Source organism: Pseudomonas laurylsulfativorans (assembly GCF_002906155.1).
Classification (GTDB): Bacteria; Pseudomonadota; Gammaproteobacteria; order Pseudomonadales; family Pseudomonadaceae; genus Aquipseudomonas; species Aquipseudomonas laurylsulfativorans.
In genome coordinates this window covers 114,848-219,353 of sequence record NZ_MUJK01000009.1, presented here as the reverse complement: position 1 = coordinate 219,353, position 104,506 = coordinate 114,848, and the positions used below count along the sequence as shown (strand labels likewise).

Below are 104,506 nucleotides of genomic sequence, written 5' to 3'. Positions count from 1 at the left end.
CCCCCCCGCTGCCCCCTGTGATCGCCCACTAAGCTTTCACAGAGGGCTCATCGGAGATCATTGCCATGAACAACGTAGCTATTGCCGCCATCGACCTCGGAAAACATTCCTTTCATCTTCATGCTCAAGATGATCGCGGCCACGAGGTTCACCGCAGAAAGTTTACGCGCGCAGCACTCACCCAATATCTGGCGAAACTGGAACCCTGCACCGTCGTGATGGAAGCCTGTGGCGGCGCCCATTTCATGGCGCAGGAAGTCGCCAAGCTGGGGCATACGCCCAAGCTTATTGCGCCACATCTGGTACGCCCTTACGTGAAGAGCAACAAAAACGACTTCGCTGATGCCGAAGCGATCTGCGAGGCGGCGACCCGGCCCACAATGCGCTTCGTGCACCCCAAAACCCAGGCTCAGCAGGCGCTGGCGATGCTCAATTCGGTTCGTGAGTCGTTCATCAAAGACCGTACCGCCACCGTCAATCGGATTCACGCAGCCCTGCTGGAGGTGGGTATCAGCCTGGCTCCCGGCTTCAAATCCATCAAAGAGCTTCCAGCATTGCTTGAGATGAGTTCATTTTCCGGCTCCATCAAAAAAATTCTGATGGGGTTGCATGAGCACTTCAACTATCTGGATGGGAAGGTCAAAGCGCTGGACAAGGAGGTGGAATGCCAAGCAGCTGAAGATGATCTGGCGGCTCGTTTGATGACCATGCCGTGTGTCGGCCCGATCACCTCCAGCGCCTTGGCTGCCGAGTTGGGCGATGGCAAACAGTTCAAATGCGGCCGAGGCTATGCGGCGTCGATCGGGCTGGTACCCAAACAGCACGGTACGGGCGATAAAACCGTGTTGCTCGGCATCAGTAAACGCGGCGATCGAAATCAGAGGCGCCTGCTCATCCAGTGCGCCCGTGTGTACTTGATACAACTGGAACGACAGAAAGGCGCCTTGGCGGACTGGGTCCGCCAACTATTAGCTTCCCGCCATCACTCCAATCTCGTGGTCTGCGCACTGGCCAACAAGCTGGCAAGAATCGCCTGGGCGATAGCCGCACACCACACTGAATTCGATGCGGGGCCAGCCGCGATGAACGCCTGACCCCGCTGTCACCCGAGCACCACCCACCTGGTTTTGCGATGCTGGATAACTGATGACGTGAACGGCCAACCGGCCTGACGACAACCCTGGGCTCCTACACGGCTGTAAGGCCGTTCAACTAATTAGGGTCGTTGGGCATCGATTCTCATCGAGGCGCGGGGCGACACCCCCACTCAGACGCCGGATAGATGAAAGCAAGCCAAACACGCATCAAATACAGTATTGCAGAAAAGGGGGTAACCATAGATGTAGGAGCGAGCTTGCTCGCGATGGTCGTGAACGGTAACGCGCCCAGTCAGACACCCCGCGACATTCTCTGGTTTTTCGCGAGCAAGCTCGCTCCTACAGAGACCGCACCAAGCCTTAATGCCCGTAGTGTTTCTCACCCCAGGCCAACAACCCTTGCAGCAACTCCTTGAGCACCACCCGCGTCGGCTCCGCCAGATCCGGGCGATAGCGGAACGGCTCGAACTCTTCCATGTACGTGCACTGCCCCAGCTCCAGTTGCACAGCGTGAATGTTCTCGGCCGGGTTGCCGTAGTGGCGGGTGATGTGGCCGCCCTTGAAGCGTCCGTTCAGCACATGGGTGTAATTGTCGTGACGCGCGCAGATCGCTTCGAGTTGCGTCGCCAATTGAGGATCGCAACTGGCGCCGTTGAAGGTGCCGAGGTTGAAGTCCGGCAACTTGCCGTCGAACAGGTGCGGGATCAGCGAGCGGATCGAGTGCGCATCGAACAGCAGTGCGTAGCCGAACTCGGCCTTCAATCGCGCCAGTTCCTGCTGCAAGGTGCTGTGGTACGGCGTCCAGATCTGCTCTAGCCAGGTCGCGCGCTCTTCTTTCGAAGGCTCCAGCCCTTCGCGGAACAACGGCACGCCGTCGAACAGCGTGGCCGGGTACAAGCCAGTGGTCGCACCCACGTACAAGGGTTTGTCGTCGGACGGCCGGTTCAGGTCGATGACGAACCGCGAGTATTCGGCGGCCAGGGTGCTGGCCCCCAGTTCGGCGGCAAAATCGTACAGCAGAGGGATGTGCCAGTCGGTGTCCGGCAGGCTTTTCGCCTGGGGGATCAAACCGGCTTCAACCGCAGGCGTCAGCCGCACACCGGCATGGGGCATGCTGATCAGCAGCGGTACGCGACCTTGTTTGAAGTTCAGAACCTTATCCACAACAGATCTCCTACAGACTTGATTCGACGCCGTGGCGCACGACGCGTTTTTCCAGGTCGCCGCCCAGCCAGTAACAGAGGTCGGCCGGACGATCGATTTGCCAGGCGACGAAATCCGCGACCTTGCCAACCTCCAGCGAACCATGGGTGTCGGCCATGCCCAAGGCAGTAGCGGCGTGAATCGTCGCGCCGGCCAGGGCTTCTTCCGGGGTCATGCGGAAGCAGGTGCAAGCCATGTTCAGCATCAGGCGCAGCGACAGTGCCGGCGAGGTGCCCGGGTTGAGGTCGCTGGCGATGGCGATTTTCACCTCGTGCTTGCGCAAGGCGTCCATTGGCGGCAATTGGGTTTCACGCAGGAAGTAAAAGGCACCGGGCAACAGCACCGCGACAGTCCCGGACTTGGCCATGGCGATGGCGTCGTCCTCGGTCATGAACTCCAGGTGATCGGCGGACAACGCGTGGTAACGCGCCGCCAGGCTCGAGCCGTGCAGCGACGACAACTGCTCGGCATGCAGCTTCACTGGCAAGCCCAGTTCCTGGGCGGTAATGAACACCCGCTCGACTTGCGCCGGGGAGAACGCCAGGTACTCGCAGAACGCATCCACGGCATCGACCAGCCCTTCGGCGGTCAGGGCCGGGAGCATGTCGGCGCAGATATGATCGATGTAGTCATCGGCGCGATCGGCGTATTCCGGCGGCAGGGCGTGAGCCGCCAGGCAGGTGCTGCGCACGCTGACCGGTAGTTCGGCGCCGAGACGACGGGCCACGCGCAGCATCTTGCGCTCGTTGGCCAGGTCCAGGCCGTAGCCGGACTTGATTTCGATGCTGGTGACACCATCGCGCATCAGGCTTTTCAGACGCTTGGCGGCACTGGCGAACAACTCGTCTTCGCTGGCCGCGCGGGTGGCGCGCACGGTGCTGGCGATGCCGCCACCGCTGGCGGCGATTTCCGCGTAGCTGACGCCTTGCAGGCGCTTTTCGAATTCGCCGCTGCGGTTACCGCCGAACACCGTATGGGTGTGGCAGTCGATCAGGCCTGGCGTGACCCAGGCCCCGTTCAGATCATTGACGGCCGAGTACTCGCCCGCCGGCAATTCACCGCGCGGGCCGATCCACTCAATGTGCACTCCTGACGTCACGATGGCCGCGTCCTCGATGATCGAGTAGACGCCTTGTGCCATGGTTGCGACGTGACAGTGTTGCCAGAGAGTTTTCATCCTTGGCCTCCATTAGGTTATCGATGAGAAAAAGTAGGATCCTGCGCCACCAAGGCTGCCTGGCCCGCCGCCGGTTTCACCCACGTCAGGTAAGCCAGCACCAGCAAGACGATCCAGACCACGCCGACGATCAGCGCTGCCTGGGTGTCCGGGAAATAGCCCAGCACACCGAAGATGAACAGCATGAAGGCAATCGCCGCCGCCGGCGCATAGGGCCAGAGCGGTACCGGGAACTTCAGTTGTGCAACCTGCTCGGCGCTCATGGACCGGCGCATGGCCACCTGGGTCACCAGGATCATCATCCAGACCCACACCGTGGCAAAGGTCGCGATGGAAGCGATCAGCAGGAACACGTTTTCCGGGATCAGGTAGTTCAGCAACACGCCCAGCAACAGCGCGGCACTCATCACCACGACCGTCATCCATGGCACGCCATTGCGCGACAGGCGGGCGAAGCCCTTGGGGGCGTGGCCTTGCTGGGCCAGACCGAACATCATGCGGCCAGCGCCGAAGATGTCACTGTTGATCGCCGAAATCGCCGCCGTGATCACCACGATATTGAGGATGGTGGCCGCCGAGCTGATCCCCAGCTTGTCGAAAATCTGCACGAACGGGCTGCCCTGGCTGCCGATCTGCTGCCATGGAAAGATCGACATCAGCACCAGCATTGTCAGCACGTAAAACAGCAGAATCCGCAACGGTACGGCATTGATCGCCCGGGGCAGCACGTGCTGCGGGTCCTTGGCCTCACCTGCCGTTACGCCGATGATTTCAATACCGCCAAATGCAAACATCACCACCGCGAACGAAGCAATCAGACCACCCATGCCATTGGGCATGAAGCCGCCCTGGGTCCAGAGGTTGCTGATGTCGGTCGCTTGGCCGGGGGCAGAGCTGATGCCGAACAGCATGATGCCGAAACCACCCAGGATCATCGCGACGATGGCCGCGACCTTGAGCAGCGACAGCCAGAACTCCATTTCACCGAAGACTTTGACGTTGCACAGGTTCAAGCCGCCGACGATGGAAACGACACCCAGCACCCAGATCCAGCGGGAAACCTCCGGGAACCAGAAGCCCATGTAAATCCCGAACGCGGTAACGTCGGCCATGCCGACGATGACCATTTCGAATGCGTAGGTCCAACCGAGGATGAAGCCCGCCATCGGCCCCAGGTAAGTACTGGCGTACTGGCCGAAAGAGCCGGCTACCGGGTTGTGCACCGCCATCTCACCGAGGGCGCGCATGACCATGAACACTGCCGCGCCACCGATCAGGTACGCGAGCAGCACCGCAGGCCCGGCCATTTGAATGGCCGAGGCAGAACCGTAAAACAGCCCGGTGCCGATTGCCGACCCCAGCGCCATGAAGCGAATATGTCGGGCAGAGAGCCCGCGTTTCAAACCTTTTTCTGGCTGTTGCATTGCTCGTCCCTAATTATTGTTATTCGACGCTAAATCGAATCGCCGGCAAGCCGGCTCCTACAGGTTTAACGCGAACTTCTGTAGGAGCCGGCTTGCTGGCGATGGCGCCCTTACAGGCTAGGCAGCAACTTCGCCGAAACCAGCTCGTTCAGGCAACGCGAAGCCAACAATTCAGACGCCGCATTGATGTCCGGCGCGAAGAAGCGGTCTTTCTCGTAGAACGGCACTTCGTTACGCAGGATGGCGCGGGCCTTTTCCAGTTTTGGCGAGGTTTTCAGGCCGTCGCGCAGGTCCAGGCCCTGAGCCGCCGCCAGCCATTCCACGGCGAGAATGCCACGGGTGTTCTCGGCCATTTCCCACAGACGCTTGCCCGCTGCCGGGGCCATCGACACGTGGTCTTCCTGGTTGGCGGAGGTCGGCAGGCTATCCACCGAATGCGGATGGGACAAGGCTTTGTTTTCGCTGGCCAGTGCCGCCGCAGTCACCTGGGCGATCATGAAGCCGGAGTTCACGCCACCGTTGGCCACCAGGAACGGCGGCAGTTGCGACATGTGCTTGTCCATCATCAACGAGATGCGGCGTTCGCTCAGGGAACCGATTTCCGCGATGGCCAGGGCCATGTTGTCGGCGGCCATGGCCACCGGCTCGGCGTGGAAGTTACCACCGGAGATCACGTCACCTTCAGCGGCGAACACCAGCGGGTTGTCGGAGACGGCGTTGGCTTCGATGGCCAGCACTTCGGCGGCCTGGCGGAACTGGGTCAGGCAGGCGCCCATGACTTGCGGCTGGCAACGCAGGGAGTACGGGTCTTGAACCTTCTCGCAGTTTTCGTGGGAGTCGGAGACTTCGCTGCGCTCGCCCAGCAGATCGCGATACGCGGCGGCGGCATCGATCTGGCCTTTCTGGCCACGGGCGGCGTGGATGCGGGCGTCGAACGGCGAGCGCGAGCCCAGCACCGCTTCAACGGTCAGGCCGCCCAGCGCCAGGGCACCGGCGAACAGGTCTTCGCCTTCGAACAGGCCACGCAGGGCAAACGCGGTGGACACCTGGGTGCCGTTGAGCAGCGCCAGGCCTTCTTTCGCGGCCAGGGTCAGCGGGGTCAGACCGGCAACTTTCAGCGCTTCGGTGGCTTCCATCCACTCGCCTTTGTAGCGCGCCTTGCCTTCGCCCAGCAGCACCAGCGACATGTGCGCCAAAGGCGCGAGGTCACCGGAGGCACCGACCGAGCCTTTCAACGGAATGTGCGGGTAGACCTCGGCGTTGATCAGGGCGATCAGCGCGTCGATCACCACGCGGCGGATGCCGGAGAAACCACGGCTCAGGCTGTTGACCTTAAGCACCATGATCAAACGCACCAGGTCGTCGCTGATCGGCTGGCCGACACCGGCAGCGTGGGACAGCACCAGCGAGCGCTGCAGGTTTTCCAGGTCTTCACTGGCGATGCGGGTCGAGGCCAGCAGGCCGAAACCGGTGTTGATGCCATAGGCAGTGCGGTTCTCGGCGAGGATCTGTTCCACGCAGGCGACGCTGGCTTCGATCTGGGCCGAGGCGCTGTGGTCGAGGGTCAGTTTCACCGGTTGCTGATAGACGTCGCGCAGTTGGGCGAGGGTCAGTTGGCCGGGAATCAGGTTTAGCGAAGTCATTTTGTGCTCCTTTTGAGAGTTAGCTATTAACTAACCAGACGCTCCGGAGATATCCGTTGTCCGTCGCATCCCCCTTTTTGAGGGGGTGGCGCCTTGGCACGCTGGTTTTGTAGGGAAATCAGTTCAAATTCGGCAAAGCTTTTTGCAGCAAAACAGGGTCTTTCAGAACACTGGCAGCGGCGGCAATGTCGGGTGCCAGCCAACGATCCTGGTCGTAGGCAGGAACTCGCTCACGCAGCAGACGCCAAGCGGTACCGGTGCCCGCGCCGAAGCGTTGTTCTTTCAAGAACTCAAATGCCTGGGCCGCCAGCAAATACTCGATGGCGAGGATCTGCGTGCAGTTTTCCAAGGCGCGATGCAGCTTCAGCGCAGCGTTGGTGCCCAGGCTCAGGTGATCTTCCTGAAGGCCGGAAGTGACGTAGTTGTCGAGTACTGCCGGTTGCGCCAGTTGACGGTTCTCCGCACACAGCGAAGCGGCCACGTATTGCACGATCATCATCCCGGAGTTCACGCCCGGGTTGGCCACCAGGAAAGCCGGCAGGCCGCTGACGTGCGGGTTGATCAAACGGTCCAGGCGACGCTCGGCGATGGAGCCGATTTCCGCCATGGCAATCGCCAGCAAGTCCGCCGCCATTGCCACGGACTGGCCATGAGGGTTGGCCTGGGACACCACGCGGTAATTGTCCGCGGTGCCCAGCACCAGCGGGTTGTCTGTGGCGCCGTTGAGCTCGGTTTCGATCTGTTTGATCGCGTGTACCAGTTGATCGCGCGCAGCACCGTGCACCTGCGGGATCGAGCGAATGCTCAGGGCATCCTGGGTGCGAATGCCTTTGCTCTGGGCGATGACTTCGCTGCCGTCGAGCAACGCCCGAAGGTTGATCCCGACCTGTTGCATGCCCGGGTGCGGCTTGAGCGCGATGATCTCCGCGTCGAACGCATCGATCTGCCCGCGCTGGGCTTCGAAGCTCATGGCGCCGATCACGTCGGCCCATTCCAGCAGGCGCGTGGCATCGGCAATCGCCAGGCAGCTCAGGCCGCTCATGCACGGCGTACCGTTGACCAGGCACAAACCGTCCTTGGCACCGAGCTTGACTGGTTGCAGGCCTTCTTCGGCCAGCGCTTGCTGCGCGGAAACGATCTGCCCGCAATAACTGACATTGCCCACGCCCAGCAGCGCGATGCCGATGTGTGCCATGTGCGTCAGGTAACCCACGGAACCTTGTGACGGCACTTGCGGGGTGATGCCCCGGTTGAGCAGCGCCAGTAGCGCTTCGACGACCTGACGGTGCAGGCCGGATTTGCCGTGGCTGTAATTGACGATGGCTGCGCACATGATCGAGCGGGTCTGCTCGTTCGTCAGCGGCGCACCCACCCCGCAAGCGTGGCTGAGCAAGGTGTTGCGCGACAACTGGCTGAGTTGTTCGTCCTGCAGCGAGACGTTGCACAGCGCGCCCAGGCCGGTGTTGATGCCGTAGGCACGTTCACCGCTGGTGACGATGCGCTGGACGATGGCCTGCGCGTTTTCGATGCGCGCCCAGATCGGCGCCGACAGCTCAAGCTGTGCGCCATCACGGGCGACAGCGACCACATCCCGCCAAGTTACCTGCGCTTGGGTGATAACGATTTTTTCAGCCTGGGACATCTTCAACCTCGCGTGTACAACCTGAACATTGATGCAGCATTGCCGACGCCATCGCTGGCAAGCCAGCTCCTACAGGGATTGCCTACACCTTGTAGGAGCCGACTTGCCGGCGATGGGGCCAGCACAGCCACCACAAACCTCTTAAACCACCGCCGCCCGACGCTGCACAAAGCGGTCAACATATTCATCCGCCGGCGAGTGCAGGATCTCTCTCGGCGTGCCGACCTGGATCAGGCGACCGTCCTTGAGGATGGCGATGCGGTTGCCGATGCGCACGGCTTCGTCGAGGTCGTGGGTGATGAAGACGATGGTCTTGTGCAGGGTCTTTTGCAGCTCCAGCAACTGGTCCTGCATCTCCGCGCGGATCAGCGGGTCGAGGGCGCTGAACGCTTCGTCCATCAGGATGATGTCGGTGTCCGCCGCCAAGGCACGAGCCAGGCCCACACGCTGGCGCATGCCGCCGGAAAGCTGATGCGGGTATTTGTTTTCGTAGCCCTTGAGGCCCACGGTGTTGATCCAGTGCAGCGCACGCTCGGCGCACATGGCTTTGCTTTCACCACGAATTTTCAGGCCGTAGGCGACGTTGTCCAGCACGCTCTTGTGCGGCAACAGGCCGAAGCTCTGGAACACCATGCTGATCTTGCGCCGGCGAAATTCGCGCAGGGCTTCCATGTCGTATTGCAGGATGTCCACGCCGTCCACCAGGATCGCGCCACTGGTCGGGTCGATCAGGCGGTTGAAGTGGCGTACCAGGGTCGACTTGCCGGAACCCGACAGGCCCATGATCACGAAGATCTCACCGCTACCGATGCTCAGCGACAGGTCGTTCACGCCGACCACGCAGCCGGTTTCGGCCAGCACCTGGTCCTTGGTCTTGCCCTGGCCGACCATGGCCAGCGCGTCCTTGGCACGGTTACCGAAAATCTTGAAGACGTTTTTGACTTCGATCTTGCTTACGGTTGCGTTGTTCATTTGCTCACCTCATGCCGTGCACGACCGTACGCCTGTGTAATGCGGTCGATCACCACAGCCAGAATCACGATCGCCAGACCAGCTTCGAGGCCGCGTCCGACGTTGAGGGTCTGAATCCCCACCAGCACGTCTTCACCCAGGCCACGGGCACCGATCATCGAGGCGATCACCACCATCGACAGGGCCATCATGGTGGTCTGGTTGATCCCGGCCATGATGCTCGGCAGGGCCAGCGGCAGTTGTACACCGAACAGTTGCTGCCAGCGGTTGGCGCCAAAGGCGTTGATCGCTTCCATCACTTCGCCGTCGACCTGGCGAATGCCCAGATCAGTCAGACGGATCAGCGGCGGCGCAGCGTAGATCACCGTGGCGAAAATCGCCGGGACCTTGCCCAGGCCGAACAGCATCAGCACCGGGATCAGGTACACGAAGCTCGGCATGGTCTGCATGATGTCCAGCAACGGCATCAGCACCGAACGCAGGCGATTGCTGCGGGCCGAGAGGATGCCCAGCGGAATGCCGATCAACACCGAAATGATCGTCGCCACCATCATCAGTGCCAGGGTCTGCATCAGCTTGTCCCAGAGACCGACCGCACCCACCAGGAACAGCAGGCCGACGATTACTGCCGTGGTCACGACTTTACGGGTCGCGTGCCAGGCCACGCCCGCCACGATCGCCAGCATCAGCCACCAGGGTGCCGCACGCAGCAGGCTTTCAAGATTGACGATGGCCCACAACAGGGTGTCAGAGATGTGCCGGAACACGTCGCCGTAGTTGGTGACCAGCGAATCGACCCAACCGTTGACCCAGTCGGCGATGGAAAAGGTAAAGCTTTCGGGAAACATAAGAGACTCTCAATCAAGGGGTTGCGATCAAGCATCCGACTGCCGTTGCCGACAGCCGGAGAAGCTCAACCTACAAGGCCGCGTCGATTTTCTTGGCTGCGTCTTCGCTCACCCACGCGTGCCAGACTTCAGGATGTTCCTTCAAGAAGATCTTCGCCAGTTTTGGCGACTCGATCCGCTCTTTGGTCATGCGCCCCAGGTTCTGGTTCAGCAAGTCGATTGGCACGTTGACCTTTTCCAGAACGGCTACCAGCTCTGGCGCTTCGTCGTGGAAAGTCTTGGACAGGCCGACCTTGATGGTCACGGTCTTGTTCACGCCTGGCTTCTCTTCGAGTTTCACCACATCGACCTGGCCCATCAGCGGGGTTGGCGACCAGTAGTAGAACAGGATCGGCTCGCCACGCTTGTAGCTCGACAACACGGCGGCATCCAGCGCCGGGCCGGTGCCTGGGCGGAAGTTGGTGTAGGTGCTTTCCAGGCCGTAGCTTTTCAGCATTTCGCTGTTGTCCAGCTCACAGGTCCAACCGGCCGGGCAGTTGTAGAAACGGCCCTTGGAGGGTTCTTCGGCGTCCTTGAAGATCGCCGAGTATTTGCCCAGGTCAGCAATGTTTTTCAGGTCCGGCGCCTTGGCTTCCAGCTTGCGCTTGGCGTCGCCTTCGATCACGTAGCGCGGCACGTACCAGCCTTCGATCGCGCCAACAACCGGCGCGCCGACACCGACCACCTTGCCGGCCTTCTCGGCCTTGTTCCAGACTTCGCTACGGCCGACCCATTCCTCGGCAAACACTTGAATATCGTTGCTGCCCAGGGCGTTTTCCATGGTGATGGAGTTGCCCGGCAGGCTGTCAGTCTTGCAGTCGTAGCCTTTCTCCAAGACGACTTGCATTACGTCGGTCAGGAGCATCGCGCTTTCCCAGTTCAAACCGGCGAATTTCACCGGTTTGCCCGATTCGCACCAACCCGCCGCCTGAGTGGCGCCGGCGCTGGCCAGCAGGCCCATGGAAAGCAATGTGGTCAGCAGGGTCTTGTTCGATTTCATTGTTGTGACGCTCCTAATCATGAATTGGCTTACGGCAGTCAAGAGGCATCCAGCCCTGTCCACGTCCAATCAGGCCTGCGCCGCAGCGCGACCGACATTCAGCTTTTGTTCGGTGACAGCGTCCTGCTCGAAACGGCAGGATCAAACGGTCTGGTATTGCGTTATGCCGCTGCGTGGCCAGTGAGAGCGAGCGGGCTCGCCCTCACATATAACCAGCCCCCACAGATCAGGTGTTACTTGCCGGTAATCATCGGCAGGTTCAGCCCTTGTTCCTTGGCGCAGTCGATGGCGATCTGGTAACCGGCATCGGCGTGACGCATAACGCCAGTGGCCGGGTCGTTGTGCAGCACGCGAGCGATACGCTCGGCCGCTTCGTCAGTACCGTCGCAGACGATCACCATGCCCGAGTGCTGGGAGAAGCCCATGCCGACGCCGCCGCCGTGGTGCAGGGAAACCCAGGTCGCGCCGCTCGCGGTGTTGAGCAAGGCGTTGAGCAGTGGCCAGTCGGAAACTGCGTCGGAACCGTCCTGCATCGATTCGGTTTCGCGGTTCGGGCTCGATACCGAACCGGAGTCCAGGTGGTCGCGGCCGATAACGATTGGTGCGGACAACTCGCCGCTACGGACCATTTCGTTGAACGCCAGGCCCAGCTTGGCGCGCAGGCCCAGGCCAACCCAGCAGATACGTGCCGGCAGACCCTGGAAGCTGATGCGCTCACGAGCCATGTCCAGCCAGTTGTGCAGGTGGGCGTCGTCCGGGATCAGCTCTTTTACCTTGGCGTCGGTCTTGTAGATGTCTTCAGCGTTGCCCGACAGTGCAGCCCAACGGAACGGACCGATACCACGGCAGAACAGCGGACGGATGTAGGCCGGTACGAAGCCAGGGAAGTCGAATGCGTTTTCCACGCCTTCTTCTTGCGCCATCTGACGGATGTTGTTGCCGTAGTCGAAGGTTGGCACGCCCATTTTCTGGAAGTCGAGCATCGCTTTGACGTGCACGGCCATCGATTGCTTGGCGGCTTTAATGACGGCAGCTGGTTCAGTCTTGGCGCGTTCGCGGTACTGGTCCCAGGTCCAGCCGGCCGGCAGGTAGCCGTTGAGCGGGTCGTGGGCGCTGGTCTGGTCGGTAACCATGTCCGGGCGCACACCGCGCTTGACCAGTTCCGGCAGGATTTCTGCCGCGTTGCCCAGCAGCGCGATGGAGATCGCCTTGCCTTCGGCGGTGTATTTGGCGATGCGGGCCAGCGCGTCGTCGAGGTCGGTAGCCTGCTCGTCGACATAGCGGCTTTTCAGACGGAAATCGATGCTGACTTGTTGGCATTCGATGTTCAGCGAGCAAGCGCCAGCCAAGGTTGCAGCCAGAGGCTGTGCGCCACCCATGCCGCCCAGGCCAGCGGTCAGTACCCACTTGCCTGTCAGGTTGTCGTTGTAGTGCTGGCGACCGGCTTCCACGAAGGTTTCGTAGGTGCCCTGGACGATGCCCTGGCTGCCGATGTAGATCCAGCTGCCGGCGGTCATCTGGCCGTACATGGCCAGGCCTTTGGCGTCGAGTTCGTTGAAGTGCTCCCAGCTCGCCCAGTGCGGCACCAGGTTGGAGTTGGCGATCAGTACGCGTGGGGCGTTGGCGTGGGTCTTGAACACGCCGACCGGCTTGCCGGATTGCACCAGCAGGGTCTCGTCGTCGTTCAGGTTGGTCAGGCTTTCGACGATCTTGTCGTAGCATTCCCAGTTACGCGCAGCGCGACCGATACCACCGTAGACCACCAGTTCCTTAGGGTTCTCGGCGACTTCAGGGTCGAGGTTGTTCATCAGCATGCGCAGCGGCGCTTCAGTCAGCCAGCTCTTGGCGGTCAGCTTGTTACCGCGGGCAGCGCGGATTTCAACGTCACGAAATTTAGTCACGAAAAGAACTCCTCAGCAATCAATCCAAAACCAACCCAGGCAGTGGGCGAGCAAGCCAATGGGCATCAGTGCACACCGGCGAATCAGTGGACGATGGTTGAGTCCTCGTGACTCATACGCATACGTCTTTACTTGTACATACAAGCATATGCAATCAAGCGGCCAACTTGTTGGACAGGCATTCAAGAAAAATTCTGAAATGACTGCAGAGCCCATGGAACAAGGGTTCTGGCGAAGATGAAATTTTTCCGGGGGATTTTTTGTGGCGATGGGGCTTTGTTACTTGAGCGCGGTTTTGCGCCACGCTGGGGCGTTCGGTAACACCAGCTGCCCAATTGAGAGCATTCCAGAAACACCCTACAACCTCATCAGAAACATCCGACTCCACCTACATCGATCCTCGCCGACTCCATGACCAAGCCCCCTGAAGTCACTCCTGCGAGGAACGCGCAATGAAACAGTGGAAAGTCAAAACCCACCTCCTGCTGCTGGCCGGCATCCTGCTGGGCAGCCTGACCGGCATCGGCGCACTCGGCCTGTACGGCATGCGCGTTACGGTGCAGGGACTGGAGACGGTTTACCTGGACCGGGTCATCCCGCAACAGAACCTGAATAAAATCTCCGAGTTGTATTCAGTCCAGATCGTCGACGCTATCCACAAGGCCCGCGACGGCATCCACAGTGGTGTCGAGGCGGCGCAACAGATACGGCGAGCCCTGCTGGAAATCGACCCGCTCTGGCGCACCTACCTGTCGACCCAACTGATCGATGAGGAGGTGCAACTGATCAGCGAAATCGCACCGCTGATGCAGGCCACCGAAACACCGCTCCAGCGTTTACAGGCGGCCTTGAACCAAAGCGAAGTTTCCAGTCAGAGCCTGGAGCATTTCGCCGTCCACCAGCTGTACCCCTTGATCGACCCGCTGACCTCACTGTTTTCGCAACTGACCGATGTCCAACTTAAAGAAGCGCGCCGACAGTTCGAGCACAGCCAGGCACTCTATGTGGTCAATATGAGGCTGATGGCCGTGGTCCTGGCTCTGGCACTGTTGTTTGGCAGTCTTTATGCCCTGCTGTTCAGCGCCAGGCTGGCGCGATACCTGGGCGCCGAGCCTCACGAGCTGGCCAGTATCAGCACAAGGATTGCCCAGGGCAGGCTCGGCGAGCCAGTGATCGGTCACGCGACGTCAACGGGTGTCATGCAATCGGTCGAGGCCATGCGACGTAGCCTGGCCAGCATGATCGGCAAGGTGCGCGAGGCCTCGCAGCATATCGAGTCCTCGACCCTGAACCTAAGCATCTCGTCTGAACAAGGCCTGAAACAGGCGGCCGAACAAAATGGCGCGGCCTCTTCCATTGCCGCCGCTGCGGAACAGATGTCAGCCAACATTACGCACATCGCCGAGAACGCCGCGCAGGCGCACGACACCACACAAAAGGCCGAACAGATTACCGCTTGCGGCATTGCCACCATGGAGCGCTCCATCATCGAGATACAGCAGATCGCCCAACTGGTGACCCAGACGTCGGATGAAATCGACCAATTGACCCTGCACTCCAACGCCATCGGGAAAATTGTCGGCATGATCCACAGCATTGCCGAACAGACCAATCTGCTCGCACTCAATGCCGCCATCGAGGCGGCGCGGGCCGGCGAACAAGGGCGCGGGTTTGCCGTGGTGGCTGACGAAGTGCGGGAGCTGGCAACCCGCACGACCCGCTCTACCACCGAGATTGTGGTGCTGGTGAGCACCATTCAAAGCGGCATGAGAAAGGCCAACGGCAGCATGAACACTGGCCGCGAGCGCGTACTTCAGGGCCAACAACTGATCGACAGCGCCGGCGCGTCGATGAATGACGTCAAGACCGCACTCAACGCGTCACTCAATGCCGTCAGCCAGATCTCCCATGCCTTGCAGGAACAGCGTGAAGCCAGCGAAGACGTGGCGCGCAATGTGGAAAACGTGGCGCAGCGGGTCGAGGAAAATGTTGCGGCGCAACAGGAGGCGGTGAAAACCATCCAGGCACTAAAACAAATGTCGAGTGAGCTGGAGGCGACCGTTCGAGGTTTTACCCTCGAACGGGAATGACCGGGATCAGTCGCGTGACGTCAGTTCGATCACGCAGCACAGCCCTTTGATGGCGACGTCCAGCAATCCGGCATCAGCCTCCAATTGCAGGCAATCATGACGGCCCAATTGCTGGGCGTTGTTATCGACCGACACCTCAACCTGCTCGCTCATGCTGAACACCAACACCGTGCCCGCCGAACTGAAGAACCGCTGCTCGCCCGACAACCACTGCAACCGTGCGCTATAACGCTGCGGCGCATAGATCAGGTTGAAATCGCGAATCGGACCACCCAGCAATGCGCAGGAGACCTTGCTTTCACCGCTGAAGGCAAACGGGTCCAGCGGTAACAGTGGCCGCGTGTCCTGACCATCCACCGTCAGGGTCATGCCCTCGCCTTGCAGCACGGTAATCACTCGCTCGTAACCGGTGAACGTGGAAAACCCGCCCGATTCACCGATATCGGCAATCGACAGGCGCCAGCCAAAGCCATCCAGGCCGGTGCCGGCATCGCGGGTGATTTCTTCGGTACTGCCGCCGCCGTTTTTCCACGGCATGCGCGGGTAATCTTTGGCACGCAAAACTTTCAGACTGCTCATTTATGGCTCTCTATTTATGAAACCGACCTTCCAGACGATGACGGGAACCGGGGTGGATCAAGCGAGCGGCGGTCACCGGCTGACGACCGGACCAGGTGCGGCGACGGATCAGCAGGCACGGCTCACCTTTTTCAATCTGTAGCAATTTGCATTCGGACGACTCGGCCAGGATCGCCTCGACCACGTGCTCGCCTTCGGTCAGCGGTGCGACCTGGTTCAGATAGGCGTATGGCGTTTGCAGGGTGAAGTCCTGCTTGAGGTAGTCCGGCGCCACCAGTGCATTGACGAAACGGTCTTCGATTTGCACCGGAATATCGTTTTCGAAATGCACGATCAGCGAGTGAAACACCTTCTGCCCTTCGCGCATGTCCAGGGCCAGGGCGCGCTCGGAGCCGGCGGCCTCTTCCTCAAGGGTGATGACCTTGCAGGTGTGGCGATGACCGCGAGAGGCGATTTCGTCGGCGATGTTGTGCACTTCGAACAGGGCAGACTGGCTTTTCGGCTCGGCGACGAACGTACCGACGCCTTGCATGCGCACCAACAGACCGTCGGCAGTCATCTCGCGCAGGGCGCGGTTGATGGTCATGCGGCTGAAACCCAACTGGCTGACCAGTTCGCTTTCCGACGGAACGCGGTAATGCGGCGGCCAGTTTCCGCTGTCGATTTGCTGGGTGATCATTTGTTTGACGCGGGCGTACAAGGGCGCCGGACTGTCGCCCATGTTCGCGGCCAACGGAGAGACTGGAGGCGGAGTCGGCACGGTTAATCCTTGGTCGTTTGGATAGGGTTGCTAGCTTGCCGGAGTTTACCGGGCAGGCAAACGTCTGTATATGTATATACAAATAACACACGATGGGGTGCTGAACCATGTCCGCCTTCTTTGCCGAACGCGCGCTGCTGCCTAGTGGATGGGCCAACAATGTACGTCTTGAGGTCAGCGCCGACGGCGTATTGACCCATATCCAGGCCGATTCCCATGCAGATGGCGCCGAGCGGTTAAGCGGTCCGCTGCTGCCTGGCATGCCGAACCTGCACTCCCACGCCTTCCAGCGGGCCATGGCCGGGCTGGCGGAAGTGGCGGGCAATCCGAACGACAGTTTCTGGACCTGGCGCGACCTGATGTATCGCCTCGTCGGAAAAATCAGCCCGGAGCAACTCGGCGTCATCGCTCGTCAGCTGTATATCGAAATGCTCAAGGCCGGTTACACCTCGGTCGCGGAATTTCACTACGTGCATCACGACGTCGATGGTCAGCCTTACGCGGACCCGGCCGAATTGGCCTTGCGTATCAGCCAGGCGGCTACCTCCGCCGGTATCGGTCTGACCCTGCTACCGGTGCTCTACAGCCACTCTGGGTTCGGCGGCCAAACGCCGAACGAAGGCCAGCGTCGCTTTATCAACAGCACCGAAAACTACCTGAAGCTGCAATCGCGCTTGCAGCCGATCCTCGCGCAACAGAAGGCGCAGTCGCTCGGTTTGTGTTTCCACTCGCTGCGCGCGGTCACGCCGCAGCAGATCAGCGAAGTGCTGGCAGCCAGCGACAAGCAGTGCCCGGTGCACATCCATATCGCTGAACAGCAGAAGGAAGTCGACGACTGCCTGACCTGGAGCGGTCGTCGTCCGCTGCAATGGTTGTACGAAAACATCGACGTCGACCAGCGCTGGTGCCTGGTCCACGCGACCCACGCCAACCCGGAAGAAGTCACGTCGATGGCCAAGAGTCGCGCCATCGCCGGGCTGTGCCTGACCACCGAAGCCAACCTGGGCGACGGGATTTTCCCGGCGGTGGATTTCCTGGCCCAGGGCGGGCGCATGGGTATCGGTTCCGACAGTCATGTGTCGCTAAGCGTGGTGGAAGAATTGCGTTGGCTGGAATACGGCCAGCGTCTGCGCGACCAGCGGCGTAATCGTTTATATGGCGCGGAGCAGCCGATGGTCGGCCGTACGCTGTTCGATGCTGCACTGGATGGCGGTGCCCAGGCGCTGGGCCAGCCAATTGGTGCGCTGGAAGTCGGCAAACGCGCCGACTGGCTGGTGCTCGACGGCAACGATCCGTATCTGGCAACGGCCAGCGGCGACGCAATTCTCAACCGCTGGCTGTTTGCCGGTGGCGATCGTCAGGTGCGCGATGTGCTGGTGAACGGCCAGTGGGTGGTGCGTGATGGCCGCCATGCTGATGAAGAAGAGAGCAGCCGCGCCTTTACTCAAGTCCTGCGCGACCTTCTGAACTAACGCAAAAAGCCCTGTAGGAGCGAGCCTGCTCGCGATGGTGTGTCAGTCGACATCGTTGTGTCTGATACTCCATCGCGAGCAGGCTCGCTCCTACAGGGTCATGCGTTGTTAGTTCGAGGTCTTGGCCATCTGCTGTTCCGACGCCCGCCAGATCAGTCGTGTGGTGTCGTAACCCTGCTGACGCGCCTTGCTCAGCAGCTCCTCACGCACCACACCGTTCACGGTCGGCGTGCGCGACAACAGCCACAAGTATTTGCGGCTCGGATCGCCGACAATGGCGGTCTTGTAGTCATCGCTGACGTACAGCACCCAGTATTCGCCCTTCGCCGTACCCGGGATCAGCCTGGAGAACCAGGTATCGAACTCGACCCACAGCTTGTCGCTCTTGCCGGACACCTGTGGATAAGCCGTACCCTTGACCTCTTCCCATTGCCACTGTGCCGTCAGGCAGCGGTTCAATACCGCGACGTTGCCGTCGGGCTTGAGCGTGTAATGAGCTTCGGATTGCGCGCAGTCGCGCTGGAAGTACATCGGCAGACGAGCCAGCTCGTACCAGGTGCCCTGGTAGCGTTTGAGGTTGACGCTTTTGACAGTCTTCGGTGCCAAGGGGTCCTGGCCAGACGTGGCACAGCCGGCCAACACCAGGCCGGCAAAAAGGATGATCAATAACCGCTTCATTATTTTTCTCCCGTGGGCAATCGCCCCGGTTTACTTCAGGCCTTGGCCGGAAAACATCAGCACTTTGTCACCGGCGAACTGCACGCTGATAAAGCTGTTCTTGTCGCCCCAGGTGCAACTGGACATGCCCAGCGCGCCTGAACAATCGGCGGGTTTGCCCAACAGGGTCTCCACATCGGCCTTGGGCATGCCAGCCGAGAGCTTCGAGTAGTTTTCCTGATTGACCTTGCTGCAGGCAGCCAGCAACACGCAGAACGAAAGCAGGGCGATGGAACGCAGCGACATGGTGAAACTCCGGGGGGCGTAGGGGATTGGCATGGCTGCCAAGCTGAAGCTTAGAAGTGAAAACCCCTGTCAGGTTCCCTGCCCGACAGGCTATTTGTCGGGCCGCTCGTCTACCTTTTGCCGAAAATCCGCCACTTTCCCTGTTTACGGGGTATTTCGTCGATTTTCAGCAAATCCGCCTAATCTTTGGCGCCGTTCAGTCGACATACATGCAAGGCAATGCCACATCGGTGGCATTTGCTTCCCCCTTTTTGTTGACCAGACCCTCTGCGTAGCTCATCCATGACCAGAAACATGAAGTTCAGCCACAAGATCTTGCTGGCTGCCGCCCTCGTGGTGGCCGTCGCATTCGCTTGTTTCATCCTGTTCAACGACTATCGCCAACGCGAAACCTTGCGCAACAGTACCGAAGCCTCGATGCAAGAGCTCGGAAGCCTGACCACCAGCAACATTCAGACCTGGCTGGAAAGCCGCATGCAATTGCTGCAATCGATGGCCCAACAGGTCACCGCCGATGGCAATACTCCCGCCAGCCTGAAACGGATCATCGACCTGCCCGCCTACACCGGCAATTTCCAGCTGAGCTACTTCGGTGGCGCCGACGGCGTGATGTTCTCTGTCCCGGCGGGCAACCGTGCTGCGGACTACGACCCACGCGCTCGCGGCTGGTACAAGGCGGCCAATAGCGCACAACAGACCATTGTCACCGAACCGTACATTGCCGCATCGTCCGGCAAACTGGTGATCACCGTGGCCACCCCGGTGCAGCGTCAGGGCCAGATGATGGGCGTGGCCGGCGCGGATATCGACCTGTCCAGCGTCAGCGCGATCATCAATTCACTGAACTTTGGCGGCCATGGCCATGCGTTCATCGTCAGCGCCGACGGCAAGATCCTGATTCACCCGGACAGCAAGCTGGTGCTCAAGAGCCTGGCCGAGGCCTATCCGAGCGAAACACCGAAAGTCAGCCCGGGCATGAAAGAGGTCGAGATCGACGGAAAGCGCCAGTTCATCTCCTTCACTCACGTCAACGGCGTGCCATCGGCGGACTGGTATGTGGCGCTGGTACTCGACCAGGAAACGGCGTTCTCGATGCTCAGCGAGTTCCGCACCTCGGCGATCATCGCCATGGTGATTGCCGTGGTGATCATCATCGCCCTGCTGGGCATGCTGATCAGCCTGCTGATGCAGCCGCTGCTGACCATGGGCCGCGCCATGCACGACATCGCCGAAGGCGAAGGTGACCTGACCAAACGCCTGACCATTCACGGCCACGACGAATTCGGCGCGCTGGGGCTGTCGTTCAACCGCTTCGTCGAGCGCATTCACACCTCGATCATCGAAGTGTCCTCGGCCACCGGCCAGGTCAACGAAGTGGCGCTGCGTGTAGTGGCCGCCTCGAACTCGTCGATGTTCAACTCCGACCAGCAGGCCTCGCGCACCAGCAGCGTGGCCGCGGCGATCAACCAGCTCGGGGCCGCCGCCCAGGAAATCGCCCAGAACGCCGCCCTCGCCTCGCAACATTCCAGCGACGCCCGCAGCCTGGCCGAAGATGGCCAACAGGTTGTGGATAAAACCATCGCGGCAATGCAGCAGCTCTCGGCGAAGATCAGCGACTCGTGCGGCAACATCGAGACGCTTAACAGCAACACGGTCAACATCGGGCAGATTCTGGAAGTGATCACCAGCATCTCCCAACAGACCAACCTGCTAGCCCTGAACGCCGCCATCGAAGCCGCCCGCGCCGGTGAAGCCGGACGTGGCTTTGCAGTGGTCGCCGATGAGGTGCGCAACCTCGCTCACCGCACCCAGGATTCGGCACAGCAAGTGCAGACGATGATCGAGGAGCTGCAAGTCGGCGCCCGTGCAGCGGTGGGCATCATGACCGACAGCCAGCGCCAGAGCGAAAGCAGCGTTGGCATCGCCAACCAGGCGGGCGAACGCCTGGGCAGTGTGACCCAGCGCATCGGTGAAATCGACGGCATGAACCAGTCGGTCGCCACCGCCACTGAAGAACAGACCGCCGTGGTGGAGTCGATCAACGTCGACATCACCGAGATCAACACGCTGAACCAGGAAGGTGTGGAGAACCTGCAGTCGACCTTGCGTGCGTGTGCCGATCTTGAACAGCAGGCGGCGCGGTTGAAGCAGTTGGTGGGTAGCTTCAGGATCTAAGGCGCTCTTGCGCGCCCCATCGCTGGCAAGCCAGCTCCTGCAGTAGATCTCCAGTGCGACAAAGATCCCTGTAGGAGCTGGCTTGCCAGCGATGGCGGCATCATCAACAACGAAAAATCAGAACCGAGAACCCGGCTTGGAGAGAAACACCAACTCCTCAGCCGTCGACTCCCTTCCCAACACCGCATTGCGATGGGGAAACCGCCCAAACTGCGCAATCACCCTCTGATGCCGCTCGGCGTAATCCAGGTAATCGGCGAACAGCGCCTGATCAACCTCCGGCTGCTGCGCCACCAATTCGATATAGCGCGAGACACCTTCGTTCTGCACAGCGAGTTCTTCGCTGTGCTCGAACACCAGGTAGATGAACACCCGCTGGATCGGCTGTAACTGCCGGTCGAAATCCGCCGCAATACCTTGGGCTACCCGTTTCTGTGCACGGGAATCGCCGGAGAATGCTTTTGGAGTATCGCGAAAGATCATTCGCGGGATTTGATCGAGTAACAACACCAGGGCCAGCCAACCTTCGGGACGTTGCATCCACTCGGTCAATCCGCCGGCCAGTGCCTGCTCGGTCCAGTCCCCGAAACGCTCACGCGCTTCGAGGTCCTGGCTGTCGCGCTTGCCGAACCACAACTTGCCCTTCTGCGCCGCCACTTCGCTTGCTGACCCGGAACTCCCGAACCACCAATCCAGCAACGGCTGCCAGGGCGCGGTCATGGCTTACTCCTTGTGGTACGCCGTAGCGCGGGCTACTTCTTCTTTCGAACCGAGGAACACCGCAACACGCTGGTGCAGGCCTTCCGGCTGGATGTCGAGGATGCGCTGGTGACCGTCGGTGGACGCGCCGCCCGCCTGTTCCACCAGGAACGACATCGGGTTGGCTTCGTACATCAGGCGCAGTTTGCCTGGCTTGAAAGGCTCGCGGCTGTCGCGTGGGTACATGAACAGGCCACCACGGGTCAGGATGCGGTGCACGTCGGCCACCATCGCGGCAACCCAGCGCATGTTGTAGTTCTTTTTCAGAGGGCCTTCTTCGCCTGCCAGCAATTCGCCGACGTAGCGCTGTACCGGGGCTTCCCAGTGACGCTGGTTGGACATGTTGATGGCGAATTCCTGGGTGGACTCAGGAATGGTGATGTTTTCGTGGGTCAGGACGAAGCTGCCCATTTCACGGTCCAGGGTGAAGCCCTTCACGCCATCGCCCAGGGTCAGGATCAACATGGTCTGTGGACCGTAGATCGCGTAACCGGCGGCGACTTGCTGGGTGCCTGGCTGCAGGAAGGCCTTTTCATTCAAAGGCTCGTTCTGGCTCAGGTATTCGTTCGGGCAACGCAGCACCGAGAAGATAGTGCCGACCGGGGCGTTGATGTCGATGTTCGACGAACCGTCCAGCGGGTCGAATACCAGCAGGTACGCGCCTTTCGGGTATTTGCCCGGGATCTGGTAGGCGTTGTCCATTTCTTCGGACGCCATGCCGGCCAGGTGACCGCCCCATTCGTTGGCTTCGAGCAGGATCTCGTTGGAGATCACGTCGAGCTTCTTCTGCACTTCGCCCTGGACGTTTTCGGTGCCCATGCTGCCCAGAACGCCACCCAGGGCGCCTTTGGACACGGCGTGGTTGATCTCCTTGCAGGCACGCGCCACCACTTCGATCAGGAAGCGCAGATCGGCAGGAGTGTTGTTGCTGCGGGTCTGCTCAATCAAATAGCGACTCAAGGTAACGCGGGACATGGAAGGCTCCGGAGGAATGGGGGGCTAAAAACCCGCGCAGTTTAACGCGAGTCGGGGCGCATTTCCTCCTATCAGACGTGATCGACCGAAGAGAGTTCATGCGCGGGGTTGAGCGTAGATGGAAATGGGCTGGATGTGAGCTTGCGAACAGAGGTCATTTCGGCATTTTTATTGACTGGGCGACCGCTTTCGCGAGCAGGCTCGCTCCCACAAGGGTACGCGTTCCAACTGTGGGAGCGAGCCTGCTCGCGATTGGGTGCGCAGCACCCACGGTCAGGATTTGGCAGAGGGCTTGCGCAGCAAACTGAACGCCATCGCCACCAGGAACACCACGCAGAGCAACAACACCGCCCACAACCCGAATTTCTTCCAGTTGGTATCGATCGGCGCAGACGTGGCGCCTGTCGACGGCTGCGTAGCCACCACCCCGACATCCACCATGGCCCGGCCCAGGGTCGCGAGCTTCGCCGGGCTGTAATCGGGAATCAGTGTCGACAGCGGCAAGTTCGCCGCCTTTGCCGTCGCATTCCCCACGACCAGCGTGTATGGCCCTGGTCCACGCGCCAGGAACACCAGTTGCGTGGCGCGCACGGCAAACTTCAGCGTCGGCGCCTGATCACCCAGGCCGCCGCCACGCTCGTCCACGGTCAGTTTCAATTGCTGGACGATTTGCCCTGACAGCGGCAATTCGTTTTGCACCACGTCCTGACCGTTTTGGGACAGGCGATAGAGCAAACCGCTACCCAACGGCTGCCATGGCAGGCTGCTGTCGCGCCGACCGGCCAGGCTCACCGGCGCCAGGCTGTTGGGCTGGCTCAACTCGACCTGCACCCGCTCGACATTCAGCCCCATCGGCAACTGCCAGGTGTATTCACCCGCCTTCACGCTGCTGCCAGCCAATGCCTGGGACCAGACCAACGGCAGCGGCAGGCTGCGGGTGCTGGCGCTCTGCAGTTGCGCCGAAGTCAGTGTCGGTGCCGAATGCGGGGTAATCCACAGCAACCGCAAGTAGCGCGCCGACTGGCCTGGCAGGCCGACTTCATGCTGTTCGACCCGCTCGTCAGAAAAGCTCAGGCGCGCCACCTGTCCTTCGCCCCAGGACTGCCAATGCTGCAAATCGTCGCTGGCTTCGAGGGTGAAGCGCTGGAAGCCGTCGAGCTCGCTGGTCCAGTCGAGAATCAACTGCTGCAACGGCGCCTTGATCGCAGAAGCATCGAGCAGCCAGCCGCGCAACTCCTCCTCTCCCGCCTCCAGTTGGCTCGAGGGTTGTACCTCGACCAAGGTGCCGTTGGCGCTCGATTGCACACGCACGCTCGGCGCGGTTTCGGTGGCGTCCACCGAGCTGTACAACGGAAACCATTTCACCTCGGTCAAGGTGCGAGTTTCACTGCTCTGCGCCGCCTCCCGGGCCAAGGCATACGCCTGGACATCGCCCACGGCATTGAACACACGCACATCGCTCAGATCAGCCTGCCGTGCATTCAGTTGCACACTCAGGGGCAGCTCAAGGCGATACCAAGGGCCTTCGCCCGCTACCGACAAGGGCACTTGGGTGGTGAAGTCCGCCGGTTTTTCCTGGGCAGCCACCGACAACACCACACCCATGGCAACAGCGCCCAGCCAACCCAGGTTCAGCTTCTGACTCAAGACGACACTCCTTCGGATTCCGCGATCGGGTTGCCGGTATCCGGCACAGCTTCGGCGCGTTTGGGCGGCAGCGGGGCGAAATAGCCCACCACCAGCAGCAACACGCCGACGCCAATAAACGACACGATCCGCGCCAGCCCGCCGCGGTTACTCAGCTCGACAAAGAACAGCTTGGCCACGACCACGCCAATCAAGGCGGCGCCGATCAGCCAGACTTCGCGGCGTCGACGCAAATGGCCGCCGATCATCAGGCTCAGGGCCATCAAGGTCCAGACGATGGAAAGGCCCGCTTGCACCCGCATCGATTCCAGCAACGGATCCAGCTCGAACGGCACCCCGCTCCAGTGGTGCGCCGTGCGCATCACCAGCGCGGTAAAGAACACGAACAGCGAGGCACCTGCGACCCCTTGCGTGGCGATGGCGGTGTAATCCTTGCGGACCGCCAGTTGTGTCATGGCGCTGCGGGACCAGACATAGACGCCGAACAACGCAAACAACAGGCCCAGCTCCAGCGGGTTGATCAATGGCACGTAGGGCAGCGGCTCGGCGTTGCCGTCACTGGCGACACTCGCCAGCCAGAACCAGCCGATCATCAACAACGCCAGCGGCGCGGCGGCGTATACGCGGTACTCGCGTGGATACGCCGACACTGGCCAAGGCCACGCGCGAGGTGCTGCCATCAGCACCAGGTACAGACTTGGCAGAATCGCCCAACCCAACCAGCGCCAGGCGTTGTATTGCTCGGACAACACCAGCAAGGCGTAACGCAGCTCCAGAGCCAGCACACCCATCAATAGCCAACAGCCGAGCACATGGGCGACGCTCGTCACACGTGCCGGCAACAGGGGGGCCAAGCGCCGCAGGGAGATGAAATGCACGACGAACACGGCGGCCCACGCCAGCCAGCCGACGTTGGCCGCCGGGTGATAACGCGAGTGCCAGGCCGCCAGCAGCACCAGTGCTGCAACGGGAATCAACGCCGTGCAGAGCACGCCCAGTGACGGCCATTTCAGGCGTAGCGCCAACACCGCCCACAGAGCAACACTCGCGGCAGCGATGCCCAGCAACAAAGTCGCCTGCATCGGCAACGACGCAAAATGCAGCACTTCGATGACCCAGGCCAACGCCCACCAGCCTGCGCCCCACACCAGCAACGCCTGGGACAATCGCAACAGACGCAACCCTTCTAACGCTGCGAGCGAATGTCCAATCTGCAAACGCCAGGCTCCGACCATCGCCGCCAGCCCCAACACCAGCGGCGCCCAGAATCCGGCATGGGCCAAGGGATTGAGCCCTTCACTGAACAGCGGCCCCGTCGACAGGAACAACGCGCCAGCCAACAGTTGCACAGCGAGCGCGGTGAACACGAAGGTGCGCGATCGCAAGTACAAGCCAACCCGCAACGTCAGCGCCCCGGCCAATCCCCAACTGATCACCGTGCCGTGGCTGAAGAAGAACAGCGGCGCCAGCAAATAGAGAAACGCCAGCCCGAGGCAAGCCAATACCGGCAGGCCTTTCAGTTCCCAAGGCCTGATCTGTTCCGGCAAGGCTTTCCGCAACTGGTAGAAGCTAAACAGCAACGCGACGCCCACCAACAGCGCGCCTAGCGGTACACCGCCGAGCAGACTGCTCTCGCTGCCGTGCAACTCGCTGAGAAACGTCAATGCCGAACCCAATTGCAGGAGCAAGGCAAAGGCCCGGGCCAAGGGTCTTTGCTGACGCAGACCGAGCCAGAAGATCCCCGCGCCTTCCACCGCCCACGCTGCCGTTGTCCAGCGTGCATCGAGCCCCAAAGGAATCGCCAGGCTGGCGAAGATCACCCCCAACGCCAGGCAGGTTTCCCCCAGCAACAGGGTGCGCCCGGCCATCAGCCAACGGGCGAGCCCCATGTAAATCATGCCCAGCGCCAAGGCACTGAACGCCGCAGCGAACTCCAGATGCTGCACCAGTGTGAACTGCAAGCCGAAACCCACCAGTGGCGGGCCGAACAGCAGCGTGCCGTCGACATAGTCCCCGTTGCGCGCCGACCACTGCAGTAGCGCCTGGCGATTGCTCTGTTGCGGTGCATCGCTCATCTGCATCAGTTTGCGCCGGGCGTACAGCAGACCAATGACCAGGTACATCAGGAAAAACGCAATCAGAAACGGCTCGGTGCTCCACAGCAACTCCGGCGAGTAGGAGCGCAAACCCCAGGCGAAACCGATGCCGAAGGTGCCGGTGAAACCGATGACATTCAACAACCGCCAGGCCTTGAACCAGGCGATGGCCAGGATGCCGGCGTTGAGCAAGATGAAATAGCTGAACAGCGCGACGTGGCTGCCGGCGCCGGTGGAGGCCAGGATGGGCGCGGCGAATCCGCCCAACGCGGCAGCGGCGGCCAACCCCAGGGAGTCCTGGGTAATGGCGAGAATCGCCGAACAGACCGTCACCGCCACCAGCAGGCCAAACGCCGCCGAGGGATCGAGCAACGGATGCAGACGCATCGCGGCAAACACCGTCAGGTACAACACGGCGATCCCGGTGCCCTGCAGGATCAGCGCGTAACTGCTGTTGCGGGCTCGCAACCACCAACCCAATCCGAGCAACCCCAAGGCAGCCGCCGCAACGCCTGCGTAGCGCAACTCAAGCGGCACCACCACGCCTTCGGTGGCATAGCGCAGCAAAAAGGCCAGGCCGAGGAACAGCAACACCACGCCTACCCGCAACACGGTATTGCCGCCGAACAGCCAGGCGCGGGCACGGCTGATGGCGCGGTCGATGAGGTTTGGGCTACGCGGTGTGACAGGCGGTTGTGCATCCCAAGCGCTCGTCTCGGGTTTCCAGGCATCAGCAGTCGGACGAATGATTTCGCTGGTCGCAGCGGGGAGTGGTTCGAGTTCAGGCGGCAGTTCCCAGATCAATTCCGGGGCTGTGGCAGGGGCTTCATCGAGGAGGGTTTCAGGTGAGACAAGCGGTTCACGGGTTTCCGGCGCCTTGACGCCCGATGCTTCGAGCAGGGCCAGTCGTTGCTCGACCGCTTGCAACGCAACTTGCGCCTGTTCCAGCAAGCGCTGCTGTTCGACAGCCTGCGAGTCCATGCGAGCCAAGCGAAGGGCTTGGCCGATACCCAACCCGAGTAATGCGCCCAGCAGTGCATCGCTGAATGACTCGTCGAGTATCCAGCCGAGCACCAGCCCGATCAGCATGAAAATCCATTGCATGGTTGATATCCCTAGGCGGCCCCATCATGAGGCAAGTCCGGGTGGTACAGCGTCTGGTTCAGTCTAGTGGCCAGACACCCGGAATCCAGTGCACCACAAACCCAATGTGGGAGCGGGCTTGCTCGCGAAGAGGGCATCACATTCACCATTGATTGTGAATGTCAGTCCGCTTTCGCGAGCAAGCCCGCTCCCACAAGGGGTGGAGGTGGCGCTTAGTATATCGACCAAGGCGTAAAACTACTCCAGTGCCTTCCAGATCTCCGTGGCGTACTCGCGAATGGTCCGGTCCGACGAGAACCAGCCCATCCGCGCCGTGTTCAACACCGCTGAACGCCACCATTCTTTCGAGTCGTGCCAATGGGCTTCGACGCGCATCTGCGCACTCCAGTACGAATCGAAATCGGCGCAGACCAGGAAACGGTCGTAATCCACCAGCGAATCGATCAGGCCGGTGTAACGGGACGGATCATCCGGCGAGAACACCCCGCCACGGATCGCTTGCAGCACATCGTTCAAACGATGGGACGCGGCAATGTCCGGGGCCGCACTGAACTCATGGTTCTGCTTGCGCGCTTCCACCTGCTGCGCACTGAGGCCGAAGATGAACATGTGCTCGGCGCCGATACGATCGCACATTTCCACGTTGGCCCCGTCCAGGGTGCCGATGGTCAACGCGCCGTTCAGGCCGAATTTCATGTTGCTGGTGCCTGAGGCTTCGAAACCGGCGGTGGAGATCTGCTCGGACAAATCCGCCGCCGGAATGATGCTCTCCGCCAGACTGACGTTGTAGTTGGGCAGGAACACCACTTTGAGCAAGCCACGCACGGTAGGGTCGTTGTTCACCACCCTGGCAATGTCATTGGTCAGCTTGATGATCAGCTTGGCCTGGTGATAACTCGCGGCTGCCTTGCCGGCGAAGATTTTCACCCGTGGCACCCAGTCGATTTCGGGCTCCGCGCGGATCGCCTGGTACAACGCCACGGTGTGCATCAGGTTGAGCAACTGGCGTTTGTATTCGTGGATCCGCTTGACCTGCACGTCGAACATCGCCGCCGGGTTGACCGCCACGCCCAGCCGCTCATGGATCAGGTACGCCAGGGCTTTCTTGCTGTGCAGCCGTTGCTCGGCGAACGCCTTGCGGAACGTGTTTTTCTCGGCGAACGGTTCGAGGGCGAGCAAACGCTCTTCCGGGTTGTCCAGCACCTCGGGGCCCAGGGTATCGACCAGCATCGAGGTCAGCTCGGGGTTGGCCTGGTACAGCCAGCGGCGGAAGGTGATGCCGTTGGTCTTGTTGTTGATGCGATCCGGGTAGAGCTTGTGCAGTTCGGAGAACACCGTTTGGCGCATCAGTTGCGTGTGCAGCCCGGACACGCCGTTGATGCTGTGGGAACCGAGAAACGCCAGGTTACCCATGCGCACCCGACGACCGTTGTCTTCTTCGATCAGCGACACCGCGCGCAGCACGTCGAAGTCGTGAATGCCCTTGGCTCGCAAGGAGTCGATGTGCTGGGCGTTGATCAGGTAAATGATCTGCATGTGCCGCGGCAGCATGCGCTCCATCAAGCCGACCGGCCAGGTTTCCAGCGCTTCGGGCAGCAATGTGTGGTTGGTGTAGGACAACGTATCGACGGTGACCTGCCACGCCGCATCCCACGCCACGTCATAGACGTCGACCAGTTGCCGCATCAGTTCAGCCACGGCAATCGAGGGGTGAGTGTCGTTGAGCTGGATCGAAGCGTGATCGCCCAGGGTCAGCACCGAGGTGTGCATGTTGCGATGGCGACGCAGCAGATCCTGCAATGAGGCGGCGACGAAGAAATACTCCTGGCGCAGGCGCAACTCCTGGCCAGCCTCGGTACTGTCCGCCGGATACAGAACCCTGGAGATGCTCTCGGCCCGGGCCACTTCGGCCACGGCGCCCAGGTGGTCGCCAGCGTTGAAACGCTCCAGATGCAGATCTTCCATGGCCCGGGCACGCCACAGGCGCAGCGTGTTGACGCTCGCCCCGCGCCAGCCGACCACCGGCGTGTCGTAGGCAATGGCCCGAACGGTTTCCGCCGGGTGCCAGACTTGCCTGGACTTGCCGCTTTCATCGGTCACGGTTTCAACACCGCCGCCAAAGCCGATCGGGTACACCACCTCCGGCCGCTCGAACTCCCACGGGTTGCCGAAATCCAGCCAGTGCTCGGTCTGCTCCTGCTGCCAGCCGTCGACAATCGCCTGACGGAACAACCCGTGCTCATAACGGATGCCGTAGCCATGAGCAGCGATGCCGAGGGTCGACATGCTTTCCAGGAAACACGCCGCCAGACGCCCAAGGCCGCCGTTGCCCAAGGCCGCATCGGGCTCCAGCAAGCGGATGCGCTCAAGGTCGACACCGAGCTCGGTCAGGGCTTCGCGAGCCACGTCGAGCAGGCCGAGGTTGCTCAAGCTGTCGAACAGCAGGCGACCGATGAGAAATTCCAGGGAGAGGTAATAAACGCGCTTCTGACCTTTGCGGTAGATCTGTCGCGTGTGGTCCATCCAGTGCTCGACCATGTGGTCCCGCGCGGCCAAGGCAATAGCTTCGAACCAGTCATGGTCGAAGGCGTGATCCGGGTCTTTACCCACTGCATAAGTGAGTTTGGTCAAGACGGCGTCGCGGAATGCGGCCACCTCTGCTTCGCGAACAAGTGGTTCTTGAGTCATCGATAGGACCTCGAGCGAGCTTGGAGTTGTCTGAGCCTAGACGGTCTGACAGGCGGTAGAGGCTCTGGTTCGGCAGTTTTTCCCTTGAAGACGTGCTGGATCGACTTTGCGTTGTCATGTGCCTGAATGAATGCAGGGCTCGTGCCGATTTTCCGGTTGTTTGCACCGTTTGCGAAAAAAACTGGCGAAAGGTTGTTCAAAAATCCACCAGTCCCGGTATGATCGCGCGCCCTGATGCACACGCTGGTAACAAACGATGATGAAGCCGAACCTGATCGCTGCCGCAGAGATCGACCGCCTCGATACCTGGGCCAAGTATTCTGCCCCGATGTGCGGCTCGTGCATGTCCAGCTGCTGCACCTTGCCGGTCGAGGTCAAGATCAAGGATTTGGTGCGTATCGGTGTGGTCGACGAATTCGAACTGGGCGATCCGCCGAAGAACATCGCCAAACGCCTGCAAAAGGAAGGTTTGGTCGAGCGCTTCAACCAGAAGTCAGGAATCTTCACCCTCCAGCGCATGAGCAACAACGATTGCTACTACCTGGATCGTAAGAGCCGTCTGTGCACTATTTATGAAAAGCGCCCGGATACTTGCCGCAACCACCCGAAAATCGGCCCGCGGCCAGGGTATTGCGCGTACAAGCCGAAGGAAGTCGAGCGTGAGCGGAGTTCGCGGTCGATCGAGCGGTTCTGATACCCCTGTAATTTGCGGCGGCTGAACGGCCTCATCGCTGGCAAGCCAGCTCCTACAGTGATTGTTGTCGTACGCAGATTTTATGTACGCCTCTAAACCCTGTAGGAGCCGGCTTGCCGGCGATGGGGCCGGCACAAACACCGCACAAATCCCAGACAAACAAAAACGCCCCTGGCCTTTCGACCGGGGGCGTTTTCGTTAAGCCAGGCTAAATCTTATGCCTTGGCTTTCTTGGCAGCGCGGGTACGCTCGCTTTCGTCCAGGATCTTCTTGCGAAGACGGATGGACTTAGGCGTTACTTCGCACAGCTCGTCGTCCTGGATGAATTCCAGAGCCTGTTCCAGGGTGAAGCGAACAGGTGGAACCAGGGCGATGGTTTCGTCTTTACCCGAAGCACGCATGTTGTCGAGCTTCTTGCCCTTGGTAGGGTTAACGCCCAGGTCGTTGTCACGGCTGTTCAGACCAACGATCTGACCGTTGTAGATTTCCTGACCGTGTTCTACGAACAGCTTGCCACGCGCCTGCAGGGTTTCCAGGGAGTAGGTCAGAGCCTTGCCGGTTTCAACCGAAACCAGAACGCCGTTCTGACGGCCGGACATGTCGCCGGACTTCATCACGTCGTAACGGTCGAAGATCGAGGTCAGGATGCCAGCACCGTTGGTCAGGGTCAGGAACTGGTTACGGAAACCGATCAGACCACGAGCAGGGATGTTGTATTCCAGACGAACACGGCCCTTGCCATCCGGCACCATGTTGGTCAGGTCGCCCTTACGCAGGCCCATCTCTTCCATCACCTTGCCCTGGGATTCTTCCGGCAGGTCGATGGTGACGTTTTCGAACGGTTCGTGCTTCACGCCGTCAACCAGACGGATGATCACTTCTGGACGGCCTACAGCCATTTCGAAGCCTTCGCGACGCATGGTTTCGATCAGTACCGAGAGGTGCAGTTCGCCACGGCCGGAAACCTTGAACTTGTCAGCCGAGTCGCCTTCTTCAACGCGCAGTGCAACGTTGTACAGCAGCTCTTTGTCCAGACGTTCCTTGATGTTACGGGAAGTCACGAACTTGCCTTCTTTACCGCAGAATGGCGAGTCGTTTACCTGGAAGGTCATGGAAACGGTTGGCTCGTCAACGGTCAGCGGCTTCATCGCTTCGACCGTGTCCGGGTGGCACAGGGTGTCGGAGATGAACAGCGAGTCCATACCGCTGATGCACACGATGTCGCCTGCAGCAGCTTCTTCAACGTCTACACGGTGCAGACCGTGGTGACCCATCAGCTTCAGGATACGACCGTTGCGCTTCTTGCCGTCGGCGCCGATAGCGACAACCGGGGTGTTCGGCTTGACGCGACCACGAGCGATACGGCCAACACCGATAACACCCAGGAAGCTGTTGTAGTCCAGTGCGGAGATCTGCATCTGGAACGGACCGTCACGGTCAACAGCTGGCGCCGGTACGTTGTCGACGATCGACTGGTACAGCGGGGTCATGTCTTCAGCCATTTCGGTGTGGTCCAGACCGGCAATACCGTTCAGGGCCGAGGCGTAGACGACTTTGAAGTCCAGCTGTTCTTCGGTAGCACCCAGGTTGTCGAACAGGTCGAAGATCTGGTCCAGAACCCAGTCCGGACGCGCGCCTGGACGGTCAACCTTGTTGATGCACACGATTGGACGCAGGCCGGCTTCGAAAGCCTTCTTGGTCACGAAACGGGTTTGCGGCATAGGGCCGTCTTGAGCGTCAACCAGCAGCAGAACGGAGTCCACCATCGACATTACGCGTTCAACTTCGCCGCCGAAGTCGGCGTGGCCCGGGGTGTCCACGATGTTGATGTGGTAGCCGTTCCAGTTGATGGCGGTGTTTTTCGCCAGAATGGTAATACCGCGCTCTTTTTCCTGGTCGTTGGAGTCCATCACGCGCTCGTCGTTGAGCTCGTTGCGCTCCAGGGTGCCGGATTGACGCAGGAGTTTGTCTACCAGGGTGGTCTTACCATGGTCAACGTGGGCAATGATGGCGATGTTGCGTAGATTTTCGATCACTTGTGTATCTCGATCAGAGGATTCGGTGTGCTGACAAGTCTTGGCAGCGATTAACAGTAGCGTCCGTGAAAGCCGTTACAGCTTGACGGTGGCATCGGGGGGCCGGTGACGCAGGCCACAGGCAAACAGCCCCGGGCACTTAGCTCGGTCGATAAACGCGCACATTGGCATGCCCCTCACTGAGCAAATGGTGGGCATGCAGGCGACTCATCACGCCTTTGTCGCAATACAGCAGGTACTGGCGAGTAGGGTCCAGTTCCTTGAAACGAGCGTTCACTGCATAAAACGGCATCGTTTGTACCTCGATGCCAGCAAGGTCCAGCGGGTCATCTTCAGCGGCATCCGGGTGACGGATGTCGATGACGATCTGACCGGCCAGCGCTTCGCTGACTTCTTCAATCTGCAAGTCCTGGCCCAATTCGTCGATCACACGATCGATCGGCACCAGCTTGGCGTTTTCGAGCGCACGCTCGAGGACCGCCATGTCGAATTCTTTCTCTTCGTGCTCGACGCGGTAGCGCTTGGCCGCGGTCTTCGGATTGACCGAGATGACTCCGCAGTACTCCGGCATGTGCCGGGCGAAATCGGCGGTGCCGATCTCGATGGCCGTGTCGATGATGTCCTGTTTGTGGCTGGCGATCAGCGGACGCAGGACCAGCTTGTCGGTCACGCAATCAATCACCGACAGATTCGGCAAGGTCTGGCTCGACACCTGGGAGATCGCCTCACCGGTAACCAGTGCCTCGATGTGCAGTCGATCGGCAATTTGGGACGAAGCGCGCAACATCATACGCTTCAATACTACGCCCATATGACTGTTATCGACTTTGCCGAGAATTTCGCCGAGCACTTCCTCGAACGGCACACTGACAAATAGCACGCGTTGGGAGCTGCCGTACTTCTTCCAGATGAAATGCGCGACTTCCATGACGCCCAGTTCGTGGGCGCGTCCGCCCAGATTGAAGAAGCAGAAATGCGCCATCAGGCCGCGGCGCATGATCTGGTAGGCCGCCACGGTGGAATCGAAGCCGCCGGACATCAGCACCAGCGTCTGCTCCAGGGCGCCCAGCGGATATCCGCCGATGCCGTTGTGCTGGCTATGGATCACGAACAACCGTTGGTCGCGAACTTCGATCCGGACTTCGATTTCAGGCTTTTTCAGGTCGATCCCGGCGGCACCACACTGACGGCGCAACTGGCTACCGACATATTTTTCGATATCTATCGAGCTGAATGGGTGCTTGCCGGCGCGCTTGCAGCGCACCGAAAAGATCTTGCCGGCCAGTGCATCGCCGTAGTGCTGCTTGCACTTTTCAACGATGTCGTCGAAATCGCCCAGCGGGTATTCGTCGATCTGCAGGAAATGCGCGATGCCCGGCATGCAGCTCAGGCGCTCGCCCATCTCCTTCAACGCCTTGGGGTCGCTGACGCGGGTTTCCAGCTCGAGGTTGTCCCACACGCCATTCACCACCACAGCCGGGTCCAGATCGCGGAGCACGGCACGGATGTTCTTGGCCAATTGGCGGATGAAACGCATCCGTACCGGGCGGCTCTTGATGGTGATCTCGGGGAAGACTTTTACGATTAATTTCATGGAAACAGCGCGCGCAGGGCCTGCCGAAAAAGGGGGGCGCGGATTATAGCGGAAATTGCTCAAGGTTTAACCAGTTAATGTGCAGAAGGTTTTGCGCGCACCAAAACGGGTCATTTATTGAAACCAACGCCACATTACAGGGCGAGATTTTCTGCTTTAAAGCGCAAAACACCCCCGCAAGCGTGTTTTTGGGGCAAAAAACCCATGCTGGGGCACTGGCATGCAATTTGCTCCCTTGTGAGGCAGGTTGCCTTGGCAGAGTATTCGCGCCGGCATCACCCACATTTAAGGGCATCCACTACTAGCCCGAAGCCACCCGGAGGACACTATGTCGAAGTCGGTTCAACTCATCAAAGATCATGACGTCAAGTGGATTGATCTGCGCTTCACGGACACCAAAGGCACTCAGCACCACGTGACCATGCCGGCTCGCGATGCGCTGGATGACGACTTCTTCGAAGTCGGCAAAATGTTCGACGGTTCCTCCATCGCTGGCTGGAAAGGCATCGAAGCCTCCGACATGATCCTGATGCCGGACGACTCCACCGCTGTTCTGGACCCGTTCACCGAAGAGCCGACCCTGATCCTGGTCTGCGACATCATCGAACCTTCGAGCATGCAAGGCTACGACCGCGACCCACGTGCGATCGCCAAGCGCGCTGAAGAGCACCTGAAAGCCACCGCTATCGGCGACACCGTATACGCCGGTCCAGAGCCAGAGTTCTTCATCTTTGACCAAGTGAAGTTCAAGTCCGACATTTCCGGCTCCATGTTCAAGATCTACTCCGAACAAGGTTCGTGGATGTCCGACCAGGACGTGGAAGGCGGCAACAAAGGCCACCGTCCAGGCGTCAAAGGCGGCTACTTCCCGGTTCCACCGTTCGACCACGACCACGAAATCCGTACCTCCATGTGCAACGCACTGGAAGAAATGGGCCTGACCGTCGAAGTTCACCACCACGAAGTGGCAACTGCCGGCCAGAACGAAATCGGCGTCAAGTTCAACACCCTGGTGAAGAAAGCCGACGAAACCCAAACCCTGAAATACGTTGTGCACAACGTAGCCGATGCCTACGGCCGCACCGCGACCTTCATGCCTAAGCCTCTGTACGGCGACAACGGCTCGGGTATGCACGTGCACATGTCCATCTGGAAAGATGGCAAGAACACCTTCGCTGGCGAAGGCTATGCCGGCCTGTCCGACACCGCCCTGTACTTCATCGGCGGCATCATCAAGCACGGTAAGGCCCTGAACGGCTTCACCAACCCGGCCACCAACTCCTACAAGCGTCTGGTTCCAGGCTTCGAAGCTCCAGTGATGCTGGCCTACTCGGCTCGCAACCGTTCCGCTTCGATCCGTATTCCTTACGTGTCGAGCCCGAAAGCCCGCCGTATCGAAGCACGCTTCCCGGATCCGGCTGCCAACCCGTACCTGTGCTTCGCCGCACTGTTGATGGCTGGCCTGGACGGCATCCAGAACAAGATCCACCCTGGCGACGCTGCTGACAAAAACCTGTACGACCTGCCGCCTGAAGAGGCCAAAGAGATCCCACAAGTTTGCGGCAGCCTGAAAGAAGCCCTGGAAGAGCTGGACAAAGGTCGTGCGTTCCTGACCAAAGGCGGCGTTTTCAGCGACGACTTCATCGACGCTTACATCGCCCTGAAAAGCGAAGAAGAAATCAAGGTACGTACCTTCGTACACCCACTGGAATACGAGCTGTACTACAGCTGCTAATCCGGTAGCGCCGCGGCACGCGGCGTGACAAAAAGAGGCCTCCTTCTCGGGAGGCCTTTTTTTTGCCCACAATTCCATGATTGGCGATGGAGCCTGTGGGTTTTATGGCGTTTGGAATATCTCGGAAAAGAAAACCAAATGTTAACGACTTGGGATAACCGCCAAGCCTGACCTATGCTGCAACCCAACATTTTCGCTTCCGGTCGATTCCATGGGTCGTGGTTTTCTCTTCATCCTGCTGCTGATCGCCCTGCCCGCCACGGCGCAGATCTACAAGTACACAGACGCCAACGGTGCCACCGCTTACAGCAATCAACCGCCTGACGGCGTCAGCGCCCAACCGGTCGACTTGCCGCCGCTCAACAGCATCGAACGCCAGCCTCCCGGCGAAGCCGCACCCACGGCTAAAGCCACTCGTAATGAACAGCCTCACACGACCTATGAAGTGCTGGAGCTGACGGGCCTGCCCACCAGCGAAGCCCTGCGCGCCAACGACGGCACGTTCACCGTAACGGTATTGATCACGCCGCGCCTGCAAGGTCCCCACCTGCTGCGCCTGCTGCTGGACGGCCAACCCTACGGCCAGCCAGGCAACGTGCCGACCCTGCAACTGGTGAACATCGATCGCGGCGAACACCGCCTCGCCGTGCAAGTGATCGATGGCGAAAACGTTGTGCAGCAGAGCCCTGCGGTGACATTCACTGTACAGCGGGTGCACAAGCCTTGAAGGCCTGGCTAATGATCGCCGGCCTGATCGCCCTGCCCGCGTCGGCAGAGGTCTTCATGTATGTCGACGCCCAGGGCAATCGGGGTTTCACCGACCAGCCCAAATCCGGCAACGCCAAGCGTGTAGCGCTGACAAAGAGCAATCAAATGTCTGCCCGCCCCATCACGGCCGCGCCCCTGATTGCAGCAACAACGCCCGAAGAACAACCGGTATTCCACTACGACCTGCTGCGCATCCTGGTGCCGGAGCCGGACGCGACCATCCGCAACAACGCCGGCGAAGTCATCGTCAGCGCCACCAACGAACCCGGCCTGCAACCCGGTCACCGCTACCGGCTGCTGCTCGACGGCCAACCCACCGCCGAACCTGGCCTGAGCCCGGTGTTCCCGTTGAGCAACATCGATCGGGGCAGCCATACCCTGTCCGTGGAAATCCTCGACGAACAGGGGCGCATCGTCGAACGCACCGCCAGCCAGCCTTTCCATATGCAGCGCACGTCCCTCGCCCAGAAGCGCCAGATCAAACCCTGCGCCCTCGAAGACTACGGCAAACGGCCGGAATGCCCGCTCAGCGACAAGCCCGCCGAAGAAAAAAATCCTTTCCTGCGACTTTTCTAACCTCGTTCAGGTTTGCGCACTATATTGGTGCAATTGCTTGCACCGTACTCACATTCCAACCCATTTTGGTTCGAAACTACCCGTGAAAGCTGGCAAAGCGCCACGCAAACGAGCGTCAAACGCCCGTTTCAGGCCTTTCGCGCTTCTTTTCGGAGCCTTGGTTTGGTTTTTGCATTTTCCCGGTATCAACGCTTGTTTCTTGCGCATGCTCCGCCCCAAAAGAGGTCCCGATGACCATTAGCGACGCACTCCACCGTTTGCTACTCGACAACCTCACCACCGCCACCATCCTGCTCGACGCCGAACTGCGCCTCGAGTACATGAACCCGGCGGCGGAAATGCTGCTGGCCATCAGCGGTCAGCGCAGCCATGGGCAGTTCATCAGTGAACTGTTTACCGAATCGACCGAAGCGCTGAACTCCTTGCGCCAGGCCGTCGAACAAGCGCACCCGTTCACCAAGCGCGAGGCCATGCTCACCGCCCTCACCGGCCAGACCCTGACCGTTGACTACGCGGTAACGCCGATTCTGAGCGATGGCCACACGATGCTGCTGCTCGAAGTCCACCCCCGTGATCGCCTGCTGCGGATCACCAAGGAAGAAGCACAGCTTTCCAAACAGGAAACCAGCAAGATGCTGGTGCGCGGCCTGGCCCATGAAATCAAGAACCCCTTGGGCGGGATTCGCGGCGCGGCGCAATTGCTGGCCCGAGAGCTGCCGGAAGAAAGCCTGCGCGATTACACCAACGTCATCATCGAAGAGGCCGACCGTCTGCGTAACCTGGTCGACCGCATGCTCGGCTCCAACAAGCTGCCTTCACTGGCCATGTGCAATGTCCACGAAGTGCTTGAACGTGTCTGCCATCTGGTGGAGGCCGAAAGCCAAGGCTGCATCACTTTGGTGCGCGACTACGACCCAAGCATCCCCGACGTGCTGATCGACCGCGAGCAAATGATCCAGGCGGTCCTGAACATCGTGCGCAACGCGATGCAGGCCATCAGTAGCCAGAACGAGCTGCGCCTTGGCCGCATCAGCCTGCGCACCCGCACCATGCGCCAGTTCACCATCGGCCATGTACGCCATCGCCTGGTGACCAAGATCGAGATCATCGACAACGGCCCGGGCATTCCCGCGGAACTTCAGGAAACCATCTTCTTTCCCATGGTCAGCGGTCGTCCGGACGGTACCGGGCTGGGCCTGGCCATTACCCAGAACATCATCAGCCAGCACCAGGGCCTGATCGAATGTGACAGCCACCCCGGCCACACCACTTTCTCGATCTTTCTGCCACTGGAACAAGGAGCCACATCGACATGAGCCGTAGTGAAACCGTGTGGATCGTCGATGACGACCGTTCTATCCGTTGGGTCCTGGAAAAAGCCTTGCAACAGGAAGGCATGACCACGCAGAGCTTCGACAGCGCCGATGGCGTGATGAGCCGCCTGGCGCGCCAGCAACCGGACGTGATCATCTCCGACATCCGCATGCCCGGTGCCAGCGGCCTGGACCTTCTGGCGCGGATTCGCGAGCAGCACCCCCGGCTGCCGGTGATCATCATGACCGCTCACTCCGATCTGGACAGCGCTGTCGCGTCCTATCAGGGCGGCGCGTTTGAATACCTGCCCAAGCCGTTCGATGTGGACGAAGCAGTGTCGCTGGTCAAACGCGCGAACCAGCACGCTCAGGAACAGCAAGGCCTGGAAGTCCCGGTCGCTTTGACCCGCACCCCGGAAATCATCGGCGAAGCGCCGGCGATGCAGGAGGTGTTTCGCGCCATCGGCCGCCTGAGCCATTCCAACATCACCGTGCTGATCAACGGCGAATCTGGTACCGGCAAAGAACTGGTGGCCCACGCCCTGCACCGCCACAGCCCGCGGGCCGCTTCGCCGTTCATCGCGCTGAACATGGCGGCGATCCCCAAAGACCTGATGGAATCCGAACTGTTCGGCCACGAAAAAGGCGCATTTACCGGCGCGGCCAACCTGCGTCGCGGGCGCTTCGAACAAGCGGACGGCGGCACACTGTTCCTCGATGAAATCGGCGACATGCCGGCAGACACCCAGACCCGCTTGCTGCGCGTACTGGCTGATGGTGAGTTCTACCGCGTCGGCGGTCATGTGCCAGTGAAGGTCGATGTGCGCATCATCGCCGCGACTCACCAGAACCTGGAAACCCTGGTGCATGCCGGGAAATTCCGTGAGGATTTGTTCCATCGCCTCAACGTTATCCGCATCCATATCCCGCGTCTGTCGGACCGTCGCGAAGACATCCCGACCCTGGCCAAGCACTTCCTCAGCCGCGCCGCGCAGGAGTTGGCCGTCGAGCCGAAGCTGCTGAAAAGCGAAACCGAGGAATACCTGAAGAACTTGCCGTGGCCAGGCAACGTACGGCAGCTGGAGAACACCTGCCGCTGGATCACCGTGATGGCTTCGGGTCGCGAAGTGCACATCGGCGACCTGCCGCCGGAACTGCTGAGCCTGCCACAGGACTCGGCCCCCGTGACCAACTGGGAACAGGCCCTGCGCCAGTGGGCTGACCAGGCACTGGCCCGTGGCCAGTCGAGCCTGCTCGACAGCGCCGTGCCGGCCTTCGAGCGGATCATGATCGAGACCGCCCTCAAACACACCGCCGGTCGCCGCCGCGATGCCGCCGTTTTGCTGGGTTGGGGGCGTAATACCCTGACCCGCAAGATCAAGGAATTGGGGATGAAGGTGGATGGCGGGGATGATGATGAGGGGGATGAGGGCTAAACAGCCTTTAGTACTTCGCTGATCGATAGACCCAATCGCGAGCAAACTCGCTCCCACAATGGATTTTCGGTGTTTTCACTATCGTGTCGACACCATCGAACCCTGTGGGAGCGAGCCTGCTCGCGATGCTTTTTGGGTTATCAGTGCACCGCCTGAATGCACCGTGAACCGCAATCGCGCACGACAACCGATCCGAAACCCCGCCTACATTTGCTATCGAACCCCTATCGAAAAAACACGAAAGCCCCGAATTACGGGGCTTTCAGCGTTTTTTGTTTCGCAATATTAAAACCTGGCACGCCCCCTGCAATGACCCTTTCAGGTGAATCAGTTCACCTACCCGGTTTCGGGGACCTTGGTACAGGCAGGCCGGGGATTCCCCTCTTTACACCGGGCTCACACCGCACTCGCGACGAGCCCAACCGTTTTGGGGCCCTTGATACAGGCAGGTCAGGGGTTCCTTCTTTACACAGGCTCATACCGCAATCGCGACGAGCCTCCCGTTTCGGGAACCTTGGTACAGGCAGGCCGGGGATTCCCTCTTTTATTGCTCCCGGAGATGGATCTCCAGCCGCCAGCGGTCATCGACCTCGCTACCGGCCCACTCGCCCTGCAGGGGCCGGGCCGCCACCAGCGTCAGTAACAACCCCCCATCGCTCAAACGTACCCGCCAGTTCACGTCCTTGCCGTCGAGCTTGAGCTGGCCTTTCTGCGCCTTGCCCTCGGCACCAAACAGCAGCGCGACACTGCCGTCGACGATTTCACCATGGGTCTTGGGTTCGTTGTTGAACCACACCACCAGTCCGTCGTTGGTCACTTCAACCTGCTGCAACTGACTGGGGTCTGGCGTGGTCAGGCGACCGATCATCATCCCGACCATCACCCCGACAATCGCCAGCGAGCCCATCACCCGCAGGAATAGTTTCGAACGCACGCCTTCTGGCGGCGTAGAATGCGCGTCATCTTTACCTTCGGAGCCGTGCATGTTTCACGTCATCCTTTTCCAACCAGAAATTCCGCCGAATACCGGCAACGTTATCAGGCTGTGCGCCAACAGTGGCTGCCACCTGCATTTGATCGAACCGCTGGGCTTCGAGATGGACGACAAGCGCCTGCGCCGGGCCGGCCTCGATTACCACGAGTACGCCACCCTGCAACGCCACGCGGACCTTGCCAGCTGCCTGGAGAGCCTTGGCCACCCACGGCTGTTCGCGTTCACCACCAAGGGCTCGCGGCCGTTCCACGACGCCAGCTTCGCCGAGGGCGATGCCTTCCTGTTCGGCCCGGAAAGCCGTGGTTTGCCCGCCGAGGTGCTAGATGCCCTGCCCGCAGAACAACGCTTGCGCCTGCCGATGCGTGAAGGCTGCCGCAGCCTGAACCTGTCCAACACTGTCGCTGTCGCCGTTTACGAAGCCTGGCGTCAGAACGACTTTAAATAACACCGCCATCCTTGTAGGAGCTGGCTTGTCGGGTCGCCGCATCGCAGCGAAAGCGGTGTATCAGCCAGCACAATGGTTGAATGTGATGGCCCCTTCGCTGGCAAGCCAGCTCCTGCAGGTTTCGTTTGCTCCATGAAAAAAGCGCCTTCAGAGGCGCTTTTTTCATGGAGCAAACGACGCTTTTACTGAACGGTCGGAGTCTCGCCAGCCGCCTGCATGCGTTGCAGCTCTTGCGCGTACAGCGCATCGAAGTTCACCGGAGCCAGCATCAGTGCCGGGAACGAACCGCGGGTCACCAGGCTGTCCAGGGTTTCGCGAGCGTACGGGAACAGGATGTTCGGGCAGAACGCACCCAGGGTGTGGCTCATCGATGCATCGTCCAGGTTCTTGATCAGGAAGATACCGGCCTGTTGCACTTCAGCGATGAACGCCACTTCGTCACCGTTTTTCACGGTAACCGACAGGGTCAGCACGACTTCGTGGAAGTCGGATTCCAGCGCCTTTTGACGGGTGTTCAGATCCAGCGCGACGCTCGGCTCCCACTGCTGGCGGAAGATCGCCGGGCTTTTCGGAGCTTCGAAGGACAGGTCACGCACATAAATGCGCTGCAAGGAGAATTGCGGTGCAGTTTCTTCTTCGTTCGCAGCAGTGTTCTGTTGGTCAGTCATCGCAGATCCTTCTTGATCCAGGGTTCTTTTAGGTTTGCTGGTTTGGGGGTATTGCCGTCAGGCCTTGAGCAGCGCGTCGAGCTTGCCGGCGCGCTCCAGGGCGAACAAATCATCACAACCGCCCACGTGGGTGCTGCCGATCCAGATTTGCGGCACGGACGTACGTCCGGCCTTCTGGGCCATCGCAGCGCGCACCTGCGGCTTGCCATCGACCTTGATCTCTTCGAAGGCCACGCCTTTGTTCTCGAGCAGGTACTTGGCTCGCGAGCAGTAAGGGCAGTAATCGCTGGAATAGACGACGACGCTACTCATATCACTTCACCAGCGGCAGATTGTCGGCTTTCCAGCTGGAAATACCGCCGGACAGCTTGGCGGCAGTGAAGCCGGACTTCATCAATTCGCGGGCGTGGGTGCCGGCGGTCTGGCCCATGGCGTCAACCAGGATGATGGTCTTGGCCTTGTGCTTTTCCAGTTCGCCGACGCGGGCGGCCAGTTTGTCCTGGGGAATGTTCACCGCACCGACAATGTGACCGGCGGCGAAATCCTTGCTCGGACGAATGTCGACCACTACGCCTGCGTCCTTGTTGACCAGGCCGGTCAGTTCGCCGGTGCTCAGGCTGCGGCCGCCGCCCTGCATTTGGTAGGCAATCAGCAACGCCAGCAGTACGACGAAGATACCGACGAGAATGTAGTGGTTAGTGGCGAATTCAATCAGGTGAGCAACCATCGAAGGAGGTTCCAGGGCGTTAAAATGTCGGCCAGTATACACAGCCACTATGGTGGGCCAAACCCCGTCCGGCGGTGACGTGGCCGGAACTTCGCATTAAACTGCCACTCCCTTTTCCATTACCCCTTTTACCTCAGCCACGAGTGGATTCCATGACTACCACGCCTAAACCTTTGGTCCTGATGATTCTCGACGGCTTCGGTCACAGTGACAGCCCCGAATCCAACGCCATTTTCGCGGCGAAGAAGCCCGTACTGGACCGCCTGTGGGCCACCGTGCCGAACGGCCTGATCTCGGGCAGCGGCATGGACGTCGGCTTGCCGGACGGCCAGATGGGCAACTCGGAAGTCGGCCACATGAACCTGGGCGCCGGCCGCGTGGTGTATCAGGACTTCACTCGCGTGACCAAATCGATCCGCGACGGCGAGTTTTTCGAGAACCCGACCATCTGCGCCGCCGTGGACAAAGCCGTCGCTGCCGGCAAGGCCGTGCATTTCATGGGCCTGCTGTCCGATGGCGGCGTGCATAGCCACCAGGATCACCTGGTCGCCATGGCCGAACTGGCCTTCAAGCGCGGCGCGCAAAACATCTACCTGCACGCCTTCCTCGACGGCCGCGACACTCCGCCGAAAAGCGCGCAATCGTCGATCGAACTGCTCGACGCGACCTTCCAGGCCCTGGGCAAAGGCCGGATCGCCAGCCTGATCGGCCGTTACTACGCCATGGACCGCGACAACCGTTGGGACCGTGTATCCCAGGCCTATAACCTGATTGTCGATGGCCAGGGCGAATTCAACGCCGCCACCGCTCAGGAAGGTCTGCAAGCAGCTTACGAGCGTGGCGAGAGCGACGAATTCGTCAAAGCCACCTCCATCGGTGAGCCGGTAAAAGTCGAAGACGGCGATGCTGTGGTGTTCATGAACTTCCGCGCCGACCGCGCCCGCGAGCTGACCCGCGTGTTCGTCGAAGACGGCTTCAGTGAATTCGAGCGCGCCCGCCAGCCGAAACTGGCCGGTTTCGTCATGCTGACCCAATACGCCGCCAGCATCCCTGCGCCATCGGCTTTTGCTGCCGGCAGCCTGGAAAACGTGCTGGGCGACTACCTGGCGAAAAACGGCAAGACTCAGTTGCGCATCGCTGAAACCGAAAAGTACGCCCACGTGACCTTCTTCTTCTCCGGCGGCCGCGAAGAGCCGTTCCCGGGCGAAGAGCGCATCCTGATCCCGTCGCCGAAAGTCGCCACCTATGACTTGCAACCGGAAATGAGCGCACCGGAAGTCACCGACCGTATCGTCGATGCCATCGAAAACCAGCGTTACGACGTGATCGTAGTCAACTACGCCAACGGCGACATGGTCGGCCACAGCGGCGTGTTCGAAGCGGCGGTCAAGGCTGTTGAATGCCTGGACCTGTGCGTGGGTCGCATCGTCGATGCCCTGGAAAAAGTCGGTGGCGAAGCCTTGATCACCGCAGACCATGGCAACGTCGAGCAAATGGCCGATGAAACCACTGGCCAGGCGCACACCGCACACACCACCGAGCCGGTGCCTTTCATCTATGTCGGCAAGCGCGATCTGAAAGTTCGCGAAGGCGGCGTGCTGGCGGACGTGGCGCCGACCATGCTGAAGCTGCTGGGCCTTGAACAACCGGCGGAAATGACCGGGACTTCGATTCTGGTGTAATCCGGTTACCCCATACACTGCAAAACCCTGTAGGAGCTGGCTTGCCAGCGATAGCAATCTGACAGTCAGCATCTATGTTGAATGATCGGCCGCGATCGCTGGCAAGCCAGCTCCTACAAGGGACCGCGTGACCTACAAATCCTGTAGGAGCCGGCTTGCCGGCGATGGATTCAAGTGCGCCGCGTTTATCCGGTTTTCACGCGTTATCGTTAACGACCATCGCTGGCAAGCCAGCTCCTACAGTGTCTGTGGTGGTTTTGAAGATTAAATCCCCCCACATCTCCCTCCAGTTATCACACAGTCAGAAATGGGCATTTTTTTTGCCGCCCATGGCGGGCATACTAGGCCGTCCCTTTCCCTGGTGCCGCTCGCCCCTATGCTTCGCGTCCTGATAGCCCTAGCCCTGACATGCCTGCTCCAACCGGCCTTTGCTGACGAGCGTGCAGAAACCCAACAACAGTTGGACGCCACGCGTCAGGACATTGCCGAGCTGAAGAAACTGCTGGGCAAGTTGCAGGAAGAAAAGTCCGGCGTGCAGAAAGAGCTCAAGGGCACCGAAACCGAAATGGGCAAGCTCGAAAAGCAGGTCGACGCCCTGCAAAAAGAGCTGAAGAAAAGCGAAGCCGAGCTACAGCGCCTCGATGCAGAGAAAAAAAAACTCCAGAGCGCGCGCACTGAACAGCAACGACTGATCGCCATGCAGGCCCGGGCGGCCTACCAGAACGGTCGTCAGGAGTACCTCAAGCTGCTGCTCAACCAGCAGAATCCGGAAAAATTCGCCCGTACCCTCACCTATTACGACTACCTGAGCCAGGCCCGCCTGGAGCAGTTGAAGAGCTTCAACGAAACCCTGCGCCAACTGAGCAATGTCGAAAAAGACATCGCCATGCAGCAGGCGCAATTGCTGGTGCAGCAAAGCAGCCTCGACACCCAGCGTGGCGAACTAGAGAAAGTTCGCCAGGAACGCCAACAAGTCCTGGCCAAACTCAATGACGACGTAAAGGCTCGCGATCAGAAACTGGCGGCGCGCGAGCAGGATCAGGCAGACCTGTCTAAAGTCCTTAAAACCATTGAAGAAACGTTGGCCCGCCAGGCCCGTGAGGCAGAAGAAGCGCGGCAAAAAGCGCTGATTGCCCAGCAGGAAGCCGAAAAAAAGCGTTTACGTGAGGCCCAGTCGCAGGCAGATGCCAGCGACGACGCCCCACGCAAACCGGTCAGATCGACACCTGGCGCACTGGTTTCCAGCTCCGGCGAGACCTTTGGCGGCCCGTTTTCATCAACCCGCGGCAAACTTCCATGGCCTGTCGACGGTCGATTGCTGGCGCGCTTCGGTGAAAGCCGTGGCGATGATGCAAGGACCAAGTGGGATGGCGTGATGATCGGCGCGTCTGCTGGCAGTGCGGTGCATGCCGTGCACGGTGGTCGCGTGGTGTTCGCCGATTGGTTACGCGGCGCCGGGCTGCTGGTGATTCTCGACCACGGCAATGGCTATTTGAGTCTGTACGGTCACAACCAGACGTTGCTCAAGTCTGCCGGTGACGTTGTAAAAGCCGGTGAGCCTATTTCCACTGTCGGTAACAGTGGCGGGCAGGACACACCAGCGCTGTATTTCGCAATTCGTCAGCAGGGTCATCCGAGTGACCCTGCGCAATGGTGCCACGCGCAAGGATAGGCGTTGAGTTACCTACATTAGGAGTTCGTTCGACATGCTGCATTTGTCCCGCCTTACCTCGCTGGCCCTGACGATCGCCCTGGTGATCGGCGCGCCTCTGGCGTTTGCCGCTCAACCAGCCCCGGCGGTTGCGCCTGCGGGCACTGCTGCGACCACCAAGGCGCCACTGCCGCTGGATGAGTTGCGCACCTTTGCCGAGGTGATGGACCGGATCAAAGCCGCTTATGTCGAACCGGTGGACGACAAGACCCTGCTGGAAAATGCCATCAAGGGCATGCTCAGCAACCTCGACCCGCATTCGGCCTACCTCGGCCCTGAGGATTTCGCCGAGTTGCAGGAAAGCACCAGCGGTGAATTCGGTGGCCTGGGCATAGAAGTCGGAGCCGAAGACGGCTTCATCAAAGTGGTGTCACCGATCGATGACACTCCGGCCTCCAAGGCTGGCATTCAGGCCGGCGACTTCATCGTCAAGATCAACGGCCAGCCCACCCGCGGCCAGAGCATGACCGAAGCCGTGGACAAGATGCGTGGCAAGATCGGCGAAAAAATCACCCTGACCCTGGTACGCGATGGCGGCACGCCGTTCGACGTGACGCTGGCCCGCGCCGTCATTCAAGTGAAGAGCGTGAAGAGCCAGTTGCTGGAATCGGGCTACGGCTACATCCGCATCACCCAGTTCCAGGTCAAGACCGGCGAAGAAGTCTCCAAGGCCCTGGCCAAGCTGCGCAAGGACAACGGCAAGAAGCTCAAGGGCATCATTCTCGACCTGCGCAACAACCCGGGTGGCGTGTTGCAGGCGGCGGTGGAAGTGGTCGACCACTTCATCACCAAGGGCCTGATCGTTTACACCAAGGGTCGCATCGCCAACTCCGAGCTGCGCTTCTCTGCCACCGGCAAGGACGAAAGCGAAGCCGTGCCAATGGTCGTGCTGATCAACGGCGGCAGCGCCTCGGCTTCGGAAATTGTCGCCGGCGCCCTGCAGGACCAGAAACGCGCCGTGCTGATGGGCACCACCAGTTTCGGTAAAGGTTCGGTGCAAACCGTGCTGCCGCTGAACAATGACCGCGCCTTGAAGATCACCACGGCGCTGTATTACACGCCGAACGGCCGCTCAATCCAGGCCCAGGGCATCGTCCCGGACATTGAAGTGCGCAAGGCCAAGATCACCAGCGAGCAAGACAACGACTACTTCAAGGAAGCTGACTTGCAGGGGCACCTGGGCAATGGCAACGGCGGTGCCGACAAACCGACCGGCTCCAGCAGCAAAGCCAAGCCGATGCCTCAGGACGATGATTACCAACTGGCCCAGGCCCTGAGCCTGCTCAAAGGGCTGAGCATCACGTCCGGCCGTTGAGATGTTTCTGCGGTTGCTGATCGGTCTGTTGTGTTGTCTGGCGGGTGTTGCTCACGCAGAGCCCGCCGGATCGACGCCCCACAAAGCCTACCTGAGCCTGATCATCGATGACCTGGGGCAGAACCTGCCCCGGGATCGCCGGGTGCTGGCCCTGCCCGGCCCTGTGACCACGGCGATCATGCCCGACACGCCCCACGCCACCGAATTCGCCCGTGAAGCCCATCGCGCCGGCAAAATCATCATCCTGCACATGCCCATGGACCCGGCCACCGGACCGTTCGCCTGGCATCCCGAACTGCCCATCGATGAGCTGGAAAAGCGCCTGAACGCTGCGTTCAAAATGGTCCCGTACACCAGCGGCATCAACAACCACATGGGCAGCCGCATGACTGCTCAGCGACCGGCCATGGCCTGGCTGATGGCCGAGCTGCAGCGTCGGCACAAGTTCTTCGTCGATAGCCGCACCAGTGCGCAGACTGTCGCGGCAGCCGAGGCACAGAGGATCGGTCTGGCGAGCGTCTCGCGGGATGTGTTCCTGGACGATGAACGCACTGAAGCAGCGATCCTGACCCAGTTGCAGACCGCGATCAGTCTCGCGCATCAGCAGGGTTCGGCGGTGATGATCGGACATCCGTATCCGCAGACCCTGGCGGTGCTGGAGCGCGAATTGCCCAGGCTCAAGGCTCAGGGGATCGAGTGGATCGATATCAAGCAGATGATCAGTGTGCGCAGTAACCGGGCGACGGCTGCGCATGGGAAGGATGGGGTGTACCGCTAAGTCTGTTACTGACCAAATCACTGTAGGAGCCGGCTTGCCGGCGAAGCGGTCTTGAATACTGCACTGCCTTTGCGGCCGCCATCGCTGGCAAGCCAGCTCATACAGGGGGGTGTGCAGTTAGAGATACTGCGCCATGATCTCGTCCACCCGCCCCTCTTTGCGCATCTGATCCAGCGCCACCTGGAGCTTGGCTACCGTCTCGTCCGGCACGTCCCTGTTCAGCGCCAGGTACAGTTCGGCACTGTTGAAGCGCAGTACGGTTTTCAACCCGTTGACCCCTTCCTGACGCGCCAGATAGCGCCCGGCCGGGTCACCGGTGGCCCACAGGTCGATCTGGCCGTTGACCAGTTTTCTGGCGTTGTCCTGATCACGCAGCACGACGATCGGGTTGAGACCTTGCTTGGACAGCGTCTCGGCAATCGCATCGCCTTTGTAGGCGCCGATCTTGTATTTGCGCGCATCATTCAAGGTTTCGAGGGTGATCTTGCTGTCAGCCTTGGCCAGCATGATCCAGTCGTCCGGGCCAATTGGGCCGACCCATTTGAACAGCTTCTCGCGATCGGGCAACCGCGCCATGACGAATACGCCATAACCGGGTTTTTCCAGGGTGAGTTTGTAGATCCGCTCCCAAGGGAAACGCAGCGTCAGGCTGTAGGTAATGTCGGCGCGCTTGAATATCTCGCGAACGATGTCGGTGGCGATGCCATTGATGTTCTCGTCCTGAGCGAAGTTCTTGCCGTTCTTCGCCATGTTGTACGGCGGGAAGTTTTCCGTCAGCAACACCAGGTCGGTATCGGGGCTGTCTTTAGCGTTTGCTCCGTTGATCAACAACAGAGACGCGCTGGCAAGGACGAGAAGAAAGCGTTTAAGCATGTCTGGCTACCGAAATCCATGGCGTACCCAAGAGTGCCTTGGGCACGCCATGATGTCCACTGGCCTGCATTGGTTTGTTTAGCGCATCACAATTCCACGATGGGCCATGTACGCCTTGGCTTCCTGCACCGTGTATTCGCCGAAATGGAAAATACTCGCCGCCAAAACCGCACTGGCGTGGCCTTCGATAATGCCGTCCGCCAGGTGCTGCAGGTTGCCGACACCGCCGGAGGCGATCACCGGGATGCCCAGCGCATCGCTGATGGCACGGGTGACGCCCAGGTCGAAGCCGTTTTTCATGCCGTCCTGGTCCATGCTGGTCAGCAGGATTTCACCGGCACCCAGGCCTTCCATTTTCTTCGCCCACTCAACGGCGTCGAGGCCGGTTGGCTTACGCCCGCCGTGGGTGAAGATCTCCCAGCGCGGAGTTTCGCCCGGCCCGGAAACCTTCTTCGCGTCGATGGCGACGACGATGCACTGCGAACCGAAATGCTGCGCGGCTTCGCCGACAAATTCCGGGTTGAACACCGCGGCAGTGTTGATCGAAACCTTGTCCGCACCGGCGTTGAGCAGGTTGCGGATGTCCTGCACGGTGCGCACGCCACCGCCGACGGTCAGCGGGATGAACACCTGGCTGGCCATGCGCTCGACGGTGTGCAGTGTGGTGTCGCGACCGTCGACGCTGGCGGTGATGTCGAGAAAAGTAATCTCGTCGGCGCCCTGCTCGTCGTAGCGGCGAGCGATTTCCACCGGGTCACCGGCGTCGCGGATGTTTTCGAATTTCACACCCTTGACCACCCGGCCGTTGTCCACGTCCAGGCAAGGGATGATGCGTTTGGCCAGCGCCATGATCAGTCCTCAGCCTTTGTACGAATCGCAGAAAGCTTGCGCTTCGGCGACGTCGAGAGTGCCTTCATAGATAGCCCGGCCGGTGATTGCGCCGATGATGCCTGGCGCCTTGGCGTCGAGCAGGGTCTTGATGTCACCCAGGTTGTGGATGCCGCCGGAAGCGATCACAGGGATCTTTGTTGCCGCCGCCAGTGCCGCGGTAAACGGCACGTTGCAGCCCTGCATCATGCCGTCTTTGGCGATGTCGGTATAAACGATCGCGGACACACCGTCGGCTTCGAACTGCTTGGCCAGGTCGATCACCTGGATGGTGCTGATTTCAGCCCAGCCGTCGGTAGCAACGAAACCGTCCTTGGCGTCCAGGCCGACAATCACCTTGCCCGGGAACGCGCGGCAGGCTTCGGCGACGAACGCCGGATCTTTCACGGCCTTGGTGCCGATGATCACGTAGCTCACGCCCGCTTTCACGTAGTGCTCGATGGTTTCCAGCGAACGGATACCGCCGCCGATCTGGATCGGCAGGTTCGGGTAGCGCTTGGCGATGGCCGTGACCACTTCGCCATTGACCGGCTGGCCTTCGAAGGCGCCGTTCAGGTCGACCAGATGCAGACGACGGCAACCGCCCTCCACCCACTTGGCAGCCATGCTCACCGGGTCATCGGAGAACACCGTGGAATCTTCCATGCGGCCCTGGCGCAGACGAACACAGGCACCGTCTTTGAGATCGATAGCGGGAATAATCAGCATCTGGCAAACCTTCAAATTTGAATGTTCAGCTTGGCTCGGAAATCAGTTTTTCTCGAGCGCCCACAGGTCGCTTTCGATGCTTTCGAACCTCTCTTTGAGGTGCGCCTGCACATCGAAAATCGCCCTGTTGTAATAGTGCGGAGCAATTTCACGGGTAAACAGCTCAAGAATCTCCGCTGCCTCGAACGAGCCGAGGTCGAGTTCGAAGCGGTCTTCCATGAAGCGCTTGATCTTGCGATTGGCCTCGCTCTCCTGCTCGGGAGTGAGGGTCAGAATCGGCGGCTTCTTCTTGACGGCCATTTACCAGCGACCGTCCCACGCAGCGAAGTTCTGCAGCAACTGCAGGCCATGGGTATGGCTTTTCTCCGGGTGGAACTGCACGGCGAAACGCGAGCCGTCGGCCAGCGCCGCGGCAAAATCGACACCGTAGTGACCGCCACCCACCACCTGGCGCGCATTGGCGGCCGCGATGTAGTAGCTGTGCACGAAGTAGAAGCGCGCCATGTCCGGAATGTCGTGCCACAGCGGGTGACTGACCTTCTGCTTCACTTCGTTCCAGCCCATGTGCGGGACTTTCAGGTGCTCACCGCCTTCGACCAGATCCTTGCCGAAGAACTTCACCGCGCCCGGGAACAGGCCGATGCAGTCGACGCCGTCGTTCTCTTCGCTGGTGTCGAGCAAGGCTTGCATGCCCACGCAGATGCCAAGGAACGGACGATCCTGGCTGACCTCACGCACCAGCGAGTCAAAGCCGAGGCGACGGATCTCGGCCATGCAATCGCGGATCGCGCCAACGCCAGGGAAAACCACCCGGTCGGCTTCGCGAATCACGTTGGCATCGCTGGTGATCAGCACCTTGCCGGCACCCACGTACTCGAGGGCCTTGGCCACCGAGTGCAGGTTGCCCATGCCGTAATCGATAACCGCGACTGTCTGCATTACAGGACGCCCTTGGTCGAAGGCATTTGCCCGGCCATGCGGTCATCGAGCTCGACGGCCATGCGCAGGGCGCGACCGAAGGCCTTGAACACGGTTTCGATCTGGTGGTGGGTGTTGGTGCCACGCAGGTTATCGATGTGCAGGCTGACCAATGCATGGTTGACGAAGCCCTGGAAGAATTCCTGGAACAGGTCAACGTCGAAGCCGCCGACGGTGGCGCGGGTGTACGGCACGTGCATCTGCAGGCCTGGGCGGCCGGAGAAATCGATCACCACACGTGACAGCGCTTCATCGAGCGGCACGTAAGCATGACCGTAGCGACGGATGCCTTTTTTGTCGCCGATGGCTTTGGCAAACGCTTGGCCGAGGGTGATACCGACGTCTTCCACGGTGTGGTGGTCATCGATATGCAGGTCGCCCTTGCTGACAATATCCAGGTCGATCAGCCCGTGACGGGCGATCTGGTCCAGCATGTGCTCAAGAAAAGGAACACCGATATCAAATCGGGCCTTTCCGGTGCCATCAAGGTTGATCGAGGCTTTGATCTGGGTTTCCAGAGTGTCGCGCTCGACAGACGCCATACGTTCGGCCATCACCAGCTCCGCAAAATCATTGGGCGAAAAAGGCAGCCATTATAGGCGTGCGGGCGCCAAACAGAAACACGGGAGGTGATATCGCTGACGGAGTGAATTCATCAACCCCGCAGTTATACCTGTCATGACATGTAGGAGCTGGCTTGCCAGCGATGGCGGCGTACCTGGCACACCGCGTTGCGGCGATCGCCGGCAAGCCGGCTCCTACAAAGGTTTGGCATTAGTGGAAGAGGACCGCAGTCTTCTGCAGAGTCACCCAGACACCCCACGCCAACGGAATACCCACCGCCAGCCAGGCAGCAATCGCCAGAGGCTTGGTCCCGGGCGCTGCTTTCCACTCCAGCGACGTGCTGGCATCAGCGCCTTTGTCGTGACCCAGCGCCTGCTCGGCGGCCAGTTCGGCGTCGGTCATGAAGTACTTGTCCGCCACCGGACGCACCAGCAGGTTGCACAGGAAGCCCAGCACCAGCAGGCCGGCGAGGATGTACAGGGTGATGTCGTAGGCCGCTGCACGCTCGACACCAATGCTCAGCTGATATTCACGCAGGTAGTTCACCAGCACCGGACCGAGCACGCCGGCAGCCGCCCACGCCGTCAGCAGACGACCGTGGATCGCACCGACCATTTGCGTACCGAACAGGTCCGCCAGATACGCCGGAACCGTCGCGAAACCACCGCCGTACATCGACAGGATGATGCAGAACGCTGCTACGAACAGCGCCACACTACCCAGGTGCCCGAGGTTCGGAATCAAGCCGTACAGGGCAAAGCCCAGGGCGAAGAACACGAAGTAAGTGTTTTTGCGACCCAGGTAGTCCGAGAACGAGGCCCAGAAGAAACGCCCGCCGATGTTGAACAGGCTAAGCAAACCGGTGAACCCGGCAGCGATGGCGGCGATCGAAGCCAGTTGCGAAACATCGAGTTGGCCGAACGCCAGGTCATTGCCCAGCAACTTGCCACCGAACACCTCCTGCAACAGCGGCGACGCCATGCCGAGGATGCCGATACCAGCCGATACGTTCAGGCACAGCACCAACCAGACCAGGCGGAACTGCGGGGTTTTCCAGGCCACATTCACGTGAACATGACGATGGGTGATCATGGCGTTCGAGGCTTTTTTCGCCGGAGCGGTCCAGCCCTCAGGCTTCCAGCCGGTTGGTGGCACGCGATAGGACAGCGCTCCACCGATCATGAACACGAAGTAGATCGCGGCCATCACCAGGAAGCTCTGCCACACGCCGACGCTGGTTGGCGAAGCGAAATGCCCCATCAACGCCGCCGCCAATGGAGCGCCGACCATCGCGCCGCCGCCGAAGCCCATGATCGCCATGCCGGTGGCCATGCCGCGTTTGTCCGGGAACCACTTGATCAGGGTCGACACCGGCGAAATGTAACCCAGGCCCAGGCCGATACCGCCAATGACCCCGGAGCCGATCCACATCAGCCAGATCTGGTGGGTATACACACCCAGCGCCGAAATCAGCAGACCACCGCACCAGCACAGGGCCGATACAACACCGGCCTTGCGCGGTCCGGCATGTTCCAGCCAGCCACCCCAGATGGCCGCCGAGCAACCCAGGAAAATGAAGAACAGGGTGTAGATCCAGCCGAGCATCGATATTGGCCAGTCACACTGGGACGAAAAGACCTGAGCGATAAAACCCATGTCTGGCGCGCAGGCCACCGGAGCAGTGATGCCCAGCGCCTTGGACAGTGGCAACCAGAACACCGAAAAGCCATAGGCCATGCCGATGCAAAGATGGATGGCCAAGGCGGCCGGTGGCACCAGCCAACGGTTGAAACCGGGCTTGGCGATGATCCGCTCCTTGGACAGGAACGCAGGCTGGTCGGCACTCAAGCCGTCCGCCGTGATGCTCGTGGTCATTGTGTATCCCCCAATTATTAGTATGGTTCGCCAGCCACGGTTCACTCCCGGCCTCTATGCACGCAGACATGACCGTTTTTTCGGTGGAGCACCTCGCCGTGCGACAACATGTCGCAGAAGGACGGACGAACGGGCGAAGGTTACCATTTGCAGGTGAGAGAAAAACCAAACCGACATCACGCTTTGTACGTTATCTGATCTCCATCGCTTCATGACCCCAAAGGAATCACCATGCCGATCATTGTCGAGCCCCTGAACCAAGCCACTGCCCAGGATCGGCAGGATCTGCAGAAGATCTACCACGACGCTCCAGACTGGCTGTTCGCCCCTTTTTCCGGGGAAGCGCAGTTGATCGAAGACTGTTTGCGCGACGGCACTCTGATCGCCGGACGCTTCAATGATCGCCTGCTGGGCGCAGCCCGGTTGCAAAGGCACCAAGACACCTGGCATTTGTCACAAATATGTGTGCGAAAAATTACCCGTCGCCGAGGTGTTGCCGAGCGACTGGTGGCCGAAGCCCAGAAAATGGCCGCGCAATCGGGCAAGACGCTGCGTTTGCTGGCGCCTGCCGGGCATCTGGAGGCGCAGGCACTGGCCGCCAAGCTGAAACTGCCGCTGGATATATTGCCGGCGTGATCACTGACCGGTCGTCCGTTCCGGAGCGCTATACTCCTCGGCTAAATTTTGAATTCGATTAATTACAAGGACTCGCCCATGAAAGCGTTCGGCAAAATCCTGGGTCTGGTACTTCTCGGGCTGTTGCTGATCATTGTGGCATTGGGCTTTGCCCTGACCCACCTCTTCGATCCCAACGACTACAAAGACGAGATTCGCCAGATTGCCCGCGACAAGGCCCACATCGAGCTGACGCTCAATGGCGATATCGGCTGGAGCCTCTTCCCGTGGCTGGGCCTGGAGCTGCACGACGCCAGTGTCGCGACCATGGTCAAGCCGACCGAACCGTACGCCGACTTGCAGATGCTCGGCCTTTCGGTGCGCGTACTGCCGCTGCTGCGCCGTGAAGTACAGATGAGCGACGTGCGCGTCGAAGGCCTGAATCTGCGCCTGAACCGCGACAAGGATGGTCACGGCAACTGGGAGGACATCGGCAAGCTGCCTGCAACGGCCGGCACCGACGCGACCAGCACCCCGCCAGCCGCTAACGAACCACCGTCCGACGCCAGCGGCGCGGCGGAAAAAGCGCCTCAACCGATCCGCCTGGACATCGACAGCCTGACCGTGAACAACGCACGGGTTGAATACACCGACGAACGAACCGGCAAGAGCTTCAGCGCCGAAAGTATTCAGTTGAGCACCGGTGCGGTTCACGACTCCGTCAACATTCCGCTCAAGCTCACGGCTTTCCTGTCAGCCAACCAGCCCGCATTGCGAGTGCGCACCGAGCTCAATGGTGAACTGCGCATCGCACGTGCACTGCAGCGCTATCAGTTCGAAGACATGAAGCTGTCCGGTGAAGTGACCGGCGACCCGTTGCAAGGCAAGAGCATGACCTTCTCCGCCCAGGGCCAACTGGTGCTGGACAAGGCCGCCAACGTTGCCGAGTGGACCGGTATCAAGATCTCCGCCAACCAACTGCGGGCACTGGGTGAGCTGAAGGTCAACGACCTCGACAAAACGCCACAAGTCAGCGGCGGCATCTCGATTGCCCAGTTCGACCTGGCGAAATTCGTCGACAGCATTGGCCAGAAACTACCGGCCATGGCCGAGGGCAGCCTGAGCAAAGTCGAGCTGGTCAGCCGACTGGCAGCGACACCGACCAGCCTGGCGCTCGACAACCTCAACCTGAAAGTCGATGACAGCACCTTCAGCGGCCGTATTGCCGTCGAAGACTTCGCCAAGCAATCGCTGCGCGCCGTGCTCAAGGCCGACACCTTCAACGTCGACCGTTACCTGCCGCCGAAATCCGCCGAGGCCAATAGCGCCACGCAGGTACGCCAGGCCGAAGTCGCCAGCACCGAAGCCGATGCCATGGCCGGCGCCGGCAGCACACCTCTGCCACCCGCACCGACCAAGGACGCGTGGAGCAACGAGCGCCTGTTGCCAGTGGAGCGCTTGAGCAAGCTCGATGTGGACGCCGACCTGACCTTCGGCCAGTTGACCCTGCAAAAGCTGCCGATCCACAACGCTGCGCTCAAGGCCACCGGCCAGGGCGGCCTGCTGACGCTGGCCAACCTGCGCGGCGATCTGTACGAGGGCAACTTCGAAAGCACCGGCACGCTCGATGTGCGCCAGGCAGTGCCGACGCTGAATCTGCAGACGAAGATCAGCCGGGTGCCGGCAGAAAAAATCCTCGAGAGCCAGGGCAAGAATCCGCCAGTCAAAGGCCTGGTCACGCTCAACAGCAGCCTGACCGGCAACGGCAACAGCCAGAAAGCGTTGATCGAAACCCTCAACGGCAACACCAGCTTCGTCATCAACAATGGCGTGCTACTCAACGCCAACCTTGAGCAACAGCTGTGCAAAGGCATCGCCACGCTCAACCGCAAAAACCTCAGCGGCGAGCCACGGGGCAAGGACACACCGTTCCAGGAGCTCAAGGGCAACCTGACCTTGCGTAATGGAGTGGCCAGCAACCCGGACCTGAAAGTGCGCATCCCGGGCATGACCGTCAACGGTAACGGTGACATCGATCTGCGGGTGCTGGGCATGGACTACCGCGTCGGCATCATTGTCGAAGGCGATACCAGCGCCATGCCGGACCCGGCTTGCCAGGTCGGCGACAAGTTTGTCGGCATCGAGTGGCCACTGCGTTGCCGTGGCCCACTGGAACTGGGCGCCAAGGCCTGCCGCCTGGATAACGAACGCATGAGCCAGGTCGCGGCCAAACTGGCCGGTGAGCGGATCAGCGAAAAAATCGATGAAAAATTGGGCGACAAGGTCAACCCGCAACTCAAAGACGCGCTCAAGGGGCTGTTCAAGCGATGAGAGCCGAGCAGTTTTCAACGGCGGTGCTGGACTGGTTCGACCGCCACGGCCGTCACGATTTGCCCTGGCAGCAGGACATCAACCCGTATCGGGTGTGGGTCTCGGAAATCATGCTTCAGCAAACCCAGGTCAGCACCGTGCTGAACTACTTCGACCGTTTCATGGCCTCGTTGCCAACGGTCGGGGCCCTGGCGGCGGCACCGGAAGACGAAGTGCTGCATCTGTGGACGGGCCTTGGTTATTACACCCGCGCACGCAATTTGCAGAAGACCGCGAAAATCGTCGTCGAGCAGTACGGCGGCGAATTTCCCCGGGACGTGGAAAAGCTCACTGACTTGCCGGGTATCGGCCTGTCCACCGCTGGCGCCATTGCCAGCATCAGCATGGGCCTGCGTGCGCCGATCCTCGACGGCAACGTCAAACGCGTGCTGGCGCGCTTTACCGCGCAAGAGGGCTATCCGGGCGAGCCTAAGGTCGCCAAACAGCTCTGGGCCAACGCTGAGCGCTTTACGCCGCATGATCGGGTCAACGCCTACACCCAAGCGATGATGGACCTCGGTGCCACGCTCTGCACCCGCAGCAAACCCAGTTGCCTGCTGTGTCCACTGGAAAAAGGCTGTGAGGCGCACATGCTCGGCCTGGAAACCCGTTACCCGATCCCCAAGCCGCGCAAAGCCATCCCGCAGAAGCGCACGCTGATGCCGATGCTCGCCAACGCCGAGGGCGCCATCCTGCTTTACCGTCGCCCCTCCACGGGCCTCTGGGGCGGTTTGTGGAGCCTGCCGGAACTCGACGGCCTCGACGACCTGGAACATCTGGCCGCTCAGCACTCGCTGGAACTGGGCACACAGCAGGCATTGCCAAACCTGGTGCACACCTTCAGCCATTTTCAGTTATCCATCGAACCCTGGCTGGTTCAGGTCCAGGAGATCGGCCATCACATGGCCGAGGCTGACTGGCTCTGGTATAACCTCGCCACCCCGCCGCGCCTGGGCCTTGCCGCCCCGGTCAAAACCTTGCTCGAACGCGCGGCCGCCGTATTGAACGCAGGAGAGTCGTCATGACCCGCACCATCATGTGCCGCAAGTACAAAGAAGAATTGCCAGGCCTGGAGCGCGCTCCCTTCCCGGGCGCCAAAGGCCAGGACATTTTTGACCACGTCTCGCAAAAGGCCTGGGCCGACTGGCAGAAGCACCAGACCCTGCTGATCAACGAAAAACGCCTGAACATGATGAACGCCGAAGATCGCAAATATCTTCAGGGCGAAATGGACAAGTACTTCTCCGGCGAAGATTACGCCAAGGCCGAAGGCTACGTACCACCATCGGAATAACCCCGATTTATCAGGGGTCGGAACGTAAGCGACGGTAATAATTAAAATTTTTTTGAAAACTTGCTTGACGACCCCCTGAAAAACCCGTTTAATGCGCCCCGTTGCCCAGATAGCTCAGTCGGTAGAGCAGGGGATTGAAAATCCCCGTGTCGGCGGTTCGATTCCGTCTCTGGGCACCAAAATACCGAAAAACCCCAAGCGAAGATGATTCCTTGGGGTTTTTTATTGCCCACGATTTAATGGCCGCCGGACCCTCTCCGGACCAGGCCACTCTCCACCCCGCCTTAACTCCACCCACCGAACACCGCCATCGACGATGCCTTCTGTCGCAAGCCATGCAACCAGGCGGCCAGAGTTCGCCAGCAGCATTGGCAAGCAGCCTGAAGCCACCGACTTGATTGCCCAGATAATGGCAATTTGACGCCACCGTTTTGCGCTGTAAACTGCCAGTCACTTCCGTTTTCACGTTGCGTAAAAGGAATTTGCAATGCCAACCCTGGGCGAAATCCGCGTCAACCTCACGACTGGCTATCATTCCGAGCCCTCCCTCACGGCCCTGAAAGATGGTGGTTACATCGTGGCGTGGAGCGATCAGGGAACAAGCTTTGCCGACTACATCTACACCCAGCGCTATAACGCCAGTGGGGTGAAGGTCGGCGGGCCGGCCCTCGTCAATACAGTCACGAACAGCGAGCAGGAAGATCCCACCATTACCGCATTGGCCAACGGTGGCTACGTGGTTGCCTGGCAATCGGATACCTTCGACGATATGTCGGACATCGCCGCCCAGATCTACAACGCCAATGGCGTCAGGGTTGGAGGCGAGTTCATCGTCAACACAACCAGAACCGGCGAGCAGGACAGCGCGCAGATCACCTCACTCAAGGACGGCGGTTTTGTGGTGTCCTGGGCTTCGTACGGTCAGGACGGCAGCGCCTGGGGCAGTTACCTGCAGCGCTATGACGCCAGTGGGACGAAGGTCGGTGTGGAGACTCGCGTCGCTACCACCACTCTGTCCGAGCAGGATGACTCTACTGTCACCGGCCTTGCCGACGGCGGCATGATGGTGGTTTGGGAGGGTAACGGAACAGGCGATACATCCGGCATCTTTGGTCAGCGGTTCAAGGCCGACGGCAGCAAATCGGGCGCAGAGATTCGCATCAATACCAGGGTGACCGACGATCAGACAGACCCCGTCGTCAAGGTTCTGAGTAGCGGTAACTATGTCGTCACCTGGCAATCGGCTCCCGACGATGGCGATGGCAACGACGAAACCAATGCCCCTGCCGACATCTACGCGCAGCTTTTCAATGCCGCAGGCGTAAAAGTGGGTGCAGAAACCCGAGTGAACACCACCACTGCAGGCAATCAGGAAGAGCCTAACGTCACCGCCCTGACGAATGGCGGTTATCTGGTGACCTGGGCAGGCCAAGGCACCGGCGATGCAAATGGCATCTTCTGCCAACTCTTCAATGCCAGCGGCGTCAAGGTGGGTACCGAAACCCGCATCAACACAACCACCACCGGCAATCAAATGTTCACCCAGGTGACTACATTGGCCGATGGCGGCTACGTGGTTGCCTGGGAGTCCTCTGTGGTCAATGGGCAAGTTGACGTTTATACCCAGCGTTTTGACGCGAACGGCAACAAGGTTTCCAGCCTGACAGGCGATGCGTTGGCCAACACCCTGACCTGGTCCAGCGCCGGCAGTGTGATCATCGACGGCGGTGCGGGCAACGACACGCTTACAGGTGGCCGCGCCAACGACCATCTGAACGGCGGAGTCGGCAATGACTCGCTCAACGGCGCTGCCGGTGCCGACCGCCTGATCGGCGGCGATGGCTCCGACCTCTACTACGTCGACAATGCCGGCGATATCGTCAGCGAGACCAATGCTGTCACCGCCACCGGTGGCATCGACACCGTTTATAGCTCCATCAGTGCCTACACCCTGACTGACAACGTCGAGAACCTGCGCCTGCTGTCGACCGGCGCGGCCAACGGTACCGGCAACAGCCTCAACAACGTCATCGATGCCGGGGCCGGCAACAACATTCTCAATGGCGGCGCCGGTATCGATACCGCGTCCTATGCCTATGCCACGGCGGCAGTCACCGCCAACCTGACGCTGACCACCGCGCAAGCCACCGGTGGTTCCGGTTCAGACACCCTGTTGAACTTCGAGAACCTCACGGGCAGCGCCTATCACGACAAGCTGACCGGCAATGCGCTTGCCAACACCCTCAGCGGTGGCCTGGGCAACGACCAACTCAACGGCGCCGCCGGTGCCGACCGCCTGATCGGCGGCGATGGCTCCGACCTCTACTACGTCGACAATGCCGGCGATGTCGTCAGTGAAACCAATGCTGTTGCCAGCACCGGCGGCACCGATACCGTCTACAGCTTCCTGGGCGCCTACACCCTGGGTGACAATGTCGAGAACCTGCGCCTGCTGTCGACCGGCGCTGCCAACGGCAACGGCAACAGCCTCAACAACGTCATCGACGCCGGAGCCGGCAACAACATCCTCAATGGCGGCGCCGGTATCGATACCGCGTCCTATGCCTATGCCACGGCAGCGGTCACGGCCAACCTGGCGCTGACCACCGCGCAAGCCACCGGTGGTTCCGGTTCAGACACCCTGCTGAACTTCGAAAACCTCACGGGCAGCGCCTATCACGACAACCTGACCGGTAACGCGCTTGCCAACACCCTCTCTGGCGGTGCCGGTAACGACACGCTCATCGGTGGCGCCGGCAACGACCTCCTGATCGGTGGCACGGGCCTGGACAAGCTTTATGGTGGCGCCGGGGCCGACAAATTCGACTTCAATGCCTTGAATGAAATGGGCTTGGGCGCCGCCCTGCGCGATGTCATTGGCGATTTCAAGACCAGCGAAGGCGACAAGATCGACCTGTCGACCCTGGACGCCAACCTGGCGACGGCGGCCAACGATGCGTTCAGCTTCATTGGCTCCAGCGCATTCAGCAGCAACGCCACAGGGCAGGTACGGTTCGCCGGCGGCATTCTCTACGGCAGCACCGACGCCGACACCGCCGCGGAGTTCGAAATTCAGTTGCTGGGGGTAAGCAACTTGCAAACGGCCGACCTGATTGCCTGATCGGCCTGACGCTGCGTACCCGATGATTCATGGCTGTCCCGAAAACAAACTGACAAGCAAGTTAAATAAACGACAGGGGTGTTGATATGGCTAGTTTGATAAACGGTCTAGGTGGTGCAGCGGGTTTCGGGGAGAATCAGCTGACTCGAAACGATGACAGCTACGCCTCTTACATTGATATCAGCACTGTTTTCGGGGCTGCCGGACTCAATTTCTTCGGCACCAACTACACCGATATTTCCGTCAACAACAACGGGAACATTACATTTGGTGGCGGCCAGTCCACCTATACCCCCTACGGCATGCAAGACTCCAGCAGGCCGATGATTGCTCCCTTTTTTGCCGACGTCGATACCCGTGGTGGAGCGGTCAGTGCCACGCCGGGCGGCACATCGACGGGCAGCAACCTGGTCTATTACGACTTCAATTCCGCTGGCAATGGCACGCTGACCGTTACCTGGGATGACGTCGGTTACTACAACAGCAAGGTAGATAAGCTCAATGCCTTCCAACTCCAGCTGGTTGGAAAGGGCAACGGCAACTTCGATGTCATCTTCAGATATGAAACCGTCAACTGGACGACCGGTAGCGCCAGTGGCGGCACCGATGGCCTGGGAGGAACCATTGCCCGTGCCGGTTACTCGACTGGCGATGGCTCCTCCTGGTATGAACTGCCGCAATCGGGCAATGAATCCGCCATTCTCGGGCTGGAAACCACCCCAGGTAACACAGGGGCAGCCGGTTATTACAAATTCAGCATCGTCAGCGGCACATCCGGCAATGACAACATGCAAGGAACTGCCGGGAATGACTCGCTCTACGGTTCATCCGGCAATGACGTCATCAATGGTTATGCCGGAAATGACGTGCTCTACGGCGCAGCGGGCAGCGACAGGCTCTTGGGCGGCCTGGGCGACGACACCTATATCGTGGATGCACTGGATACGCTTGTTGAACTTGCCAACCAGGGTACCGACGTTGTTCAGTCAGAAATCAGCTATACGCTCGGTGACAACCTGGAGAACCTGATTCTGACCGGCAATAGCAGTATCAACGGCACAGGTAACGCACTGAACAACACCTTTGTCGGCAACTCGTACAACAATATATTCAATGGCGCGGGGGGCACCGACTTTGTTTCGTATGCCTATTCCAACTTTGGTGTCACCGTCGATCTGTCCAACACCGGCTCGCAATATACGTCCCAAGGCTACGATACTTTCGTGTCTATCGAGGGCGTCATCGGTACTGATGAATCCGATACGCTAACCGGCAATGCCCTGGCCAATATCCTTTACGGCGGCGCAGACAACGACACCCTCAATGGCGGTGCCGGCAACGACACCCTCGATGGCGGCAGTGGTGCCGACCGGATGACTGGCGGCGATGGTTCTGACATCTACTACGTCGACAATGTCGGCGATATCGTCAGCGAGACCAATGCCACGGCAAGCACTGGCGGCACCGATAGCGTCTATAGCTACCTCGACACCTACACCTTGGGTGACAACGTCGAGAACCTGCGCCTGCTGTCGACCGGCGCGGCCAACGGCACCGGTAACAGCCTCAATAACGTCATCGATGCAGCGGCCGGCAACAACATCCTCAATGGCGGTACCGGCATCGATACCGCGTCCTATGCCTATGCCACGGCGGCGGTCACGGCCAACCTGGCGCTGACCACTGCGCAAGCCACCGGTGGCTCCGGTTCAGACACCCTGTTGAACTTCGAGAACCTCACGGGCAGCAACTATCACGACAAGCTGACCGGTAACGCGCTTGCCAACACCCTCAGCGGCGGCCTGGGCAGTGACCAACTCAACGGCGCCGCCGGTGCCGACCGCCTGATCGGCGGCGATGGCTCCGACCTCTACTACGTCGACAATGCCGGCGATATCGTCAGCGAGACCAATGCTGTCACCGCCACCGGTGGCATCGACACCGTTTATAGCTCCATCAGTGCCTACACCCTGACTGACAACGTCGAGAACCTGCGCCTGCTGTCGACCGGCGCTGCCAACGGCACCGGCAACAGCCTCAACAATGTCATCGATGCCGGGGCCGGCAACAACATCCTCAATGGCGGTGCCGGTATCGATACCGCGTCCTATGCCTATGCCACGGCGGCAGTCACCGCCAACCTGACGCTGACCACCGCGCAAGTTACCGGTGGTTCCGGTTCAGACACCCTGTTGAACTTCGAGAACCTCACGGGCAGCGCCTATCACGACAAGCTGACCGGCAATGCGCTTGCCAACACCCTCAGCGGTGGCCTGGGCAACGACCAACTCAACGGCGCCGCCGGTGCCGACCGCCTGATCGGCGGCGATGGCTCCGACCTCTACTACGTCGACAATGCCGGCGATGTCGTCAGTGAAACCAATGCTGTTGCCAGCACCGGCGGCACCGATACCGTCTACAGCTTCCTGGGCGCCTACACCCTGGGTGACAATGTCGAGAACCTGCGCCTGCTGTCGACCGGCGCTGCCAACGGCACCGGTAACAGCCTCAACAACGTCATCGATGCCGGAGCCGGCAACAACATCCTCAATGGCGGCGCCGGTATCGATACCGCGTCCTATGCCTATGCCACGGCAGCGGTCACGGCCAACCTGGCACTGACCACTGCGCAAGCCACCGGTGGTTCCGGTTCAGACACCCTGCTGAACTTCGAAAACCTCACGGGCAGCGCCTATCACGACAACCTGACCGGTAACGCGCTTGCCAACACCCTCTCTGGCGGTGCCGGTAACGACACGCTCATCGGTGGCGCCGGCAACGACCTCCTGATCGGTGGCACGGGCCTGGACAAACTTTATGGTGGTGCCGGGGCCGACAAATTCGACTTCAATGCCTTGAATGAAATGGGCCTGGGCGCCGCCCTGCGCGATGTCATTGGCGACTTCAAGACCAGCGAAGGCGACAAGATCGACCTGTCGACCCTGGACGCCAACCTGGCGACGGCGGCCAACGATGCGTTCAGCTTCATTGGCTCCAGCGCATTCAGCAGCAACGCCACAGGGCAGGTACGGTTCGCCGGCGGCATTCTCTACGGCAGCACCGACGCCGACACCGCCGCGGAGTTCGAAATTCAGTTGCTGGGGGTAAGCAACTTGCAAACGGCCGACCTGATTGCCTGATAGAGGGTGATCGTACTGGCATGACAAAAGGCTGCCTTGGGCAGCCTTTTGTTTTTCTTGCGACTGCAGGGTTGGACGAAAGTCATCTGGCTCATTTCTGGCACCCCTCCCCGGGAACCCGGCACACATCCCGTGCGAGGCGACGACCGGGCAGGCGCAATGGCAAATGGCTACTTACAATGAATCCCACTATCTGCGCGGCCAGGAAGTTGAAGGTTGCCAACAGGATGCCCGGCGGTTTCACCCCGCCAGTCATCGATGACAACAAAATGACGCGGTTGCGTGGTTTTCCACTCGCCGCCCTGAATCAAGGAAATCAGACATGGCCGTGATAACAGGCACAACAAGCAGTGATGAACTATTCGGGACAAGTGAGCCCGACAGCATTACTGGCTTGGCGGGAGATGACATTCTCGACGGTGGTGCGGGCCTGGACACGCTGGACGGCGGCAGCGGGAATGACACCTATGTTCTCGACAAGATCGCCGAGCTGAAGTCTGACTTCACCACTGTATCCGGGATTTCCGGTTTCACGAGCCCCACCTACGCCATGTTCAACCACTGGCCTGGAACCGATCAGCTGCAAATCGACGCCATCTTCTTTGCCGAGTCATCCGGACTGTATTGGGGCCAAGGCAGTTACTACACCGCTGGCGGCAGCTTTGTCACCCAGTGGTTTTCCTTTGCAGATGTGGGGGGAGTAGCCTCCGAGCAGAGCATCACTGAAAGCTTTTTCTACAACTACCACGTAGATCAAATAGTGCAGGACAGTGGCGGTAGCGATCTGGTCAAGTCCAGCCTGGACAGCTATATCCTGGGCAGCACCCTGGAAAACCTGGAACTGACAGGCAGCGAAAATATCAATGGCTTTGGTAACAACCTGAATAATCGGCTGACCGGCAACAGCGGCGCCAATACCCTGGCGGGCTACGGTGGCGACGATGTATTGGACGGAGGCACGGGGGCCGACCTCATGCAGGGTGGCGATGGGGCCGACACCTATTACGTCGACAATCCCGGCGATGTGGTCAGCGAAACCAGCACGGGCGGCGTTGATCTGGTCGTCAGTTCCCTCGCCAACTACACGCTCGGCGCGAATATCGAGAATGGCCGCATTCTCTCGACCGGGAGCTCCAATCTGGCCGGCAACGCTCTCAACAACATACTCTACGCAGGTAGCGGCGAAAATCTTCTCGACGGTGGCGCAGGCGTCGATACCGCTTCATACCGCTATGCAGGCGCTGTCTCCATCGACTTGGGCATCAGCGGACCACAAGTCACAGTCGGCTCCGGCGTGGACACCCTGGAAAGCATCGAGTCGGTGATTGGAAGTCAGTTCAACGACACCCTGACGGGTAACGCGCAAGCCAATACCCTGGACGGCAATGTCGGCTTCGATCTTGTCCTGGGAGAAGGCGGCGACGATACCCTGATGGCCGAAGGGGGGTATTCGGCGGCGATGACCTGGTCGAGTGCCGGGCATTACACCGATGAATTTGGCAACCCTGGCGGCTTCGATGCCTGGTACTACCAAGGCGAAACCCTCGACGGCGGCACTGGCCGCGATAGCGTCAGTTATGCCAACGCCCAATCTGGTGTGGTTGTGAACCTGACCAGTGGCCTTGGGTATGCAACAGGTGCCATTGCCGTGCTCGACAGCCAGGCAAACGTTCTGGTCACCAGCAACGGGGATTTCATCTTCTCCGTGGAAGAAGCCATCGCAGACTTTGCCGACCATCTGTTCACTATCGAGAACATCGTCGGCAGTCGCTTTGGCGATGTTCTGACCGGCGATAATGCGGCCAATTTCCTCAACGGCGGGGCGGGTGCGGACACCCTGATCGGCGGACTCGGCAACGACACCTACTACGTCGATAACATTGGCGATGTCGTTACCGAAACCAATGCCACGGTCAGCACCGGCGGCAGCGACACGGTCTACAGCTTTCTCAGCGCCTACACCCTCGGCGCCAATGTCGAGAATGGTCGCGCCCTCTCGACCGGGGTCGCCGCCCTGACAGGCAACAGCCTCAACAACACCCTCTATGCCGGGGTCGGCAACAATGTCCTCAATGGCAGCACCGGCATCGACTCTGCCTCCTATCTTTATGCCACCAGCGCCGTCACCGTCAGCCTGGCCGTGACCACCGCCCAGGCCACCGGCAGCTCAGGCGCCGACACCCTGATCGCCATCGAAAACCTCACCGGCTCCAACTACAACGACACGCTCACGGGTAACGCCGCCGCCAACCTGCTGACCGGTGGCGCCGGTAACGATACGCTCGCCGGCGGTGCGGGCAATGACGTGCTCAATGGTGGCACAGGCCTCGACCGGATGACCGGCGGTGATGGGTCTGACGCCTATCACGTCGACAACGCGGGCGATGTCGTGATTGAAACCAATGCGACGGCCAGCACCGGCGGCAGCGACACGGTCTACAGCTACCTCAGCGCCTACACCCTCGGCGCCAATGTCGAGAACGGTAGCATCCTCGCCACCGGGGTCGCCGCCCTCACGGGCAACAGCCTCAACAACACCCTCTATACCGGGACCGGCAACAACGTCCTCGATGGCGGCATCGGGGCCGATACCTTGTCCTATGCCTTTGCCACTGCTGCAGTCACGGTCAACCTGGCGCTGACCACCGCGCAAGCCACCGGTGGTTCTGGCACAGACACCCTGTTGAATTTCGAGAACATCACCGGCTCGAACTACAACGACAAGCTCACGGGCAACGCCGCCGCCAACACGCTCAACGGAGGCGTCGGTAACGATACGCTCGACGGTGGGGCGGGCAATGACGTTTTGGATGGCGGCGCAGGCCTCGACCGGATGACGGGCGGTGATGGCTCCGACATCTACTACGTCGACAACGCTAGTGACGTCGTGGTTGAAACCAATGCGACGGCCAGCATTGGCGGCAGCGACACGGTCTTCAGCTTGCTCAGCGCCTACACCCTCGGCACCAATGTCGAGAGTGGTCGACTCCTCGCCACCGGAGTCGCCAGCCTGGCGGGCAATAGCCTCAACAACACCCTTTATGCCGGGGCCGGCAACAACGTGCTCAATGGCAGCACCGGCGTCGACACGGCCTCCTACGCCTATGCCGACAGCGCCGTCACCGCCAACCTGGCCGTGACTACAGCCCAGGCAACCGGTGGATCAGGCGCCGACACCCTGGTCGCCATCGAAAACCTCACCGGCTCCAACTACAACGACAGGCTCACGGGCAACGCCGCCGCCAACACGCTCAACGGTGGGGGCGGGAGCGACATCATGATCGGCGGTACGGGCAAGGATGTTCTCACCGGCGGTGCCGGCAACGACATCTTCGATTTCAACGCCCTCGCTGAAACGGGGCTGACCAGCGCCACCTGGGACATCATCACCGACTTCACCCGGGGAGCCGACAAGATTGATCTGTCGACGCTCGATGCCAACACGGCGACGGCCACCAATGAAGCCTTTAACTCGGTCATCGGCAGTACCGCTGCCTTCAGTGCGGCCGGGCAGTTGAAAGTTGCAGGGGGAGTGCTTTATGGCAACACCGATGCGGACAGCACCGCCGAGTTCGCCATCCAGATAGTCGGTATCAGCAATGTGACGACGGTGGATTTCATACTTTAACCCCAGTGCTTTCCGGTTCTTTTTCGGTTTACTCCAGCTTCACATGGCAAGTTTCTGGCCGGGGATTTGCCTTGCACAAAGAAAACCCTGAATCGCAGGATTCAGGGTTTTTTATGCCTGCGATTTAACAAACCCACCGTCACCGAAAAGTCCTACACCTCTCAAGCATCCCTTCCCTCAAGTCGCGCCCACCGTTCAGACACCGCTTTAGGAGGCCTCTCATAGAGCGCACACGCTTACATAGTGAAACTACTGCCGCAGCAAATCCGCCTGCATGCATTCACGTTTCATCGTAAGGAAACAACTCTTGAACAACCTTTTGAAGCTCCTCACTCTGTCGACAATCATTGCGACAGCCAGCGGCTGCGTCAGCTATAACAACAGCCAGCCGTCGTCGCCAATCGACAGCACCGTCAAGGCAGACCTCAAAGCGGACATCGCTGTAGGCGACGCCATTTCCGGCCAGTCTTCGGTGAACGTCCTGTTTGGCTTCCTCAAGTTTGGTGGCGACTCGCAGTTTGCAGACGGCGTCAGCTATGGCGGCCAGAGCGGCGGCTTGAGCAGCCTTGGCCTGGATCCCGTCAGTGCAGTCAAATCAGCAGCGGCCTACAAAGCGGTAAAAGCTAGCGGTGCCGACCTGATCGTCGCGCCTCGCTATGAAGTGAGCGAAGAAAACTACTTCATCTTCAAGAAAGTATCCGTCACGGTAAAAGGCAACAAAGGCAATATCCGCAGCATCCGCTGATTCATCCTCCCCAGGTGATTGTTCATCGACTCATCCATTGTGCTTTGGCAAACCGAAAAACCTGGCGCATTGCATGACGCAAGCAGTCATTGAAAAACTGCTGCTTGCCGACTTAGGAGTCGTTGTTACAGGCAAAAAACCCGCGCTCTTTGAACAGAGTTCGCGGGTTTTGTCGTTTCAAGCAGCAAGCCCCTCAGTACGCCATCGACCAACTCAAGGTGTAAGTCCGGCCACGTCCCTGGTAATCGTACAAGTACGCCGGCCCATAAGTCGGCGAGTAGAACAGCGTCGCGCGTTGCCCCCAGACCGTGCTGTATTCCTTGTCCAGCAGGTTCTGGATACCGCCGCTGAAGGTGCCGAATTCGGTGTCGCGGCTGCCCAGCAGGTCGAAGGTGGTATAGCCGCTGATCTTGTGGTCAGCGTCGTCTTCGAGGGTGAGGCGTGGTTGCCCTACAAACGGGCACTGGTTTTGTCGCCTTTCCAGCCGATGAAGGCCGTGGACTTCGACAGCGACGCATAGCGCGCATCGCGTTTAATCCATAGCCGGCCTGAGTACGAAACGTACTACGCCATTTGTTCCTCGACCCTCGCCTGCCCTCCGACACGTCCTGCCAGTGAACCCGGTATTTCCTGCCTGCTTTTCAGTAACTCCCGGCAGCTTAGAAGGGTGCTCACTTGTCATTCTCTTTCGCTGTTCAACCTGCTGCGGAAGACCTCATGACGGCCCTCACACCCAATGACGCTCACGACCCCTATCTGGCTTCACTACTTGGAAACCTTGGCAAACTGATCCATCAGGCACGCCAGAAGGTGCTGCGGGCGGTCGATACCGTTCAGGTGCAAACCTGTTGGCAGATTGGCCGACACATCGTTGAGTTCGAACAGAACGGCGCGCGACGGGCGAGGTATGGCAAAGAGTTACTGTCGACTTTGGCCAAAGTGCTGACTGCGGAATTCGGAAAGGGATTTGACGCTTCCAACCTTCGGTATATGCGTCTGTTCTATCAAGCCTTTCCAATTCGTGACGCACTGCGTCACGAATTGAGCTGGACCCACTACCGTCGCCTGCTTCGGGTTGAGAACGACAGTGCTCGTCTCTGGTACATGAACGAATCAGCCACCCAAAACTGGTCAAGCCGCGCCCTGGAACGCCAGATCAACACACTGTATTACGAACGCCTGCTGGCGAGTCGCGATCGCGGCAGCCTCAAGCAGGAGGCCGCCACCAACATTCAAAACATGAAGGCCAGCCCTCGGGATTTCATCCGCGATTCGGTAGTGCTGGAGTTTCTAGGTTTACCCAATGCCGGCAAGCTTCAGGAAAGCGAGATCGAACAAGCGTTGATCGACCAACTACAAGGCTTCTTGCTGGAGTTGGGCAGGGGCTTCGCGTTCATTGCCCGCCAGCAACGCCTCAGTACCGACTGCAAAGACTTCTACATCGATCTGGTGTTCTACAACTACTTGCTCAAGTGCTTCGTCATCTTCGATATCAAGCGCAGTGAACTGACCCATCAGGATGTGGGGCAGATGGAGATGTACGTAAGTATGTACGACGACCTGAAACGCAGCGCGCAAGACAGCCCCACCGTAGGCATCATTCTCTGTACGCAAAAGGATGAATCCGTGGTGCGTTACTCAGTGCAGGAAGGAAACGAGCAACTGCTCGCCAGCAAGTACAAGCTTGTCCTGCCGAGTGAAGAAGAATTCCGTAATGCACTGGATCGGATGGCACTTGAAGAGCGACTGCTTGATCAACCACTGCGCTGAGGCCAATGGATTGTTCATCAACGGCATCAAGACTATTGTTGGCAGCTACCCGCAAAGGTCCGACGCCGATGAATTTGCAGGAAACGCCTTCACTCGTCCCAACTCAAATCGAGTTGCCATTGCAACGCGTTGCGTCCGGCGAACCGTTCAAGGAAACCGCTGCAGACGGCTTTGTCCTCGGTGGTTTCACCTGGCGGCACCCTTCCCTGGACGCCGCTCGTCCGGTCGTTATCATCAATGCCGCCACCTCGGTTCGTTGTCGCCATTACTCGCGCTTCGCCGACTATCTGTTCGACCATGGCTTCGATGTCATCACCTATGACTACCGCGGGATCGGCGAGTCGCGGCCGGCATCGCTCAAAGGTCTCAAGGCTTCATGGACCGATTGGGGAGCACTGGATTTCGAGGCGATGCTCAAGCGTGCACAGCGTGAGTTCCCTGGGCATCCTATCGATGTGGTCGCCCACAGTTTTGGTGGCTGTGCAGCAGGCCTGGGGGCGTCCGGGCACCTGATTCGGCGTCTGGTGACGGTCGGTGCGCAATTCGCCTACTGGCGCGACTATGCACCTGCCCATCGCTGGCGCATGTTCGCCAAGTGGCATGTGCTGATGCCACTGGTGACGATGATCTACGGCTACTTTCCGGGCAAACGCCTCGGATGGCTGGAAGACACACCCGCCGGCGTGGTCCGTGACTGGAGCCTCTCCACTGCCCGTTACGAAAAACGCTCCAGCGGTCGCGCGATCAGCAAAACCGCCGGGCAGTTGCCCTTTGCCGGTGTCACCGCGCAAACCCTGGCCATCAGCATCAGCGACGATCCCTACGGCACGGTCCCGGCCATCGAACGCCTGCTCGGCTACTTCACCGGCAGCACAAACGCTCACTTGCGCATCCATCCCGAAGACATCGGTGAAGAAGAAGTCGGACATTTCGCCTTTTTTCGCAGCGCATACCAAGCCACACTATGGCCCATTGCATTGGCCTGGCTGCAAAACGGCGAACTGGCCCCCGATACCCCCGGGCGGCGAGTGCCACGCAACTAGGCCTTTTGCCCTTTCAACGAATACGGAACGACGCCCATGGCTTCCGCCAACAAGCAGCAAAAACGCGCCTCCCGCGCCAAGGCCAAAGCCAAGCAGAACCGCACCCAGCGGGCTGCCGCGCCGGTGGAACTGGACCCGAACGACGATCGCATCGACTTCGAGTCGGTGGACCTGACCGAACTGTTCAAGAAAATGATCGACGCCGAAAAGATCAGCCAGCAAGCCATGTGCACGGCCTTCCTCGAAGACCCTTTGCTGGAACTGGTATACGAGCAGGAAGGCGAAGAAGGCGCGATGGACTTCATCCTTGCCGCCTTGATCGAATACCGCCAGTGGTCTACCGAAACCGACGAGGCCGGCGCCCTGGCGTGGATCGAATCACCGGCCTTCCAGGCTGACTACGTGGCGGCGTCCGACGCCATTGCCGCGCAAACCCAACAGAAACCGAACTGAGTTCCCATGGCCTCCCTGAACAAGCAACAGAAACGCGCCAAGCGCGCAAAAGCCAAAGCCAAGCAGATCAATATCCACGGCAGAAAACCCGCCGCACTGGACGATGATGAACTCGGCCACCTCGCCGAGCCGATCCCGGAATACACCCTGGCGATGTTCAGCAAAATGCGTGACGCGGAAGCCGTCAGCCGCAGCGAAATGCTCTCGGTGTTGCTGACGAACCTCGCCTTTATCATCATCGACCATCCAGAACTGCTGGACATGGAAAACGCCGACGACGAAGGCATGGCCGCTACTCACCTGGCCGCCGACATGCTGATCGACTATCGCATGTGGGCCGACGGCATGGACCGCGACGCCGCCCAGGCATGGCTGAGCGAGCCGCAGTTCATTGCTGACTTCGGCGCTGCGCTGGATGTCTACCGCGAGTCGCAGGAAGTGTCGGAAGAAAAAGCCGAGTAAGGCTTACGACTCAAACAAAAACGGCCGCTTGTCATCGCAGACAGCGGCCGTTTTGCGTTACGCGGTATGGATCAGTTCAGCACCACAGCGCCACGTTTTTCCAGTTTACGGCGGCGCGCCACCAGCAAGCCGGCCGCTACTACCAAGGCACTGAGCAAGCCGGTCGCGAGGATTTCCACACGATGGGCATCCTGGAACAGCATGATGGTCAGGGCCGCAACGATGAATACGATCACCGCGTAGGTCAGGCCCGGGAACAGCCACATGCTGAAGGCGATTTTTTCCCCGCGCGCAATACGCTGCTTACGCATGCGCAGTTGCGAGATCGCAATCACCAGGTACACCAGCAATGCGATGGCGCCGGAGCTGGCCAGCAGGAATTCGAACACGGCAGCCGGAGCCACGTAGTTCGCGAACGTTGCCAGGAACGCAGCGCCGGTGGACAGCATCACCGCCCAGTACGGCGTACCGCTTTTGTTGGTGCGGGTGGACATCGCCGGCGCATCGCCGCGCTTGCCCAGGGAGAACAACATCCGCGACGACGTGTAGAGCGCCGAGTTCAGGCAGCTTGTCACGGCGACCAACACCACGATGTCGACGATCATCTTGGCGTTCGGGATGCCCATGCGCTCAAGCACTGTCTGGTAGGAACCCAGGCTCGCCAGTACCGGGTCGTTCCAAGGCACCAGGGCCACGACGATGAAGATCGATACGAGGTAGAACAAACCGATCCGCCAGATCACCGAGTTGGTGGCCTTGGAGATTTGCTTGCCCGGGTCTTTCGATTCCGCGGCCGCGATGGTCACGATCTCGGTACCCATGAAGGAAAACATGGTGGTCAGAATGGCACCCAGCACCGCGCCCATGCCGTTTGGCAGGAAGCCCTGGGTATCGAACAGGTGTGAAACGCCGCTGACCTGGCTGCCTGGCAGGAAGCCGAAGATCGCCATGAGGCCCAGAACAATGAAACCGATGATGGCCAACACTTTGATCAGGGCAAACCAGAACTCGAATTCACCGTAGTTTTTTACGCTGAACAGGTTGGTCACGGTCAGCAGCATCGTGATGACCAGAGCGAAGGCCCAGATGTCCACGCCAGGGAACCAGGCATGCAGGATGGTCGCGGCGGCGTTGGCTTCCAGTGGAATCACCAGCACCCAGAACCACCAGTACAGCCAGCCGATGGTGAAACCGGCCCAGTGACCGATCGCGCGGTCGGCGTAAGTCGAAAACGAACCGGTGTCCGGCGAGGCAACGGCCATTTCGCCGAGCATGCGCATGACCAACACCACCAACATGCCGGCGGCGGCGTAAGCCAACAGAACAGCCGGACCTGCAGCGGCGATGGCGTGACCCGAGCCAACGAACAAGCCGGCGCCGATAACCCCGGCAATCGACAGCATTGTCACGTGACGCGGTTTGAGCCCCTGTTCGAGGCCATTAGAGCTTTGGGTACTGCTCATTGAAACTACCTTTGTAAGGAGAAGCGAATGCGTGCATCCCGTTCGGCGATCCTTCTCGTAAAAAGAAGCCAACGGGGCGTTCTGGATTCTGCACGCAATAATTGCGCCAAAATATTTCAGAACCCTCTACCCCGGCGATCTCGCTTTGACTGGACGGTCATCGCAACCCATTGAATTTAATGGCACTTTGCCAGAACGTTACCCTGTGACCCACTTTGCGGGGCAAATCCGCGCACCGGAAACACACCTGAAAATGGCTCTGCGCACATTAAAAGTGCACAACCGGTGCATTTGGCCGGATAGCGCTTCCAACACCCTGTCAAAGCTGGCAACATCGCGCCTTTTTTTGCGACAGCCACCTCGCTTTTTATCGACAGGCAAGGTTCAAACGGCTGTTCGGTTGTTGATGGGGCGACAGTCTGCTGCGCCGATGCGACAACCTGCCCCACGCCAGCCGTTTACCGTCCGTAGCGCTGTTGGCTGCCATTGAAACGCTATGCTAGGTTGGCCGCCTCGCCAGGAAGGCCACCAACAGCAGGAGCGCAACATATATGAGGAACGCACATGGCTGAGGCCACGCCCGCGCTTGAAATCCGCAACTTGCACAAACGCTACGGTTCGCTGGAGGTGCTCAAAGGCATCTCGCTGACCGCCCGCGACGGCGACGTGATCTCGATCCTGGGTTCTTCCGGCTCCGGCAAGTCCACGTTCCTGCGCTGCATCAACCTGCTGGAAAATCCGCACCAGGGCCAGATCCTGGTCGCCGGCGAAGAACTCAAGCTCAAGGCCGCGAAGAACGGTGAACTGGTTGCCGCCGACGGCAAGCAGATCAATCGCCTGCGCAGCGAAATCGGTTTTGTGTTTCAAAACTTTAATCTGTGGCCGCACATGAGCGTGCTCGACAACATCATCGAAGCCCCGCGCCGCGTGCTCGGCCAGAGCAAGGCCGAAGCCATCGAAGTCGCCGAAGCCCTGCTGGCCAAGGTCGGCATCGCCGACAAGCGCCATGCCTACCCGGCGCAGTTGTCCGGCGGTCAGCAACAGAGGGCAGCCATCGCCCGCACCCTGGCCATGCAGCCCAAGGTCATCCTGTTCGACGAGCCCACCTCGGCGCTTGACCCGGAAATGGTCCAGGAAGTACTTAATGTCATCCGCGCACTGGCCGAAGAAGGCCGCACCATGCTGCTCGTGACCCATGAAATGGGCTTTGCCCGTCAGGTCTCCAGCGAAGTGGTGTTCCTTCACCAGGGCTTGGTAGAAGAGCAAGGATCGCCACAGCAGGTGTTTGAAAACCCGCTTTCGGCGCGCTGCAAACAATTCATGTCCAGCAACCGCTAACGGAGCTACCCACATGCAGAACTACAAAAAGGTCTTCCTGGCTGCCGCCGTCACCCTGGCGTTCAGCGCCGGTGCCATGGCCGAAACCCTGAAGATGGGCATCGAAGCGGCTTACCCGCCGTTCAACAATAAAGATGCCAGTGGCAATGTCGTCGGCTTCGACAAAGAGATCGGCGACGCCCTGTGCGCCAAGATGAAAGTCGAGTGCACCGTCGTGACCTCCGACTGGGACGGCATCATCCCGGCCTTGAACGCCAAGAAGTTCGACTTCCTGATCTCCTCGATGTCGATCACCGACGAGCGCAAGCAAGCGGTGGACTTCACCGACCCGTACTACTCCAACAAGCTGCAATTCATCGCCAAGAAAGACGTCGACTTCAAAACCGACAAGGCTTCGGTCAAAGGCAAGATCATCGGTGCCCAGCGCGCGACCCTGGCCGGTACCTTCCTGGAAGACAACTATGGTGACGACATCACCATCAAGCTCTACGACACCCAGGAAAACGCTTACCTCGACCTGACTTCCGGCCGCCTGGACGGCATCCTGGCCGACAAGTACGTCAACTACGAGTGGCTCAAAAGCGACGCTGGCCGTGACTACGAGTTCAAGGGCGACCCAGTGGAAGAAAGCGACAAGATCGGTATTGCCGTGCGTAAAAACGATCCGATCCGCGTGAAGCTGAACGCCGCGCTGAAAGAAATCGTCGCTGACGGCACCTACAAGAAAATCAACGACAAGTACTTCCCGTTCAGCATCTACTGATTCTGACCTGCCGGACCGGCGCCCTCCTCGGGCGGTGCCGGTCCCCGGCCTTGCCTGCCGCGATTTGAAAAGAAATCCATGATTATCGACCTCTACGGATTCGGCCCGGCGCTCGCCGCTGGCGCGCTGATGACTGTGAAACTGGCACTCTCGGCCCTGTGCCTGGGGCTGGTGCTCGGTCTGTTCGGCGCCTTGGCCAAGACTTCCCCGTACAAGCCGCTGCAATGGCTTGGCGGCACATATTCGACCCTGGTTCGCGGCATCCCGGAATTGCTCTGGGTGCTGTTGATCTACTTCGGCACAGTCAATTTGATGCGGGCCCTGGGCGAGTTTTTCGGCAACCCCGATCTCGAACTCAACGCCTTCGCCGCCGGTGTGATTGCGCTGGGCCTGTGCTTCGGCGCCTACGCCACCGAAGTGTTTCGCGGCGCGATCCTCGCCATCCCCAAAGGCCATCGTGAAGCCGGCGTGGCCTTGGGCCTGTCGAAGTGGCGCATCTTCACCCGGTTGATCATGCCGCAGATGTGGCGCATCGCCCTGCCCGGCCTGGGCAACCTGTTCATGATCCTGATGAAGGATACCGCGCTGGTGTCGGTGATCGGCCTGGAAGAAATCATGCGTCACGCGCAAATCGGCGTGACCGTCTCCAAACAGCCGTTCACCTTCTATATGGTGGCCGCGTTCATGTACCTGGGCCTGACGGTGCTGGCGATGACCGGCATGTACTTCCTGGAAAAACGCGCCGCTCGCGGCTTCGCGAGGAGCACCCAATGAACTGGGAAGTCATCATCAAGTGGCTGCCGAAACTGGCCCAGGGCGCGACGCTGACCCTGGAACTGGTGGCCATCGCCGTGATCGCCGGTTTACTGCTGGCCATTCCGCTGGGCATCGCCCGCTCGTCGCGCCTGTGGTGGGTGCGGGCATTTCCCTACGGCTACATCTTCTTTTTCCGTGGCACTCCGCTGCTGGTTCAACTGTTCCTGGTCTACTACGGCCTGGCACAGTTCGACGTGATCCGTAACAGTTCGATGTGGCCGTACCTGCGCGATCCGTTCTGGTGCGCCACGGCGACCATGACCCTGCACACGGCGGCCTATATTGCGGAAATCCTGCGTGGCGCCATTCAGGCGATTCCACCGGGCGAGATCGAAGCGGCGCGAGCACTGGGCATGTCCAAACCCAAGGCGCTGTTCTACATCATGCTGCCGCGCGCCGCGCGCATCGGCTTACCGGCCTACAGCAACGAAGTGATCCTGATGCTCAAGGCCAGTGCCCTGGCCAGCACCGTGACTTTGCTGGAGCTGACCGGCATGGCCCGCACCATCATTGCCCGGACCTACCTGCCGGTGGAGATCTTCTTCGCCGCGGGCATGTTCTACCTGGTGATGGCCTACGTGCTGGTGCGCGGCTTCAAGCTGCTGGAGCGCTGGTTGCGCGTCGATGCCTGCCAAGGGCGTTGAACCCTGCGTGTTGACGGGCGAGGCGCTGCTCGCCCGTTTCACCGCGCTGGATGCTTTTCTGACAAAGCATCAGGCCCTATGGAAGCCTCGCCCGTTCACTCATCTGCGGCTTCCCTGGGAAGCGTCCTACCCGGAGTTAGCCTCATGGCTACGCGGGCGAACGCTGGACGACGCGGAAAACGCTCACAACCAACCTGCCCTTCTCAATGCACCGGAACCCTTTGCTTCCTTGGCAACGATGTCCGTTGCTTTGAGTGCTGTGGATGAACTGCCCGCCCGCGTGCTCGAAGCGCCCGGTCATCGATTGAACGTCGACGTACCTGGGCGTAAATGGCAGCAGATCGAAGCCTTCTCCAGCCGATTGCAATTTTCCGAGGCGCCGCTGCATTGGCTGGACTGGTGCTCGGGCAAGGGCCATCTGGGGCGCCGCCTGCTGCAACCGGGGCAACAACTGACATGCCTGGAATACGACCCGGCCTTGGTAGCCAGCGGCCAGGCACTCAGCCAGCGTCATCACCTGCACGCTCTTCATACTGAGCAGGACGTGCTCGCGGCAGACGCAGCCTCTTTACTGAGTGCGCATCACACACCCGTCGCGCTTCACGCCTGCGGTGATTTGCATGTGCGGCTGATTCAACTCGCCAGCGCCACAGGCTGTAAACAAATCGCTATTGCGCCGTGCTGCTACAACCGGATCAGTCTTGCCCAATACTCGCCGATTTCCTCGGCGGCCAAAGCCTCCGGCTTACAACTTTCCCTCGACGACCTTGCGCTACCGATGAGCGAAACGGTCACCGCCGGCGCCCGCGTGCGACGGCAGCGCGACACCTCCATGGCCCGGCGTCTGGGCTTCGACTTGCTGCAACGGCAACTGCGCGGCATGGAGGAGTACCTGCCAACCCCGTCCCTGCCCAGCGCCTGGCTGGACAAATCCTTCGCCGATTACTGCCATCACCTGGCCGCACTCAAAGAGTTATCCACAATCGGCCCGCAAGATTGGCCAGCCCTGGAAGCCGCCGGTTGGCAGCGACTGGCCGAGGTGCGCAACCTGGAGCTACTACGCGGACTTTTCCGACGTCCGTTGGAGCTTTGGCTGGTCCTTGACCGGGCACTTTTCCTCACCGAGCAGGGCTACAGTGTCCGTGTCGGAACGTTCTGCGAAACTCCACTCACGCCGCGTAATTTCCTGCTCCTGGCCGAACTCGCTTAAACACATCCGGCCTGTGGATAACTCTGTTGATGGAAATATCGTGGATCCAATATCCATGCCAGTTTCAGAAGTAAATCCATACTGTTCATTTTTTGTACACGTACATAAAAAATCGAAAAAACAGGTATTTGCGAACAAATGAGAACAGATCCACAATTTCGGCCTAAACACGGTGCGCGGCCAAATGCATTGTGCATAAGCATTTAATGAAAACGACATAAACGCCTAATCCGGGACCGCTGACGGGGGAAATTGCACCGCTGCACTTCTCTTGATATACACAAACGCCAGGGCGCCAGCAGCGCGGCCACGAACAAGAACATTCTCCCGACAGGATGCGCCAGTGACGTTCATTTCCTACGCACAGAATTTCGAAGACATACGCCTGTGGCGCGCCCTCAAAACCGTCGAAAACGGCTTCTACATCGACGTCGGGGCAAACGATCCCACCCACGACTCCGTCACCAAGGCGTTCTACGACAACGGCTGGACCGGCATCAACGTCGAACCGATGCCCAACTACTTCGAAGCCCTGTGCCAGCAACGTCCCAAAGACACCAACCTGCAATGTGCGGCCGGGGAAAGTGCAGACGAACTGACCTTCTACGGCATCGCCGGCACCGGCCTCTCGACCCTCGACCCGGCCATGGCGAAAATGCACAAAGACGCCGGCATGGACGTGCGCAGCCAAACGATCAAGTCCCGCTCCCTGAGCTCCATCTGCGAAGAACACGCCCGGGGCCGCGCCATTCACTTCCTGAAAATCGACGTCGAAGGCCACGAAGAAACCGTCCTGCGCGGCATGGACTTCAGCCAATGGCGGCCATGGGTAATCCTCATCGAAACCCCATGGAAACGCGACCAGACCTGGGAAAACCTGGTCATTGACGCCGGTTACCACTCGATCCTGTTCGACGGCATCAATACCTACTACCTCGCCGAAGAACACCTGAACCTCAAACCCGCCTTCGATATCCCGCCGTGCAACCTGGACGAGTTCCAGTTCTGCAAAGGCCACAAGTTCAGCCACCCCGTCAGCGACGCCGAACACCAGCTCGCCGCCGCCCTGCAACGCGCCGAACAGGCCGAAGCACAGCTACGCGCGATGCAAAACAGTCGAACCTGGCAAGCCATTCAGAAACTCAAGAAAACCCTGCTGCGCGCCTGACCTGAAGCCCGCGCAAAAATAGTCAGAATTCAGGGGTTTACAGAACTCATCCAATCGCTATAATCGTCGCCCTGACACGCCGGTATAGCTCAGATGGTAGAGCAACTGACTTGTAATCAGTAGGTCCCGGGTTCGATTCCTGGTGCCGGCACCATACAAAACAAAGCCCTCGTAGCAATACGAGGGCTTTGTTGTTTCCGGGGTTTGGAAAAGCGTTCTTAGTGACCCGCGCTCTGACCACCGTCCACGTGCAGGATTTCGCCTGTAACGAACTTGGCGCCGTCCAGATACACGACCGCTTGCGCAATATCATCGACCTCGCCCATGTGCCCGACCGGGTGCAGATTGCCCAGTGCTGCGTGGGTTTCTTCGCCGTGCATTGGGGTCTTGATGATGCCGGGGCTGACCGCGTTCACCCGGATTCCGCGCTTGGCGTATTCGATGGCCAGGGATTTGGTTGCCGCGTTGAGGCCGCCCTTGGTCAGCGATGCCAGCACCGATGGCACGCCGTCGATGGCGTGGTCCACCAGGCTGGTGGTGATGTTGACGACGTGGCCGCTGCCCTGCTTTTCCATTTCGGCGATGGCGAGTTGGGTGATGTAGAAGAAGCCATTGACGTTCACCGACAACACGTTGGCGTAATCTTCTGCGGTGTACGCGGTGAACGGTTTGGCGATGAAGATCCCGGCGTTGTTGACCAGGGTATCGATGCGACCGAAACGGGAGATCGCTTCACGGATGACGCGCTGAGCGGTTTGCGGCTCGCCGATGTCACCGGCCACGGTGAGAATGTCCGGATCGGTGGACGGTTTGATCGAGCGCGAAGTGGCAACGATTCGGTAACCGAGTTCACGAAAGGCTTTGACCATCCCGTCGCCGAGACCTTGGGATGCGCCGGTGATGACGATGACTTTTTTCGAACTGCTCATGATGAAGACCTCTGACAATTAAAAGTGGGGTAGAAAATCGGTAATCAGGCTTCAGCCGATGCCTTGGCCATTTGTCGCAACATCTGTTCGTAGTACTCGACCGATTGCGAACCGGACACCAGGTGCTGACCGTTGAGCACCATGGCCGGGACCGAATTGATGCCGCGCTGCTGGTAGTACGCTTCAAGCTCGCGCACCTCATCGGCGAACGCACCGGACGCCAGCACCTCTTGTGCACTTGCCCCATCCAGCCCCGCTTCAGTCGCCAGCCGCACCAGTGTCGACGGATCACTCGGGTTCTGGCCTTCGCTGAAGTAGGCCTGTAGCAGCACTTTCTTGAGCTCGACCTGCCGCCCCTCCTGCAACGCCCACAGCAACAAACGGTGCGCATCGAAGGTGTTGTAGAAATGCGTGCGTTTTTCCAGATCGAACTTGAAGCCGATGGCCTCGCCGCGAGCGATCTGCATGGCCTTGCCGGCGGCGACGTCGTCGGCGGTCCTCCCGTACTTGCGCATCAGGTGTTCGACCGCTTGCTCACCTTCGGCCGGCATGTTCGGGTTCAACTCGAACGGCTTGTAGGTCAGCTCGACCGAGACTTCCCCGGCCACGTTCTCGATCGCCTGCTCCAGCGCCGTCGCCCCCAGTGCGCACCAAGGGCACACCACATCGGAAATGAAATCGATGGTGACGGAGGACGTCATGACTTTCCCTCCGCCTCGGCCAGTTGCTTGCGGTACTGGGTGGTGGTGATCCCGGCGTAGCCCCAGTTATCGGTGTCGACTTCCTCGATCACGATGTGGGTCAGGTCAGGGCGTTTGTTGAGGACGCGTTCCAGTGTTTCAGTGATCTCGGCAATCACCTGAGCTTTCTGCTCAGTGGTAACGCCATCGCGGGTGATGCGTACGGTTACGAAAGGCATGAGGGAAACTCCAGTGACCTTCCCGTCGGAATGATGGGAGAGGCGTTGGAGATGAATGTAGGGGGTTATGTCCGGGTGAAAAAGGTGGGGGCGGGAACTTCATTCGTTACATGGGGTAATGAATAAAATAGAACGAATGCAAAGTACGCCCTGCTCCCAATCCAGGAACGGTTCCTCACGCAATCCCGGGGAACTGTAGGAGCCGGCTTGCCGGCGATGGACTCAAGTGCGCCGCGTTTATCCAGTTCATGCACGTAATCGTTAACGACCATCGCTGGCAAGCCAGCTCCTACAGGAGACCGCGTCCTGGTGGAAATGATGTGAACGCCAAACTGTAGGAGCCGGCTTGCCGGCGATGGACTCAAGTACGCCGCGTTTATCCAGCTCATGCGCGTAATCGTTAGCGACCATCGCTGGCAAGTCGCATCGCAGCTCCTACAAAGGGCCATGCCCACGCAAACCAGTGAAAGAAGCAAAAAAAACCCCGAGCCAGTCGGGGTTTTTTCTTTTTGTCAGCCTGTGATCAGGCCTCGATACCGCAACCGATCATCAGAAAATATTGATCGGATAATCCACGAACACACGCACTTCGTTACCGCTGACGTTGTACTCGCTCGACTTCTGCGACACGCGCAACACCGAGCTGCGCAGTTTCACGCTGAGGTCTTTAGCCGGGCCGCTTTGGACGACATATTTGATCTGGTTGAAGATCTCGCGTTCGGTGCCGCCTTCACTGGTGGAGGTGGTGATGTTGTCACCGCGCACGTAGGCGAAGTTGTAGCTCAGGCCCGGTACACCGAAAGTGCTGAAGTCCAGACCGTAGCCCACTTGCCAGCTGCGCTCGTCTTCGGCGTTGAAGTCGGACCAGTAGGAGTTCGCCAGGTAGATGGTGTTTCCACCGTCGCCGACGCGACCTTGATCTTTCTGGTAGCCGCCGTAGGCGTAGCCCAGGTTGCTGTCGCCGGTGCTGCGCTGGTGTGCGAGGGTGAACGAGTGCGGGCCAGTGATGAAGGTGGCGGCCAGGCTCCAGATCTTGTTGTCGTCGCCGGTGATACCGTTTTCGCGGACGTAGGAATCGTCAAGCTTGGTGCGGTAGCCGTTGAAGTCCAGGGTCAGGGACTGATCCTTGTCGATCGGGAACACGTAGTTGGCGTTCACGTATTGCTTCTTCAGCACGTCTTCGACGTCGGAAGCGTACAGCGCAGCCTTGAACTGTTCGGTGAACTGGTAGCTACCGCCCAATACGTTGATCGACTTCAAGCCACCGCTGTCACGGCCTTCAGCGCTTTTACGCGATTCGGCGGTGAAGCGACCGGCGTCCAGTTGCAGGCCTTTGATTTCTTTGGAAGTGATCAGGGTGCCGGTGTAGCTTTCTGGCAACAGGCGCGAGTTGTCGTAGTTCAGCACCGGCAGGGCCGGCATCTGGTCGCCGTAGGTCAGGGTGGTGCTGGACAGGCGGAACTTGATCGCCGCGCCGCCCTTGGACAGGTCGTCAGCCGGCTGGCCGCTGTCGCCCTTCTTGAAGAAGTCGATGCCTTGCGCGCCGCTACGGTCTTCGCTGCGCTCCAGGTTCAAAGCGTACAGACCGAAAGCGTCCACACCCACACCCACGGTGCCTTGGGTGAAGCCGGACGAGAACGTACCGATGGCCGCCTGGCCCCACTCGGATTTATCCGGGTTGCCGTCTTTGTAGTCACGATTGATGTAGGCGTTGCGCAACAGCACTTTGAGGCTGCTGTCTTCAACAAAACCCTTGGATTCGGCTTGGTCATTAGCCATGGCCTGCGTTGCGCTCAAAATCCCCAGAGCGATCAGGCTGATTCGCTTGTTCAACATTTTTTTTTTTCCTTAATACGGTTGATACGCGCTGTGTCGAATGGCCGAAACGGCGCTATCGCGCTCTTATTTCAAGGCGAAAACAAAAAGGCCCGCCCACGATTTCTCGCGGCGGGCCTTTTATTGTTTTTGAGTCGTGGCGGTCGGCCACAGGCGTTGGGCCGAATCGTAGCCGCGCCCTTAACGGTGTGTCAATTTCATGAATCTTCTACAAACAGGCAAAAAACGTCTAAGAAACTGCTTTACGCGGCAGGAATACTCAATCAACGCACCCTTCGAGCCCGCAAGCTGCTACGGAGCTGGATGAGTCCTGATCCGGAAGCGACTGACCCAGCCACTGTGCAAATGCCTGGGGTTTGCCCAGCCATGGCCCGATATCGACCAAGGTGAATTGGTCATTGTGCTCAAGCACCAGGGTCGGAAAACCCTGCCCGCCAACTTTTGCCAGGAAAGCCCGGCTGCTCCTGATGTGACCTTCGGTGTCGGCCGCCCGGAAGGCCCCTTCGAAGGCATGAGGGTCCAGCCCCATGCCGTGGGCCAGTTCAAACAGTACCAATTCGTCGGCAATGCGGCGCCCTTCCACGTAGTGAGCACTTTGCAAACGCCCCAACAACTCCAGCCCGCGACCGGCCATTTGCTCGGCAGCCAGTACGGCGGCGATAGGTGGCGCCGAGTCGAACACAGCGGTGTGATCACGCAGCAAACCTTCGAAATAGGCTTCGCCGAACGGCTGCCCGCTGTATTCGGCGATGCGCCGGTCGTGGGGCATGACGTAATTGCGCAGTTGTGGCGAAACCTTTTGCCGATTAGCCCCCGTCATCATGCCGCCGCCGTGGGCAATCACGGGCAGCACAGCCTGGGCGGCTTGCACCAGCGGTTTGGCGCCGTAGCACCAACCGCACAACGGGTCGTAGATGTAATGCAGGATCATGGGAAAGCTCCGACAGAAATTGGGGAAAATTCGATGCCGACAGATTAGTGCCACAGCGGTCCTGGAAAAACGCCGGATCAGCTTTCAGTCTGTTGCTTGAATCGGTCGAATGGTCGCCCGGCCTCTTGTACTAACGCAGACACAATTCGAAACAATCAAATGAGATAAGTTCTCAATAACAGCTAACGACAGCAAATGACAAGCATTACTATTCTCGCCTCTTGCACGCTTCACCCTAAAAATCCTACGGATGCGCTCTTCAATGTCTGCCCCTTTTCGCCTTGCGCCCTACAGCCTTGGGCTCTCTGCCTTGTTGTCTGCCGGTTTTGCCTACGCTGCACCCACCACCTTACCTGCCACATCGATCAGCGCCGAAGCTGAGGCTGACGACCCGCGCGTGACTCAAACCAGCACCGCGACCCGGACCGCCACACCGGTGCGTTACGTGCCACAAGCCATCGACTCGATCAAAACCTCGAACGTGATGGATTACGGCACCAACGATCTGGGCACTGCCCTCAGCGGCATCCCCAACGTCAGCAGCGGCGCCGACACTCGCTTCGACAGCCTGCGCATCCGCGGTTTCGACGCCAGCAACGACTTCTATCTCGATGGCATTCGCGACGACAGCCAGTACGTGCGCGACTTGCACAACATCGAACGCATCGACGTTTTGAAAGGCCCCGCCGCCGTGTTATATGGCCGTGGCAGCCAGGGCGGCATCGTCAACCGGGTGAGCAAGCTGCCCGAGTTCGGTCGCCGCTCGACCATCGAAGCCCAGGGTGGCAGCGAAGACTTGCGCAGCCTCTATGCCGACCTCAGCACCGACCCTACGGAGAACATCAGCCTGCGCCTGAACATGGGCAACATGGACGAGAACAGCTTCCGCGATGGCGTGAGCGGTAATCGCCAGTTGTTCGCGCCCTCGATGAGCTGGCAGCTGACACCCGACCTGAACTGGTTGGTGCAGTACGAATACAGCCGCTACAACCGCACGCCAGATCGTGGAATCCCCGGCGTAAACGGTCGCCCGGCCGACGTGGGACGCGATACCACCTACGGCAGCGAAAACGATTTCATCGACGACAAGGCGCAGTCCCTGCGCTCGAAACTCACTTATGAACTGAGCGACAACTGGCAACTGCGCCAGACCCTGGGCGTATTCAAGCTCGACAGCGATTTCGACAATACTTACTTGAGTGGTTATGTCCCGGCTACTAACAAGGTCACGCGCCAGCACTGGCAGCAGGACCTGAACACCCGCAACCTCTACAACAACGTCGAGCTCGAAGGTGGCTTCGATACCTTCGGCCTGGAGCACCGCCTGCTCACCGGTATCGAAATCGGCAGCCAGCGCCGCGACCCACTGTTGTACACCGCCGCCACTTCCGGGCCGGGCAGTTCACCGGTGCCGGCACTGGACCTGTACACCCCCGACCGCAACTTGCGCCATACCGGGCGCATGGTGGTGTCGAGCAATACCCACACCGAGGTCGAGAGCCGCGCGGTATATGTGCAGGATCAACTGCGCCTGAACGATCAATGGCAATTGCTCGCCGGTCTGCGTTACGACACGTTCGATATCGAGTCGACCAACAAGGTGCGCAACATCTCCGAAGACAGTGACAGCCACAGCACCAGCCCTCGTGTTGGCGTGGTCTGGACGCCGCTGCAAAATCACTCCTTCTATGCCTCCTGGAGCAAGACGTTCTCGCCGGTCGGCGGTGGTTTGATCGGCATCACTCCAGGTGCGGCCGGTAACAGCAATGACCTGAGCCCCGAGCTGACCAAGCAGAAGGAAATCGGCGTGAAGAGTGACTGGCTCGACGATCGCCTGAGCACCACGCTGGCGATCTATGAGCTGGAACTCTACAACCGCCGCACCAGCGACCCGAACAACCCGACCATTACCCTGCTTTCCGGGCTGCAACGCTCTCGCGGGATCGAACTGACCGCCGCCGGCAGGATTACCGGCAACTGGTACATGCGCGGTGGCGTGGGTCTGCAGGACGCAACCATCGAAGAAGACAACAACGGCCTGGAAGGCAAGCGCATCAATAACGTGGCCAAGCACAACGCCAGCCTGTTCCTGACCTGGAAACCGGAAATGGGCTGGTACGCCGAAACAGGTCTGACCCTGGTCGGCGACCGCTATGCCGACAACCTCAACACCACCGTGTTGCCGGGCTATGGCCGCTGGGATGCATTGGCCGGTTTCCGCCAGAAGGAATGGGATGTGCGCGCGGCGCTGAACAACATCACTGACAAGACGTATTACTCGTCGGCGACCAGTGCATTCCAGATCCAGCCGGGGGCACCGCGTAGCCTGGTGGTGACGGGCACCTACAGCTTCTAAACACCACAACACTTGTAGGAGCTGGCTTGCCAGCGATGGCAATTTTTCATTCAACACTGATGTTGAATGTGATGACCTCATCGCTGGCAAGCCAGCTCCTACAGGAGGTCTGGCGGCAAAACCGTTGGGCAAAAAAAAGCGCTGCCATCCCGGCAGCGCTTTTTTTTGATCAATCCGTTGTTGTTCTTCTTATCCTTCCATTACATCCCACAACGCATCCAGTTCCGCCTCGCTGAATAAACCAGCAGGGTAACGCTCGATCATCGTCCGGCGCGGATCAGTATCGCTGATCTGACGCATTCCATTGGACTTGAACCAGTGCGCCAGAATCTGGAGCGATTCGCTGTTTACTGCCAGGGGATGCAACGCCTTGTCGCTAACTACGTTCACTTCGGCGTTCATTTCAGCGCTCTCTCCCCGTTTGTGAGCGGCTAACTTATCCAAGGTTTATGACAGAACATCGAAGTCCTCCCCCTCCCCGAGTTACAGCAGCAGAGATACAAGAGCTGTGCCAAGGTTTCTGAAGTGTGGGAAAGCGGATACAAAAAAGCCCGCAACCCTTAAGGGCCGCGGGCTCTGTACATCGCTGAAGGCTGATCGACAGCCTGAGGAATTTCGCAATCAACTCAAGCTGTTACAACCTCACTCACTCCTTGTGCGGCGCGGGTTGCTGCTGGGTAAGGCAGTGAATATTGCCACCCCCCAGTAACAGTTCGCGGCCAGGCACCATCACCACCTCATGCTGTGGGAACAGGTTCTGCAGGATTTCCTTTGCCGGGCCATCCTGCGGGTCATCAAAGCACGGCGCGATGATGCCGCCGTTGACGATCAGGAAGTTCACGTAGGAACCGGCCAGACGAACAGTCGGGTTACGTTCCTGAGTACCGTCCACCGGATCGACACCGGCGCACTCTTGCTCGGTCGCAAACAACGGACCCGGGATTGGCATCTTGTGCACCGTGAATGGGCGGCCCTTGGCGTCGGTGCTGCTTTGCAGCACTTTCATCGCGGCCTGGCAGCGCGGGTAGTTCGGGTCCTGCGGATCATCGGTCCAGGCCAACAGCACTTCACCTGGGCGCACGTAGCAGCAGAAGTTATCCACATGGCCGTCGGTTTCGTCGTTGAACAAGCCATCTGGCAGCCAGATGATTTTATCCACAGCCAGGTTCGCACTCAGGACCGCTTCGATTTCCGCGCGGTTCATGTGCGGGTTGCGATTGCGGTTGAGCAGGCATTCTTCGGTGGTGATCAGGGTGCCTTCGCCGTCGACGTGAATCGAACCACCTTCAAGCACGAAGCCTTCAGTGCGGTAGCGCGGGCTGCGCTCGATCTCGAGGATCTTGCCGCCGACCTGCGAGTCGCGGTTCCACGGCGAATACAGGCCGCCGTCGAAGCCGCCCCACGAATTGAAGTCCCAGTTCACGCCACGGACTTCACCCTTGTTATTGATGACAAAGGTCGGGCCGGTGTCGCGGACCCAGGCATCGTCACTGGACATTTCCACTACACGAATATTCGGCACGTCCAGACGGGCACGGGCGTTTTCGTACTGGCCAGCGGAAACCACCACGGTTACCGGTTCGAAACGGGCTATGGCCTTGGCCACTGCCACGTGCGCGGCTTGTGCCGGCTTGCCACCCAGGCGCCAGTTGTCCGGGCGCTCGGGCCAGATCATCCAGGTTTGGGTTTGGGGTGCCCATTCGGCCGGCATGTAGAAGCCGTCGGCGCGAGGGGTGCTGTTCAACGTGGTCATGGCTCAGGACTCCGCAGTGGCATTGATGCCTGACAGAAATGGAAAGCGCAGTGGTACACGCCGTGGACTGCGCCACTTTATATCCGATAAATATCGGCTTTTAAAGCACCATACATCCAGCAATACAAAAACAATCAATAAAAAGCCGATAACAATCGAATTAACACAACTACCCCTGTAGGAGCGAGCTTGCTCGCGATAGCGCTCTTCCAGTCGAAAAATGGTGACTGACATGACCTCATCGCGAGCAGGCTCGCTCCTACAGGGGCTGTGTTTACAGCCCTTGCGCGAGCACCTTCGACAGCATGTCCACGAAGAAATCCACGCTCTGGCGCGAAGTGACCATCGGTGGCTTGATCTTGAGGATGTTCAGGTAATCGCCGGTCGGCTGCATGAAGATCCCCAGTTCACGCAAGCGATCGCACAGCGCGGTGGTTTCTTCGGTGGCCGGCTCCAGGGTTTCGCGGTTGCGGATCAGTTCGACGCCCAGGTAGAAACCGGAACCGTGCACCGCGCCCACTAACGGATGAATATCGATCAAGGCTTCTAGGCGCTTCTTGAAGTGCCCGCCAACGATCTGGGCGTTCTCCCAGAGTTTTTCTTCTTCCATCACATCCAGCACGGCCATGCCGACCTGGCAACTGACCGGGCTGCCGCCAGCAGAGGAGAAGAAGTACCCCTCGGCCTCCAGCGCCTCGGCGATTTCCCGGCGAGTGATGACCGCACCCAGTGGCTGGCCATTGCCCATGCCCTTGGCCATGGTGATGATGTCCGGCACTACGCCCTGCTCTTCGAAGCCCCAGAAGAAATCGCCCATGCGCCCGTAGCCGACCTGCACTTCATCGGCGATGCACACGCCGCCCCGGGCCCTGACCATGCCATAGACCTGCTTCAAGTAGCCCGGTGGCAGCGAGATACCGCCCGCATTGCCATACACCGGTTCGCAGATGAAACCGGCCAGTTGGCGTTTCTGCTCAGCGACTTTCGCCAGGTTGTGTTCGACGCTGCGCACATAATCCGGCGCGCTGTCGGGGCCACGGAATTCACCGCGATAGGTGTTTGGCGCGGTCACCGGGTGCACCCAGTCCGGGCGGCTGCTCAGTGCCTTGGGGTTGTCGGCGATCGAGGTCGACACCGAATCCGCACCGACCGTCCAGCCGTGATAAGCCTCCAGCACGCTGAGCATGTCGCGGCCGCCGCTGTAGGCCCACGCTAGGCGAATCGCCAGGTCGTTGGCCTCGCTGCCGCTGTTGACCAGGAACACGCGGTCCATGCCGTCAGGGGACAGCTTCAGCAACCGTTCGGAGAACTCGGCCACGGCGGCGTAGTTGAAGCGCGAGTTGGTGTTGAGCAACGACCACTGGCGGCTGGCGACCGCTGCCATGCGAGGATGACCGTGACCCAATACTGCGACGTTGTTGAGCATGTCGAGGTAGGAGCGGCCCTGCATGTCGATCAAATGGTTGCGCCAGCCGCGTTCGATGCGCGGCGGGTCGACGTAATAGTGTTTTTGCGTGCGGGCAAAGCTGGCATCGCGGCGGGCCAGCAAGGTCGCTCCGTCGAGCTCGACTTCGGCATCACAGGCCAGCCCCAGCAATGCTGCCGGCGATGGACACAACGCTTGCCAGGCCGCCGCGCGCGACGGTGCACAGAACAACGGCGCATCGATCGAAGCGCCACGGCACAACTGCACGATCAAAGGCCCGTTGACCGAGCCCAGTACCTGGCCTTTGACTAGGGCCGCGCCGCTGTGCAGCGACGGCGTGACGCCCCAAAGCCGCACACTCAACTGCGGGCCGTCCAGTTGCAGCAGGCCCGCCGATGGGTGATGCACCACCCCGGCAAACGGCGCTTCGACCGCCGTGCCCTGAGGCACGCGCAACTCGACGTGCAACGGGCAAGTGTCCGGTTCAGTGGCGCTGTCCGGGCGGGTATGGGACAGCCGGAATTGTCCGTAGCGGCTGGCCGCCAGGCCATGTGCCGCGGCCGCTTCATCCAACAGGCGCTGATCGACGCCCTCCTGCTCCCAGTTCCCGGCCTCGAAATGCGGGCTGAGCACACCCAGGTCGATCAAGGCGAACTCTCGCCCCACCAGGCTCGGCAACAGCGGCGCGAAGCCTTCGCTGCCAATGGTGGGCAGATTGTGGCCGACGGCCGTGAGGATCGCCGCTTCCATCAACGCCAACGGCACCGACGTGGCCACACGGAAGATTTCCCATTCATGGACCAGATTATCGCGGCTGTAGGCATTGCCCGGGTCGATGCTGACCTGCTGTTCGCCACTGAGCACCAACACCGCCGCGCGGGCGACGATCAGCGGCCACAGCGCCAGCAGTTCTTCGTGTTGCAACGGGTTGACCGCGTGATACGCCTGAATTGCCGGCAAAATGCAGAACGGATCGCCCTCGCCATGATGCAGCAGCGCGGCGCAGGTCACCGACAGATCGGTAATGCGCCAGGTGCGCACCAGGTCGCCGAAATCGATCACGCCTTGCAATTGCCAATGGCGTTGCGCATCGCGCTGCCAGACCACGTTGTCGTCGGTGATGTCCATGTGAATGGCCTGCACCGGCAGCTTGGCTTCCAACGGCTGCAAATGCCGTTCAGCTTGTTCGGACGCTTCGACGATCAGTTTGCGCCGGGCTTCATCCTTGATCACCGGCAGCAAGTGCGCGATCAGGGCATGAGCATGGCGGGCGTCCCACTGCAGGGTTCGCACCAGACCTGGATGGTCGAAATCCGCCAGGGCCAGGTCCATCTCGCCACACAGGCGGCCGAAACCGGACACCACCGTCGGGGTGAAATACTCGAGACTGGTCAGCGGCTGACCCTCGATGTAATCGAGCAGGCGAACGTGTACCGCCTGGCCACCCACATCCAGAGACAGCAGGTCTGCGCCGTTTTTTGCCGCGATAACACGCGGCACATGGACATCGGGGTGCGTGCCCAGGTGCTTGAGCCCGGCATGTTGTGCCTGCAGCTCCAGTACCGAGTAGTCGCCACGGCAGATTTTCAGGACGAACCGTCCCTGCTCACTGTCGACGCGGTAGTTGAGGTCTTGCTGGCTGCCGAGAGCCTGCAACTTTCCGCTGAACCCGTAATGTTCTTCCAGCAGCTCTAGCGCTTGCTCCGCAGACACTTGCGGGCTGGGCAAACTGGCGCGATGAATCAACGTGGCGAGCGGCATACAACGACCCCTGAAATTTTATTAGGCGCCTATATCGCCACTGCTTCGAGCGATACGCAACCCCCCGGGGCCGGCACTGGTCGTTTGCATGGGCTGGACAGGCCTGTAGATTTTTACTCGACCACTCGCCCCCGTCGGCGCTTTGCGCAAGAATGGCGGCCATTAAACGCATGCTGCTGGAGAGCCACCATGAATGTAGTAACCACCAACCTGCCCGGTGTTCTGATCCTCGAACCCAAGGTCTTTGGTGACGAACGTGGTTTCTTCTACGAAAGTTTCAACGCCAGGGCCTTCAAAGAGGCCACCGGACTGGACACCGAATTCGTTCAAGACAATCACTCCCGTTCACAGAAGGGCGTGCTGCGCGGCCTGCATTACCAGCTGGAAAATACCCAGGGAAAACTGGTCCGCGTCACGGTGGGTGAAGTGCTGGACGTGGCCGTAGACATCCGTCGCAGCTCGCCGCATTTCGGTAAATGGGTCGCTGTGCGCCTGTCCTCCGACAACCATCGTCAGCTCTGGGTCCCGGAAGGTTTCGCCCACGGGTTCGTCGTACTGAGCGAATTTGCCGAGTTCCTGTACAAAACCACCGACTATTACACGCCATCGGCCGAGCGCAGCATTCGCTGGGACGACCCGGACCTGGCCATCGACTGGCAACTGGAAGGCACGCCGCAGCTGTCGGCGAAAGATCAGGCCGGCGTATTTTTCAAGGATGCCGACGTCTTTGCCTGAAAGACCGGCTCAAGCCCGTCTATCAAGATGCACCTGACCCAAGGCGTGCAAGCCTAGGCATAATGCGCCTGTACCCACAGGCGCCTGATGCTCATGACTCCGACCCTTCCCCCCAGACCCCGTTGGCGCAGCCTGGCCCTGCTGGCACTGTGCCTGGCACCCTTGCTGTGGCCGCTGGAGCATCTGGCCGAGCGTTATTACCGCAGCGAGCTGGCCAGTCAGAATCGTCAGACCCTCGACCTCTATGTCGCCAACCTGTTGGGCACCCTGCACCGCTATGAAGTGATGCCGCAGATCCTCGGCGACCTGCCAGCCCTGCGCGCCGTGCTCGGTGCACCGGACGATGGCGTCACCCAGGGCAACGCCAACCGCCTGCTGAAAAATATCGCCACCCAGACCGGTGCCGAAGTCATGTACCTGATGGACGCCACCGGCAAGACACTGGCCGCCTCCAACTGGGACAAACACGACAGTTTCGTCGGGCGCAATTTTTCCTTCCGGCCGTATTTCAGCGAAGCCATGGCCGGCAAGCTCGGGCGCTTTTTCGGCCTGGGCACGACCTCCGCCAAGCGCGGTTACTTCTTCGCCGCCGGCGTGCGCGACGGCGAAAAAATCGTTGGCGTGCTGGTGGTCAAGGTCGACCTCGACCACACCGAAAGCCTCTGGGGCAAAACCCCGGAACAGCTGCTGCTGACCGACCACAATGGCGTGGTCATTCTCACCTCGCGACCAGAGTGGCGATTCCGCTCGACCCGTCCGTTGAACGAGGAAGAAAGCAAAGCCATCACGGCGATCCAGCCCTATCCAACCCGCGATCCAAAACCGCTGAAGCTCAACCCCAATGCCTGGCTGACCCAAACCCAGCAGATTGCTGAAACCGGCTGGGACGTCAGCATCCTCGCCCCGCGCACCTTGATCGACCGCCCGGTGCGCACGGTGGTGGCCATCGGTGGCGCAGCGTTGCTGGTGTTGATGCTGCTGCTCGGCCTGATGATGCAACGCCGTCGCCATTACCTCGAACGCATTGCTTTCGAAGCCAAGGCCCGTCGCGAGCTGGAAGGTCGGGTCGCCGAGCGCACCAGCGATCTCGAGGGCCTGAACCGACGCCTGAAACAGGAAGTGCTGGAACGCGAACAGGCCCAGCAGGAACTGGTACGCGCCCAGGATGATCTGGTGCAGGCGGGCAAATTGTCGGCACTGGGCACGATGTCAGCGAGCATCAGCCACGAACTCAATCAGCCACTGGCAGCGATTCGCAGCTACGCGGAAAACGCCGAAGTGCTGCTCGATCACCAGCGCACCGACGATGCCCGCGGCAACCTCAAGCTAATCAGCGAATTGACTGGCCGCATGGCCTCGATCATCGCCCACCTGCGTGCCTTCGCCCGGCGCGACCGCCACGCCCCGGAAAGCGTTGCCCTGCAACCGGCGCTGGACGATGCCCTGGCCTTGCTGGCCAAGCGTCGACGCAGCATGGACGTCGAGCTGATCCGTGATCTGCCCGCCGCCACCCTGTGGGTCGAGGCCGGGGAAACCCGCCTGCGCCAGGTGCTCGGCAATCTGCTGGCCAACGCCCTGGATGCCCTGACGGAAAAAGGCCCGCCACGTAAACTCTGGCTAAGTGCCCAATCCACGGCCGATGGCGTCAACCTGTACATTCGCGACAATGGTCCTGGCTTTTGCATGGAAGCCCTGGGGCGCGCCAGTGAGCCGTTCTACACCACCAAGACCCGCACCCAGGGCCTGGGTTTGGGGCTGGCGATTTGCGAAACCTTGATGCGCGCCTTCGGTGGTGAACTGTCGTTCGCCAACCACAAGGAAGGCGGCGCCCTGATTACCCTGAAGCTGCGCGCAGGCGCACCGGGCGTGAGCCTGCAACCGTCCGAGGACCGAAGTGCATGACCATCGACAATCGCATTCAGGTCGTGTTGATCGACGACGATCCCCACCTGCGCCAGGCCCTGAGCCAGACGCTGGATCTGGCCGGCCTGAAAATCCTGCCGCTGGCCGAAGCCAAGGGCCTGGCCGCGCAACTGGAGCGTGACTGGCCGGGTGTGGTGGTCAGCGACATCCGCATGCCCGGCATGGACGGTCTGGAACTGCTGACCGAACTGCACGCCCAGGACCCCGAGCTGCCGGTGCTGTTGATCACCGGTCACGGCGATGTGCCGCTGGCGGTGCAGGCCATGCGCGCCGGGGCCTATGATTTCCTGGAAAAACCCTTCGCCAGTGACGCCCTGCTCGACAGCGTGCGTCGCGCATTGGCCCTGCGCCGGCTGGTACTGGACAACCGCAGCCTGCGGCTGGCCTTGAGCGATCGCAATGAACTGAGCACCCGCCTGGTTGGCCACTCACCTTCGATGCTGCGCCTGCGCGAGCAGATCGGCGCCCTGGCCGCGACCAAGGCCGATGTGTTGATCCTCGGCGAAACTGGCGCGGGTAAAGAAGTCGTGGCGCGAGCGCTGCACGATTTATCGAACCGTCGCAACGGACCGTTCGTGGCGATCAATGCCGGCGCCCTGGCCGAATCGGTGGTCGAAAGCGAGCTGTTCGGTCATGAGCCCGGCGCCTTCACCGGCGCGCAGAAACGCCGCATCGGCAAGTTCGAATTTGCCAACGGCGGCACGCTGTTCCTCGATGAAATCGAAAGCATGAGCCTGGATGTACAGGTCAAACTGCTGCGCTTGCTGCAAGAACGGGTGGTCGAACGCCTGGGCGGCAATCAACTGATTCCGCTGGACATCCGCATCATCGCCGCGACCAAGGAAGACCTGCGCCAGGCAGCCGATCAAGGGCGTTTCCGTGCCGACCTGTACTACCGTCTGAACGTTGCGCCGCTGCGGATTCCACCACTGCGCGAACGGGGCGAAGATGCGCTGATGCTGTTCCAGCATTTTGCCGATGAAGCCAGTGCCCGCCACGGTTTGCCGCCCCATGAACTGCAACCTGGGCAACGTGCCTTGCTGTTGCGCCACGCTTGGCCCGGCAACGTTCGCGAGCTGCAAAACGCCGCCGAGCGTTTTGCCCTCGGGCTGGAGCTGGCCCTCGACAACAACTCACCGGATAGCAGCGCTGGCAACAGGGTCGAAGTCGTCAGCGGCGGATTGAGCGAGCAAGTGGAGAACTTCGAAAAAACACTCATCGCCGCCGAACTGGCGCGCTCGCACAGCTCCGTGCGCAGCGTCGCCGAAGCCCTCGGCATTCCGCGCAAGACACTGCACGACAAGCTGCGCAAACACGGTCTGAGCTTCGCCGACGGTGGCGCCTCGGCCCACCCTGACGACCTCGACTGAGCCACCGTCCAACCATCCACTTGAAGCAAGAGGCCCCTGAATGAGCCGCGACAGTCGACAACTGGAATCAGTCCTCCATCACGACATTCCCCTCACCCGGGACATGGGCCTCAAAGTGCTCGACTGGCATGACCAGCAACTGCGCCTGCACTTGCCGCTGGAAGCCAACGTCAACCACAAGAGCACCATGTTCGGCGGCAGCCTGTATTGCGGCGCGGTCCTGGCCGGCTGGGGCTGGCTGCATTTGCGCCTCAAGGAAGAAGGCATCACCGACGGGCACATCGTGATTCAGGAAGGACAGATCAGCTATCCGCTGCCGGTGACGGGCGATGCCAACGCCATTTGCCAGGCGCCGGATCCGGTGATCTGGAAGAAATTCCTGACCACCTTCCAGCGATACAGCCGAGCGCGGTTGACGCTGCATACGCGGGTCGTCAATGAAGGCCGTGATGAGGATGCGGTGAGGTTCGTCGGGCAGTACGTACTGCACCGCTGAATGTGAGGGTGTTGTACAACCTGTGGCGAGGGGGCTTGCCCCCGTTGGACGGCGCAGCCGTCCAAAAACCAGCATCCGCGGAGTATCAGGTAATCCGCATGCAACGGTTTTACGACTGCTTCGCAGCCGAACGGGGCGGTGCGGCGGTCCGACAAGCCCCCTCGCCACAAAGTTAAGGTGATTTCAGGAGCGGGCCAGTTCCAGCAGCTTCTCCCGCCATGCCGCCTTCGCCGGCAACGCCAGAAAGAACGCGTTCAACAGCGATTCCCGCGGCGGATAACTGAACGGCTCGCCGCTCAACTCCAGCACCTCACCGCCGGCGCCTTCCAGCACGCCTTGTGCCGCCGCCGTGTCCCACTGCGAAGTCGGTGCCAGGCGCGGATAGCAATCCGCCGCCCCTTCGGCCAGCAGGCAAAACTTCAGCGAACTGCCGATATTGGCCAGTTGCAGCTCACCAAGGCTTGCGCTCAAACCCGCCAGCAAACGCTCCTGCTCGGGGCTCGAATGGCGACGGCTGGCCACCACGGTGAATGACTCACCTGGCGCTAGCGCATCACGCACCTTGATCGCCACGGGCGTGCCACCTTTATCGCCACGCCAGGCACCGAGGCCGGCGCCACCGACATAGAAACGACCGTTGGTCGGCATCGACACCACGCCGAACACCACTCGACCATTTTCGATCAGGGCGATGTTGACGGTGAACTCTTCGCTGCCGCTGATGAACTCCTTGGTGCCGTCCAGCGGATCGACCAACCACCAGCGCTGCCATCCAGCCCGCACGCTTTGGGGAATGTTCGCGTCCTCTTCGGAGAGCACCGGGATGCCCGGATCGAGCGCCGTCAGCCCGGCCAGGATCAGGTGGTGCGCGGCCAGGTCAGCAGCGGTCACTGGCGAATCATCAGCCTTCGCCGTGACGGCGGTGCCTGTGCGCCAGAACGGCAGGATCGCATCACCGGCCTGCAAGGCCAGCTCGATGACCGGTGCCATCAACGGATGCGGGAAATTCATGGCTGGAACGCTCCGCGTTGAGTCAACAGATCTCGGGCCAGATACAGCGCCGCCAAGGCACGGCCTTCGGTAAATTGCGGGTTTTGCGCCAGCGCCGAGAGTTCACGCAGATTGACCTTGTCCACCCGCATCGGCTCGGGTTCGTCGCCCTCCAGACGCTCTTCGTAGAGGTCAGTGGCCAGCACCACCTGGATCTTCTGGCTCATGTAACCAGGGGACAGCGACAGCTCGGTCAGGTGCTCCAGTTGCCGCGCGCCGAAACCGGCCTCTTCCTTGAGTTCACGCTCGGCCGCCGCGAGCACGTCTTCGCCCGGTTCAATCAAGCCCTTGGGCAACGACATTTCATATTCATCCGTGCCGCCGCAATACTCCTCGACCAGCACCGCATGCTCGGCATCGAGCATCGCCACGATCATCACCGCGCCGTACCCGGCACCCTTGCCGACCAGCCGTTCATAGGTGCGTTCCACACCGTTGGAAAAGCGCAACTTCAGCTCTTCGACGCAGAACAATCGACTGGTGGCGACAATTTCGCGGGCGAGTATGGTGGGTTTCTGGCGCATGCAAAGCTCCTTGGCGTGAACGCGCTACTATAACGCGGCTTTCCCGATTGTTTACGCCAGAAATCTTTCTACTGCCCGAGACGTTGCCATGCCTTCATTACCCTGGTCCGACATCGATACCGTTCTGCTGGACATGGACGGCACGCTGCTGGACCTGCATTTCGACAACCACTTCTGGATGGAGCACCTGCCCCAGCGTTACGCCGAACTGCACGGGGTCAGCCGGGCCATGGCCGAGATGGAACTGCAGCCGTTGTTCGAGCGCAATGCCGGCCAGTTGCAGTGGTACTGCCTGGACTTCTGGAGTGCCGAACTGAAGCTGTCGGTGCGCGACCTGAAACTGGAAACCGCCCATCTGATCGCCCTGCGACCGGATGCCGACACCTTTCTGGCGGCGATCAAACGGGCCGGCAAACGCGTGGTGCTGATCACCAATGCCCATCGGGATGCGCTGTCTTTGAAGCTGGAAAAAATCGAACTGGCGCCGTACTTCGAGCGTTTGATCAGTTCCCATGACTACGGCTTCCCCAAGGAAAGCCCGCAGTTCTGGGATGCGTTGCAAGCCGATATCGATTTCGACCCGGCGCGCAGCCTGTTCATCGACGACACATTGCCGATCCTGCGCAGCGCACGGGACTTTGGCGTCGCGCATTTGCTGGCCGTGCGGGAGCCGGACAGCCGCAAGGGGCCGAAGGATACGGCGGAGTTTGCGGCGGTTGGGGATTATCGGGATTTGATTGCCGGTCTTTAGACCCGGCGCGGTCATTGTGGCGAGGGGGCTTGCCCCCATTCGGCTGCGCAGCAGTCCTAAAATTTTGGGGCCGCTGCGCGACCCAACGGGGGCAAGCCCTCTCGCCACAGGTTTTGTATTACTCAGGAATCCGCAACGACTGCCCCGGATAGATCTTGTTCACGTCCTTGAGCATCGGCTTGTTGGCATCGAAGATTTTTTGATACTTGTTGGCATCACCATACACGGCCAGGGATATGGCGCTGAGGGTGTCGCCCTTTTTCACGACCACGAAGCGCGCAGCAGCCACTACGGGCCCGGTCACAGTGATCTGATCATCCACGCTGCCAACCCCGGCAATATTGCCCACGGCCAGCAGGATCTTTTCCTTTTCTTCCTGGCTCGCCACTTCACCGGTCACCGTGACCTTGTCGCCATCGACCGTCGCCTGCACATTCGGGTTGCCCAGACCGACCTTGCTGATGTGTTCCTTCAACTGCTCACTGGCATTGGCGTTGCCTGGTGTGAGCAGATCCAGCAGTTTTTCGCCTGCTTCTTTCACAAAGCTCAAAAGACTCATGGTGCACTCTCCTTGGGTTTGGGGTTCCAGACGCAAAAGCCTAGACCACGGCCGTCACTTGCGAATCCAACCCGACCAATGACCCCGCTTGCGATAGAATCGCGCCCTTCCCGCGCCCAGGAGCGAAGATGGACATCAAGCAGCTGAAATTCCTCATCGCGCTCGACGAAACCCGCCATTTCGGCCAGGCCGCCGCACGCTGCCACATCACTCAGCCGACTCTGTCCATGCGCCTGCGTAGCCTCGAAGAAGAACTCGAACTGCCGCTGGTCAATCGCGGTCAACGCTTCGAAGGCTTTACGGCACCGGGCGAGCGCGTGCTGGCGTGGGCGCGCACGGTGCTGGCGGCCTACGACGGCTTGTACGCCGAGGCGGCCGCCTGTCGTGGCAATCTGGTCGGTACGTTGCGCCTGGGAGTGGTGCCGCTGTCGAGCTTCGATCCGCTGCCGCTGCTGCAGCGCCTGCACGGGGAGCATCCGAACCTGCGTTTTGAACTCTCGGCACTGAGTTCCGAGCAGATCCTCGAACAACTGGCAAACAATCGCCTGGACCTCGGTGTTTCCTACCTGGAACGCCTGGACGCCGACCATTTCGACTCCCTGGCTTTCAGCGAAACCCGCATGGGGCTGCTCTACGATCAACGCTTCTTCACCTTTGGCGAAGCGCCATTGAGCTGGGAATCATTGATCGAGCTGCCACTGGGCATGCTCACCAGCGGCATGCACTTTCGCCAATCCATCGACCATAACTTCCACAGCCGCGGCCTGACCCCACAACCCTTGTTGCAGACCGATGCTGTCCATCAACTGTTACAAGCGGTGCACGGCGGCCTGTGTTGCGCGGTGATGCCATTGGACGGTGGCCTCGAAGAACTGACCGAACATTTGCGCCTGCAACCGATCGAAAACGCCCAGACCCTTGGCCGCCTGGGGCTGATCATGCGTCGCAGCGCGCCACGCTCGGCGCTGGCAGAGGCCTGTTTCGCGATCTATCAGCAATCACAGATGAACTCTTGATCGACGGCATCTATCGGTAGATCAGTAATAGCAATTAGACGCGACAGTTTGCCGCGCCTAGTCTTAAAGCTGATCAAACCGTGGGTGATGCCATGAACACCAAGCGCCCTGCCTGCGCGGCGCCTGCCCTCGAAACGCCCGCGCCCGCCGCCAGCCAGACGTACAGCTATAGCAACCTTGAATACTTGGAATCGGACAGCACCGCGCTGGCCGAGGAAGTCGCGTTGGCGATTGCCTACAACGGCATCAGCCAGGCGGTCATGCTGGTGACGCCGACGGACCTGGAAGACTTCATTGTCGGTTTCAGCCTGGGCAGCGGCATCATCGAGGACGCCACGGACATTTATGACCTGCAACTGAGCGGCTCAGGATCGGCGCAATACGCGCAAGTGACCATCGCCAACCGCGCCTTCTGGAACCTCAAGCAGCAACGTCGGCAACTGGCCGGCACCAGTGGCTGCGGGTTGTGCGGCGTGGAAGCGGTCGAGCAGGCACTGCCGGACCTCAAGGTGTTGCCCGGCGCACCCTTGCCGCCCGCCGCCTGGCTCGAAGGCCTGCGCCAGCGCATCGGCGCGTTCCAGCCACTGGGGCAACACAGCGGCGCGGTGCACGCGGCAGTGTTCATGAACGACCAGGGCGAGTTACTGCTGGGCCGCGAAGACATCGGCCGGCACAACGCCCTCGACAAGTTGATCGGTGGTCTTGTCCGCCAAAACATCCCGACTGCGGGTGGCCTGGTGATTGTCACCAGCCGCTGCAGCCTCGAATTGATCCAGAAAGTCCTGCGCGCCGGCATCCAGACCCTGGTCAGCCTGTCGTCCCCCACTGGCCTTGCCGTGCAATGGGCCCGTCGCCACAACCTCAACCTCATCCATCTGCCACAGAAGAATGCGCCGCGGGTCTACAGCCCAACGTTGGAGAAACAAGCGTGAGTCAACACCGTCAAGCCGACCAGACACCTGTCCCTCGCTACAAGCCCTACAAAGGCCCGGCCGGTGGCTGGGGCGCACTGATCAGCGTCGCCCAGGCCTGGTTGACCAGCGACAACGCGCTGAAGAACCTGCGCATCATGCTCAAGACCAACCAGAACGGTGGCTTCGACTGCCCAGGTTGCGCGTGGGGCGACTCACCCGAAAAGGGCATGGTGATGTTCTGCGAGAACGGCGCCAAAGCGGTGAACTGGGAAGCGACCAAACGCCGTGTCGATGCCAAATTCTTCGCCAAACACAGCGTCACCTCGCTGCTGGAGCAGAGCGATTATTGGCTCGAGTATCAGGGTCGTCTGACCGAGCCGATGAGCTATGACGCACAAACCGACCGCTACAAGCCGATCAGTTGGGATGACGCGTTCGCGCTGATCGCCAAACACCTCAATGGCTTGTCGAACCCGGATCAGGCCGAGTTCTATACCTCGGGGCGTGCCAGCAACGAAGCGGCGTACCTCTATCAGTTGTTCGTGCGCGCCTACGGCACCAACAACTTCCCTGACTGCTCGAACATGTGCCACGAGGCCAGCGGTGTGGCGCTGTCGCAAAGTGTTGGCGTCGGCAAAGGCACCGTGACATTCGACGATTTCGAACACGCCGATGCGATTTTCGTCTGGGGCCAGAACCCCGGCACCAACCACCCGCGCATGCTCGAGCCATTGCGTGAAGCGGTGAAACGCGGCGCACAAGTGGTGTGCATCAACCCGCTCAAGGAGCGCGGCCTGGAACGTTTCCAGCACCCGCAGCACGCGATCGAAATGCTCACCAACGGCGACAAGCCGACCAACACCGCATTCTTCCGCCCGGCCCTAGGCGGTGACATGGCGATCATGCGCGGCATGGCGAAATTTCTCTTACTGTGGGAACGCGACGCACAGAAAACCGGTGAACCGGCGGTGTTCGACCATGACTTCCTCAATGAGCACGGCGCCAATGTGCTGGAGTACCTGGCGACTATCGACGAGACGCCGTGGGAGCAGATCGTCGAGCAATCGGGCCTGACGCTGGTAGAGATCGAACAAGCGGCGCGCATGTACGCCAAGGGCAAGAACGTCATCATGTGTTGGGCCATGGGCATCACCCAGCATCGCCATTCGGTGGCGACCATCCAGGAAATCGCCAACCTGATGCTGCTGCGCGGCAACATTGGCCGCCCGGGTGCCGGCCTGTGCCCGGTACGCGGCCACAGCAACGTGCAGGGCGACCGGACCATGGGTATCAACGAGCGTCCGCCGGTGGCGTTCCTCGATGCCTTGGAGCGTCGCTTCCAGTTCAAGGTGCCACGCCACAACGGACACAACGTGGTCGAGGCCATTCATGCGATGGCTGAAGGCCGGGCGAAAGTCTTCATCGGCCTGGGCGGCAACTTCGCCCAAGCCACGCCGGACAGCCCGCGCACCTTCCAGGCTTTGCAAAACTGCGACCTGACCGTGCAGATCAGTACCAAGCTCAACCGCAGCCATTTGACCCACGGCAAGGACGCGCTGATCCTGCCGTGCCTGGGCCGCACCGACATCGATATCCAGACCGAAGGCCCGCAAGCGGTGACCGTCGAAGACTCGTTCAGCATGGTCCACGCCTCCAACGGTCAGTTGCAGGCGTTGTCGAACCAGATGCGTTCAGAACCGGCGATCCTGGCCGGTATCGCCGCCGCGACCCTGGGCAACCACCCGGTGGACTGGAACTGGCTGGTGGCCGATTACCGTCGCATCCGCGACCTGATTGCCGAGACCATTCCCGGCTTCAAGGACTTCAATGAGAAGGTCAAGAACCCGGGCGGTTTCTACCTGGGCAACAGTGCCGGCGCGCGCAAGTGGAACACCGCCTCGGGCCGGGCCAATTTCCGCCCGAACGCGCTGCCCAAAGACCTGGTGCACGAACGCACCCGCGCCACCGGTGTGCTGCCGGACCTGATCATGCAGTCGATGCGCTCCCACGATCAGTACAACACCACGATCTATGGTCTCAACGACCGCTATCGCGGGGTGAAGGGACAACGCGACGTGTTGTTCGTCAACGAGGCCGACATTATTCGCCTGGGCTTCAAGCCAGGACAGAAGGCGGACATCGTTTCGCTCTGGGACGATGGCGTGGAACGTCGGGTGAAAGGCTTTACGCTGCTGGCGTTTGATATCCCTGCCGGGCAAGCGGCGGCCTACTATCCGGAAGTGAATCCGCTGGTGCCGCTGGAAAGCACCGGGGATGGCAGCGATACACCAACATCGAAGTTTGTGGCGATCCGGTTGGTAGCGGCGAGTGAGACTGGGTTGATCATGGCCAGGTCGGCGTAATCTGTTGTCTCAACTGGCCTCATCGCGAGCAAGCTCGCGATGAGGCCAGACCAATCACCAAAAACTGCAGACCCTGCACTTTCCTTTCGCCCACAAAAAAGGCCGTTCTCTCACGAAAACGGCCTTTGCGAAGTAGTAAAAGACCGGCAAAAAAACGTTAAGTTCCGCCCAAAAAACAGTAACTTGCAATATTGTATACAGGTCGTGTTATTCGTCGGATTTCGATTGTCACGCCCATT

At 60.2% G+C, this 104,506-nt stretch carries 84 protein-coding genes, 2 tRNA genes and 6 pseudogenes; 48 read left to right on the top strand and 44 right to left on the bottom strand.

Translation table 11 applies throughout. The features are described 5' to 3' along the window. The first annotated feature begins 65 nt into the window (after positions 1-65). The gene (locus B0D71_RS24010; RefSeq protein WP_103392895.1) at positions 66-1,094 is read left to right on the top strand and encodes an IS110 family RNA-guided transposase; all 1,029 of its coding nucleotides are present in this window, start codon (positions 66-68) and stop codon (positions 1,092-1,094) included. A gap of 363 nt (positions 1,095-1,457) precedes the next feature. Here B0D71_RS24010 and hutG read toward each other — a convergent pair whose 3' ends face one another. From hutG to hutU, 9 genes are all read right to left on the bottom strand, one after another. Continuing rightward, positions 1,458-2,261 carry an N-formylglutamate deformylase gene (hutG, locus tag B0D71_RS24000; protein WP_103396929.1) on the bottom strand — a complete coding sequence of 268 codons (804 nt, stop codon included), beginning with the start codon at positions 2,259-2,261 and terminating at the stop codon, positions 1,458-1,460. A gap of 10 nt (positions 2,262-2,271) precedes the next feature. Continuing rightward, positions 2,272-3,477: an imidazolonepropionase gene (hutI, locus tag B0D71_RS23995; protein ID WP_103396928.1), complete on the bottom strand. Its 1,206-nt coding sequence runs from the start codon at positions 3,475-3,477 to the stop codon at positions 2,272-2,274. A gap of 17 nt (positions 3,478-3,494) precedes the next feature. Further along, a complete protein-coding gene (locus B0D71_RS23990) occupies positions 3,495-4,901 on the bottom strand; it encodes an amino acid permease (protein ID WP_103396927.1) in 1,407 nt (468 codons plus the stop codon). A gap of 110 nt (positions 4,902-5,011) precedes the next feature. Then, entirely contained in the window at positions 5,012-6,544 is a 1,533-nt protein-coding gene (hutH, locus tag B0D71_RS23985) for a histidine ammonia-lyase (RefSeq protein WP_103396926.1), read from the bottom strand. 118 nt (positions 6,545-6,662) lie between these two features. Further along, entirely contained in the window at positions 6,663-8,186 is a 1,524-nt protein-coding gene (locus B0D71_RS23980; protein ID WP_103396925.1) for an HAL/PAL/TAL family ammonia-lyase, read from the bottom strand. A 141-nt stretch (positions 8,187-8,327) separates the two neighbouring features. Then, on the bottom strand, positions 8,328-9,158 hold the full coding sequence (locus tag B0D71_RS23975; protein WP_007975542.1) for a quaternary amine ABC transporter ATP-binding protein: 831 nt from the start codon (positions 9,156-9,158) through the stop codon (positions 8,328-8,330). Next, positions 9,155-10,006 (bottom strand): ABC transporter permease, encoded by an 852-nt coding sequence (locus B0D71_RS23970; protein ID WP_103396924.1) that lies wholly within the window; start codon positions 10,004-10,006, stop codon positions 9,155-9,157. Before B0D71_RS23970 ends, B0D71_RS23975 begins: the two co-directional genes overlap by 4 nt. A 70-nt stretch (positions 10,007-10,076) precedes the next feature. After that, entirely contained in the window at positions 10,077-11,045 is a 969-nt protein-coding gene (locus B0D71_RS23965; RefSeq protein ID WP_008047787.1) for an ABC transporter substrate-binding protein, read from the bottom strand. Positions 11,046-11,278: 233 nt separating this feature from the next. After that, entirely contained in the window at positions 11,279-12,946 is a 1,668-nt protein-coding gene (gene hutU / locus B0D71_RS23960; RefSeq protein WP_103396923.1) for a urocanate hydratase, read from the bottom strand. 452 nt (positions 12,947-13,398) lie between these two features. Between hutU and B0D71_RS32445 the strand changes: the two are divergent. Further along, positions 13,399-13,938: pseudogene (locus B0D71_RS32445) on the top strand (Tar ligand binding domain-containing protein); the annotation flags it as partial. Between the two features lie 21 nt (positions 13,939-13,959). Beyond that, positions 13,960-15,036, top strand: a complete 1,077-nt coding sequence (locus B0D71_RS23955; RefSeq protein ID WP_420825147.1) for a methyl-accepting chemotaxis protein — start codon at positions 13,960-13,962, stop codon at positions 15,034-15,036. A gap of 6 nt (positions 15,037-15,042) precedes the next feature. Here the strand turns inward: B0D71_RS23955 and B0D71_RS23950 are convergent, their stop codons facing one another. Then, entirely contained in the window at positions 15,043-15,615 is a 573-nt protein-coding gene (locus tag B0D71_RS23950) for a HutD/Ves family protein (RefSeq protein WP_103396921.1), read from the bottom strand. Between the two features lie 10 nt (positions 15,616-15,625). Beyond that, a complete protein-coding gene (gene hutC, locus B0D71_RS23945) occupies positions 15,626-16,336 on the bottom strand; it encodes a histidine utilization repressor (protein WP_173677901.1) in 711 nt (236 codons plus the stop codon). A gap of 146 nt (positions 16,337-16,482) precedes the next feature. Here hutC and B0D71_RS23940 point away from each other — a divergent pair, with 146 nt between their 5' ends. Next, positions 16,483-17,847, top strand: coding sequence for a formimidoylglutamate deiminase (locus B0D71_RS23940; RefSeq protein WP_103396920.1), 1,365 nt, complete (start codon positions 16,483-16,485; stop codon positions 17,845-17,847). Positions 17,848-17,955: 108 nt separating this feature from the next. Here B0D71_RS23940 and B0D71_RS23935 read toward each other — a convergent pair whose 3' ends face one another. Continuing rightward, a complete protein-coding gene (locus tag B0D71_RS23935; protein ID WP_103396919.1) occupies positions 17,956-18,525 on the bottom strand; it encodes a lipocalin family protein in 570 nt (189 codons plus the stop codon). A 30-nt stretch (positions 18,526-18,555) separates the two neighbouring features. After that, on the bottom strand, positions 18,556-18,810 hold the full coding sequence (locus tag B0D71_RS23930) for a hypothetical protein (RefSeq protein WP_103396918.1): 255 nt from the start codon (positions 18,808-18,810) through the stop codon (positions 18,556-18,558). A gap of 282 nt (positions 18,811-19,092) precedes the next feature. On the opposite strand from B0D71_RS23930, the pseudogene B0D71_RS32440 reads away from it, so the two are divergent. Together B0D71_RS32440 and B0D71_RS32435 are read left to right on the top strand one after the other, a co-directional pair. Then, positions 19,093-20,127, top strand: a pseudogene (locus B0D71_RS32440) (HAMP domain-containing protein); the annotation flags it as partial. A 93-nt stretch (positions 20,128-20,220) separates the two neighbouring features. Then, positions 20,221-20,985: a methyl-accepting chemotaxis protein gene (locus B0D71_RS32435; protein ID WP_371318464.1), complete on the top strand. Its 765-nt coding sequence runs from the start codon at positions 20,221-20,223 to the stop codon at positions 20,983-20,985. Between the two features lie 117 nt (positions 20,986-21,102). On the opposite strand, the gene B0D71_RS23920 is transcribed toward B0D71_RS32435, so the two are convergent. From B0D71_RS23920 to B0D71_RS23900, 5 genes are all read right to left on the bottom strand, one after another. Further along, positions 21,103-21,705, bottom strand: coding sequence for a DUF924 family protein (locus tag B0D71_RS23920; protein WP_103396916.1), 603 nt, complete (start codon positions 21,703-21,705; stop codon positions 21,103-21,105). A 3-nt stretch (positions 21,706-21,708) separates the two neighbouring features. Further along, entirely contained in the window at positions 21,709-22,719 is a 1,011-nt protein-coding gene (locus B0D71_RS23915) for a class 1 fructose-bisphosphatase (RefSeq protein WP_103396915.1), read from the bottom strand. Between the two features lie 273 nt (positions 22,720-22,992). Further along, positions 22,993-24,366 carry a DUF3999 domain-containing protein gene (locus tag B0D71_RS23910; protein ID WP_103396914.1) on the bottom strand — a complete coding sequence of 458 codons (1,374 nt, stop codon included), beginning with the start codon at positions 24,364-24,366 and terminating at the stop codon, positions 22,993-22,995. Continuing rightward, positions 24,363-27,566, bottom strand: a complete 3,204-nt coding sequence (locus B0D71_RS23905; protein WP_103396913.1) for a DUF2339 domain-containing protein — start codon at positions 27,564-27,566, stop codon at positions 24,363-24,365. The genes B0D71_RS23910 and B0D71_RS23905 overlap by 4 nt, the downstream gene beginning before the upstream one ends. Before the next feature lie 237 nt (positions 27,567-27,803). Then, positions 27,804-30,254 carry a glycogen/starch/alpha-glucan phosphorylase gene (locus B0D71_RS23900; RefSeq protein ID WP_103396912.1) on the bottom strand — a complete coding sequence of 817 codons (2,451 nt, stop codon included), beginning with the start codon at positions 30,252-30,254 and terminating at the stop codon, positions 27,804-27,806. 256 nt (positions 30,255-30,510) lie between these two features. Here B0D71_RS23900 and B0D71_RS23895 point away from each other — a divergent pair, with 256 nt between their 5' ends. Continuing rightward, positions 30,511-30,948, top strand: coding sequence for a YkgJ family cysteine cluster protein (locus B0D71_RS23895; protein ID WP_103396911.1), 438 nt, complete (start codon positions 30,511-30,513; stop codon positions 30,946-30,948). 215 nt (positions 30,949-31,163) lie between these two features. On the opposite strand, the gene typA is transcribed toward B0D71_RS23895, so the two are convergent. Together typA and thiI are read right to left on the bottom strand one after the other, a co-directional pair. Then, positions 31,164-32,984 (bottom strand): translational GTPase TypA, encoded by a 1,821-nt coding sequence (gene typA, locus B0D71_RS23890; protein ID WP_103396910.1) that lies wholly within the window; start codon positions 32,982-32,984, stop codon positions 31,164-31,166. A 139-nt stretch (positions 32,985-33,123) separates the two neighbouring features. Then, positions 33,124-34,578 (bottom strand): tRNA uracil 4-sulfurtransferase ThiI, encoded by a 1,455-nt coding sequence (thiI, locus tag B0D71_RS23885; protein WP_103396909.1) that lies wholly within the window; start codon positions 34,576-34,578, stop codon positions 33,124-33,126. 328 nt (positions 34,579-34,906) lie between these two features. Here thiI and glnA point away from each other — a divergent pair, with 328 nt between their 5' ends. The 5 genes from glnA to ntrC all read left to right on the top strand — a co-directional run bounded on the left by glnA (position 34,907) and on the right by ntrC (position 40,406). After that, entirely contained in the window at positions 34,907-36,313 is a 1,407-nt protein-coding gene (glnA, locus tag B0D71_RS23875) for a type I glutamate--ammonia ligase (RefSeq protein WP_103396907.1), read from the top strand. Positions 36,314-36,524: 211 nt separating this feature from the next. Then, positions 36,525-37,040, top strand: a complete 516-nt coding sequence (locus B0D71_RS23870; protein WP_103396906.1) for a DUF4124 domain-containing protein — start codon at positions 36,525-36,527, stop codon at positions 37,038-37,040. An 11-nt stretch (positions 37,041-37,051) separates the two neighbouring features. Beyond that, the gene (locus B0D71_RS23865) at positions 37,052-37,657 is read left to right on the top strand and encodes a DUF4124 domain-containing protein (protein ID WP_420825146.1); all 606 of its coding nucleotides are present in this window, start codon (positions 37,052-37,054) and stop codon (positions 37,655-37,657) included. Positions 37,658-37,887: 230 nt separating this feature from the next. Further along, positions 37,888-38,973, top strand: coding sequence for a nitrogen regulation protein NR(II) (gene glnL / locus B0D71_RS23860; protein ID WP_085725497.1), 1,086 nt, complete (start codon positions 37,888-37,890; stop codon positions 38,971-38,973). Next, a complete protein-coding gene (gene ntrC, locus B0D71_RS23855; RefSeq protein WP_034148556.1) occupies positions 38,970-40,406 on the top strand; it encodes a nitrogen regulation protein NR(I) in 1,437 nt (478 codons plus the stop codon). The genes glnL and ntrC overlap by 4 nt, the downstream gene beginning before the upstream one ends. A 544-nt stretch (positions 40,407-40,950) precedes the next feature. Here ntrC and B0D71_RS23850 read toward each other — a convergent pair. Continuing rightward, on the bottom strand, positions 40,951-41,391 hold the full coding sequence (locus B0D71_RS23850) for a hypothetical protein (protein WP_103396904.1): 441 nt from the start codon (positions 41,389-41,391) through the stop codon (positions 40,951-40,953). Here B0D71_RS23850 and trmL point away from each other — a divergent pair. Next, on the top strand, positions 41,390-41,845 hold the full coding sequence (gene trmL, locus B0D71_RS23845) for a tRNA (uridine(34)/cytosine(34)/5-carboxymethylaminomethyluridine(34)-2'-O)-methyltransferase TrmL (RefSeq protein WP_103396903.1): 456 nt from the start codon (positions 41,390-41,392) through the stop codon (positions 41,843-41,845). The genes B0D71_RS23850 and trmL overlap by 2 nt on opposite strands. 182 nt (positions 41,846-42,027) lie before the next feature. Here trmL and secB read toward each other — a convergent pair whose 3' ends face one another. From secB to B0D71_RS23830, 3 genes are read right to left on the bottom strand one after another with little or no spacing between them, the layout of a single operon-like run. Beyond that, a complete protein-coding gene (gene secB, locus B0D71_RS23840; protein WP_015093084.1) occupies positions 42,028-42,513 on the bottom strand; it encodes a protein-export chaperone SecB in 486 nt (161 codons plus the stop codon). A 57-nt stretch (positions 42,514-42,570) separates the two neighbouring features. Further along, positions 42,571-42,825 (bottom strand): glutaredoxin 3, encoded by a 255-nt coding sequence (grxC, locus tag B0D71_RS23835; RefSeq protein WP_008018956.1) that lies wholly within the window; start codon positions 42,823-42,825, stop codon positions 42,571-42,573. Between the two features lies 1 nt (position 42,826). After that, the gene (locus B0D71_RS23830) at positions 42,827-43,240 is read right to left on the bottom strand and encodes a rhodanese-like domain-containing protein (protein WP_007989216.1); all 414 of its coding nucleotides are present in this window, start codon (positions 43,238-43,240) and stop codon (positions 42,827-42,829) included. A 152-nt stretch (positions 43,241-43,392) separates the two neighbouring features. On the opposite strand from B0D71_RS23830, the gene gpmI reads away from it, so the two are divergent. The 4 genes from gpmI to B0D71_RS23810 all read left to right on the top strand — a co-directional run bounded on the left by gpmI (position 43,393) and on the right by B0D71_RS23810 (position 48,726). Continuing rightward, positions 43,393-44,922, top strand: a complete 1,530-nt coding sequence (gpmI, locus tag B0D71_RS23825; protein WP_103396902.1) for a 2,3-bisphosphoglycerate-independent phosphoglycerate mutase — start codon at positions 43,393-43,395, stop codon at positions 44,920-44,922. Positions 44,923-45,298: 376 nt separating this feature from the next. Beyond that, entirely contained in the window at positions 45,299-46,594 is a 1,296-nt protein-coding gene (locus B0D71_RS23820) for a murein hydrolase activator EnvC family protein (protein ID WP_103396901.1), read from the top strand. A 34-nt stretch (positions 46,595-46,628) separates the two neighbouring features. Continuing rightward, the gene (locus B0D71_RS23815) at positions 46,629-47,948 is read left to right on the top strand and encodes a S41 family peptidase (protein ID WP_103396900.1); all 1,320 of its coding nucleotides are present in this window, start codon (positions 46,629-46,631) and stop codon (positions 47,946-47,948) included. 1 nt (position 47,949) lies between these two features. After that, on the top strand, positions 47,950-48,726 hold the full coding sequence (locus B0D71_RS23810) for a divergent polysaccharide deacetylase family protein (RefSeq protein WP_103396899.1): 777 nt from the start codon (positions 47,950-47,952) through the stop codon (positions 48,724-48,726). A gap of 117 nt (positions 48,727-48,843) precedes the next feature. Here the strand turns inward: B0D71_RS23810 and B0D71_RS23805 are convergent, their stop codons facing one another. The 7 genes from B0D71_RS23805 to B0D71_RS23775 form a co-directional block, all read right to left on the bottom strand. Then, positions 48,844-49,599 carry a substrate-binding periplasmic protein gene (locus B0D71_RS23805; RefSeq protein WP_103396898.1) on the bottom strand — a complete coding sequence of 252 codons (756 nt, stop codon included), beginning with the start codon at positions 49,597-49,599 and terminating at the stop codon, positions 48,844-48,846. A gap of 78 nt (positions 49,600-49,677) precedes the next feature. Beyond that, complete coding sequence (gene hisF / locus B0D71_RS23800) at positions 49,678-50,448, bottom strand: imidazole glycerol phosphate synthase subunit HisF (RefSeq protein ID WP_007972752.1); 771 nt, start codon at positions 50,446-50,448, stop codon at positions 49,678-49,680. A 9-nt stretch (positions 50,449-50,457) separates the two neighbouring features. Continuing rightward, positions 50,458-51,195, bottom strand: coding sequence for a 1-(5-phosphoribosyl)-5-[(5-phosphoribosylamino)methylideneamino]imidazole-4-carboxamide isomerase (hisA, locus tag B0D71_RS23795; protein WP_007972753.1), 738 nt, complete (start codon positions 51,193-51,195; stop codon positions 50,458-50,460). A gap of 42 nt (positions 51,196-51,237) precedes the next feature. Then, complete coding sequence (locus tag B0D71_RS23790; RefSeq protein WP_007989200.1) at positions 51,238-51,495, bottom strand: DUF2164 domain-containing protein; 258 nt, start codon at positions 51,493-51,495, stop codon at positions 51,238-51,240. Beyond that, a complete protein-coding gene (gene hisH, locus B0D71_RS23785; RefSeq protein ID WP_103396897.1) occupies positions 51,496-52,134 on the bottom strand; it encodes an imidazole glycerol phosphate synthase subunit HisH in 639 nt (212 codons plus the stop codon). Then, complete coding sequence (gene hisB, locus B0D71_RS23780) at positions 52,134-52,727, bottom strand: imidazoleglycerol-phosphate dehydratase HisB (protein WP_007897437.1); 594 nt, start codon at positions 52,725-52,727, stop codon at positions 52,134-52,136. Before hisB ends, hisH begins: the two co-directional genes overlap by 1 nt. Positions 52,728-52,947: 220 nt before the next feature. Next, on the bottom strand, positions 52,948-54,612 hold the full coding sequence (locus B0D71_RS23775) for an OFA family MFS transporter (protein WP_103396896.1): 1,665 nt from the start codon (positions 54,610-54,612) through the stop codon (positions 52,948-52,950). 231 nt (positions 54,613-54,843) lie between these two features. Between B0D71_RS23775 and panM the strand changes: the two genes are divergently transcribed. The 11 genes and pseudogenes from panM to B0D71_RS23730 all read left to right on the top strand — a co-directional run bounded on the left by panM (position 54,844) and on the right by B0D71_RS23730 (position 69,525). Then, positions 54,844-55,248, top strand: coding sequence for an aspartate 1-decarboxylase autocleavage activator PanM (panM, locus tag B0D71_RS23770; RefSeq protein WP_103396895.1), 405 nt, complete (start codon positions 54,844-54,846; stop codon positions 55,246-55,248). A gap of 78 nt (positions 55,249-55,326) precedes the next feature. Continuing rightward, the gene (locus B0D71_RS23765; RefSeq protein WP_103396894.1) at positions 55,327-57,558 is read left to right on the top strand and encodes an AsmA family protein; all 2,232 of its coding nucleotides are present in this window, start codon (positions 55,327-55,329) and stop codon (positions 57,556-57,558) included. After that, positions 57,555-58,622: an A/G-specific adenine glycosylase gene (gene mutY / locus B0D71_RS23760; protein WP_103396893.1), complete on the top strand. Its 1,068-nt coding sequence runs from the start codon at positions 57,555-57,557 to the stop codon at positions 58,620-58,622. Before B0D71_RS23765 ends, mutY begins: the two co-directional genes overlap by 4 nt. Continuing rightward, positions 58,619-58,891, top strand: coding sequence for an oxidative damage protection protein (locus B0D71_RS23755; RefSeq protein WP_007989188.1), 273 nt, complete (start codon positions 58,619-58,621; stop codon positions 58,889-58,891). The genes mutY and B0D71_RS23755 overlap by 4 nt, the downstream gene beginning before the upstream one ends. A 103-nt stretch (positions 58,892-58,994) precedes the next feature. Further along, a tRNA-Phe gene (locus tag B0D71_RS23750) sits at positions 58,995-59,070 on the top strand. A gap of 308 nt (positions 59,071-59,378) precedes the next feature. After that, positions 59,379-60,656: pseudogene (locus B0D71_RS32575) on the top strand (hypothetical protein); the annotation flags it as partial. A 30-nt stretch (positions 60,657-60,686) separates the two neighbouring features. Then, positions 60,687-62,012, top strand: a pseudogene (locus B0D71_RS32570) (calcium-binding protein); the annotation flags it as partial. Positions 62,013-62,098: 86 nt separating this feature from the next. Then, positions 62,099-62,923: pseudogene (locus B0D71_RS32565) on the top strand (nidogen-like domain-containing protein); the annotation flags it as partial. An 18-nt stretch (positions 62,924-62,941) separates the two neighbouring features. Continuing rightward, positions 62,942-65,152 (top strand): beta strand repeat-containing protein, encoded by a 2,211-nt coding sequence (locus B0D71_RS32560; RefSeq protein ID WP_476705383.1) that lies wholly within the window; start codon positions 62,942-62,944, stop codon positions 65,150-65,152. Between the two features lie 322 nt (positions 65,153-65,474). Then, positions 65,475-68,780 (top strand): calcium-binding protein, encoded by a 3,306-nt coding sequence (locus B0D71_RS23735; RefSeq protein WP_103396890.1) that lies wholly within the window; start codon positions 65,475-65,477, stop codon positions 68,778-68,780. Between the two features lie 307 nt (positions 68,781-69,087). Continuing rightward, positions 69,088-69,525, top strand: coding sequence for a hypothetical protein (locus B0D71_RS23730; RefSeq protein ID WP_103396889.1), 438 nt, complete (start codon positions 69,088-69,090; stop codon positions 69,523-69,525). A gap of 193 nt (positions 69,526-69,718) precedes the next feature. Here B0D71_RS23730 and B0D71_RS23725 read toward each other — a convergent pair. Further along, positions 69,719-70,065, bottom strand: a pseudogene (locus tag B0D71_RS23725) (TonB-dependent siderophore receptor); the annotation flags it as partial. Between the two features lie 177 nt (positions 70,066-70,242). On the opposite strand from B0D71_RS23725, the gene B0D71_RS23720 reads away from it, so the two are divergent. The 4 genes from B0D71_RS23720 (at position 70,243) to B0D71_RS23705 (ending at position 73,253) form a co-directional block, all read left to right on the top strand. Then, entirely contained in the window at positions 70,243-71,295 is a 1,053-nt protein-coding gene (locus B0D71_RS23720; protein ID WP_103396888.1) for a PDDEXK nuclease domain-containing protein, read from the top strand. A 68-nt stretch (positions 71,296-71,363) separates the two neighbouring features. Then, the gene (locus B0D71_RS23715; protein WP_103396887.1) at positions 71,364-72,338 is read left to right on the top strand and encodes an alpha/beta hydrolase family protein; all 975 of its coding nucleotides are present in this window, start codon (positions 71,364-71,366) and stop codon (positions 72,336-72,338) included. A 36-nt stretch (positions 72,339-72,374) separates the two neighbouring features. After that, a complete protein-coding gene (locus B0D71_RS23710; RefSeq protein WP_008058485.1) occupies positions 72,375-72,791 on the top strand; it encodes a hypothetical protein in 417 nt (138 codons plus the stop codon). A 6-nt stretch (positions 72,792-72,797) separates the two neighbouring features. Continuing rightward, positions 72,798-73,253 (top strand): hypothetical protein, encoded by a 456-nt coding sequence (locus B0D71_RS23705; protein WP_103396886.1) that lies wholly within the window; start codon positions 72,798-72,800, stop codon positions 73,251-73,253. A 71-nt stretch (positions 73,254-73,324) separates the two neighbouring features. Here the strand turns inward: B0D71_RS23705 and gabP are convergent, their stop codons facing one another. Next, entirely contained in the window at positions 73,325-74,716 is a 1,392-nt protein-coding gene (gene gabP, locus B0D71_RS23700; protein WP_103396885.1) for a GABA permease, read from the bottom strand. A 564-nt stretch (positions 74,717-75,280) separates the two neighbouring features. Between gabP and B0D71_RS23695 the strand changes: the two genes are divergently transcribed. The 7 genes from B0D71_RS23695 to B0D71_RS23665 all read left to right on the top strand — a co-directional run bounded on the left by B0D71_RS23695 (position 75,281) and on the right by B0D71_RS23665 (position 80,809). Next, a complete protein-coding gene (locus tag B0D71_RS23695) occupies positions 75,281-76,054 on the top strand; it encodes an ABC transporter ATP-binding protein (RefSeq protein ID WP_007972784.1) in 774 nt (257 codons plus the stop codon). A gap of 13 nt (positions 76,055-76,067) precedes the next feature. Then, a complete protein-coding gene (locus B0D71_RS23690) occupies positions 76,068-76,817 on the top strand; it encodes an ABC transporter substrate-binding protein (protein ID WP_103396884.1) in 750 nt (249 codons plus the stop codon). Positions 76,818-76,895: 78 nt separating this feature from the next. Continuing rightward, entirely contained in the window at positions 76,896-77,591 is a 696-nt protein-coding gene (locus B0D71_RS23685; RefSeq protein WP_103396883.1) for an ABC transporter permease, read from the top strand. Beyond that, positions 77,588-78,277 carry an ABC transporter permease gene (locus tag B0D71_RS23680; RefSeq protein WP_008019010.1) on the top strand — a complete coding sequence of 230 codons (690 nt, stop codon included), beginning with the start codon at positions 77,588-77,590 and terminating at the stop codon, positions 78,275-78,277. Before B0D71_RS23685 ends, B0D71_RS23680 begins: the two co-directional genes overlap by 4 nt. Beyond that, positions 78,258-79,487 carry a methyltransferase gene (locus tag B0D71_RS23675; protein ID WP_103396882.1) on the top strand — a complete coding sequence of 410 codons (1,230 nt, stop codon included), beginning with the start codon at positions 78,258-78,260 and terminating at the stop codon, positions 79,485-79,487. The genes B0D71_RS23680 and B0D71_RS23675 overlap by 20 nt, the downstream gene beginning before the upstream one ends. A gap of 343 nt (positions 79,488-79,830) precedes the next feature. Beyond that, positions 79,831-80,655, top strand: a complete 825-nt coding sequence (locus B0D71_RS23670; protein ID WP_103396881.1) for an FkbM family methyltransferase — start codon at positions 79,831-79,833, stop codon at positions 80,653-80,655. A 78-nt stretch (positions 80,656-80,733) separates the two neighbouring features. After that, positions 80,734-80,809 (top strand) — tRNA-Thr (locus B0D71_RS23665). 64 nt (positions 80,810-80,873) lie between these two features. Here B0D71_RS23665 and B0D71_RS23660 read toward each other — a convergent pair. The 5 genes from B0D71_RS23660 to B0D71_RS23635 all read right to left on the bottom strand — a co-directional run bounded on the left by B0D71_RS23660 (position 80,874) and on the right by B0D71_RS23635 (position 85,270). Further along, entirely contained in the window at positions 80,874-81,584 is a 711-nt protein-coding gene (locus tag B0D71_RS23660) for an SDR family NAD(P)-dependent oxidoreductase (RefSeq protein ID WP_103396880.1), read from the bottom strand. A gap of 44 nt (positions 81,585-81,628) precedes the next feature. Next, positions 81,629-82,285, bottom strand: a complete 657-nt coding sequence (locus B0D71_RS23655; RefSeq protein WP_103396879.1) for a DsbA family oxidoreductase — start codon at positions 82,283-82,285, stop codon at positions 81,629-81,631. Then, positions 82,282-82,503 (bottom strand): tautomerase family protein, encoded by a 222-nt coding sequence (locus B0D71_RS23650; protein ID WP_007972813.1) that lies wholly within the window; start codon positions 82,501-82,503, stop codon positions 82,282-82,284. Before B0D71_RS23650 ends, B0D71_RS23655 begins: the two co-directional genes overlap by 4 nt. Positions 82,504-83,052: 549 nt before the next feature. Continuing rightward, positions 83,053-84,339: an OprD family porin gene (locus tag B0D71_RS23640; RefSeq protein WP_103396877.1), complete on the bottom strand. Its 1,287-nt coding sequence runs from the start codon at positions 84,337-84,339 to the stop codon at positions 83,053-83,055. 259 nt (positions 84,340-84,598) lie between these two features. After that, positions 84,599-85,270, bottom strand: coding sequence for a DsbA family protein (locus tag B0D71_RS23635; RefSeq protein WP_103396876.1), 672 nt, complete (start codon positions 85,268-85,270; stop codon positions 84,599-84,601). A gap of 262 nt (positions 85,271-85,532) precedes the next feature. Between B0D71_RS23635 and B0D71_RS23630 the strand changes: the two genes are divergently transcribed. Next, on the top strand, positions 85,533-87,626 hold the full coding sequence (locus B0D71_RS23630) for a TonB-dependent receptor (protein WP_103396875.1): 2,094 nt from the start codon (positions 85,533-85,535) through the stop codon (positions 87,624-87,626). 189 nt (positions 87,627-87,815) lie between these two features. Here B0D71_RS23630 and B0D71_RS23625 read toward each other — a convergent pair whose 3' ends face one another. The 3 genes from B0D71_RS23625 to B0D71_RS23615 all read right to left on the bottom strand — a co-directional run bounded on the left by B0D71_RS23625 (position 87,816) and on the right by B0D71_RS23615 (position 92,566). Beyond that, positions 87,816-88,028, bottom strand: coding sequence for a hypothetical protein (locus tag B0D71_RS23625; protein WP_057712441.1), 213 nt, complete (start codon positions 88,026-88,028; stop codon positions 87,816-87,818). Between the two features lie 244 nt (positions 88,029-88,272). After that, the gene (aguA, locus tag B0D71_RS23620; RefSeq protein WP_103396874.1) at positions 88,273-89,379 is read right to left on the bottom strand and encodes an agmatine deiminase; all 1,107 of its coding nucleotides are present in this window, start codon (positions 89,377-89,379) and stop codon (positions 88,273-88,275) included. A 274-nt stretch (positions 89,380-89,653) separates the two neighbouring features. After that, positions 89,654-92,566, bottom strand: a complete 2,913-nt coding sequence (locus B0D71_RS23615) for an aminotransferase (RefSeq protein WP_103396873.1) — start codon at positions 92,564-92,566, stop codon at positions 89,654-89,656. A 189-nt stretch (positions 92,567-92,755) separates the two neighbouring features. On the opposite strand from B0D71_RS23615, the gene rfbC reads away from it, so the two are divergent. From rfbC to B0D71_RS23595, 4 genes are all read left to right on the top strand, one after another. Continuing rightward, complete coding sequence (rfbC, locus tag B0D71_RS23610; protein WP_103396872.1) at positions 92,756-93,301, top strand: dTDP-4-dehydrorhamnose 3,5-epimerase; 546 nt, start codon at positions 92,756-92,758, stop codon at positions 93,299-93,301. Between the two features lie 93 nt (positions 93,302-93,394). Continuing rightward, positions 93,395-95,203, top strand: coding sequence for a sensor histidine kinase (locus tag B0D71_RS23605; protein ID WP_103396932.1), 1,809 nt, complete (start codon positions 93,395-93,397; stop codon positions 95,201-95,203). Beyond that, on the top strand, positions 95,200-96,594 hold the full coding sequence (locus B0D71_RS23600; RefSeq protein WP_103396871.1) for a sigma-54-dependent transcriptional regulator: 1,395 nt from the start codon (positions 95,200-95,202) through the stop codon (positions 96,592-96,594). Before B0D71_RS23605 ends, B0D71_RS23600 begins: the two co-directional genes overlap by 4 nt. A gap of 40 nt (positions 96,595-96,634) precedes the next feature. Then, complete coding sequence (locus tag B0D71_RS23595; protein WP_008003181.1) at positions 96,635-97,090, top strand: YiiD C-terminal domain-containing protein; 456 nt, start codon at positions 96,635-96,637, stop codon at positions 97,088-97,090. 183 nt (positions 97,091-97,273) lie between these two features. Here B0D71_RS23595 and cysQ read toward each other — a convergent pair whose 3' ends face one another. Both cysQ and nudE read right to left on the bottom strand, forming a co-directional pair. Then, a complete protein-coding gene (gene cysQ, locus B0D71_RS23590; RefSeq protein WP_103396870.1) occupies positions 97,274-98,101 on the bottom strand; it encodes a 3'(2'),5'-bisphosphate nucleotidase CysQ in 828 nt (275 codons plus the stop codon). After that, positions 98,098-98,664, bottom strand: a complete 567-nt coding sequence (nudE, locus tag B0D71_RS23585; protein ID WP_103396869.1) for an ADP compounds hydrolase NudE — start codon at positions 98,662-98,664, stop codon at positions 98,098-98,100. The genes cysQ and nudE overlap by 4 nt, the downstream gene beginning before the upstream one ends. A gap of 88 nt (positions 98,665-98,752) precedes the next feature. Between nudE and yrfG the strand changes: the two genes are divergently transcribed. Continuing rightward, complete coding sequence (gene yrfG / locus B0D71_RS23580; protein WP_103396868.1) at positions 98,753-99,415, top strand: GMP/IMP nucleotidase; 663 nt, start codon at positions 98,753-98,755, stop codon at positions 99,413-99,415. Positions 99,416-99,533: 118 nt separating this feature from the next. On the opposite strand, the gene lysM is transcribed toward yrfG, so the two are convergent. Continuing rightward, complete coding sequence (gene lysM / locus B0D71_RS23575) at positions 99,534-99,974, bottom strand: peptidoglycan-binding protein LysM (protein WP_103396867.1); 441 nt, start codon at positions 99,972-99,974, stop codon at positions 99,534-99,536. A gap of 128 nt (positions 99,975-100,102) precedes the next feature. Between lysM and B0D71_RS23570 the strand changes: the two genes are divergently transcribed. The 3 genes from B0D71_RS23570 to B0D71_RS23560 all read left to right on the top strand — a co-directional run bounded on the left by B0D71_RS23570 (position 100,103) and on the right by B0D71_RS23560 (position 104,267). Further along, positions 100,103-100,990: a LysR family transcriptional regulator gene (locus B0D71_RS23570; RefSeq protein ID WP_103396866.1), complete on the top strand. Its 888-nt coding sequence runs from the start codon at positions 100,103-100,105 to the stop codon at positions 100,988-100,990. Between the two features lie 92 nt (positions 100,991-101,082). Further along, positions 101,083-101,922 carry a formate dehydrogenase accessory sulfurtransferase FdhD gene (fdhD, locus tag B0D71_RS23565; protein ID WP_103396865.1) on the top strand — a complete coding sequence of 280 codons (840 nt, stop codon included), beginning with the start codon at positions 101,083-101,085 and terminating at the stop codon, positions 101,920-101,922. Then, positions 101,919-104,267, top strand: a complete 2,349-nt coding sequence (locus B0D71_RS23560) for an FdhF/YdeP family oxidoreductase (protein WP_103396864.1) — start codon at positions 101,919-101,921, stop codon at positions 104,265-104,267. The genes fdhD and B0D71_RS23560 overlap by 4 nt, the downstream gene beginning before the upstream one ends. The last annotated feature ends 239 nt before the right edge of the window (positions 104,268-104,506 follow it).

What these genes read in the sequence shown, in the direction of transcription:
- hisB (WP_007897437.1), bottom strand. Translation starts at nt 52,727, where the DNA reads ATGGCCGAACGTATGGCGTCTGTCGAGCGCGACACTCTGGAAACCCAG.
- B0D71_RS23970 (WP_103396924.1), bottom strand. Translation starts at nt 10,006, where the DNA reads ATGTTTCCCGAAAGCTTTACCTTTTCCATCGCCGACTGGGTCAACGGT.
- B0D71_RS23915 (WP_103396915.1), bottom strand. Translation starts at nt 22,719, where the DNA reads ATGTCCCGCGTTACCTTGAGTCGCTATTTGATTGAGCAGACCCGCAGC.
- B0D71_RS23680 (WP_008019010.1), top strand. Translation starts at nt 77,588, where the DNA reads ATGAACTGGGAAGTCATCATCAAGTGGCTGCCGAAACTGGCCCAGGGC.
- secB (WP_015093084.1), bottom strand. Translation starts at nt 42,513, where the DNA reads ATGACTGACCAACAGAACACTGCTGCGAACGAAGAAGAAACTGCACCG.
- gpmI (WP_103396902.1), top strand. Translation starts at nt 43,393, where the DNA reads ATGACTACCACGCCTAAACCTTTGGTCCTGATGATTCTCGACGGCTTC.
- hutC (WP_173677901.1), bottom strand. Translation starts at nt 16,336, where the DNA reads ATGGGCGACAGTCCGGCGCCCTTGTACGCCCGCGTCAAACAAATGATC.
- B0D71_RS23930 (WP_103396918.1), bottom strand. Translation starts at nt 18,810, where the DNA reads ATGTCGCTGCGTTCCATCGCCCTGCTTTCGTTCTGCGTGTTGCTGGCT.
- B0D71_RS23935 (WP_103396919.1), bottom strand. Translation starts at nt 18,525, where the DNA reads ATGAAGCGGTTATTGATCATCCTTTTTGCCGGCCTGGTGTTGGCCGGC.
- gabP (WP_103396885.1), bottom strand. Translation starts at nt 74,716, where the DNA reads ATGAGCAGTACCCAAAGCTCTAATGGCCTCGAACAGGGGCTCAAACCG.
- B0D71_RS23710 (WP_008058485.1), top strand. Translation starts at nt 72,375, where the DNA reads ATGGCTTCCGCCAACAAGCAGCAAAAACGCGCCTCCCGCGCCAAGGCC.
- B0D71_RS23685 (WP_103396883.1), top strand. Translation starts at nt 76,896, where the DNA reads ATGATTATCGACCTCTACGGATTCGGCCCGGCGCTCGCCGCTGGCGCG.
- thiI (WP_103396909.1), bottom strand. Translation starts at nt 34,578, where the DNA reads ATGAAATTAATCGTAAAAGTCTTCCCCGAGATCACCATCAAGAGCCGC.
- B0D71_RS32435 (WP_371318464.1), top strand. Translation starts at nt 20,221, where the DNA reads ATGTTCAACTCCGACCAGCAGGCCTCGCGCACCAGCAGCGTGGCCGCG.
- panM (WP_103396895.1), top strand. Translation starts at nt 54,844, where the DNA reads ATGCCGATCATTGTCGAGCCCCTGAACCAAGCCACTGCCCAGGATCGG.
- B0D71_RS23820 (WP_103396901.1), top strand. Translation starts at nt 45,299, where the DNA reads ATGCTTCGCGTCCTGATAGCCCTAGCCCTGACATGCCTGCTCCAACCG.
- ntrC (WP_034148556.1), top strand. Translation starts at nt 38,970, where the DNA reads ATGAGCCGTAGTGAAACCGTGTGGATCGTCGATGACGACCGTTCTATC.
- B0D71_RS23790 (WP_007989200.1), bottom strand. Translation starts at nt 51,495, where the DNA reads ATGGCCGTCAAGAAGAAGCCGCCGATTCTGACCCTCACTCCCGAGCAG.
- nudE (WP_103396869.1), bottom strand. Translation starts at nt 98,664, where the DNA reads ATGCGCCAGAAACCCACCATACTCGCCCGCGAAATTGTCGCCACCAGT.
- B0D71_RS23905 (WP_103396913.1), bottom strand. Translation starts at nt 27,566, where the DNA reads ATGCAATGGATTTTCATGCTGATCGGGCTGGTGCTCGGCTGGATACTC.
- B0D71_RS23990 (WP_103396927.1), bottom strand. Translation starts at nt 4,901, where the DNA reads ATGCAACAGCCAGAAAAAGGTTTGAAACGCGGGCTCTCTGCCCGACAT.
- hisA (WP_007972753.1), bottom strand. Translation starts at nt 51,195, where the DNA reads ATGCTGATTATTCCCGCTATCGATCTCAAAGACGGTGCCTGTGTTCGT.
- B0D71_RS24010 (WP_103392895.1), top strand. Translation starts at nt 66, where the DNA reads ATGAACAACGTAGCTATTGCCGCCATCGACCTCGGAAAACATTCCTTT.
- B0D71_RS23715 (WP_103396887.1), top strand. Translation starts at nt 71,364, where the DNA reads ATGAATTTGCAGGAAACGCCTTCACTCGTCCCAACTCAAATCGAGTTG.
- B0D71_RS23640 (WP_103396877.1), bottom strand. Translation starts at nt 84,339, where the DNA reads ATGTTGAACAAGCGAATCAGCCTGATCGCTCTGGGGATTTTGAGCGCA.
- B0D71_RS23660 (WP_103396880.1), bottom strand. Translation starts at nt 81,584, where the DNA reads ATGAGCAGTTCGAAAAAAGTCATCGTCATCACCGGCGCATCCCAAGGT.
- grxC (WP_008018956.1), bottom strand. Translation starts at nt 42,825, where the DNA reads ATGAGTAGCGTCGTCGTCTATTCCAGCGATTACTGCCCTTACTGCTCG.
- hisF (WP_007972752.1), bottom strand. Translation starts at nt 50,448, where the DNA reads ATGGCGCTGGCCAAACGCATCATCCCTTGCCTGGACGTGGACAACGGC.
- aguA (WP_103396874.1), bottom strand. Translation starts at nt 89,379, where the DNA reads ATGACCACGTTGAACAGCACCCCTCGCGCCGACGGCTTCTACATGCCG.
- B0D71_RS23695 (WP_007972784.1), top strand. Translation starts at nt 75,281, where the DNA reads ATGGCTGAGGCCACGCCCGCGCTTGAAATCCGCAACTTGCACAAACGC.
- B0D71_RS23690 (WP_103396884.1), top strand. Translation starts at nt 76,068, where the DNA reads ATGCAGAACTACAAAAAGGTCTTCCTGGCTGCCGCCGTCACCCTGGCG.
- B0D71_RS23600 (WP_103396871.1), top strand. Translation starts at nt 95,200, where the DNA reads ATGACCATCGACAATCGCATTCAGGTCGTGTTGATCGACGACGATCCC.
- B0D71_RS23765 (WP_103396894.1), top strand. Translation starts at nt 55,327, where the DNA reads ATGAAAGCGTTCGGCAAAATCCTGGGTCTGGTACTTCTCGGGCTGTTG.
- hisH (WP_103396897.1), bottom strand. Translation starts at nt 52,134, where the DNA reads ATGCAGACAGTCGCGGTTATCGATTACGGCATGGGCAACCTGCACTCG.
- B0D71_RS23705 (WP_103396886.1), top strand. Translation starts at nt 72,798, where the DNA reads ATGGCCTCCCTGAACAAGCAACAGAAACGCGCCAAGCGCGCAAAAGCC.
- B0D71_RS23940 (WP_103396920.1), top strand. Translation starts at nt 16,483, where the DNA reads ATGTCCGCCTTCTTTGCCGAACGCGCGCTGCTGCCTAGTGGATGGGCC.
- B0D71_RS23675 (WP_103396882.1), top strand. Translation starts at nt 78,258, where the DNA reads ATGCCTGCCAAGGGCGTTGAACCCTGCGTGTTGACGGGCGAGGCGCTG.
- B0D71_RS23595 (WP_008003181.1), top strand. Translation starts at nt 96,635, where the DNA reads ATGAGCCGCGACAGTCGACAACTGGAATCAGTCCTCCATCACGACATT.
- B0D71_RS23625 (WP_057712441.1), bottom strand. Translation starts at nt 88,028, where the DNA reads ATGAACGCCGAAGTGAACGTAGTTAGCGACAAGGCGTTGCATCCCCTG.
- B0D71_RS23650 (WP_007972813.1), bottom strand. Translation starts at nt 82,503, where the DNA reads ATGCCTTTCGTAACCGTACGCATCACCCGCGATGGCGTTACCACTGAG.
- B0D71_RS23830 (WP_007989216.1), bottom strand. Translation starts at nt 43,240, where the DNA reads ATGGTTGCTCACCTGATTGAATTCGCCACTAACCACTACATTCTCGTC.
- B0D71_RS23655 (WP_103396879.1), bottom strand. Translation starts at nt 82,285, where the DNA reads ATGACGTCCTCCGTCACCATCGATTTCATTTCCGATGTGGTGTGCCCT.
- trmL (WP_103396903.1), top strand. Translation starts at nt 41,390, where the DNA reads ATGTTTCACGTCATCCTTTTCCAACCAGAAATTCCGCCGAATACCGGC.
- rfbC (WP_103396872.1), top strand. Translation starts at nt 92,756, where the DNA reads ATGAATGTAGTAACCACCAACCTGCCCGGTGTTCTGATCCTCGAACCC.
- B0D71_RS23720 (WP_103396888.1), top strand. Translation starts at nt 70,243, where the DNA reads ATGACGGCCCTCACACCCAATGACGCTCACGACCCCTATCTGGCTTCA.
- B0D71_RS23635 (WP_103396876.1), bottom strand. Translation starts at nt 85,270, where the DNA reads ATGATCCTGCATTACATCTACGACCCGTTGTGCGGTTGGTGCTACGGC.
- mutY (WP_103396893.1), top strand. Translation starts at nt 57,555, where the DNA reads ATGAGAGCCGAGCAGTTTTCAACGGCGGTGCTGGACTGGTTCGACCGC.
- B0D71_RS23755 (WP_007989188.1), top strand. Translation starts at nt 58,619, where the DNA reads ATGACCCGCACCATCATGTGCCGCAAGTACAAAGAAGAATTGCCAGGC.
- B0D71_RS23955 (WP_420825147.1), top strand. Translation starts at nt 13,960, where the DNA reads ATGAGGCTGATGGCCGTGGTCCTGGCTCTGGCACTGTTGTTTGGCAGT.
- B0D71_RS23775 (WP_103396896.1), bottom strand. Translation starts at nt 54,612, where the DNA reads ATGACCACGAGCATCACGGCGGACGGCTTGAGTGCCGACCAGCCTGCG.
- B0D71_RS23615 (WP_103396873.1), bottom strand. Translation starts at nt 92,566, where the DNA reads ATGCCGCTCGCCACGTTGATTCATCGCGCCAGTTTGCCCAGCCCGCAA.
- B0D71_RS23810 (WP_103396899.1), top strand. Translation starts at nt 47,950, where the DNA reads ATGTTTCTGCGGTTGCTGATCGGTCTGTTGTGTTGTCTGGCGGGTGTT.
- lysM (WP_103396867.1), bottom strand. Translation starts at nt 99,974, where the DNA reads ATGAGTCTTTTGAGCTTTGTGAAAGAAGCAGGCGAAAAACTGCTGGAT.
- B0D71_RS23605 (WP_103396932.1), top strand. Translation starts at nt 93,395, where the DNA reads ATGACTCCGACCCTTCCCCCCAGACCCCGTTGGCGCAGCCTGGCCCTG.
- B0D71_RS23895 (WP_103396911.1), top strand. Translation starts at nt 30,511, where the DNA reads ATGATGAAGCCGAACCTGATCGCTGCCGCAGAGATCGACCGCCTCGAT.
- fdhD (WP_103396865.1), top strand. Translation starts at nt 101,083, where the DNA reads ATGAACACCAAGCGCCCTGCCTGCGCGGCGCCTGCCCTCGAAACGCCC.
- B0D71_RS23735 (WP_103396890.1), top strand. Translation starts at nt 65,475, where the DNA reads ATGGCCGTGATAACAGGCACAACAAGCAGTGATGAACTATTCGGGACA.
- yrfG (WP_103396868.1), top strand. Translation starts at nt 98,753, where the DNA reads ATGCCTTCATTACCCTGGTCCGACATCGATACCGTTCTGCTGGACATG.
- B0D71_RS23920 (WP_103396916.1), bottom strand. Translation starts at nt 21,705, where the DNA reads ATGACCGCGCCCTGGCAGCCGTTGCTGGATTGGTGGTTCGGGAGTTCC.
- cysQ (WP_103396870.1), bottom strand. Translation starts at nt 98,101, where the DNA reads ATGAATTTCCCGCATCCGTTGATGGCACCGGTCATCGAGCTGGCCTTG.
- B0D71_RS23975 (WP_007975542.1), bottom strand. Translation starts at nt 9,158, where the DNA reads ATGAACAACGCAACCGTAAGCAAGATCGAAGTCAAAAACGTCTTCAAG.
- B0D71_RS23805 (WP_103396898.1), bottom strand. Translation starts at nt 49,599, where the DNA reads ATGCTTAAACGCTTTCTTCTCGTCCTTGCCAGCGCGTCTCTGTTGTTG.
- B0D71_RS23630 (WP_103396875.1), top strand. Translation starts at nt 85,533, where the DNA reads ATGTCTGCCCCTTTTCGCCTTGCGCCCTACAGCCTTGGGCTCTCTGCC.
- B0D71_RS23900 (WP_103396912.1), bottom strand. Translation starts at nt 30,254, where the DNA reads ATGACTCAAGAACCACTTGTTCGCGAAGCAGAGGTGGCCGCATTCCGC.
- hutH (WP_103396926.1), bottom strand. Translation starts at nt 6,544, where the DNA reads ATGACTTCGCTAAACCTGATTCCCGGCCAACTGACCCTCGCCCAACTG.
- B0D71_RS23965 (WP_008047787.1), bottom strand. Translation starts at nt 11,045, where the DNA reads ATGAAATCGAACAAGACCCTGCTGACCACATTGCTTTCCATGGGCCTG.
- B0D71_RS23865 (WP_420825146.1), top strand. Translation starts at nt 37,052, where the DNA reads ATGATCGCCGGCCTGATCGCCCTGCCCGCGTCGGCAGAGGTCTTCATG.
- B0D71_RS23950 (WP_103396921.1), bottom strand. Translation starts at nt 15,615, where the DNA reads ATGAGCAGTCTGAAAGTTTTGCGTGCCAAAGATTACCCGCGCATGCCG.
- B0D71_RS23850 (WP_103396904.1), bottom strand. Translation starts at nt 41,391, where the DNA reads ATGCACGGCTCCGAAGGTAAAGATGACGCGCATTCTACGCCGCCAGAA.
- B0D71_RS23815 (WP_103396900.1), top strand. Translation starts at nt 46,629, where the DNA reads ATGCTGCATTTGTCCCGCCTTACCTCGCTGGCCCTGACGATCGCCCTG.
- B0D71_RS23570 (WP_103396866.1), top strand. Translation starts at nt 100,103, where the DNA reads ATGGACATCAAGCAGCTGAAATTCCTCATCGCGCTCGACGAAACCCGC.
- B0D71_RS23980 (WP_103396925.1), bottom strand. Translation starts at nt 8,186, where the DNA reads ATGTCCCAGGCTGAAAAAATCGTTATCACCCAAGCGCAGGTAACTTGG.
- B0D71_RS23870 (WP_103396906.1), top strand. Translation starts at nt 36,525, where the DNA reads ATGGGTCGTGGTTTTCTCTTCATCCTGCTGCTGATCGCCCTGCCCGCC.
- glnL (WP_085725497.1), top strand. Translation starts at nt 37,888, where the DNA reads ATGACCATTAGCGACGCACTCCACCGTTTGCTACTCGACAACCTCACC.
- glnA (WP_103396907.1), top strand. Translation starts at nt 34,907, where the DNA reads ATGTCGAAGTCGGTTCAACTCATCAAAGATCATGACGTCAAGTGGATT.
- hutI (WP_103396928.1), bottom strand. Translation starts at nt 3,477, where the DNA reads ATGAAAACTCTCTGGCAACACTGTCACGTCGCAACCATGGCACAAGGC.